The sequence below is a fragment of the Acinetobacter pseudolwoffii genome (assembly GCF_002803605.1).
GTDB classification, from domain to species: Bacteria; Pseudomonadota; Gammaproteobacteria; order Pseudomonadales; family Moraxellaceae; genus Acinetobacter; species Acinetobacter pseudolwoffii.
Map to the genome: position 1 here is coordinate 1 of NZ_PHRG01000006.1, position 115,343 is coordinate 115,343.

Genomic DNA, 115,343 nt, shown 5'->3' on the forward strand with positions numbered 1-115,343 from the left:
ACAGATTAGCAAAAGCTGGCGTACACACTGGAAGAATCTGAATACCTTCTTTGCTTATCCAGCCGAGATTCGCAAAGCCATCTACACTACCAACGCAATCGAGTCATTAAACAGCGTAATACGTCAGGCGATCAAAAAGCGTAAAGTCTTTCCAACGGATGATTCTGTACGTAAAGTGATTTACCTGGCAATTGATGCAGCGTCTAAAAAGTGGAATATGCCTATTCGCGACTGGCGTTTAGCCATGAGCCGCTTTATTATTGAATTCGGTGACCGCTTAAGCAATCACCTTTAAATTTATGAAAAGCAATTACACAAAATTATTTACAGGCTCAAAAATCAGGCTATTTCATAATAGTTTAACTACACTCTTTTAAAGTTTTTTTATTAATATACTTTAAATATCCATTTAACTCTTTATTTAGTTGATCTAAATTTTCATTTTTTCTATTTTTTTCATAGTTCAATCTATTTATTTTTTTAGAACCCTCTCCATCTAAGAAATTATAACTATAATTTATTCTGTAACCTTCTAATATTTTAGCATTAGAAAAATATAAAATAGTTTCCGTACCATACACCCCTGAATCACCATCTATTTTAGATACAATTATACATTTAGCCTTGCTAACTTTATAAATACTTATCTCATTATTAAAGATAGGCCCTCCATTCTCTACTTCATAATCAATATTAAATCCTTGTAGTTTTTTAAATTTATTATTAATTTCATAGCCTGTATGCTTATAATATAAATAATTTTTAGCAGTACAACTACTAGACAGAAAAAAAATACACACTAATAAAAAAATGGGCTTCATACACAGATATCCTGATTATTAAAATTCCAATTTTTTATAATTACTTACACCAATTTCTAATAACTTTGGTTTTAAATCACGCCAAGTTTTTCCATTAGGATGTAATTCATAATGGGGATTGTCTATTATAGTCTTCCACCTCCCTCCCCAAACCAACCCCAATTCCTCCCCTATAGGCCCTAATTTTTTGTGATCACTCTCTGTTTTTTTTGTTCTGTCTTCTATACTTAATTCTTTATTAAAAAGAACGATTTCGCCATCTCGGACAGAGTATAGATCTATTGCAAGACCATATTGATGATAACTGCTCAATCCTTTAGCCTTTGTATTAGCGCTTGATAACGCATCTTGCGCAGAGGGACTTCTATAACCATCTGTAATCACCCAGCATATACCTAGTTTTTGATACCCTGTATTAATTAATTTAATAATATAAGGTTGATAAACCGAATGAAGCTCAGCTATTCGAGCTAATGTTCTCTTATAATATTTTTCTCTTCCACATGCTTGTGGCAATAAACCATTTTTATTGACAGGTAGCGGCGATTCAACCTTAGCTACAGGCGTTTTTTCTTTATTTTCAGAGGCATTTTGTTTAACTATGGGGGGAGTTAAAGAACTATCTTCTCCTTTCTTCTCTGCTTGAGGTTTAGTTGAAATAGAAGTAACTTTACGATCATAAACTTTTAGTTTTTGATTTGGACTGATTTTATCACTACTTAAATTATTAAGCTTTCTAATTTCATCTGGAGAGTTTCTTGTAAGCTTAGCAATCAATGATAAAGTATCACTCTTCTGAACAACTATAACCTTCGTTTTTTCTTGCTTCCTTGATGCTGGTACTTCTAGCTTAGATTTACTTTCAGATGCTAAAACAGTTACTTCAGTTTTTTTAAGAGGAATCTTAAGTACTTGTCCTGGATGGATATCTGTATCACTTTTTAGATTATTTATCCTACTCAACTCCGCTGTAGTTGTATGGTTATCAGCTGCAATCCGGGATAAATAATCACCTTCAGCGACTATATATGTTGATCTTAAATATGTACCTGTTGCTACATCCTTGGCTGAGAGGTTTAAACCTTTCAGAAGTACTTTAGGGCTACGAACAATAAAGACTACCTTTTCACCAATAAGTTCTATTTTAACCTTAGATTTATATTGGCCCGATGTAATACTTTTTATTTTTACATCAATAGTAGTGCCAACTGGCCGCCTAATCCATACAGATTCGCCGCTTGCAGGTGTAACATAATCAGAAATTAGCGTTGAACCTACCCAGAGTTGATGAACTAAACCATTGATGGGTTGGTCAAGAGCATCTAAAAATTTAATATTTGCAAGACAGTTCATAATTATTCCTCATTTTCCTCATCTTGATCTTGCCCACAAGAACTACAAATATGATCTATTTCTTCTAAATTTTCATCATCGACAAGCACAGTCCATTTATCTTCTGTACCAATGAGAATGTCGTAACCTTCGTTATTATAATTACTCATACGTTGAGTTCGACCATGTTGATCAAGTGTGCCTAATACATAGGTATTATTTCTATTATTGATTAATTTATATTTAACATCCTTAAAATCAGCCTCATAGAAAAGATTATAAAAATCCCATTTATTTGTGAAAGTCTTAATATCTTGAATTATAGGTAAATTGGGTATTTCAGCTTTAGCGGTCGCTCCACCTTCAAACAAATGCTGCCCCGCTTTACATTCAAACTTTCCACCAGTTGTGATACATACTCCACTGCTATTAATCTTTATTTGAGACCCTCCCGCGGTTAGCAGGATCTCTTTCGGACTGGTGATCTCAATCTTGTCTTCAGTTGAAATCAGCTTAATCACCTTCCGTGCAATTGCTTCGATGGCATCATCTTGGGCCTGTATTTCAATTTTACCTTTGCCTGCATATAAGCGTGCTCCGTTCTGAGCAGCAAATAGGCTGATCTTGTGCTGCGCATGTGCAATCAGAGACTGTTGAGTCGATAGATGGATATTTTCCCCTGCACTGTAATTTATCTGCTGGTCTGCAGATAAATGAATATTTTCATTTGTACTCAGCACAATCGAATGTGGTGCCGTTAATACCATAACAGCCTGTTTAAATGCAGTGGCTTTGCTCGCATCTTCAGTTTCTAGTTGATTCAGAAATTGTTTTAAGCTAAAAAAAACCTCAAGCGGATCAGTTTGCTGAGCTTCTGCCATCTCACTCAGAATTTTGGTGTTATTCAGATTTGATTCCATCTGGTTCTTGGCAGGCTTAGCATCCAGGTGATTACCTGCTGCTGTATCTTGCGAATAGGTCGAAATCAGTAAACCTTGCCCTGCTCGTACCACCCCCCACTGATCTGTCCTTAGTTCAAACCCTTCCCCACGACCTTCACTCGATTCGGTTTCTTTAGGATGACTGAGATTTCCTAAATTCAACTGGCTAGCACCATGACTACTGTGTAACTGCGCACTAATCTGATCCGTCGTATCATCAAAACGCAGCTGGTTGAAACCCTCACCCTCTACTTCTTGGGAACGGATCCCACTGAGTTTTCTGGTGGCTGGTAATTGTCCCTTCGCATCAAACATCACTGGATGTCGTTCTGCTTCGTGAATCCGTCCCATAACAAAGGGCCGATCGATATCGCCTTCAAAAAAATCAATCACCACCATTTCACCAACTCGTGGATGCAATCTGACTCCATAACCTTCACCAGCCCAAGGGGTTAATACATCAATCCAGGCCGAATCGCTATCATTGTCATTGCTGCCTGCACCGGCATCATGTTGATGGTCATCACTTCGGGTAAATAGAAAACGAACTTTCACTCTTCCCCAAGCATCGACATGGATTGTTTCACCTTCAGGCCCGACCACTCGAGCTCGCTGCGGATATGCAACGGGGCGATGCACAAAAGGCTGATATTCAGGTACGACCGGAATGTCACGACGGACGATATACAGCTGATTGCCCTGCCGTTCTTCCTCCGAAATTTGCCAATCACTTTGGCCGAGCAAGCTGTCTAGCTGCAATAAAATATCTTTAGGTAAATTATTCTGGTTATAGAAGCGTTTACCCAAAATCAAAAATTCACGCTCATGCACGGGATGCTGATCAATTTCAGCATGCTGTTTTAATTCAAACCAATACCCGACCTGAGCATCACGTACACTGCTGCTGGCTTTAAAATATTTGGATTGCAGCGCATGATAATGATTGAGCTGCTGATTCAGTCGTTCCAGTTGTGCCGTACCAGATGCCGTCACCTGATCCTCGGCATTCAAATCACCTGTCCAGGCCGGACTAATGTTCCAGGCATCCTCAAGATTCAGACTGGCCGTATCCTGCACGCTACTTTGCTGATGAGTATTTAATAAGGACTGGCTTTGATCCTGCGCAAGGTGCTGCGCTTGCCAGCGCTGGGTATGGGTACTGTTGGAATTAAGCTGACGTACGGCAATCAGACTGGTCAGCGTATCAAACTGCTCGGTGGCATGACTGCGATGGAAGCGGATTGAACGGCGTTTTAAAGCTGAAAAGGCTTGAGAATGATCGATTAAACGCAGGATCTGCGGCTGAATCTCAGTAGCGGACACCGGAACAATGGAGTGCTTTTCATCAATCAGCCAGTTTATTCCTTCACTACGCCATAAACGTGTTAAAAAATCATAATCCGACTCATTGGACTGCATCACAAAAGGGCGTACATCGTAATCCCGATTTAATCCGGTCAAGTCCAGACTAAGACTGGCTGCAAATAATGCACTTCTGCTTTGCCATTCACTAAATAATATTTCACTGATTTTGCGCACGCTCTTATTCATAAACACCCGACTATTACGGCGTTTGTGCCAGAGTGCAGTAGCATCCTGCATAGTTAATTTATACAAGCTCAAGGCACCGTCGCTGTGTCCCTGACTGGCTGCGGTAATAATGCCACTGGTTCGAAAAAGTTCGCCACGATCTGTTACCTGATCTACTGCCACCTGACAGCCTATAAATTGCTTTAAAGCAAGATTGGCCTGCGTAGAAAGGCAGATCAGTTCTGCCTGCAGACCCTGATTAATCTGATGCTGGCCATCAATCCGCTGAATCAAGACCTGATGATTTAAGGGCAGATGTGAAAACTGCAGATGCAGCACACGATGCTGCCGGTTCAGCCCAAGTTGCTCCAGTAGCAGATGAATATGTTTTGGCATTTTATAGTTATAGTTTTAAGCATTATTATTGTGGAGCAAATTCTAGGAAAAGTTGTCCATTTCGTCCAGCTCAGTGTGCATTTCACATAATTAGGCATTTGATTTTCAGTAATTCAATTGCACCTATTCAATAAATCTCTGAAAAATAGAAGTAAAAATAATGCCAAATATTTCAGAATTTTCTGATTATCCAGAGTAGAACTTGCTGCTACACTGGATTCAATCTTATTTTCAAGGCCAAGGACATGCTGGAATTCCCCTCTAAACTGCCTGATCTAGGCATCACGATTTTTAGCACCATGTCGGCCCTGGCACAAAAACTCGGCGCATTGAACCTTTCACAGGGATTTCCAGACTTTCCTGCGCCACCGGCATTGATTGAGGCTTTGAGCCGGGCCAGTCATAACGGATTTAACCAGTATGCACCTGGAGATGGCTTGCCGATATTGCGTGGGCTGGTGGCCGATCTGTATCGACAGCGCGATCAGCTGAGCATTGACCCGCTAGAAGAGATCACGATTACTTCCGGCGCCACAATTGCGATTTTTTGTGCGATTCAGGCCACAGTTCGTGCGGGTGATGAAGTGATTATTTTCGATCCGAGCTATGACAGTTATGCACCTGCAGTACAGCTGGCTGGTGCAACGCCTGTACATATTGCATTACAGCATCCAGAGTTTTCTGTGGACTGGAATCAGGTGAAAGATGCCATCAATAAGCGTACCCGCATGATTGTGGTCAACACTCCTCACAACCCCAGCGGTAGTGTCTGGTCCAGAGCAGACTGGCAACATCTGATTGAGCTGATCCGTGAGCGCAATATTGTGGTGTTATCCGATGAAGTCTATGAACATCTGGTTTTCGACGGCGTTCAGCACCATTCAGCCTGGTCATTTCCTGAACTGCGCGAGCGTAGCTTCGTGATTGGTTCTTTTGGTAAAACCTTTCATGTCACCGGCTGGAAAACCGGTTTTTGTATTGCGGCACCGCCACTCATGAAAATGTTCAGACAGATTTATCAGTTTGCCAGCTTCTGTGGCGTGACTCCGATTCAGGTGGCTTTGGCGGAATACATGCAACAGCATCCTGAACATATACGCGAACTTTCCCGGTTCTATCAAAACAAACGTGATCTATTTAATTCATCAATAGAAACATCACGTTTTAAATGGACGCCCTCTCAAGGAACTTATTTCCAGAATCTCGATTATTCGGCTATCCGGCCTGATTTAAATGATGTAGAGATGTGTCATTTTCTGGCAGAGCAACACGGGATCGTGGCAATTCCAGTCTCTGTGTTCTACCAGCAAGCGCCTGCCGATTTACGCCTGCTCAGGTTCTGTTTTGCAAAAAAAGAACAGACCCTGATTCAGGCAGGTCAAATTCTTTCAAAGGTTTAATTCAAATTTTAACTAAAATTCTTATAAAATAAATGCCTTAGTTACTTAAAAGCTAAGGCCTTTATTCCTGCTTTATTCAATAATAGCAACATAATTAAATAGATGAAAAATCAATAACAGGATAGGGCATGGTACAGCAATCACTGATCCAACAACAGAATTTATGGAAGGCCTTTCTGGTATTTCTGTTGCCATTAATTGCAACCAATATCCTGCAAAGCCTTTCAGGCACGATTAATACGGTTTTTGTCGGGCAAATGCTGGGAGTCAATGCCATTGCTGCGGTTGCGGTATTTTTCCCGATCCTGTTTTGTTTGATGGCTTTTGTCATTGGCTTATCTGCCGGTTCTACTGTACTTATTGGACAGGCCTGGGGCGCAAAAAATATCGAAAAAGTGCGCTGTGTGGTCGGTTCAACTTTATTTATGACCTTGATTGGCGGAAGCTTGATCGCTCTGTTTGGTGTGATTTTTGCCGAAAATATCCTCTTGGCGCTCGGTACAGATCCGGAGGTGATGCATTTATCCTTGCCCTATGTGCAATGGATGCTGGCAGGTAGTCCCCTAATTTTTATTTATATTATTTATACCTCTATCTTGCGCGGTGTAGGCGACAGCACCACACCGCTGTTTGCTTCCGCACTCACCATTGGCGTGGGCTTGGTAGTCACCCCGATATTAATTGCCGGATATTTTGGCTTTCCCCAAATGGGCATTATCTCGCCGGCAATTGCCACCATTTTGGGTAATCTGGCCGTATTGTTGTTTCTAGTCCTGTATTTAAATTATAAACAACATCCGCTCAGGCTCGACTGGGCATTATTAAAACATATCCGCCATCAGCCTAAATTAAGCAAAATTATTTTAAGTCTGGGCGTTCCGACTGGAATACAGATGATCACGACTTCTGTCGCCGGTCTGGTGATTGTCGGCTTGGTCAACCGCTATGGCGCAGAAGCAACGGCTGCCTATGGTGCGGTCAACCAGGTGTTAAATTATATCCAGTTTCCTGCTCTGTCGATTGCGATTGCAGCTTCTGTGTTTGGTGCACAAGCGATTGGTGCAGGAAAATCCGATTTGCTGAATAAAGTCACACGGACTGCACTCAGTATGAATATTCTGTTTACTGGCGGTTTGGTGGTTTTGGCCTATCTGTTCTCAAAATATTTAATGGCACTGTTTATTACTGATCCTCAGGTCGTGGTGCTGGGTCAGCAACTTTTATTCATTGTGCTTTGGTCTATTTTATTCTTTGGTGCCAGCGCCATTTTTGCGTCAATTATGCGTTCAAGTGGCACGGTAACTGCACCGATGCTGATCAATATTTTTGCAATTCTTTGTATTGAAGTTCCTGCCGCTTATCTGTTTAGCCAGTGGTGGGGGCTGGAAGGGATCTGGTATGCCTATGCATTGGCCTTTGTCAGCATGTGTATTTTGCAGGGACTGTATTATCAGTTGGTCTGGAAGAAAAAAACCATTAAAATATTGGTTTAGCTTCATTATTTTACATGCCTACAGCCTTACAGCAACTCACTCCTGATCTGCAATAAAAGATTAAAAACCCGCTTTCGCGGGTTTAATATCCAATGATTTAAGCAGATTTTTTCTTCTTTTTGCCAAACTGGGTCGCCAATGCAGTGACATGCTGATAACCGGTCGGCAAGATCCGCTGAATCAGGTCAATCGCTTTGGCATCATTGCCGATGAGCAGACGGCGCTTATCTTTTTGTACTGCTTCCAGAATTTGACGGGCTGCTTCTTCAGGTGGACAACGCAGCAGTTTATTAAAATTACGGGCGGCTTTTTCCGGATTCATGCCCAGGGTCAGCATACTGTCATTCATTTTCGCAGCATTGGCAATATTGGTACGGATTCCCCCCGGATGTACACAAAGTGCGCTCACGCCACAATTTTGCAAATCCAGTTCCTGACGCAAGGATTCGGTAAAACCACGCACTGCAAACTTGGTCGCGTTATACGCCGACTGGGTCGGCTGCGCGGTTAAACCAAACAGACTGGAAATATTAATCACATGACCATCGCCGGTTTTCTTGATTAAAGGCAGAAATTCTTTGGTGCCATACACCACGCCCCAGAAATTAATGTCGACGATCCATTCCAGATCTTCATAGCTCGCACCTTCTACGGTGCAGCCAAGTGCCACGCCGGCATTGTTAAAGATCATATTGACACTGCCATGATCCTGCTCCACCTGTGCTGCCCAGCTGCGTACCTCTTGTAGCTTGGCCACGTTAACTTTTTGAATCGTCACCCGAACATCACTGCCCTGCAACAATTCAACCGTTTGTGCCAGTCCCTGTTCATTAATATCACTCAGTGCCAGATGACAGCCTTGCTGTGCCAGCAAAACTGCCAGCTGCTGACCGATCCCTGAACCGGCACCGGTAATGGCAGCAACTTTATTCTTAAAATTTTTCATTGAATTTCCTTATGTAAGTAACTGCTCTTCCATGACAGCAGGATCTTGTTCTGTTGTTTCAGGAGTTAGCACAGACCCTCAATATAATTTTGACAATATATATTGTCAATAATTATCCGATGTCCTTAGCGGTCAAATTTCTCTGCTGAATTTCGACATAGGTCAAAGCGTGATTTATTGCTAAGATATTCAAAATCTTCATGCAGATGAGTAGCCAGGCCTTATGACCGATTCAATCAATGCAGCAGCACCATCACGACCACCCAAAAGCAAGGAACGTCAGTTTAAAGGCCTGTCGATGGCTGAGCGACAGCAGGTACGTCGTGAAAAGCTGATTGAAGCCGGCATTGAAGCTTATGGCAGCCATGGCTTTTTTTCAGTAACCGTGAAAGATATCTGCAATGAAGCCAAACTGACTGAACGTTATTTTTATGAATCTTTTAAAAAAAGTGAGCACCTGTTTCAGACCATCTTTTTAAAACTGATTGATGAACTGCAACAGAATGTCATGCAGGCCATGATGCAGGCATCCACTGATCCGAAAAAAATGATTGAAGCGGGGCTAACCGCCTTGCTTAGCACCTTGCGTGACAATCCGCGTATGGCACGGATCATTTATATTGATGCCATGCTGGTGCAGGAGTTGCATAATCAGGCCACCATTCATGAAACCATGTCGCGCTTCGACCGCATGATTCATGCCTTTGTCATGTTAATGATGCCGCAGTTAAATCGTAGTGAGCAGGAAATTTCACTGGTGTCGACCGGTTTAAATGGCTATGTCACCCAAATTGCCATTCGCTGGGTCATGAGTGGATTCAAGCAGTCACTTGAGGAAGTTTTATCATCATGCAGTGTGGTATTTTTGGCATTATTGGAGTCATTTTCCGACAAAAAATAGCTGTTAAATCGAAGGTTTAATCAGATTTTCTGCATTCTAAAACAGGTTGCTAATTTCTGCTGAAGCACCGATAAAAGTAAAATTAATTTATGATTTTTTAACAAGTTTCTTTACTAAAATTATCACAAATCTTTGCGAATTTCAGCAGTTTTTCCCTTTCTGCAATGATACTGTCATAATTAGTCTTTGTAATAAGCCTGTCATAAATATAAAACGGTTCACCGTTTACATGAAATAGGGTATTGCGTTGTGAAAGATGACTACATATTAATCGTCGATGACGAACTCCCGATTCGGGAAATGATCCATACCTCTCTGGATATGGCCGGTTTTCAATGCTTACAGGCCGAAGATGCCAAGCAGGCGCATCAGATGATTGTGGATCAACGTCCGGCACTGATTTTGCTGGACTGGATGATGCCGGGCGGGATCAGCGGTGTAGATCTATGTCGTCGTCTGAAACGTGATGAAAGCCTGTCAGAAATTCCGGTGATCATGCTGACCGCACGCGGTGAAGAAGACCACAAAGTACAAGGTCTGGATGCCGGTGCCGATGATTACATGACCAAGCCGTTCTCGACCCGGGAACTGGTGTCACGCATTAAAGCTGTCCTGCGCCGTGCCAATGCACTCAGCGGTGAAAAAACCATTGATGCCAATGGCCTGATTCTGGATCCGGTCAGTCAGCGGGTTAATTTTGGTGATAAAATTCTGGAAATGGGGCCCACTGAATACCGTCTATTGGCGTTCTTTATGACCCATCCGGAACGTGCCTATACCCGTGCGCAATTGCTGGATCAGGTTTGGGGCGGCAACGTCTATATTGAAGACCGCACTATTGACGTCCATATACGCCGTTTGCGCAAAGTGCTGGAACCTTATGGCGCAAACCGCTATGTACAAACCGTACGTGGAACCGGTTACCGTTTTTCAACCCGTGCAGATGTGGCTTTAGGTTAACGTCTTTTAAGGTAAATCTTGTTTTATGTATGAACCCTACCCTGTCCCCGAACTGGCACGTGAGCACAAAAGAATCCGTTACAGCAGTTTATGGGATTTTGCCAAACAGGATTTACGCTTACTGGCTTTTTTCCTGATCATCGCCAGCCTTATCGGTTTTGGGATTGGGTATTTCTGGATTTGTATCGTCATTGCCTTTGTGGCGTTCTTTAGCACCCAGATGCGCTCTTTATATCTGGTCAATGAATGGATTTCTAATCGCCCTTATGATGTTCCACCGAATATCGGCGGGATTTGGGGCGCACTGTTATTTAATGTTTATCGCGCTCAGCGGCAGGAACGGATTGTGCAGGCAGAAATGGTGGAACTGATCGATCGAGCACAGTCTTCACTGGTGGCCTTGCAAGAAGCGGTGGTTTTAATTGATGAAAACCAGCAGATTGAATGGTGGAATCCAGCCGCCGAACGTCTACTCGGGATCTCCAGTGATGACCGTCGCCGTAATATTTTAACTTTGCTGCGCCAGCCGAGTTTTATTGAATATTATCATCATATTGATGAGTCACCCGATGGCCTGAAAATGAGATCTTCGCTGTTCGAAGATCATTATGTCCAGGTCAAAATGACCCGCTTTGGTGGAGAAAGCCGGGTACTGGTCGCCTATGATGTGACCCGGATGCACAATCTGGAACAGATGCGTAAAGATTTTGTCGATAATATTTCGCATGAGCTGCGTACGCCTTTGACCGTACTCAGTGGCTATATTGAAACTTTTACCGACCAGGAAGACATCAATCCGCGCTGGAAACGCGCCTTTGATCAGATGCAGTCGCAGACCCGACGCATGAACGCGCTGGTGAATGACCTGCTGCTGCTGTCACGTCTGGAAAATGACAAAAATATTGCCAAAAACCAGATCATCGAAATGCCAAGTCTGATGAATCAGCTATTTGATGATGCACAGGCCTATAATATCGATTATGGCCATACCCTGAATCTGGACATTGACAGTCATTGCGATCTGATCGGTTCAGATATGGAACTGGCCAGCGCCTTTAGCAACCTGATCACCAATGCGATTAAATATACGCCTAAAGGTGGAATCATTACCATGGGGTGGCATGATGATGGTGAATCTGCCTATTTTGTAGTGGAAGATAACGGCATCGGAATTGATCCCAAACACTTGCCACGTCTGACCGAACGTTTTTACCGGATCGATTCAGACCGTAGCCGGCGCACCGGTGGCACCGGTTTAGGATTGGCAATTGTTAAGCATGTCCTGATGCAACATCAGGCACATCTCGAAATTGAATCCAAGGAAAACCAGGGTTCCACTTTTAAGGTAATTTTCCCTAAAGAGCGCCTTAGCTTTCCAGACTGATATCCCCCATTAAAAAAGCTGCCATCGGCAGCTTTTTTTTCAGGATGCTATCTGTTTTTCTTTGGCCAGTGCACGCGCATAGGCTGCACGTTGCGATACCCGTTTCAGATAAGCCTGAATCGCTGGATAACTTTGGCCAGTCCGGCTTTGCATGGCTTCCAAAGGAAAACTCATCTGAATATCGGCAAAACTGAAATGTCCGGCAAAATAATCATGCTCACTCAAATAACGTTCCAGAAACTGGATATGATCTTTTAAGCGGCTTTGTACAAACTGTTTCTTCACGCCCTCACAAATTTTCTTGGCTACTGGTCGAATCAGCAAAGGGGTATGTTTCGGTACAGTGGTCATCACCAGTTGCATCACCAGCAGCGGCATTAATGAACCTTCTGCATAATGCATCCAGTAACGGTACTGGGCCTTGTCGGCAGGATCTTCTGGGCGAAACTGCTGCTGTTCATCATAGCTTTCCTGTAAATACTCCAGGATCGCCGCAGATTCCGCCAGTACCTGCTCCTGATCGGTCAGAATTGGTGCCTTACCCAAGGGATGAATCTGTTTTAAGGCCGGTGGCGCGGAAAGATTAGGCTGACGCTGATAATATTGCACTTCATAATCCAGTCCTAACTCTTCCATGGCCCAGAGAATACGAAACGATCGTGATTGTTCGAGATGATGTAAAACACGCATATTAGACTCATGATTTTATTGTTCTTGCTTGCTGAGCATAGCAAAAAGCAGCGGAATGTAGCGCAATTTTTGATGACTGTAATGCTCTGTTCCCTAGGTTGCAGATTTGCCATTTTCAGTTCAAATCCGACAGGGTTCCATCCACCCCTGCAATTCTGATCGTTTATCTGGAAGCACGCATCCGGTCTGGAAATGCGGGAGCTTCTAAACGTGGTCCATCATAGGCCGGAATCGAACCGAAGCGTTCATGGCCTTCAATCCATTGTTGCCGCGCAATTTTAAGTTCCTCGGTGGTACGTCCGACCAAATTCCACCACAGTAAAATCGGGCTTTCAAATGGTTCACCACCAATAAGTAGCACACGGCTCCCGGCATGAATATCAGCATTAACCTGCTCTAATCCCGGTTCAAGGATCAGCATGTTATCTTCCGTCAGTTCATGCCCATTAATGCTGGCTGTTCCCTCAAGTACCATAAAACCATATTCAAATTTTGGATTCAGGGCTAAGCGCGCACTGGTACTTTCTGCTGCATACAGGTCTACCCCGAGCAGTTCACTATGCACTTTTACCGGTGAAACGGTTTTTAAATATTCACCGACTAAGACGGTAAATTCGATGCCCTGATCATTAACCACAGGCAATTCAGGATAATGCTCAAAAGCCGGTGCCATATTGATCTTGTCATCCGGTAAGGCAATCCATAACTGCGCTGCATGCATATGCGTTTCGCTTTCTGGAGAAACTTCCGTATGTGAAATGCCATAGCCCGAGGTCATCAGATTGACCTGTTTGGGACGAATCAGCTGCTGAGTACCTAAACTGTCATTGTGCATCATGGTGCCTTGCAGCATCCAGGTAAAGGTCTGCAGACCAATATGGGGATGTGGCCCAACATCTAGGCCATCGCCTTGTGGAAAGCTGGCCGGACCGGCATGATCCAGAAAACACCAGGCACCAATCATGCGTTTATGTCGGCTGGGCAAGGCACGTTTGATTACGGTACCCTGTCCGATTTCGGCACGGCGTAAAGGGAATTCCTGAATAAACTGATTGACATATTTTTCACAATCATCCGAATTGGACAGTTCAATATCACTATTATTCGACATGGCTGAGCTCACCTCGGCATTTTCATTCTAAATCTTAAATTATATGAAACATTCTTCCCTTGGACTGCTGCAAGATGTCTCCCTATTCAGGACAATTTACAGGGTCTATTTGCAAAATCTATCTTTGGAAATATTTAGATACGTATAAAACCCTTAACATCGCTTGATCGATCTAACTCCTGTTCAAGCGATCAAACCTGAATTTCGCAGTGTAACAGCCTGAGTGGAAGTGGCTCAATGCTGATTAGGGTGCTCTCAAGCCTGCGCTAGAAGCCATTTCGACATTGCTGGCCCAATTACCCAATGTTTCACGTGAAACGAATGATTTTAATTTAAAAATTAAAGCAATTAAAAATTATTTTTATGGATTTCAATCACTTTTGCAGCTAAAAAATATAATTTTTGTTACGTTTTAAAGTCAAATTTAAGTCAGATACCCAATTTTAGGGAGGTTATTTTTCATCCAATCACGGCATAATAGGCACCTATAAAAATAATACTGGACCAGGACATGTCTGCTCAGCATGAGAATATATATTCAACGGCGAATATATCTTTTCAAAACTCAACGACCGATAAATCACTGAAATTATCTGAATGTGATCTGCAAAACCGTCAGCTGATCGAACAGGCGCTGACAGATCCTCATGCCCGTATTCCTGCCGCGTTTCAGCAATATTTTCACGATTATGTCTATACGCATAGTCATACTAATTTACGTCAAATCAACTATCTGGCACAAATTGCCTTTTTGCTGTATTTCTTTGCCGATATTCTGATTATTCCAGACATGTTTTTTATTTCTGGTCTGATGCGCGTCATCTTGGTTCTAGGCGCTATGCTTTGCTGTTATTACTTGTTTAACACATATAAAAATATTCAGATTCTAGATAGAATCCTGCCGATCGCCACCACTGTGGCTGCAGCTGCATGGATTGGCTTGCTGGTGCTTTCAAGCAGCCCCCATGTTGCTACCTATATTTATGCCTCTGCGATCTTTATTCTCATCGCCAATCTGTGTATACAGACCCAATTTAAAGTTGCGGTCTATTGTTCCATCTTGATTGCCCTGTTTATCATGATTGGAGTGACCCAGTTAATGAATGCATCTCAAGCCTTTATTTTTACTGTCGTGTTTAGTCCACTCTGGTTTTTTAGCATTTATATTAACTGGAATAATATTCTGAACGTACGGCGTTCCTTCCTGCGCTCTTTGCTGGACGAATGGAACTATCAAACCTTAAAAAATCTGGCACATACGGATGATTTGACCCAGTTATACAACCGCCGCCATTTTGTCGATATGGCTGAACGTTCTATTCATCAATGGCCCAAACATGCCAGCACCTGCCTGCTGATGTTTGATGTCGATCATTTTAAAAATATCAATGACAACTATGGGCATGACATCGGCGATCGCGTACTACAACTGATTGCTGAAGTCACCCGTAAAGAAATGCGCCATAGCGATGTACTGGCACGTTTTGGTGGTGAAGAGTTTATTGCTCTCTTGGAAGATACCCAGCTGCCAGACAGTCTGGTGATTGCAGAGCGAATTCGTTGTGCAATTCAGAAACAATTTGTTTATGCCAAACCGAACCAGCCCATTCGTTTTACCATTTCGATTGGTATAGCAGAACTGGAGTCGCCTACGCAAAAGCTGGAGGAGCTGATCAAGCAAGCCGATATCGCTTTATATCAGGCGAAAAAATCAGGCCGAAATCGGATTGAAGTTTATCATTCCAAAATGCTGGAAAAGCCCAAACCTGCTCCAGCCAATCCCTGGAATGCCTTTAAGCCCGTGACCCAGCAAGGTCATTCAAAGGCCAATCAAACCAAGCAATTCTGATCTGCCCTTTAAATAATGAAATCAGGAATATTAGTGAAAACTTAAATTTTTATAAACTTTACATGGAAAAGTTGCATATTCTATCACGAAGAAAAAATCCTCATAAAAACTCATAAAAAAGAGCACCGAAGCGCTCTTTTTTTATTGGGATATCTCCGATCAACCAGATATTTACTACGTGCATAGCGCTTGGCATCATTCAGGCAAGAAGCCGTGCTTCGTGAAATCCCTCACTGCCGCGAGCATAGCTCTTGGCGTAAAATCGGCTAAAAGCTATCGCTTTTAGAAATCCCGATTTTACTCCCATTCAATAGTTGCAGGTGGCTTAGACGATACGTCATACACAACACGAGACACATCTTTAATTTCATTCATGATACGAGTCGAGATTTTATCGACTAGATCATAAGGAAGATGCGCGAAACGAGCAGTCATAAAGTCCACAGTTTCTACCGCACGCAGTGCAATCACCCATGCATAACGGCGACCATCACCGACAACACCGACAGATTTCACCGGCTGGAATACCGCAAATGCTTGAGCAGTCTTGTCATACCAACCGCTGGCACGAAGTTCCTGCATGAAAATGTCATCAGCAAGACGTAAAATGTCTGCATATTCTTTTTTCACTTCACCCAAGATACGCACACCTAGACCTGGGCCTGGGAATGGATGACGGTAAATCATGCTGTGTGGCAAGCCCAAAGTGGTACCCAATTTACGTACTTCATCTTTAAACAAGTCACGTAATGGTTCAACCAGTTCAAAAGCCAAGTCTGCTGGTAAACCACCCACGTTGTGGTGCGATTTAATCACATGTGCCTTGCCCTGTTTGCTTGCAGCAGATTCAATCACGTCTGGATAAATCGTACCTTGAGCCAGGAATTTTACCCCATCTAATTTACGTGCTTCTTCAGCAAAGACTGCAATAAACTCACGGCCAATAATTTTACGTTTTGCTTCAGGATCAACTTCGCCTGCAAGTGCAGTCAAGAAACGCTCTTCTGCAGCAGCACGGATGACACGAATCCCCATATTGTCAGCAAACATTTGCATCACTTGATCACCTTCGTTCAAACGAAGCAGACCATTGTCGACAAACACACATGTCAGCTGATCACCAATCGCTTTATGCAACAGCGCTGCAACGACAGATGAATCCACACCACCTGAAAGACCAAGTAATACTTTTTCATCACCGATCTGTTGGCGAAGCTGTTCTACACGTAGATCAATAATGTGTTCTGGCGTCCATAGACCGCGGCAACCACAAATTTGATGAACGAAGTTCGACAGTAATTCTGCCCCTTTAGAGGTATGTGTCACTTCAGGATGGAACTGAATACCATAGAAACCACGAGTTTCGTCAGACACCATCGCAATTGGACAGCTTGGAGTTTGTGCAGTGATCTGGAAGCCTTCTGGAATACGGGCAACCTTGTCACCATGACTCATCCAGACATGCAACTGGTTTTCACGGTCCTGTAAATTACCGATCAGCTTGTCACGTACCACGATATCAACTTCTGCATAACCGAACTCATGCACAGTACCTGGCTCGACTTTACCGCCAAGCTGTTCGCACATGGTTTGCAGGCCATAACAAATACCCAATACCGGTACACCGAGCTCGAATACCACTTGTGGCGCACGCGGGCTGCCTTCAAGGTGAACGCTCTCAGGTCCACCAGACAAGATGATACCGTTTGGATTAAATGCACGAATGTCTTCTTCAGACATATCATAGGCATACATTTCAGAATATACACCAGCTTCACGGACACGGCGTGCAATGAGCTGACTATATTGAGAACCGAAATCCAGAATCAGGATACGATCTTCAGTAATTTGAGTATTGGTAGTCATGACGAACAACTATGAAAGGCAAACGAAAGATAAGCGCCGTATTCTAGCATTTTTCTTGTGTTTAAGCACACTATTCCAATTGGTTTAAATATTAAACAGTTAAGAAATTTCAGAAAATAATGCCCTCATTTTTGACTGGTTCACAGGAGAGCAGAGTTTCGCTGCTTTCCTGTTCCAGCCAAATGAATGGTTTATTTCACGCGTTCAATCTGAATCACTTCAATATCGGTGGGTTTGTTGCGGTGCGTATCGACCTCGCCCCAGACTTCTACCCGATCGCCTGCTTTGAGTTTTAATCTTTTCCAGTGGTCGTCATCTACATCAATCATGATGCTGCCGGTTTTATCTCTTAATTCAAATTCGTCACTTTGTGCTGCACGCTGTTTGACGATCTGCCCCCTTAAGGTCACGCCAGTTTCATCTTTCATTTTATGTGCCTGAGCAATACTGACTACATTCTGTTTTGCTTCCTCCAGAATAGCCTGATCTGATTTAGCCCAAAGTGCCGGACTGGCAGCTGCCAGAACCAGTGTCGCCAGAATATATTTTTTCATGTGTTTTGACCTGCCATTTTTATGATGATTCTATGATCTAAACAGAAAGCCGAAATAGATGCCGCAGACGTTGTGTAACGCCATGATGAACTTGTGTTGTCTGCTCAAAAAGCCCCAATAAAAATATGCTCATACCCTGATACATCCATTTTAAAAGTGAAGGGATTCGCCCGACAGCAGAAAAATAAGCCGCAAAATAGTCGACTTTTATTACTGACTTTATAGGTGATCGCTGTTAGGATTTGAGCACACTTTTGCTTGTACTGGGCTCATGGAACTGATTGATTTTATCTTGCATGTTGATGATCACTTGCTTGAATTTATCACCAATTACGGGATCTGGATTTATGCCATTCTTTTCCTGATTATCTTTGTGGAAACAGGTTTGGTGGTGATGCCGTTCTTGCCCGGCGACAGCTTGCTATTTGCAGCAGGTGCTTTGGCAGCGTCTACAGGTGTGATGGATCCCTGGGTACTGATTCCGCTTTTATTTGTTGCGGCAGTATTGGGCGATACCCTGAATTACCATATTGGCAAATATATCGGGCCGCGGGTTTTCGAGATTGAATCGCGCTTTATCAATAAAAAACATTTATTGGCAACTCAGCAATTCTTTGCCAGACATGGTGGTAAAACCATTATTTTTGCGCGTTTTGTGCCTTTTGCTCGTACCTTTGCACCTTTTGTCGCTGGTGCTGGCAGCATGAATTACAAATATTTCCTGAGCTATAATGTAGTGGGTGGATTCATCTGGATCAGCTCATTTGTCATTCTGGGCTATATGTTCGGTAATATGCCGATCGTCAAAGATAACTTCACCTATTTGATTTTCGGTATTATTATTTTAAGTGTCTTGCCAGGTGTGATCGGCTTTATTCAACAAAGACTCAAAAAAAGTAAAACAGCTTAAGATTTTTTATAGCCTGTGCATTTAATCCCAAAGCTTGATCAGTAATGGGATCAGACAAAGCAGTACAAACAGAGCCGAGCCTTTATAAATAAGGCCGGCTTTTATTTTTTCAGAGTGACTGCTCAAAATTGCCTGACCAAAGACCATCCAGAAAATCCCTACTGGAACGGTACTCAAGCAAAAGGCAGCAAACACCAGAACAAAGTTGGTCGGACTTTGCCAAGTTTCCATGGGTAAGATCCCGGAGGCCAACAATGCTGCTTTAGGATTGCTTAAGGTGACAGTAAACATTTGCCAGGGACGAATCTGCGGATGATTTTTGCTATAGCGTTCTAACTGCTGGGCCTTATATAAATGCAGCGTCATCCAGCCCACACAGATGGTACTCAGGACATACAGCAAGCTTTTGAAGTTTGGCCAGATCGGTAAAGCCAGATGAATCAACAAAGCCCAGACATTAATCGCATAAAAATAGCCCATCAGAATGGCAGGAATATAAAGGCTGGTTTTGGCCTGACCCTGCTGATACGCAGAGCTGGCGACCAAGGCATTCGCCGGCCCAGGAATCATCAGAACGGCGATTAGCCCCAATACAAATAACCAATTTTCAATCATCGTGATGAACTATTCCGGGCCTAGCTTATAGCTTAATCAATATTCTCATGCCAGAACAGCTCTATAAATCTAGGATGCTGAGACGATACGCGCCATTTCAAGTGATATTAAGCGGAATATCAGCTCGGCTATTTTGAAAAAATCATAAAAAATGCTGACCCAAGATCAGCATTTATGAAGAGATCAGGAATTCGTTATTTAGCAATATTCTGACGAACCACAATCGGACAATTTTTGTAACGGGCGGCCTGAACAATCGCTTCCTGTTCACCTAAAAGCCGTGCCAGTTCGGTTCGCTTGGTATTGGATGACTGTCCCATATTGACGGAAACACTCGGACCAATCCCCCAACCACCGCGACTGCCCCAGCCACCACCCAGACCGACGCCCAGACCTACACCCGTACGTTTTGGTGCTTCCACGCCATTGTCGATATATTTCTGAATACGGTTATATTCGCCTTGTAGCTGCTGACAACCCAAGGTCTGATACTGGGTCGGGGACACATAGGTGGGTTTCACCGTTGTTGCACAAGCACTCAGCAATGCAAGTGCTGCAATACTCAGGCTTAATTTCACAAGTTTCATAGTTAACTCGATCTTAGTTCTGCTCTATCTCATTGAACAACGATTGATAGGCCTGAGTCAATTTATGATCAGTAGCCAAATGAATCAGGGGCTGATTTTTATGATGAGATTCTTTCATTAAGATGGAGGGCGGTAACATACTATTGAGTACGGGCAATCCTTCATCTTTCAGTTGCTGCACCACTTCACGCGGTAATCTGGCCTGTGCCTGAAACTGATTCACCACAATACCTTCAATTTCCAGTCTTTCATTATGGTCATCTTGGGTTTCAATGACATTTTCAATCAGGGTCTGTAAGGCGCGTTTAGAAAACACATCACAGTCAAATGGAATCAGCACGCGGTCTGCAGCAATCAAAGCCGACAGTGTAAAGAAATTAAATGCCGGCGGGGTATCAATAAACACCCGATCATATTGCCCGGACAATTGTTGTAAAGCATCTCGCAGTTTGTAGATTTTATGCTTGGACTCCAGTGCATGTGCCAAGGCGCCCAGTGTCGGGCTGGCTGGAATCACATCCAGATACTTAAAGGGAGACTGATGCACATAACTTTCCAGACCTTTGCTACGGCTTTTCAAAATCGAGCCAATTGCATTGCCGAGCAAGCCTTTACTTTGCTGATTGCCCAGCACATTTTCAAAATAGTTTTCAATATTCGGTTCTAATGCCGGCTTGTCACTTGAATAGGTCGCATCGTCACCTAATACGTATTGACTGGAATTGGCTTGTGGATCCAGATCAATGAGTAAAGTTTTTAAACCCTGATGTGCGCTGATCGCGGCCAGATTAACGGTAATACTGGACTTACCCACCCCACCTTTTTGATTAAATACCACACGTGTATTCATGTCCCCTCCTGTTATTTTTAACTACTTTTATCACACTTGTATTTTTTAATTATTCACATAGGCAGACTGCGCTTGAAGTCACAGCCTGCTTGCTTTTAGCCAAAATTCGGCTTGATCATCACCAAGATCAAAATAGAAACCAATGCAACTACCGCAATAAATAAGCCAGCCCGGCGTTGTGCCAGCAAGATTGAATCATCTTTTTTATAGGCTTTAGCTAAAGAGGATACCAGCACAAAAAATAAAATAACCTTGGCATAAAACCAGGGTTGCACATCAAAATCCTTGATCACCAATGACACAATACCTGTAAGCGCGATCACCGTAATGGCCAGATGCTGTAAAGCCACCAGCGCAATTCGTGCCTTTGGATTCGGTAGGTTGCCTTGTGTACCAATAAACAAAGTCAAGGCACGGGCAAGAATGGCGACAATCGCCAATCCTGCTGCTGACATATGAATAATTTTGACTAAAAGTTGAGTTTCCATCATTTCCTCTTAGTTTTTTGGTGCATGTGCACAAGCTGGACTGGTCGTGTCCTGCCCTGCCCATTCTTCAGGCAAAAATGCATGGATTGCCAGCGCATGAATCTTGTCTTTGGCCAGTAAATCACCAGCAGCAGCATAGACTTTCTGATGACGCTGGACTGGACGTAAACCGGCAAAGGCCTGACTGACAATCACAGTTTTAAAATGAGACTCTTTTCCAGGGAAATAACCGCCATGACCCGAAGATTCATTCACCACGTCTAAATGGGTCGGAGATAATTGTGCTAAACGATCTTTCAGTTGTTGTTCTAAGCTCATGGCCTGACTCCAATCTTTGAAAATATAAAGTCAGTATACCTTGTTCTGCTGAGTATTTTGGTAATCTGTCACAGCGCAATCTGTTGATTGTGGCGAAGTTTCATGAATTCCCACATGAATATTGGCGATTTATTGTCTGGTCTAAAGTATTTTGCTTTTATTTTATGCAATTGATACAAGATTTTTAACAAAGGTGTTGACCACATTTTTTCATGCTGTATTATACACGGCATGCGGGAATAGCTCAGTTGGTAGAGCATAACCTTGCCAAGGTTGGGGTCGGGAGTTCGAGTCTCCTTTCCCGCTCAAAATTTTTTCATTTAGTTTTTTCATTTAAAAAACTTTATAGACTCCGCGGGAATAGCTCAGTTGGTAGAGCATAACCTTGCCAAGGTTGGGGTCGGGAGTTCGAGTCTCCTTTCCCGCTCCAGATTCAAAAAGCCCTCATCGAAAGATGGGGGCTTTTTTATTGTTGATTTTATTATATTTTTAAAAATCCCCCTTCCTTTGTTATTCAATTCAATAAAAAATATTCTTAATGTAATTTATATTTTGTGACCAAGATGTGACCATGGCGTGCCCACGACCTTATCCGTTGTTCTGAACTGTAATTACGCTCCACTGGTCAAGAATGTGACGGATTATACCGAAGAAGAATATCAGTCCATTCGGACAGAGTTACTCCGTAATACGCATGGTCAAAATCATTGGTTTATGCTTGCCCATTTACTGGGTCACATTGACCCTACAGAAACCTTTAAAAGCTATATTCATCTGAGCTACCTGATCGCTGGGCATAAAATACTGCAATATCATCCAGACATAGATACTCAATTAGTAAAGAAGATGAAAGAAGATGATGGGCTACCTACCTTCTTTCAAATTTTTAAACACAGTAAAAGATACTGCTCCATTCAATTTTGAAAAGCATGCTATTCATTTAAGTCAGCAGTTACTCAACGACCAAACTGACTGGTTAAAAAGTAACATAGAAGACATTCTGGATGAGGTTTCATTTAACTCACAGCCTCATGATTTTTCTAAATATTTCGCAGGAACAAAGGAATCCAAAATCTCATTTGCATGGTTTTTTAAGTGCCTAAATTTACTGGAAATTCATCATGATCCAGATCAGGTCTCACAGGAAATGAGCTTACCTATAGAACTGGTTGAGTACTGGTATAAAAATGCCAAACAACTGGGCCAACTCAAGTCTCAAAAAAACAACCCAAGGTTATTTGATCTCAACAACACGAATCATCTTGATAAACCTTTAAAACCCGCCATGATTGATACCATTGAAGAGTGCACAGCAAGGAACTATTTCTTTGAAAATATTCAAAATATCTTTGAAAAAAAGCCAGATCAAATAAAAGCGGTGCTTGAGACATTTTTAAGTCGTGTTACGGTTTCGCATACTGGCATTCATTATCGATGAAATAAAATCGATCAATTGGAATCATTTTATTCCAAGGTAAAAGACCTGTTTCCCCATCAATTTTGGCATTTGCTTGGACAAGACTTGGTACAATTGCTAGATAAAAAGAAACAGCCTTTATTACTGAAGCTGGCTAAATCGAGCACAACAGAGCATCCTACCACTCAAGAAGATTATGTTCGTCTCCAGCTTTACTCAACAAAAGATGCCAAAGCACTGGCCGCATTTAAATTCTGTTTACATTTAGCCTGTATTGGCAGACCTCGATCTCTTTGAACTTAAAGCTGAAGGTCTAAAAATAACTACATGCTGTTAAATAATTTAACCGTTGCTTCCTTATCTAAAACCAAATTTAATATATTTAGTAAAAATTGAGTGTCTGATCAACGATAATTAAATAGTATAAACTCTATGAATTAGCAGCGTCTGAAACAGGGATCGGTCATGCGTACAACATCAGAAAAAACTGCAAAAAAGAAAATGATATTAGCTAAGGTAGTTTTAGCTGCTGCTGAACGACTTGGTCTTGCACAGGATCAACTAGCCTTAATACTCAGTATAGATTCGGTGAAAACTTTAACCTCTCTTGAATTAGATCCCACTTCAAAACAGGGAGAAATCGCCTCACTTTAATCCGTATTACCACATCATTAGATGCTCTGACAGGTGGGGATACAGCCTGGATGCAGCATTTTATGAAATCACCCAATAAATTGATGAATGGCATTCCAATAGAACAGATTCAGAACCCTCAGGGATTGGCCTCTGTTTTACAATTGGTGGAAGGTCTTCGGGCTAAACTTTAAGATAAGCAAAGTATTAGGCTATACACAGAAAAGTCTTTCAGAAAAGACCAAAGTGAATAAAACAACAATTTCAGAGATAGAGAATGGCCATTTTACAGGTTCATTTGACATATTTGAACGTGTGCTTGATGGCATGGGTTTACAATTCGAAGTGAATAAAAAAAGTTTAACTTGCCCCAATGGGATGAAATTGAAGAAATATTTGCGGAATATGATGAATAAATTAGATTAGATCTATGTTCACATTTGATATCTACACCTAATAATGTAGGCATAGTTCCAATGGTCAGCGCTCTCCATTAGATTATGAAAAGGCCCATCAAAAGATTAATACCAGTCAGTTAAGGAAATTTGGATGAAAAACAAATCTAAATTTCCTTATATTTGAATTTAAATTGATCTAAATTTATGTCTTAATTGAGCATAATTTTAGTTTTTCAATTCTTAACTGGCCGGCATTGTGGCCGGTGTCGGGTTTTCATCATTCGATTTAGGAAGCGAGCAAATTGCGTAAAACATAATGCAAGATCCCACCGGCCTTAAAGTATTCCACCTCATTCAAGGTATCAATACGACACAACACTTGAAAACACTTATATGTACCATCGGTATGTTGCACTTCTACATCCAGCATTTGATGTGGATAAATATCGTCCGACAAACCTAGAATTGATAGGGTTTCATGCCCGGTCAGGTTCAAGATCTGCCGGTTCTGACCCTCCACAAACTGTAAAGGTAACACCCCCATGCCGACCAGATTGGAACGGTGAATCCGCTCAAAACTTTCAGCAATCACCGCTTTTACCCCCAATAGGTTGGTACCTTTGGCCGCCCAGTCACGTGAAGAACCGGTACCATATTCTTTCCCGGCAATAATCACGAGTGGGGTTTGTTCTGCCTGATAGCGCATTGCCGCATCATAAATCGAGAGTTTTTCTGCACTTGGAATATGCAGGGTATTGCCACCTTCCTCCCCACCCAGCATTTCGTTTTTGATGCGGATATTGGCAAAGGTGCCTCGCATCATCACCTCATGGTTGCCACGGCGGGATCCATAAGAGTTAAAGTCTTTTGCATCAACCCCCTGTTGCTGCAAATATCGTCCGGCAGGACTATCTTTTTTGATATTGCCCGCAGGGGAAATATGGTCCGTCGTGACTGAATCTCCCAATACAGCCAAAATCCGTGCCTGTTTGATCTGCTGAATTGGTCGCGCCGGCTGATCAATTTCTGAAAAAAAGGGTGGATGTCGGATATAGGTCGATTGTTCATCCCACGCATAGGTTTGACTTTGTGGAATCTGGATCGCTTTCCACTTGGCATCGCCTTCAAACACTTCCGCATATTCTTTATGAAACATCTCGGTATTCACATTCTGCAGTGCGGCATCGATTTCTATCTGTGTCGGCCAGATATCTTTTAAATAAACCGCTTGCCCATCAAAGCCTTCACCTATCGGCTCAGCAGTGAGATCAGTTCGAATATTCCCGACCAGACCATAGGCAACCACCAAGGGTGGAGATGCTAACCAGTTGGTTTTCACCAAAGGATGCACCCGTCCTTCAAAGTTACGGTTTCCGGAAAGTACTGAGGCTACATTCAAATCGAAACATTGCACAGCTTCTTCAATCGCTTCAGGTAAAGGTCCCGAATTACCAATACAGGTGGTACAGCCATAACCTACCAGGTTATAACCCAGTTGATTCAAATAAGGCGTCAACCCTGCTGCATTGAGATAATCGGTAACTACTTTGGAACCTGGAGCCAGTGAACTTTTCACCCAGGGTTTCCGCTGCAAACCTTTTTCGATTGCCTTTTTGGCCAATAGCCCTGCTGCCAACATGACACTGGGATTCGAAGTATTGGTACAGGAGGTAATCGCTGAAATCACCACATCACCATGCTGCAACGGATATTTTTTACCCTCAATCATACAAAAAACATTTTCATGTGGCAGGTTGGCCTGTTTTGCTTCAACAGCCGTACCTCCCCCTCCTTCATTTTCCAGACGCTCTTTTTCTTCTTTGACCGGTTTCAAGGTCAGATCCATGAAGGCATCAAAGGTTTTCGACACTTGTGACAATAGTACACGATCCTGCGGACGTTTCGGACCTGCCAGACTGGCTTCTACCGTCGACATATCTAAAGCCAGCGTATCTGTAAAGACGGGTTCATCCCCCGGATTGCGCCATAATCCTTGTAACTTGCTATAGGCCTCTACCAAGGCAATTCTTTCGGGCTGACGTCCTGTTAAACGTAAATAGGAGAGCGTCACCTCATCAACCGGGAAAAAGCCACAGGTAGCGCCATACTCCGGTGCCATATTGGCAATCGTGGCACGATCCGCCAAGGGTAAATCGGCCAGGCCATCGCCATAAAATTCGACAAATTTTCCAACTACGCCTTTTTGGCGAAGCATCTGGGTAATGGTCAGTACTAGATCAGTTGCTGTAATCCCTTCTTTGAGTTTACCGGTGAGCTTAAAGCCGATCACTTCTGGAATCAGCATCGAGATCGGTTGGCCCAGCATGGCTGCTTCTGCTTCGATGCCGCCTACTCCCCAACCTAACACGCCTAAGCCATTGATCATGGTGGTATGTGAGTCAGTACCGACCAAGGTATCAGGAAAGGCAAAGCGCTGCCCATCAACCTCATTGCTCCAGACCACTTGTGCCAGATATTCCAGATTGACCTGGTGGCAAATCCCGGTTCCTGGCGGCACCACGCGAAACTCATTAAGTGCCGCCTGCCCCCAGCGCAGAAACTGGTAGCGCTCACCATTGCGTTGCATCTCAATTGCGACATTCTGCTCAAAAGCTTGCGGGCTGGCAAAGTAATCGACCATCACCGAGTGATCGATGACTAAATCCACCGGTGACAACGGATTAATTTTTTCCGGGTCACCACCGGCTTTGGCCACCGCTGCACGCATCGCGGCAAGATCAACCACTGCGGGAACACCGGTAAAATCCTGCATCAGCACCCGTGCCGGACGATACTGGATTTCCTGTTCTGAGGTTTGGTTGTTTAACCACCCTGCCAGCGCATGAATATGCTCGGTTTTCACCGTGAGCTGATCTTCAAAACGTAGTAAATTTTCCAGCAAGACTTTTAAAGATTTTGGCAGCCGGGACAGGTCGCCCAATTGCGCTTGCAATTTGGACAGGTTGAAAATCTGATAGTGTTCTGAACCGACGGTCAATGTTTCTAAGGTATTAAAACTATTGATATCACTATACTTGGCCATCTAGTTTACCTCCGGCTTGAGATGTTATTTTTATGATCACAGTCCACCACTTCTTTACTTACTGTATGCCAACTGCGCGGCGGGTTTGTTATTATTTATTATCGGATTGTGCTAGGCAGTTAAATGCAGGGCTGCCAGGAATTTTTGCCAGAGAGTTGTCGACAGTTCAGATCCGGCATCGACAATCTTTCTGCCAATTCCGTAAGGAGATAAGTTAAATTGAACCGCGTATTTTCAGAGTGATTTCAGATCACTACGTAGCTAGGGCTGTTTTACAGATCGAAATGATAAATTGCTTTAAAAAAGAAACTAATATGTTTCTTATAGAACCTAAAAGAAATAAATGTGTCTACAATGAATGAATCTTTACTTCAGCAAATCAAAAAAAGACGAACCCTATTGGGCTTAAAGCAAGTTAATATGCAATCCCGTACCGGCATTTCAAGACAGCAGTACCAAAAACTGGAAAGTCAGGGCAATCCACGATTAGAGACCTTAGAAATTATCGCGGCAGGATTAAATGCTCAACTGATGCTCATTCCAGATGATAAAGTTCATTTAATCAGACAATTATTGAATGATGAAATTAAAATCACGATCGAAGATCAGGATGAGTTAATGACCAACCCATGGAAGGGTCTTCTCGGAGATGAGGAATCATGAATCCTCTTAACGAGGTATTTTACCGGGTACTGACCATTATTAAAAAATTTATGCTTCATCCATAATCCATTCTTTAAAAAGAGCATCTTCGATTTCATAAGTACCATTTTCTGGTTTAAAAATAATTTGTTTTTTTGATAAAGAACGTAGGGCAGATTGAATACTTGATACTGCAATGCTGTCTACACCGATGGAGTCAGCAAGATGCTGTCTAAATTGAATACTATAAAGTTCAACTTGTGATTCAGCTATGGCTTTTAAGAGCAGCTGTTCTAATAACTTAAACTCTCCCCATAATCCTGAAAAGTCACGGTGCCCCATTGTATCGGCTATAAGCTGTTCCTTTGCAAAATCTATAGCCAGCATTGGGTTTAATGCTAAACGCTCAACCAATGACCTCACCAGTTGAGGACTTTGCTTCATATCTAAAAAAGCACACCATAAAATTTCTTTATCCAAACTACGTCCTGTTGTTTGATTAAATACATCTGCCAGATGATCTGTAAATGCTTTTGTTAGATTTGGAAAAGGTAAATTCTGCCCATAATGAAAAAATGGAGCACTACTCACAGAAAACATTTGTCTCAAGCCCTCTCGACTTGAACCAGTAAAAATTACCTTTATCGTTTCTTTATGCATATCTAAAGCAGTACGCAAACTGGCAATAGTTGTTTTATATTTTGAACTAGCTAAAGCCTGAATCTCATCAAGTAGCAATAAAAAAAGCCTGAATCTCATCAAGTAGCAATAAAATAGGTTTACCCTGCTGAGCCAGTTTTGTAATACTAGATAAAATACTGGAATTCACTTGCCCTTGTGCAAGAGTCACTTCGGCTTTTACACCTGCCACCTCTGTACTTAAAGAGCCAATATTTTTAATCCAATGATTGGCTTTACCAATCAAGCCATTTTGCTGTGAAAACTCATCAAGAGCTTTTACAAACTGTCCTTCACTATGCAGGCCTGCATCTAAAAAACTGAAATAAAAAACGCGCCATCCAAGCTGTTCTGCTAAGGGCGTAATATCTTTTCGTAAAAATTCAGTTTTTCCCATCCGGCGTGGGGCAAAAAAAGTCAGAGAACTAGCTAGTCCAGTCTCAAACATCCCTAAAATTTGTTTAGCTAGTTCTGTACGTGGAAAATGCCAAGGATCATTGGAGATGCTACTCATTTTAATTACTCAACAATGATTCTTTATTGCTATAGATTGTATTAGATTGTAAATGTCTAATTAGACTTCTTTAATCTAATAGGATCTAATCACCCAATAAAGCACCTTTTCACCGATCAACCGACACATTTTATAACTCCATTATTTTGTGGCTTAATAGCCATATCTGAACATAAGACCCAATATTATGGATTTAAGATTCAGAAAGACCTGAAGAAGTTGTTGCGTTTTATGTGAGAGGCTTCGTAAAGAACGACTTTATCTGGAAATAAATCCACGCTCAAAAAACTTAATGCTTACTATAATTGATGGGGTGAATATTGGCTTTGGGGTACACTGGTCTCCTCAACAGCAATCACAGGTCGACCATTAATTGCCTTTGAATACAGTGCTGAAGCGATCCGTAAAGGTTTAGAACTCTCCTCGTACCTACCCCCATTAAAAGGTGACCCATTAAGAAAAAACTTTCCTACATAGCACATGGGATTACCAAGTCATATATATGATGCCTCATCCGATTGCTAGGCGTGCTCCAGAATTTTGGTGGCTATTCAGTCCATCATTACCTACATTCAAACGCTCTAGTTTTCCAATTAGCTCAGGTTATAATAATGGCCACCCAAAATACGATTGATCTATTATGAACACCCCCAATGACCCTTTACACGGCAAAAAACTTGCTGACATTTTGGATGAATTATTGGATTACTACGGTGGCTTTGAAGGTTTAAGTCGTAAAATTGAAATTAGATGTTTTTGCATAGACCCAAGTGTTAAATCATCATTACGATTCTTGCGTACCACACCATGGGCACGTGAAAAAGTAGAAAGCTTATATTTGTACGTCTTACGCCAAAAGGCAAAACAGAAACCGTAGACCCAGGCCCCTCTCTCATCATCAAATTATACCAGTCAGTAAAATATTTTACATTAAATCATATATTTAAAATTAATATCATTTAACGCCAATCTCAACTTTTTAAGTCATTGAAATGAGAAGGACATAACCTCACTTTAATTTCGACCAAGAAAATAAAATTACAGTTATGTCCATTGAAGAATTTATCATCTTTGTCTATTTAATTATAGATGAGCTATATCCAATTGTTGTTAATAAACCACTCAGAACTCGTGGCTTTCCACCTGCTCTTACCGATATTGAAATTATCACAATGCAAATTGTGGGTGAATTCCTTGGAATGGATACAGATAAAAGTATCTGGATGTATTTTAAAAACAACTGGTTAGCTTGGTTTCCAAAACTGGGGTCATATCCTAATTTTTGTAAACATTGTGCAAACTTATGGCAGATCAATCAGAAAATCATAGCTCGCTTAACTACATATTATGGTCAGGATAATATTCATTTTATTGATGGATTTCCTATTCCTGTCTGTCGCTATAGTCGAGCAAAAAGACATAAAAACTTCAAAGAACATGCAGGCTTTAGTTATTGTGCAGCTCAACAGGAAAAATACTATGGTTTTAAGGGACATATCGTGATTAATTTTGATGGTATGGTCACAGGCTACACTTTTGCCTTGGCGAATGTTGATGAGCGTGATATTGCACCAGAAATTACAACACACATTCATGGATTATTGGGAGCAGATAAAGGCTATTTAAGACCAAGCTTAATCGAATACTATAAATTTCAATATGTTGATTTACAGACACCATTTAGAAAGAATATGCTTGATCTCAGACCTAAAGAATCAATGAGAGTGTTGATGAAGGCTAGAAGAAAAATTGAGACCGTCATTGGCCAGTTGGTAGATCGCTTTAATATCCAAAAAGTAAGAGCAAAAGATTTATGGCATTTATCACATCGCTTTATCAGAAAGATTCTGTCACACACCGTCTGCGTTGTTTTGAATAAGAAGCTTGACCATTCGCCAATTCAACTCGAAAAACTCATTTTAAGTTGAGATTGGCGTATCATTTAATAAAATAAATCTCAGCGACTTTATCGAGATTGGAATCAGAGAGCTCGAGTCTCCTTTCCCGCTCCAGATTCAAAAAAGCCCTGATCGAAAGATCGGGGCTTTTTTTATGCATTGCCTATTTTAACCAATAAACGCTGACCAGCCCAAAACGAGTGCTTAGTCAGAGTTTGTCTTCATTTAAAATTAGAAAGTGACCCGCTGATAATCACGATATTGCGGTGTCCAGAAATTATGCTCAATCGCTAACTGCAAGTCCTCAATACTTACTTTAGGCGCCACCCCATCCTCAATGGCAGCAAGGGCGACTTTCAACGCAATCTGCTTTGAAATAGACTGCAAATGATCGAGACTCGGCAATAAATCCGCTTGTGGGTCTTGCAACTTAGGCGAACAATCCGCCAGAGCATTACTAGAAGCCATCAGCATATTATCTGTAACACGCTTCGCACCCGAAGCAATCACCCCCAACCCAATTCCAGGGAAAATATAAGAATTATTGCACTGTGAAATATGATGGATTTTTTCCTGATAATTCACCGGTGCAAAGGGGCTACCTGTAGCAATCAGCGCTCTACCCTTGGTCCATTGCAAAATATCTGCCGGTACTGCTTCTACCTGTGAAGTCGGATTGGATAAAGGGAAAATAATTGGCTGCACGCTATTCTCAGCCATAGCTTCAACCACTTCCTGCGTGAATAATCCCGGCTGCCCCGAGACACCGATCAGTACTGTTGGCTTGGCATGCTTCACGACATCTGTTAATGAAATCATGGCTTCAGCATCTGCCCAACTTTCTACATGTTCAGCAGGCTGTGCCAATTTACGCTGAAAATTCAGTAAATTCGGCTGGTTTTCAGTGATCAGACCAAAGCGGTCAACCATAAATATCCGTGCACGTGCTTCGCTATCGCTCAAGCCTTCCGCAATCATTTGTTTAATGATCTGTTCCGCAATCCCGCAACCAGCTGAACCGGCCCCCAGAAATGCCACCACCTGATCTTTCAACTGCTTGCCTGCTGCACGCGAAGCGGCAATTAAACTTCCGACCGAAACCGCAGCGGTTCCCTGAATATCATCATTAAAGCAGCAAATGCGATCACGGTATTTTTCCAGCAAAGGCATGGCATTTTTCTGCGCAAAGTCTTCAAACTGAATCAATGCATCCGGCCAGCGCTGCTGAATGGCCTGAATTACCATTTCGACAAAAGCATAGTATTCATCGCCGCTGATCCGCGGTTCACGCCAACCCATATAAATCGGATCATTCAGCAATTGCTGATTATTGGTGCCGACATCGAGAGTGATCGGTAAGGTATACGCCGGGCTGATTCCACCACAGGCAGTATAGAGTGCCAATTTACCAATCGGAATCCCCATTCCGCCAATCCCCTGATCGCCTAAACCCAAAATGCGTTCGCCATCGGTAATCACAATCACTTTCACGTTCTTTTTATTAATATTGTGAATAATCTGCTCGATCTGATCGCGATCCGGATAGGAAATAAAGATCCCGCGATGACGGCGATAAATATCAGAAAAGCGCTGACATGCCTCCCCCACAGTCGGGGTGTAAATAATCGGCATCATCTCGCTAAGGTGATTTTCAATCAGGTGATAAAACAGGGTTTCATTGGTATCCTGAATATTACGCAAATAAATATGCTTGTTGATATCACTATTAAAAGCACAATATTGCTGATAAGAGCGCTGACTCTGCTCCTCGATGGTCTCGGTCACATGAGGAATTAAACCATGCAAATTAAAGCTTCTGCGCTCTTCTTCAGTAAATGCAGAACCTTTATTGAGTAACGGGAGTTCTAATAAGGTATTTCCGGCATACGGAATATATAAAGGGCGTTTACTGTTCAAATTTTCTCTGGGCATTATTTAACTCTTCTAATCAATCCTCGGCACTTCGCCGAAAACAATGACATCACTATCGTTATTTTATATAGCCTATCCTGATTTTAGTCTTTTGGGGTATTTAGTAAATTGATAATACTTTTAGCAGGATTTTATAATCTGATAACGTAGCGTGATAGGAGAGATTTTGGTTAATTTTGTAATAAATTTCTTTTATCCATCAAAAATGCTTGTTCTATTTTAAAATCTCACTGATTTAAAATGGGTTATGGCCTATTTAAATAGTGTTGATCTTTTTCATACTGCTAAGGCAGAAGATTGATTTGACAAAAAGTTAAAGCTCATCAAGGATAAAGGATAAATTCAATAATATAAATGAGTATAAAAATGAGTGAATTCCAGCCCCTTTATCAAGCTGATATTTTAGGCATCGGCTATGAGCAAGCCACCTTGAGCTTTCCAGATGACTATGAGGGCAAAGTTGTAGCAACCCTGATACGTAAAAAAGCAGCGCAGCCTACTCCTAAAGCAGTTTTGTATATTCACGGATTTATTGATTATTTTTTTCAGACTGAAATGGCGGAACGCTTTAATCAGCAGGGTTTTGATTTTTATGCGCTGGATTTAAGAAAATATGGCCGTTCGATTCTGCCGCATCAGAACTATTATAATGTGCATGAGCTGTCTGAATATGATGCAGAAATTAGCCAGGCACTGGATATTATCGCAAGCGAGGGCCATGATGCTGCCCTGCTCTGTGGTCATTCTACCGGCGGCCTCATCACCACATTGTACGCGGCACATCACCCTAATCATCGGTTAATCAAAGCACTCTGGGTCAACAGTCCATTTTATAACTTTAATATGAATCCGATAAAACGTGCGCTCGGCATCCCGCAGTTAAGCAAACTGGCAAAAAATTTTCCCGACCTTAAATTTCCGAGTGAGTTAAATAAATGGTATGCCACCAGTCTGCACAAGGATTTAAAAGGGGAATGGGACTTCAGTCTGGACTGGAAAAAGACCCGCTATCCAAGGGTACGGATCAGTTTTATTCGTGCCATCTATGAAGCACAAAAAGAAATTCATCGCGGCATCGAACTCGATATTCCGGTTCTGGTCATGCATTCGCATCAGACTTTATATCCCAAAAAATGGGGCAAGGCAGCGCAAACTAGTGATGTGATTTTGGGAGTTAAAGACATTCAGAAATATGCCAAAAAAATCAAAGCTGATGTCACGGTTCAAAGCATTCAGAATGGTTTACACGATCTGGTGCTTTCAGACAAATCTGTACGTGAACAGGTCTACCAGCAGCTGTTTCAATGGCTCAACAGCAAAGGATTATAATGCCGGCAAACAGGAAAGATGATTTTAGGCTCCTGTTTTCTGTTAAGTGTTTTGATTGAATAAAATGGCCCTCCTGAATGTAATCCACAACCATCAGAAATACATGAATCCTTCGATTTTTTAAGCGCCTGTTAAATGCTTATTTCTTAGGATAAGCTTCGATTAAATATAAAATTTAATTCCTATACTTCATATTCCAAATGTTGTCTTTTGTAGCAAGCGTGTAATCAAAGCACCACCTGTCTTTTTCCCTCTTTATAGTAGAGCTGACTGCTGAAACTGTAACATTTTCAATTGAGAAAATAGGGTCAGCGTGTACCAATAACAATCATATAAAGGAATAGATTATGCGTTATGCAGACCCCAATACTGACGGTGCAAAAATTCAATTTAAAGCCCAATACGACAACTTCATTGGCGGCGAATGGGTCGCTCCAGTTAAAGGCGAATACTTTGACAATATCTCTCCGGTAGATGGCAAAGTCTTTACCAAAGTGCCGCGCTCTTCTGTAGAAGACATCGAATTGGCCCTAGATGCAGCGCACAAGGCCAAAGCACAGTGGAATACATCCTCAGCCACCACCCGTTCCAATATCCTGCTAAAAATTGCAGATCGTCTGGAACAAAATCTGGAACTGCTGGCGGTGGCAGAAACCTGGGACAACGGCAAGCCGATCCGTGAAACCTTAGCGGCCGATATTCCGCTATGTATTGATCATTTCCGTTATTTTGCCGGCTGTATCCGCGCACAAGAAGGCGGCATTTCCGAGATTGATGAAGATACCATTGCCTACCATTTCCATGAACCGTTGGGTGTGGTGGGTCAAATCATTCCGTGGAACTTCCCAATCCTGATGGCGGCCTGGAAACTCGCACCCGCCTTGGCAGCAGGCAACTGTATCGTGCTGAAACCTGCGGAACAGACCCCGGTCAGCATTTTAGTTTTAGCTGAACTGATTCAGGACATTTTGCCGCCGGGTGTACTGAATATTGTCAATGGTTATGGTATCGAAGTCGGTCGTCCACTCGCGACCAATCCGCGCATTGCCAAGATTGCCTTTACCGGTTCAACCGCAGTCGGTCAGCAAATCATGCAATACGCCACCGAGAATATTATTCCGGTAACACTGGAACTTGGCGGAAAGTCACCAAACCTGTTCTTTGCCGACATTATGGATCAGGAAGATGATTATCTGGACAAGGCACTGGAAGGCTTTGCCATGTTTGCCCTGAATCAGGGTGAAATCTGTACCTGTCCTTCTCGTGCCTTGGTGCAGGAAAGTATTGCCGATGAGTTTCTGGCGCGTGCGGTAGAACGGGTGCAACGCATTAAAACCGGTCATCCGCTCGACACCGACACCATGATTGGTGCGCAAGCCTCACAGGAACAGCAGGACAAGATTCTGGGCTGTATTGCCACTGGCCGCGAAGAGGGTGCGCAAATTCTGACCGGTGGTGAAGCACGTCAGGAAGTGGGACAAGGTTTTTATATTGAACCGACCATTTTCAAAGGCACCAATGACATGAAAACCTTTCAGGATGAAATCTTCGGGCCGGTGCTGGCGGTGGCGACATTTAAGGACTTTGATGATGCCATTAAAATCGCCAATGACACCATTTATGGTTTAGGAGCAGGTGTGTGGTCACGTTCAGCACACACCTCTTACCGTGCAGGACGCGCGATTCAAGCGGGTCGGGTCTGGACCAACTGTTATCATATTTATCCTGCACATGCGGCTTTCGGTGGCTATAAAAAATCAGGGATTGGCCGTGAGAATCACAGAATGATGCTGGATCATTATCAGCAAACCAAAAACCTGTTGGTGAGCTATTCAACCAAACCGGCAGGTTTTTTCTAATCAATCTGATGATTAAAAGCGGGCTTCGGTCCGCTTTTAACCTAATATTTTTAAAAATTTTTAATACTAGGTAAAATTTTCCAACATTGTTCGTCCAGAATTCTATTGAATGACTGACAATAAATAAAAATACTTTCTAAAAACCCCTTAATGTCTGAGCTTATGTTGATTTCACCTAAGTTTCTCATTTTTTATGCTTTTTAATTGCTCAAAAAACCTGCATAAAGCCCAGGCTTTCATTTAAAGTCGGCTTTTCATGTTTATCAAGACTGTGTATAACAATGAACCACTAGAGGGAAAGCAATAAGCATAGGCAAAATTGCGCAAAAAGCGTTAGACTATGTACCCAATAATGTCATGATTCGGTCTGATCAAGATCAAAAAAGAAGGTGAAGGTTGATGCCGCTCAATACTGTTGAAGAGCTTGTAGCAGATATCCGTGCAGGAAAAATGGTCATCCTGATGGATGATGAAGATCGTGAAAATGAAGGCGACTTAGTGATTGCTGCCACGCACGTACGTCCTGAAGACATCAACTTCATGATCACCCATGCACGTGGTCTGGTCTGCCTGACTTTAAGCAAAGAGCGTTGCCAGCAGTTGAATCTGCCTTTGATGGTCGATGCAAACGGTGCCCAGCATGGAACCAATTTTACCCTGTCAATTGAAGCAGCCAAAGGTATTTCTACCGGGATCTCACCGGCTGAACGTGCGCACACGATTCAAACTGCGGTGGCTGCTCATGCCAAACCGGCAGATATTGTACAGCCAGGACACATCTTCCCGCTGATGGCGCAGCCGGGTGGCGTATTGCACCGTGCCGGGCATACCGAGGCAGGTTGTGATCTTTCTCGTTTAGCAGGACTGGAACCGGCTTCGGTGATTTGTGAAATCATCAATGAAGATGGCACGATGGCGCGCCGTCCGGATCTTGAAGTTTTTGCTGAAAAGCATGGTTTGAAAATTGGCACCATTGCCGACCTGATTCATTACCGCATGACCAATGAGCAAACTGTTGAGCGTCTCGATCATCAAAAACTCGACACTGAATACGGCACATTTGATTTATATCGTTATCGTGAACTGGGCAACCCGGATATTCATTTGGCCCTGGTCAAAGGCGAGCCTAAAGAAGGCGTGACTACCGTTCGTGTACATGGTTTTAATCCGACCCGTGATTTGCTCAAACTGAAAAAACAGGACGGCGAACCGGCCTGGAATTTAGACCGTGCACTAAAAGAAATTTCCAATAGTGATCGTGGTGTACTGGTCTGGATTGGGCAACGTCATTTACAGGATTTGGGTCCGGCTTTAGATACCTTAAACGCACCAAAAAATGTAAAATCAAATTCTGCACTGTCTCAGCAGTATCAGACCATTGGTGTCGGTGCACAAATTTTGCGTGATCTAGGCGTTGAAAAAATGAAGCTGCTCAGCTCTCCATTGCGCTTCAATGCCCTGTCAGGCTTTAACTTAGAAGTGGTGGAATACATCACCGCACAACAAACATCTTAAGAAATCATCGAGGTTGTTATGGCAGTTCGCCGTATTGAAGGTATGTTACATCTCGCGAACGAAGACCGTTATGCGATTTTAGTTGGTCGTTTTAACAGCTTTGTGGTTGAACATCTGTTAGAAGGTGCCATTGATACATTGAAACGTCATGGTGTATCAGAGGATAATATCACTGTTGTTCATGCACCTGGTGCCTGGGAACTTCCTGTCGTTGCGAAAAAACTGGCAGCTTCAGATCGTTTCGATGCCATCATCGCGCTTGGCGCCGTGATTCGTGGTAGCACGCCTCACTTCGATTTCGTTGCAGGCGAATGTGCCAAAGGTTTAGGCGTGGTTGGCCTGGACACTGGCTTACCTGTCATTAACGGTGTACTCACTACGGACAGTATTGAACAAGCGATTGAACGCTCTGGAACAAAAGCAGGCAATAAAGGTAGCGAAGCTGCCCTGACTGCGATTGAAATGGTTAACTTGTTAAAGGCTATTTAACGCTATGTCGCAAACACTTCAAGCAACTTATGCAGCAAAACGTAAAGCACGTCGCTTTGCTGTACAAGGAATTTATGAATGGCAAATGAGCCACAATCCGGTGCATGAGATTGAAGCACGTACTCGTGTGGAAAATGCCATGCACAAAGTGGATCTGAGCTATTATCATGAATTGTTGACTCAAGTGGTTGCCAATCATGAAGCATTGGATGCGCTCTTAATCCCAGTACTCGATCGCGAACTTTCAGCACTTGACGGTGTTGAGCTTGCGACCCTTCGTCTTGGTGCATATGAACTCAAAGAACATCTTGAGATTCCATATCGCGTGGTTCTAGATGAAGCGATCGAGCTGGCTAAACATTTTGGCGGTGCCGACAGCCATAAATACATCAATGGTGTATTGGATCGTTTAGCGACAACTTTGCGTGCAGCAGAAAAACAGCAGTCTAATTAATAACGTAGATTTGTTGTATGGCTGAATTTTCGATTATCGACACCTATTTCAATCGCAAGAATGCCAATTCTGTCGATCTGGGCGTCGGTGACGATTCAGCCTTGCTCACCCCCCCTCCTCAGCAACAACTGGTCATCTGTGCCGACACCCTGGTTGCTGGACGCCATTTTCCAATGGATACTGATCCGCATGCGATTGGCTGGAAATCTGTGGCTGTCAATTTATCTGATATTGCCGCGATGGGCGCAACCCCGCACAGTATTTTACTCGCATTGAGCCTACCCCAAATTGATCATGACTGGCTAAAAGCTTTTAGTCAGGGTCTGTACGATTGCTGCGATCAATTTGGGGTGAGTTTAATCGGTGGTGATACCACTCAAAGTCCTCATTTAACCCTGTCTGTTACAGCATTGGGCTGGGTGGATATTGGTCAAGCCATTACACGCTCAGGTGCAAAACCGGGTGATCTGATCTGTGTCAGTGGAACTGTCGGTGATGCAGCTTTTGCACTACAGCATCTTGGTCATCCGCTGCAAAAACGTCTGGATTATCCAACGCCACGTTGTCAGCTCGGTGCTGCCTTGAAAGGTTTGGCACATAGCATGATTGATGTCTCGGATGGTTTGGCCCAAGATCTTGGACATATCCTGAAAGCCTCTCAAGTCGGTGCAAAGCTGCAACTCGAAAACTTACCGATCAGTCCTGCCCTGCATGCCTTAAATGATGAACAAAAATGGCAATATGCCCTCGCTGGTGGCGATGATTACGAATTATGCTTTACAATAAGCCCGCAAAATTACGAAAAATTATTGCAAAAACAACTTGATATTTCGATTAGTATGATCGGCACAATTCAGCAGCAACACGGCTTAACTTTTGAAAAAGATGGCACAGACCATTTATTTCAATTTAATGGGTATCAACATTTTGCATAAACCTGCGATCAATTTTAAAGCCATGTCATGGATCGACCGACTGATTGTCTTTAGTGGGGTTGGTTTTGGTTCCGGTCTGGCACCTAAAGCACCTGGTACCTTTGGTTCGGCTTTTGCACTTTTATTTATCCCTATTTGGCTGCATCTTGGTTTTCTAAACAGTGTTTTTGCCATTGCTATCATGTCCCTGATTGGCATATATATTTGTGGCCACACAGCCAAGGTCATGGGCGTACATGATGATGGCCGCATTGTCTGGGATGAATTCGCCGGACAATCCATCACATTTTTACCCCTGATCTATCTCGGCCAGATGAACTGGCTCTGGCTGCTGGTCGGTTTTGCCCTGTTCAGATTATTTGATATCTGGAAACCTTGGCCGATCCGTGTGATTGACCGTCAAGTGGACGGTGGCTTCGGCATCATGCTGGATGACATTATTGCCGGCCTTTGGGCAGCTCTTTGTATTTTGCTTTATTTTTACTTCATCGTGGCATAAGCCATATTTAGGATTAGAACATGTCAACGACTGTTATTATTCTTGCTGCAGGTAAAGGAACGCGCATGCGTTCAAGCTTACCGAAAGTATTACAACCCCTTGCAGGACGTCCTTTACTGGGTCATGTCATTGAAACGGCAAAAAAATTAAACGCAGATAATATTATTACCATTTATGGTCATGGTGGTGACCGGGTTCAAACAGCATTTGCACAACAAGATATTAAATGGGTAGAACAGGCTGAACAGCTGGGCACCGGTCATGCAGTGCAAATGACCTTACCTGTCTTGCCTCAAGACGGCGTATCGCTGATTCTTTCCGGCGATGTACCCTGCATTAATCCTGTGACCTTGCAAAAATTACTCGATGCCACCGCAGAAACCGGTATTGGTCTGGTGACGCTTACCCTGCCGGATGCGAATGGTTATGGTCGTATTGTACGTGAACAGGGTCAGATCCAGGCCATTGTTGAGCACAAGGATGCTTCCGAAGAACAGCGTCAGATCAAGGAAATCAATACCGGTATTTATGCCGTCAGCAATGCTAAATTACATGAATGGCTGCCAAATTTAAGCAATGAGAATGTTCAGGGTGAATACTATCTGACCGATATTGTGGCGATGGCTCTGGCAGATGGTATGCAGGTTGCTTCGGTAGAACCTGAACAAGCCTTTGAAGTTGAAGGCGTAAATGACCGTGTGCAACTGGCAGCATTAGAACGTCAGTTTCAGGCATTTCAGGCCAAACAGCTGATGCAGCAAGGTGTGCATCTGATTGATCCGAGCCGTTTTGATTTGCGTGGTAATTTAACTGTCGGTCAAGATGTACAGATTGATATCAACGTGATTATCGAAGGTGATTGCGAGCTGGGCGACCATGTTGAAATTGGCGCCGGCTGTATCATCAAAAATACCAAAATTGCAGCTGGGACTAAAGTGCAACCTTATAGCATTTTTGACAATGCTATCGTCGGTGAAGATACCCAGATTGGCCCTTTTGCACGACTGCGTCCGGGTGCGAAGCTTGCTGCCGAGGTGCATATCGGTAACTTTGTAGAAGTGAAAAATACCACGATTGGCGTAGGCTCTAAAGCCAACCACTTCACCTATCTCGGTGATGCTGAAATCGGTGCCGGTTCTAATATTGGTGCAGGTACCATTACCTGCAATTATGATGGTGCGAATAAATTTAAAACGATTATTGGTGATCAGGCCTTTATTGGCTCGAACAGTTCATTGGTGGCACCTGTAAAAATTGGCAATGGCGCCACAGTCGGTGCAGGCTCAACGATTACCCGTGATGTGGAAGACAACAGTTTGGCAGTAGAGCGCTCTAAGCAATTTGCCAAAGAAAACTATCCACGTCCGCAAAAAATCAAGAAATAAGGGGAATAAATATGTGTGGTATCGTTGGTGGCATTGCAGAACGTAGCATTACCAATATTTTGATTGAAGGTTTAAAACGCCTGGAATACCGTGGTTATGATTCAGCAGGTTTGGCACTCATCAACAATAGCCAGGTCCTGCGTGAACGTCGTGTCGGCAAGGTCACGAACCTTGAACAGGCCGTAAATGAATCACAGATCAGCGGCTCACTTGGCATTGCACATACACGCTGGGCAACCCATGGCAAACCGACTGAAGAAAATGCCCATCCGCATATTTCTGAAAATGTGGCAGTGGTTCATAACGGGATCATTGAGAACTATCAAGAACTCAAAGATGATCTTGAAGCTTTGGGTTATGTCTTTACTTCACAGACCGATACAGAAGTGGTTGCACATCTGATCAATGACGCCCTGAAATCTACCCCAAGCTTAATGGAAGCTGTGCGCCAGGTGGTACCACAACTCAAAGGTGCTTATGCTCTGGGCATCGTGCATACAGATCATCCGGATGAACTGATTACCGTACGTGAAGGTTCGCCACTCGTCATTGGTGTGGGGATTGGCGAGAACTTTATCAGTTCTGACCAGTTGGCGCTGCTCCCGATTACCAATCGTTTTATCTACCTGGAAGAAGGTGATATTGCCCGTTTGACCCGCAGCACGATTGAAGTTTTCGTCGATGGTCAACTGGTCGATCGTCCGGTCAAGGAACTGGATGCTGCGGTCAGCAATGCCTCTAAAGGTGAATATAAACACTACATGCTCAAAGAAATTTATGAGCAGCCTGAAGCGATCAAACAGACCATTTCCCAGGCTTTAAATGGCAATGACCTGCGCAAAGACTTCCTTGCCAGTGCAGAACAGGACTTCACAAAAATCCAGCAAATCCAGATTATTGCCTGTGGTACCAGTTATCATGCCGGCATGATTGCCAAATACTGGTTTGAACAGCTGATTGATCTGCCGTGTCAGGTCGAGATTGCCAGCGAATTCCGTTATCGTACGCCAGTCATTGTGAATCACACACTCTATGTGTGTATTTCCCAATCCGGTGAGACTGCTGATACCTTGGCTGCATTACGTGATACACAGAAACGTGCGGCGGCCAAAGGGCTAGACATCACTACGATGACCATCTGTAATGTCGCTACATCATCGATGGTACGTGAGACCCAGCATAGTCTGTTGACATTGGCAGGTCCTGAAATTGGTGTGGCATCTACCAAAGCCTTTACCACCCAGCTTGCTGCTTTAATGCTGTTGGTATTGAAAATTGGTTCGGTCAAAAATAGCATTTCTACAGAACAGATGACGAAGATCAGCACAGAACTCTGGCATTTGCCTAAAGTGATTCTGGACACCTTGCATCATGATAATGAAATTTTAGGTCTGTCTGAGCTGTTTGTTGAAAAGCAGCATTGCCTGTTCCTGGGCCGTGGTACGCACTTCCCGATCGCACTGGAAGGCGCACTCAAGCTGAAAGAAATTTCCTATATTCATGCTGAAGGTTATGCTGCAGGTGAGCTGAAACATGGTCCATTGGCACTGGTCGACAATGACATGCCAGTGGTGATTCTGGCACCGCAAGATGACATGCTGGATAAACTGAAATCCAATATGGAAGAAGTTCAGGCACGTGGTGGCGAGCTATTTGTGTTTGCTGATGAAAACAGCGGCATTAAAGCCAAAGAACGCCAGCATGTGGTACATATTCCGGCAGTTAATGCAGTGCTGGCACCGATTGTATATAGCATCCCGGTGCAGTTACTGTCTTATCATGTGGCAGTGCTGCGTGGTACAGATGTCGATCAGCCACGTAATCTGGCAAAATCGGTTACGGTAGAATAATTAAAATTGAATCAGGGCTGGGGAACCGGCCTTTTTTCTTCTGAATGGAGAGCCTATAAATGACCAAACTGACTTGCTTCAAAGCCTATGACATTCGCGGCAAACTCGGCACCGAGCTCAATGAAGAGATTGCCTATAAAATTGGCCGTGCTTACGGACAGATTTATCAGCCTAAAACGGTGGTCATCGGCTGTGATATCCGGCTCAGCAGTGAAGGCTTAAAACAGGCCACCATTCGCGGTTTAAATGATGCGGGTGTCAATGTTCTGGATCTGGGCATGACCGGCACGGAAGAAGTCTATTTTGGCGCCTTCCATCTGGATGTTCAAGGTGGCATTGAAATCACGGCCAGCCATAATCCGATGGACTATAATGGCATGAAACTGGTACGTGAAAATGCCCGTCCAATCAGTGCCGATACTGGTCTTAAAGAGATTCAGGCTTTAGCAGAATCAGATGAATTTATTGACGTCAGCAATAAAGGCAATACTGAAAAATACAATATTCTGCCTGAATTTGTAAATCACCTGATGAGCTATATTGATCCGGTAAAAATCCGTCCGATGAAACTGGTGATGAATGCCGGGAATGGTGCAGCAGGCCATGTGATTGATGCCATTGAGCAAAAGTTTCAACAACTCAATATTCCGGTTGAATTTATCAAGATTCATCATGAAGCTGACGGCACTTTCCCGAACGGGATTCCCAACCCGATTTTAACTGAGAACCGTGACAGCACCCGTGATGCGGTCATTCAGCATGGCGCAGATATGGGCATTGCCTGGGATGGTGACTTTGACCGCTGCTTCCTGTTCGATGAAAAAGGCCAGTTTATTGAAGGCTATTATATCGTTGGTCTTTTGGCTCAAGCGTTCTTGCTGAAGCAATCTGGCGAAAAAATTGTACATGATCCGCGTCTGGTCTGGAATACACTGGATATTGTAGAGCAATACCAAGGGATAACGGTTCAGTCAAAATCAGGTCACGCCTTTATTAAAGATGTCATGCGTGAACATAATGCGGCCTATGGCGGTGAAATGAGTGCCCATCATTATTTCCGTGACTTTGCCTATTGCGATAGCGGCATGATTCCATGGTTACTGGCGATAGTAGTACTGTCTGAAACAGGAAAATCCTTATCTTCTCTGGTGGAGGAGATGATCGCCAAGTTCCCATGCAGTGGTGAAATCAACTTTAAAGTCGCCGATACCCAAGCAACCATCCAAAAACTTTTCGATCATTATGCCGATCAGCAGCCGGAGATCGATCAGACCGATGGGGTCAGCCTTAATTTTGGTGCATGGCGTTTTAATGTGCGTGCATCGAATACTGAACCGCTATTGCGTCTAAATATTGAAAGCCGTCGTGATCATAATCCACGACCAATGCAGGACTATGTCGATGAATTGACTCAGCTGATTCAGAGTTAATCTTCACGCATACAGTACAATAAAAATGGGAGCTGTTCATCAAAAGCTCCCATTTTTATTTATATCGCTATAAAGATTTTAGCGATAACCATTCGGATTCTGCTTCTGCCAGTTCCAGCTGTCAGCGAGCATATCCTCTAAACCATACTGAGGTTGCCAGCCCAACTCTTGGACTGCACGGGTATTGTCTGCAAAACAGGTGGCCACATCGCCTTCACGACGAGGGGCTAATTCAAATGCAATCGCCACACCATTCACTTGCTCAAACGTATCTTTAACTTGTAGCACTGAAATCCCATTCCCTGTACCAATATTCCAGGCACGGCAACCTTGCGCAGTTAGACGATTATTGAGAGCACATAAGTGTGCATTGGCCAAGTCGACTACGTGTATATAATCGCGCACACCAGTCCCATCCACCGTGTCATAATCATGACCGAAAATAGATAGCTTTTCACGACGCCCGACTGCCACTTGAGTCACAAAAGGCATCAGATTATTGGGAATACCTTGTGGATCTTCGCCAATCTGGCCACTTTTATGCGCGCCGACCGGATTAAAATAACGTAATAAGGCAATCGACCAACGTTCATCCGCCACAGACAACTTTTCCAAGAGCTGCTCCACAATCAGCTTGGTATAACCATAGTTATTGGTCGGCATTCCGGTAGGCATCTCTTCATTTAAAGGTGAAGGATTATTTTCGCCATAGACCGTTGCTGAGGAACTAAACACCAGTTTAAAAACCTGCGCGCGCTGCATCGCCTGAACTAGGCTGATTGAACCGGCAATATTATTGTCAAAATAAGCCAATGGTATTTGCTGGCTTTCTCCGACCGCTTTCAGACCGGCAAAATGAATCACTGCATCAATCGAGTGTTGCTGAAATACCTGATCTAATAATTGAGCATCACGGATATCACCTTGTATAAATGTCAGGCTTTTTTGGGTCAACTGTTGCACCCGATTTAAAGACTCAGCAGCGCTATTGCACAGATTATCTAAAACCACCACCTCATGGCCGGCATTTAATAACTCAACACAAGTATGCGAACCAATATAGCCTGCCCCGCCCGTTACCAGAATTTTAGCCATGCTGCTTCCCTAATAAAATGTTAATTAAACCTTGAGTTGAGCCATCCAGACCACCTAGCTCGGACTGTTCACCATTCAAAATAGGCAGCAACTGGTTGGCAATTTCCTTGCCTTTTTCCACGCCCCACTGGTCAAATGGGTTGATATTCCACAGCACCGATTGCACAAAAACTTTATGTTCATATAGAGCAATCAGCATACCCAGACTATAAGGATTCAGCTCTTGCATCAACAGCGTACTGCTCGGTTGGTTGCCTTCATACTGTTTATAGGCTGGCAAGCTCTCTAATTCTTTTGGGCCCAAAGCCTCATTACCAAAGGCCAGTAAACGTGATTGCGCCAAGCAGTTAGACAGGGCCAAATGATGCTGTTCAATTAATGCTTCGGCACTGTCTGCATAGGTATATTGTTGACTGTTATAGCGCTTGACCGGCGCAATAAAGTCACAACTCACTGACTGCGTACCTTGATGGAGGAGCTGATAAAAAGCATGTTGCGCATTCGGCCCTACTTCGCCCCAAATAATTGGACAGGTATCCAGCTGAACTTTTTCACCATCACGTTGAATCGACTTACCGTTAGATTCCATTTCCAGCTGTTGCAAATAAGAAGCAAAGTATTTCAGTCGTCCATCATAAGGCAGGATGGCATGGGTCTGAATATCCAGAAAATTGTTATTCCATGCACCCAAGAGCCCCATCAACACCGGAATATTGCGCTCAAAAGGCTGATACTGAAAATGCTGATCGACCGCATAGGCACCGGCCAGCAGCTGCTTAAAACCTTCAATGCCGATACTCAGTGCAATCGGCAATCCGATACAGGACCACAGTGAATAGCGACCACCGACCCAGTCCCACAACAGTAGCTGGTTTTCCGGAGCAATTCCCCAGGCCGTCATTTTCTCCGGCTTGGTAGAAACTCCAATAAAATGATGCTTCAGAATATAGGGATGCTGACCCAAGGCTTTTTCCAGCCACAGGCGTACTGTCTGGGCATTGGTCAGGGTATCAATCGTGCCAAATGATTTGGACGAAATAATAAATAGCGTGGTTTCCGGACGCAGCTGATGCAACAACTCGGACAGCTGACTGCCATCCATGGTCGAGACAAAATGCACATTGAGTGGCTGGGCAGACTGGTATTTAAAATCCGATAAGGCATGGGTGACCATTAGAGGGCCAAGATCTGATCCGCCCACGCCAATATTGACCACATCCTGAATCACTTCACCGGTGGCGCCACGACGCTGCCCGGCATGGATTTGCTCGACCAAGGCATACATGCGCTCAAGTTGAGCATGCACATCAGCGGCCAGATCCGCATGTTGCTGATCCTGGACTGGCAAGCGTAATGCCCAATGCATGGCAGCACGTTGCTCGGTATAATTAATGTCCTGATTTGAAAATAAAGACCCGATCCAGGATCTTAGGTTTTGTGCATCTGCCCATTCAATCAGGCCCTGCATCACCGCGCTGTTCATTCTGTGTTTACTATAATCGAAGACCAGCTGTTCAAACTGAATTGAATATTTGTTAAAACGCTGGGGGTCTGCAGCAAACAGTTCTCGTAGATGCACCGCATCAAGTTGTTCTTTGCTCGAGGCGAGTTTTTGACACACAGTTTCAGTATTTAGATCTGGTTTAAGCTGACTTAACATTAACGTCCCACCCCAATATAATTAAAACCACGCGCCTTGATATAGGCCGGATCATACAGATTACGCCCATCCAAAATCAGGGGATGCTGCATCAGTTTAATGAGGTGTGGATAATCTGGACTACCATACTGTTTCCAGGCAGTCATCAAACATAAGGCATCTGCCCCCTCAACTGCCTGATATTGATCTTCACACAGGATTAGATCCTGCCGTATCCCATAGACTTTTTTAATATTGGCCAATGCTTGCGGATCATGCAGTTTGACTGTCACACCCTGCGCCCATAATGCGGTCAGCATGGCATGCACCGGAGATTGCTGGATGCTCGGGGTATTTTCTTTAAAGGCTGCGCCCCAAATCGCCACCACTTTTCCCTGTAAATCGCCACGGAAATAATTCCATAGTTTGCGGAACAGTAATTCTTTTTGTTGTTCGTTAATCTCCCAGACCTGTTCCAGCAACTGGTTTTTCACTCCTGAATCTGCTACTGCATGCGTTAAGGTACGGATATCGTGAGAGAAGTTCTCTCCACCAAAACCGACTCCCGGAAACAGATAGGCGGAACCAATCCGGTTATCCGCAGCCATGCCCTGACGCACCTGTTCAATATCAATCCCAAGTTTTTCTGCCACACTGGCCAGATCATTCATATAACTGATCCGGGTGGCCAGCATGCCGGAAATGCTCAGTTTGGTAAATTCGGCATCTAGTACCGGCATAAACAGATACTGCTGCGCACGCGGGAATAAGGGCCGTAACAGCTCTCTGATTTTAAGCTGTGCATCCGGTTGGTCACAGCCGACTATCAGCTGACTGGCCTGCATAAAACTTCGAATCGCATTGCCTTCCTGAATGATATCTGGCAGGTAAATCCAGTCATCATTCGGCAGAAGTTGCTGAAAACGTTGCGTTCCGTGCAAGCCAAAAGTCGAGGCATTGATCATCAGTTTGGGATGGGCAAAACAGGCATGCCGGATGGTATCCAGCATCTGCAATGCCATATGTTCTTCAGTTGCATTAAAACTAAAGAAAAAAGCATCCTGATTGAAATCCAGATGCTGAAAATCACAACAGTTTAAAAAGCCGGATTTTTCCTGTTTTTGCAGCAAGGCCTGCAGTGCTTCATCCTGAAAATAAGTCCGTGCTGGATCATCGCTACTGAAGCTGTTACACCACACCACCTGATGACCACATTCAGCTAGAAGGGCCGCAATGACCCCTGAAAATAAGGTTTTTCCCAGTACCGCGACTTTCATAGTATCCCTTGATTATTATAATGCCAGTTCCTGAATCAATGCTTTAAACTCTCGACCAAGCTTGGGATGATCAACCCCATAATGTAATACAGCTTTAAGATAGCCGAGCTTGTTGCCACAGTCAAAAGTTTGACCTTTCATGCGATAAGCTTCCACCGCTTCAGTCTGCTGTAACATGGCAATCGCATCGGTGAGCTGAATTTCATTTCCAGCACCTCGTGGTGTCTGTTCCAGAAGCTGCATAATTTTCGCTGGCAGGATATAACGCCCAACCACAGACAGATTCGATGGGGCAGTACCGACTGCCGGTTTCTCCACAATCCCCTGCATGACAATACTGTCACCCTCTAAAGGCGATTCTGCAACATCGACAATCCCATATTGATCGACCAGATGCTCAGGCACCGCTTCGACCATGATTTGTGCTGCTTGAGATGCGTCATAACGCTGAATCATGCGAGACAAATCATTTTCTGGATCCTGATCCTTGACCAGCACATCGGGTAATAATACCGCAAAATCCTCATCGCCAATCACGGCTTTGGCACAGAGGACTGCATGACCCAACCCCAATGGCTGCGGTTGACGTACACTAATGATACTCACACCATTAGGCAGAATTTCAGTAATTTCTTTCAGTAAATCGGTTTTGTTTTTTTGTTCAAGTGTGGTTTCAAGTTCAAAATTACGATCGAAGTAATTTTCAATCGATGCTTTTGAAGAGTGAGTCACCAAAATAATTTGTTCAATCCCGGCGGCTACCGCTTCACGAACCACATATTCAATCGCCGGACGATCGACCACAGTGACCATTTCTTTGGGAATCGATTTACTGGCAGGTAAAAAACGCGTACCGAGGCCTGCTACTGGAAGAATTGCTTTCTTAATCATATCTATAAATAACCTAGTTCACTTGAATGTCATTACCACGTACATAACCATCGACATAGTATTCCAGCTGAGCAAGTGCCCATTCAATATCGGATTGGGTCGCTGAAAGTTCATGTATCCGGTTAAATACCTCCAGGATTTCTGCCAATGGATAATGCTTCTCGACTGATCTCAGAATACGCTTATGCGAAGTGATTTCTGTATTTTCTTCATCAATCAGCAGTTCTTCATACAGCTTTTCACCCGGACGTAAGCCTGTATATTGAATTTCAATATCACCATTTGGATTTTTTTCTTCACGGACTTTGAGTCCACTGAGTGAAATCATTTGTCGTGCCAGATCCTGAATCCGTACCGGTTCGCCCATATCCAGCAAGAACACATCTCCGCCCGTACCTAGCGCACCGGCCTGAATCACAAGCTGCGAGGCTTCCGGAATGGTCATAAAGAAACGGGTCACCTCGGGATCGGTCACGGTGATTGGACCACCTTTGGCAATCTGCTGTTTAAAGAGTGGAACTACTGACCCCGAAGAACCGAGCACATTCCCAAAACGTACGATACTGATCTGGGTCTGGTCCTGAGCTTCCGCCATGGCCTGACAATACAGCTCTGCCATGCGTTTGGTCGCACCCATCACATTGGTGGGACGTACTGCTTTATCGGTCGAGATCAATACAAAGGTTTCAACGCCTTTTTTCACTGCCGCATTGACACTGAATGCTGTTCCCACCGCATTATTTTTCAGGCCAGCCAGTGGATTGCACTCTACCAATGGTACATGTTTATAAGCAGCCGCATGATAAACCGTTTGCACGCCGTACTGTTCAATCACCCGTTCCAGCTTGCGCTCATCCAGTACAGAACCCAAAATTGGGATAATGTCACAAGTAGCAGTCAGACGTAATTCTTTATCAATACTATATAAAGCGAATTCTGTCAGTTCATAAATAATAATCTTGGCCGGCTGGTTTTGAATAATCTGACGACATAGTTCAGAACCAATGGAGCCACCCGCACCTGTCACCATTACCACTTTATCTTTAATATTTTTGGCTAACAGCTCTGCAACCGGTGGCACAGGATCACGACCTAACAAGTCCACAATATCCACTTCCTGAATATCAGAAATGCGAATTTCACCATTAACCAATTTGGTCAGCCCCGGAATTTCGGTAATTTTAAGATGGGCCGGTTCTAAAAACTTGACAATTTCGCTTTTGCGAATTCTTCCTACTGATGGCAATGCAATTAGAATTTCGTCAATTCTTAGTTTATTGAGACATTTTAGTGCTTTATGTGGTGTATATACTTGAATACCACCAATGTTCTGGCCATTTAAAGAGGGATCATCATCAATAAATATAATCGGTAAGTGCTCATTAGAGCGATTTAAGGTGGCTGCCACCTGCTGCCCGGCATAACCTGCCCCATAAATCGCAATGCGTTTTTTCGGTACACCGGACTTTAAATAGGACTGTACGACAAAACGAATCACACTACGACTAAACCAGATCCAGGCAAACATCATAAAGCCGAACATCAAGGGGATAGATGTCGGAATAAAAGCATGGGTGCTATAAGCCAGCAAGTACAATCCGATCACGCTTAATATCGTGGCCAGGCCCAATTTAACAATAAAAAACTCATTAAAAGTTCGTACAATAAAACGGTATACACCACAAATAAACAGCATGAATACTGCAATTATACTCACCCAAATCGAGCCAAAAGGAATGTTCGGCACAACCTCTGCACCGAGATCAAACTGGCGGATGGCATAACACAACCAGATCAGAACCGGGAATATACAGAAATCTAAAATAACTAGAAATGCGAGTTTTGCTGAACGTGGAGATTCAACTATAGGAATGACGATAGATTTCATATATTTTTCAACAAGTAATATCTTAATTTAAAAGAATTTGTTATTAAGACTTATGCCCAATACTGATTCCAACTTCCAAAAAAGAATACGATGGTATTATCTGGCCACCTGCGACTTTTACACCGACACTTAAGTGACTAAAAGCTTCAATCATGACATCATGATCTAATAAAGTTCCAATATTTAGAATAACACCATCTTGAATAATCGTATTCGTTCCGATGATACACCCAGCCATAATAATGACCCCTTGCCCTATTTTTACACTAGGAGCAATGACTGTTTGTGGATGTATAATAGTCGTAAGAGGTATAGATAAATCAAGCAGTAATTGTTGCCATTTTTGTCGTATTTGGTTATTTCCAACTGCTATAATGGCTTCAAAATTATTCACATTGATTGCTTCTAAAGATTGAATATTTGCAATAATTGTATAGCGACCAGCCTGTTGTTGCTCAGGCCATCGATCATCAACAAATGAAATACTCTTCCATTTACCTAGCAGTTCAGCAACTTCAGCAATTGATTGACCAAAACCTCCTGCCCCCAAAATAAGTAATTTTTTTTCAGGCATCAGGCTTTCCTGCTCTTAATTTAATAGCGATAACTATTAAAGGTAGATAAGCAATTAACACTGCCATTTCAGGATATGCCCATAGTTGGGTGGTTGTGATATAAGCGATTGGAAAGAGCCACAATAAATTAACAGCTGCTACCGCCAAAGTCACTGGCGTATGGCTACCCCATTTACGCGATAAAATTTGATAGCTATGGCTGCGATGCGCATCATACATTTTATAGCCACTGAGCACGCGTTTAATAAGAGTATAAGTTGCGTCGACTATAAACACACCTAGGCAAATGATCCACGCACAAAACAGTGCTAAGTTTTCTTTGAGGGCGATGAGCGCCAAAATACCCAAAGTGAGACCGAGAAATCCGCTACAGGCATCACCCATAAAAATTTTGGCCTTGGGAAAGTTCCACAGTAAAAAGCCAAATACACAGGCTGCCAATAACCACAATATGTCTGAGTTTAATGTGGTATTTAGCACATAATACAAAATTGCCATACTGACGACAGTGGTGATTGCTTCAACACTGGCAATGCCGTTAATCCCATCCATAAAGTTATATAGATTCAACAACCACACCAAAAATAGTACCGCAATGATATTGGCCATAAAGCCGAGTTGCAGGCTATTAAAAGCCGTAACTTCGCTAAAGCCACCCAAGCTGATGACCACGCCAATAGCCACCAAAAAATGTACGGCTAAACGCAGCATGGAGTTAATATGTCCATGGTCATCTAAAAAACCAAGTAAAGCGATGACAAAACCCGCTGCTATCAGGGTTAAACCAATATGTACGGTCAATTGTTGGCTATAGATTAACACCGTCAGTGCCAATAAGTAGCTACACACCACCGCAACACCACCACCGCGGGGCGTAGGTACACTGTGGGAGCTACGTTCATTGGGGTTGTCTATTATATTTTTTTTGAGGGCATAATGACGCATGTAGCCTGTGAATAGTAATGTCAGTATAAAAAATACGATGCTCAGTGCAAAAATTGACATGCGTAAATTACTCTTTCATTTTTAAATAATTTTGACCCGCTTGCAGCATCGCTTGCTGGGTACTCAATGGTGCTGTCCAACCCAGCAACTTCTGAGCTTTGGTCGTATCAACTTCTAGTGACTCAAACAACTGCTCATAGAGTTTGGATTTGCCAATACATACTGCCCCTAGTTTCATAAGCGATTGCGGAATATAAATAAAACGTACAGGTTTTTCCATACCCTGCTTTAAATATTGCACTAGCTCACGTGTAGAAATAGGAGTTTGATCTGCGACTAGAAATGTTTGATTGGCTGCATTTGGATGTTCGATACACGTTTGAATAAAGTCTACCAAATTTTCAAGCGCAACAAAGCTACGTTTATTGTTTGTTCCTGCAAAAGGTAAAGGTAAATTGCTCGCAACTAGTTTGAGTAACCTAGCAAAGTTACCTGGTGCATGAGCGGCATAAACTAAAGGTGGACGAATAATAACTAATTCTGTGTCTGATCCCGCAAATAGTTTTTTAAGTTCATGTTCGGCTTCGAGTTTAGAAACCGCATAATCTGCATGAGGTTGTGGTATAGCATCTTCTGTAAATGGCTGCTGTAATGTTACTGAACCATTCACACCTATAGAGCTCATAAATATAAAGCGTTTTACTTTTTTTTCTAAAGCCTGACGTGCTAACTGCAAAGTACCGTCAACATTCACTTTGCGAAATTCGCTCAATGGGTCTGTTGTCTGCTCATTTAAAATATGGGCACGACCAGCTAAATGAATAATGACGTCTATATTTTCAGGTAAGTCTACTGCAAAAATATTAGCAGCAACAAGTTGTTGGATATTTTCAGAAAGTACGTGATTCTGAGTGCGGACTAAAGCAATCTTGTCATACACACTATTCACCCGTTCAGTCAGAGATGTACCTACAAATCCTGTTGCACCTGTTATTAAAATATTCATTTATATCTTACCAAAATTTTATTTAGGCTTTTTTCTCAGAAGATTATTATAAACAAAACCTAAAAGATTGCTTGGTAAAAACCTAAAGAGAGAACGTAAAATAAATGTAACGTATGCAGAAATTAATGATTGAGTCTTTAAAGCTATTTTTAAATCTAAAAGTTGTTTTTCGCTCTTAATATATTCTGAACCACGACGCCGAGCGTGCATTCCATTTCCAACCCTTGCATAGACAAGGATTTGACTAAGGTTTGCAACTTCATATCCTTTACTCATTACACGTAACCATAAATTGTAATCCTCCATAAAGAGATGGTGTTGATAACCATGAAGAGATAAAATTATACTTTTTTTATAGGCTACAGTCATGTGGTTGAAAGGATTTCGCTTTTTTGAAAAGCTTAATATATCTGAATACTCTTGAGGGACGGGTTTAAGTTTATTAGCGTCATTAACATTTTTATCAAACTCTAAAATTTGACCACCAAATAATACTACATTAGGGTTATTTTTTATAAATTGTAATTGATATTCAAAACGTTTTTCAACACAAATATCATCTGTATCCATACGAAAAACCCACTCATTACTACAACTCTTTAACCCTTCATTTAAAGCTTTACCTAATCCTACATTTTGACTTAATTGAATTACTTTTAAAGGCTCGCCAATAATTTTTTGCCACTTTAAGACACATTGATTTAATTCTTCACCAATCAGTCCATCTAAAACTAAAACTATTTCATTAGGGTGAATAGTTTGTTTTTTCCAAACACTAAAAAAGCATTGATCTAATGCTAAAGGAGATTCTTTATAGTATAAAGAAAGTAATATACTAAACTTCATTAATTAAACTCGTGTACAATTTATAGTATCGTTCAGCCATTTTTTCTGAAGTATATTCTTTCTGGTATTTTTTGAATACTTTACTTTCATAGTCATTTTTATTTGAAACGAGCCTTCTAATAGAATATACCAAACTTTCAATGTTATCTAAAGCAAAAAAAGCAACCTCATCATTAGAAAATACATCCCTATTAACTGGTATATTCGAACAAATAATTGCTTTTTTTGCTGCAGCAGCCTCTAATAATGCTATAGATATACTTTCAGAATATGAAGTTTGTGAAAAAATATCAAATAGTTCCAAATATGCAGTTGCATTTTTTCTATACCCTAGAAACAAACACCGATCTTGAACATTAAGTTGATTTGCAAGTTTTTGTAATTCTTTTAAATAATCTCCATCACCAATCAATACAAAACAGAATTCTTTTAGTTCAACTAAAGATTGTATTATTTGTTTGTGACCTTTAAGTTTAATCGCTCTTGTACACGTACCTATACATATATAATTTTTTTTAAAATTCTGTATAAGTCTTAAATCCTCCTCAGGCACTCCACCTATAGAAACTAAGTTACGCCCGTTAGGAATATTAATTACTTTTGTCCTACAATAATAAAAATTTTCATAGTATTTTCTAGCAGTCTCTCCAATTGCAACAATTTTAGTTTTATTTAAAAGCGAAAAAGTCCAAATCCCCTCAATAAGTTTAGACTTCATGTATGAATTATTTATAATATACTCTTCAAAAACAATATTATGCTGTGTTGATACAGTCAATTTACAAGTCTTGTTAAAAAAAGTATATATATCTGGACGTAAACCATGTGAATGTATAATATCAAAATCACTAAAATCATGTTTTCTTAAAAAATCGATTTTGATGCAGTTAACTGCAAAACTTAAAACATCCTCTTTAATATCATCAAAATAAAATACTGTTACTGATAAATTTTTATTTTTCAATAAACCATCAACGATATCTTTAACAACAATAATAGGACCCAAGTTTTTTAAAGAAGGTAATAAAAATGCAATTTTGATTACTTTTTTCATTTTAACAACTTAACCCACAATTCACTAATTTTAGCCACTTCATAATCTAATGCTACTATATTGCTATTTTTAGACAATGTATTTAACTTTTCTTCGGACAGATTTGCATAATCCAAAAGAGTTTGGCAAAATACTTTTTTATCTCTATTTTTTACTATATAGCCATTATAAGAGTTTTTAACAATTTTATTAATACCATGTCCACATTCAAAAGTGATAATTGGAACACCAAAAGCCTGTGCTTCTAATAAAACCATCGGCAAACCCTCAGAATGAGATGTCATTAAATATACCGTAGCTTCCTGATAAAATCTACCAACATCTTTAGTAGAAGAAAAAAATCTTAGATTTTTTTCTTCTAAATTATATTTTTTAGCTAGCGTAAAAAGTTTTTCCTCTTCCAAACCACCACCTATAATATTTAATACTGCATTATGATTATATTTTATAAAATCAGCCCAAATAGCTATTAAATCATCAAATCCCTTTTCAGGAGAAAGACGCCCAATGCTTAAAGCAATAATTTTTTTTTGATTAATTTTTTTTGACCTAACCTGAAATGCTATAGGATTAGGTATTACAGAAACTTTGTTTCTTGAATATTTGTATTTTTGCTCCCACTCTTTTTTATCCAAATCTGTTAATGTAACAATCCTATTAAAAAAAAGAGAAGATAAAAATCGACCTAAAGATCTAAAGATAGACTTATCTTTAAATTCTAGACTAAAGTGCTCCCAACAAATAACTTTTAATTTTAAAAACCTAGTAGCAAAAAAAGAAAAACTTGCACATAAACTATCAACAACAATTAAATTATCTATTTTATTCATTAAAAGATAATGTCTTAGATTAGTGCAAATTTTTAAAAAATTTTCTTTTGAAGAATTTAATGGAAAACCTAAATTAGATACTAAAACATTTGAATCAACAGAATAAAAAAAGTCTTTTTCATCTTTAATAATACTAAGAATATGAACTTCAAAGCCTAGAGAGCTTAGTGAATTAGCAACCGTTGCTGTAACCCGCTCCGTTCCACCTGAAGAGTTGAAATTACTTATAAAAAAAACTATTTTTCTCATAAACCCCTCATAAGCTAAAATCTACCATTTCTCTTAAAATAAACAACCATAAAGTATGTTATTATAGTATAAAAAACTAGTGGAAATACAGTACTTAAACTAGCACGAGGAAGAAAAAGAACGTGAATTAATACCGATGCAGAAATCACCATTACTAATCTGTTTCGATATAAACTAAGTTGCAACCAGTTTAAAAAAATAGAGAATAAAATAATAAAAATACAATATAGGTAAACAATACCAAATGAATACCTATAAGCATCTGCAAAAAAAGCCCAACCTAAGCCAAAACCTTGTTCAAACAATTGAGGATTTAATTGTGAATTTAAATATGTAACGAAAGTCTTATTTTCTGGACGAATATCACCACCTAAAAGACTTGCGACAAATGTTGAGCCTGGAAGAAAATTTTGAAAATACTGATGTATTGGATAATTATTCAAATATAAAGATTCATTAAAAACAAATAAACTTACACCCTGATCATATAAAAACTGCAATATTTTTTGGTAAAAACTAATACCCTCATTAGCATCACCACTCATCTCCCTTAAAGTAAACATATAATAGACCGTATTCAAACTCAAAAAAATCAAGAAAAAATAAGCAAAAACTTTTAAGGAATTAACTCTCTTAACACCAAAGTCATTAAAATACCACATTAAAAAAAGCAAAAAGCAAACAAAACTCCCTCTTGACCCTGTAAAAATCACCCCCAAAAAGTATCCACCTAAAATAAATAAATATAATTTCCTTATATTTTTATTTGCCTGAATACAAACAATTCCAACTAAAGCATACATTAATGTTTGAATAGTACTAAAAAAGTCGTAATTATAATTAGAGTTTTGGCTATCAACAAATAACCCTAAATACCCACCTCTCAGAACTGTACTAATATTTAAATAAGTAGTATAAACAACATAAAAAGCTACAATAATAATCATAAAAATTAATAATAAACTTGCATTTATTTTTTCAACATAATTCTTTGATCCAACAGGTTTAAATAAAAACTTAGAGGAATAATAACCAACCTCCAAAGACAAAAGTCCTAAAAAAAGTAAAAACATCAATAAGCTTTTTTCTTGATCATTTAAAAGTCTATAAGTAAAAAAATCCAACTCGAAAAGTGGATTAGCATTATATCCTAATAATACTGAAAAGAACCTCCCCCCCATAAATATAAGAACCGTTATATAAAAAAGAGAATATATTTCAACCAAATTAACCTTATTTATATAACGAAATATATAAACAAAAACAATATATCCAATAAAAATTAAAGACCAAGTAAAGTCACTAAACTTAAACTCAAAATCCAAAATATAGCAAATAGAAACAAAAACCAAAACAAACAAAAAACTAAACAAAGTTATTAAATAATTTGTTTTAACAATATGACTATTTTGATCAATGGATTTTAATAGCTTCATAATGACCTACTAATAAAAGGTTGAATAATTACCGATTTTTAAAATAATTAAATAATACCAATATTTTAAAAAAATAAACTCCAAGAAAATAAAATAGCTTGTTTCCTGTATTTTTCACATATTTTACATTAAATGAAGGATTTTTTTTAATTTTACACTTTAAAGCATCCCATCTTTTTTTAGAAACATAAAAACCCTCTGCTCTATAACTATCATTAATATAATGCTGTGATAATGAAACTATAGAAGTACTTATTAATGGTTCTTTAAACAAAAAATCAATCATAAGATCAATTGCAAAACCTAAGTCTTCTATATTTTTTTTACTTTTTACTGCCGTAATACTATTAGAGTTTACTCTATAATTTATTAAAAATGACTCTAAAAAATATATATTTTTCACTTCATGAAAAATATAAGGTATAACACAAGCATCTTCATAGTTTCGACCTATTGGAAATCTTCTGTCTTTGAAAAATTTTGAATGATAAATCCTCATCCAAACAAACCATGCTGAATGATTATAAACTTTCAATAAAATTGATTTATCCACTTCATAAAACCCTTTTAAATTCAAGTTTTTTAAGAAAGATGAATATATTTTTTTATCACTATCGAATCTTTTAGCGTTAAATTGAATAATTTCAACGTGATAATTATCAATTACAGGTATGATTTCATCAAAATATTTATTTGATAAAATATCATCCGAATCTAGAAAGGCTATATATTCTCCTTTCGAAACTGAAATTCCTGTATTCCTAGCTCCACTCAACCCTTGATTCTCTTGATCTATAAAAACAAACTGCTCTTTTAAATGATTATATCGCTCAGATATATATTTACGTGCAATTAGCATAGAGCTATCCGGCGTACCGTCATTCACTAAAATAACTTCTACACCCGCAACAAGTTGACAACATACACTCTCCAAACACTCCTCAATATATTTTTCAACATTATAAATTGGTATAATTAAACTTAAAAGCATACTGCTACCGTTTCAAATAAGTAGATATTATGAACATTCTTTTTTGAGTGTCCCAAATAAGTCCATCTCTAAAAAAATAATTAAATAAGGTTACAGATAAAATCTCTGTTATTAGAATAGCGTAAATACCACCGAATAACCCATACAACTTGACCATTGAAAAAGTAAATATAATGTTAAAAAACACAAGTATAAATGTCTTCCTTTTCAAATATTCATATGCATTGAACTTAATCAAATACTTTTCTGCAATTGTAGACAGTCCTGAAAACAAGGTCACTAAACCTGCCAACCACAAAATCTCTGTAACCCGAATAAATTCAATACCATAGAGTACACCTACCACCCAAGGTCCGAACAAATATAGCCCTAGTGTAACCAACAAAGAAATAACCACCACTGCCATATAAAGTTGCGCAACATTATTTTGATTTTTTTCTAAGCTATCCTCTTGATAGATTCCAGTAAAATAAGACGAAATAATTGCGAGAAGAACAAAGTAAAAACTGTTCCCTAATGTCATAGCTACAGTATAAATACCCAGATCAAATTGTGACTCTAAACCTAGGAAGAGCTGTGCCGTTTTAGTAAAAATTGCAACCGAAAGTGAATACAATAAGAGCTTTTGACCGACCGCAAAAGTATACCGTCTATATCTTTTTATAGCATATGGCAGCATGATGCCAACAGACAGTTTTTTTTTCGTATAAAGATATTTTCTTAATAAAAATGGAATAAGTGTGAGTAAAATGATAGGAATGCCAAGTGTTTCAATAGGAAGTTGAAACAAAGCAATCATATAGCGCGCGCCCAACGAAATGATTAGCGCTGTGATATTACAATATGCATTTATCTTTGATTCTAATATTGCATTAAAATAAATACTATAAACATCATGTACAGCAAAATAAATCGCAATACAAGTTGCTAGACCAAAAATAAAAGTTAAACGATCTGTATAAAAGTAAAGTACAAATAAAATAATAATTGAAAGTGAGCTATAAATATAATCTCGCAGCATCTTGGAGGCAAAGATCATTTTCTCGCCAAACTTTCGATTCTTTGCTGTCTTTTGAAAGATTACATTCTCTGTTCCCATCAAGGACAGCGTTTGTACAATTGCAAAAATCGAACCAACAAAAGTTAATTTACCAAAGTTCTCAGGGCCGATATATTTGGCAACAAATGAAGTAACGAAGATTAAACCAAATATGGCAATGAGCTTTTCAGACATCATCCATAAGGAGTTACTAAACATAGGATTTGAAAGTTTAGCGAAGATTTTTTTCGTCATATTCATACAAAAATTTGATATTTTTACAATTTAAGGTTTAATTTGTAAAGTAAAGAAATATAAGCTAATTCATTACTCAGATTCAGTGTAATTTTTTCAGGCGGCACTATATCATAAAACTAAATCTGTCGATGTAACTTAATTACTTAAACAGTCAGTATGCGAACGTTGGTTTTTAGAATACAATTACGCTTCAAAAGATTTTTAAGCAACAACTTATTACAACTAAGGGTTTTGAATGTGAAATACAAAAGTACATCACTTTTTTTAACAGTTTCTTTTTTATTTTCAGGGTGTGCAATCACCTCCGGTCTTCAAACTTATGATTTACCAGAGCAAGGCGACTACACTACTGAACAAGGCTCAAAGCTGTCAGTGGTTCAATTGAATCAACAAAATGTGAATGCTTCTGCTTTAAATCATGAACAAAAAACACATTCATCTTCTATTACATATTTATTTAACAGCAATCAGCGAACTTACACTTTAAGCGCTGGCGATGTACTCTCAATTCAACTTTGGGCCTACCCAGAAATCACTCCCCCTATTCAGGATATTTCAAATGTAAAAGCTGCAGGTTACCCCATCGATTCTAGTGGCAATATACAATTACCTTTAGTGGGGCAGGTACGGGTAGCGGGGAAAACATTGGCTGAGACCAATCGTTTTTTACGCAGTCAATTTGCACGTTATTTGAAACATCCAGATGTCGTGGTTCGAGTGTTGTCTTATGAGGGCCGTCGTTATTTTGTCAATGGACAAGTCATGCGTAGTGGTCAATATACCCTTAATGATCAACCGATCAGTATATATACAGCTTTAGGTCAGGCAGGTGGTATTAATACTGAAACAGGTGACAATACCAATATTCAATTGATCCGGGAAGGTCAAACTTTTGACCTCAATGTACTACAACTAGAAAAACAAGGCCTATCTTTACATAATTTACTGATTCAGCCGAACGATACTATTTTTGTGAATACTAAACAGAATCAAAAGCTTTATGTTATGGGTGAGTCGAGTAAAAGCCAAGCACTGGCTTTACGTGATCAAGGTATGACCTTAAGTGATGTTTTAGGTGAAAGTGAGGGAATTAATCCTTACTCCGCAAGTGCGGCTAAAATCTATGTAATGCGCACCGATTTAGCCACCAAGCAGTCCACTGTGTATCACTTGAATTTAAGCAGTTTTGGTAATTTGGGCTTAGCCAATCAATTCCAAATGAAAAAAAATGACATCGTTTATATTGATGCGACTGGATTAACGCGTTGGCAACGTATTGTAAACCAGATTATTCCGTTTTCTAGTGCACTCTATAGCTTTGACCAACTGGGTAAATAAAATATGCAAATTCAGAATATTTTAGTCGTCTGTGTGGGGAATATTTGTCGTAGCCCAATGGGTGAGTTTTTTCTCAAGAAAAATCATCCTAACTTACATATTGAATCTGCGGGTCTTTCTGCCATGGTAGGTCATACTGCTGACGATAAGGCTATTGCAAGTATGGCAAGAAAATCAATTGATATGAGATCACATGTCGCAAAACAAATTGATGCCAACTTAATCAAAACTGCAGATTTAATTTTAGTGATGAGTTCAAATCAACAAAAACATATAGAAAAGACTTGGCCATTTGCTAAAGGTAAAGTATTTCGTTTAGGACATTGGCAAGGTCACAATGTTCCAGATCCTTATAAGCTCGATCAAGCATTTTTTGAAGAAACATGTAATAACATCGAATCTTATGTTTCGGATTGGCAATCACATATTTAATTTTTATCTAGTAGTTTATCCATGAATCAAAATTCAAGTACTAATGACGATACCATTGACTTAAAAGAATTATTTTTTTCGTTAATTGCACAATGGAAAGTGATCGCGCTTTGTATCATACTGAGCTTAACCTTCGCATTACTTTATTTACGTGTAACTCCCTCAATTTATTCTGCTGATGCAATGGTTCTAGTAGAGGATAATAAAGGCGCTGGAGCTGCTGCCCTCTTGGGTGGGCTGAGTGATGCTATTCCAGGGGGAATGGGCGGAAAATCTCCCGCAGATGCTGAGATTGAAATCTTAAACTCACGCATGATTTTGGGACAAACCATTCAAAATTTACACCTTGATATCCAAATTAAAGATAATAGTAATACTTTATTTAATCGTCTGATTGAAAATGACAAAGCTGAAGTTCTTTATAAAAAGGATATGGTGGTTTTCCAGAAGCAAAATCAAGCCTTTTTAATCAAAGCATTAAAAATTCCAAATTACTATCTAGATAAAAAGTTAGAGTTAAAATTCACGGATAATAACCAGTTTACTTTCTCTTATAAAGATGAGGTGATATTTAAAGGTCAATTGAATTCCAGCAGTCAAACCATAGACTCTAAGGGGCTATGGGAAGTCGCTATATTTAGCAAATCTCCGTTTAAAGAAACATTTACTATTACTAAACTTGCGCTACCTACAGCAATGCAGTTCTTAAAAAATGACTATAGTGTAGCAGAGAGAGGGAAAAACTCTGGTGTTATTGGTCTAAATTATAATGGCAATGATAAGGAACATATTACTCAAGTTCTGAATAATATTTTATCTGTTTATCAAACACAAAATATTCAACGCAAGTCTTTAGAATCTAACCAAACTTTAAGTTTTCTAGACAAACAGCTGCCAGAACTTAAACAGCAACTTGAGGAATCAGAGATCAAGTTCAACCGTTTCCGTGAGCAATACAATACTATTGATGTAACTCAAGAAGCCGAGTTAATGTTAAAGCAAAATGTTGAACTTGCGAAAATGAAAATTGAATTACAACAGCAGCAAGCGGAACTTTCTTCAAAATATACCCCTGATCACCCTCTTATGTCGGCGATCAATGCACAACTTTCTGAAATTAATCAAAAAACATCAGAAATGACACAATCTATTAAACGTTTACCAGAAACACAGCGATTATATTTACAACTATATCGAGATGTAAAAGTAAACACTGAACTTTATACCGCCTTACTCAATAGCTATCAGCAATTGAAGATTGCAGAGGCGGGTGAAATTGGTAATGTTAGAGTTATTGACCAAGCTATTGAACCTGTCAAGCCAATTAAACCTAAGTCATTAATTACCATAATTTTATCAATTTTTGTTGGTGGGTTTATTGGAGTATTAATTGCACTATTACGCAATATGATGCGTTCTGGCATTAAAGATGCAGCGCAAATTGAAAATGAGCTTGATCTACCAGTCTATGCCACTGTGCCACGCTCTTTAATTCAAGAAAGTCGCATTAACCTATTGAAGAAGAAAAAAAATATTCCTATTCTTGCAGTTAAAGATAGCAGTGATATTGCCATTGAAAGCCTGCGTAGCATGCGTACAGCAATTCATTTTGCCTTAATGAATGCGACCAATAATGTGATTGCAATTTCTGGCCCTGCACCTGAAATTGGCAAATCATTCATTACCACTAACCTTGCTACTATTTTAGCGCAAGGGGGAAAACGGGTTCTGGTCATTGATGGTGATCTGCGTCGTGGCTATTTACATAAGTACTTTAACGCCGAGGTACAGCCAGGTTTAGCAGAATTATTGAATCACCAAAATAGCTATGAAGAGGTGGTGCAAAATTCAACTGTAGATAACCTGTTTTTTGTGACTCGTGGTAAAAGTCCCGTTAACCCATCTGAACTGTTAAGTACCGATAAATTCAAAACTTTCTTGGATCAAGCATCTGCTCATTTCGATCACGTACTGATTGATACGCCACCAGTCCTTGCTGTGACCGATGGTATTATTATTGCGCAATATGCGGGTGTGAATTTATTGGTTGCCCGTCATGCCAAAACACAAATCAAAGAGTTGGAAATCACTGTGAATCGTTTTGAACAGGCCAATGTGAAAGTTAATGGCGTGATTCTGAATGATGTGCAAAAAGGGGCGGCAGGTAGCTATGGTTATAATTATGCCTATGCCTATACTGCACATAAAGATAATGACTAATTCATTGTAAACTTTGATTTCACATCCTGCCTCAAGCAGGGTGTGAAATCACCCTCTATTACATTTATTGCAAATGATTGTTGTTGAAAAAATCAACTAAAAAACCTATCGTGATTACAGTTTAAAACTCCTGAGAATATACAAGAATGTTTAAATCAAAAATACTGCTCGCCAGCTTGGCATTAAGTTCCTCACTGACTTTTGCCCAAGGCATCGTTTTAAATGACCAAAACCTGCGTACCGATTTAAACTGGCTCAATCAGCAAGGTGTGATTCAAATCAGTACTTCCACCTGGCCAATGAGTGGTGATGAAATTCAACGCGCCCTTGCCCAAGCTAAAATCAACAATAATACTCAACAAAAAGTCATTGATTCAGTCATAGCTCATTTGAACACCAATAACCAGTTACTCAAAGCATCACTATTTGCAGAGACAGATCAAAAAAATATTCCTCAAGCCTTTGGCGATCAGCAAAAAGCCCAATACCAAGCGGGTATAGAGTTGAATACAGGCAATCAAAATTGGGATGCCAGACTTCGTGTGAATGCAGAAAAAGATCTACAGATTGACAATGATCAAGATTTGAATCTTGAAGGCTCATATATCGCTGGAAAATTATGGAATCAATGGCTGATTGCTGGACAGATCCCAACCTACTGGGGTCCTGCACATGATGGCAGTTTAATTCGTGGTGATGCCAGCCGCCCTGTCTATGGCGTGACGATGCAACGCGCCGAACAGAATGCTTTTGCAAACAAATGGTTGGCTTGGATTGGACCTTGGCAATATCAAGCTTTTGCTGGACAACTGAATGACTACGATGCTGTGCCTGATGCCAAACTGATTGGCCTACGTGTTACTGCACAACCCTTGCCTTATTTAGAACTGGGTGCATCGCGGGCTATGCAATGGGGTGGCGGTGATCGTTCAGAAAGCTTGTCCACACTTTGGAATGCTATTAAAGGCAATGATAACTTTGATAATAGTGATGATGATAAGTCTAACCAAATTGCCGGATTTGATGCACGTTTAAATCTACATCCCCTCGTGCAAGTCCCGATGGGTATCTATGCGCAATATGTCGGTGAAGACGAAGCAGGCGGCTTACCGGCTAAAAAAATGTATTTAGCTGGAGTCGATTATTCATCAAGTTATAACAATATGCCTTTCCAACTGTATACCGAATGGGCAGATACTCGTAGTAATGGTAATGCGGATGGCATTTCCTATAATCACTATGTCTATACTGATGGTTTTTACCAACATGGCTATCCTCTAGCGCATGCTATAGGAGGTGATGGACAAATGATATCTATTGGCGGTGATATTCGTTTTGATTCTTTAAATCGACTCAATGCACGGGTATTATTAGCTAAACTCAATAAATCCAATCGAGCCACTAATCTGGCGTTTCCGCAGCAAGATGAATTAAAAGCGCTAGATCTAACCTGGACACATTATCTACGCCCAGACATTCCACTTAAACTAAATGGGTGGGTGGGTGACTCTGAGGTATACGGTAACGATGGCGGTGTATCAATTGGTATCGAATTCCCCTTAGAAAAGGGCTTATTTTCTTACTAAGACCTATTCAACACTTAAGTGCGGATGATAGCGACAACTTTCCCATACCTCCCAAAATACTGATGAAACTGAAAATAAAAAACCAGCGCTTGCTGGTTTTTTATTAAGTATCCGGTAATACATCGAGCTGCCCTACACCAACTGAACCAGTCTTTAAAAAAGTGATTGACCCCAGCCCGCTGATAAATCAGCTACTGATGAGAGAAGGGTCAATAATCACCATACTTATCAACTCATATATGGCTCAGTAGCTCAGGACCGGCTATAACTTTTATTAATCACTTACATCAGCATCAATTTTCTAGCCTGAGTGTCACATTGATCTCAAACCACTTGTCATACACTTAGTATTTTTTGTAGAACTGTCAATCTAACATTCAGTTTTTCACTAGTATCTCATTCGATACCTGTAGCTGGAAGGCATAGGTGCATTATACTAATACTCGCTTATGCTCAAAATTAATAGTTTAGATATAATCTTGCAGTACTCCGCATTTAGCTTTCGTGAAAGTCTTATTTATCCATGCTTGGTGTTATTTCACCTCTTTTGTAAATAAACTAGTGTCATGAATACTTTTTTTTGAAAACCGCGCAGCACCGACTTCCTGATCAGGAGCATTAATTCCCTCTTGGCTTAGCATTACCTTAGCGGTTTTAAACATAATTTTAAAATCAAACCAAATATTATACTGTTCAATATATTGCACATCTAATTCAAATTTTTCTTCCCAAGATAAATTGTTGCGTCCACTCACCTGAGCAAGCCCTGTCATACCCGGTTTTACCTCATGGCGTCGCATTTGTTCAGCTGTATAATGTTCTAGAAATTCTTTCATTTGAGGGCGAGGCCCAACAATACTCATATCCCCTTTTAAAACATTAATCAGTTGAGGCATTTCGTCCAAGCTGGTTGAACGTATCTTCTGTCCAAATGATGTGATACGAAATTTATCAGGTAAAAGATTACCATCTTTATCTACCGCATTTCTCATAGAGCGAAACTTAATCATTTTAAATAATTTACCATTTTTACCCGGGCGTTCTTGGTAAAAGAAAATGGGGGAGCCTAAATTTTTCCGCACTTTATAGCTCATAATAATAAAAACTGGAAACAATACTAATAAAGCTATTAGTGCAATAACTATATCTACTATTCTTTTAGATAATTTTTCTTTAGTAAAAATATTAGAAAAAGAATAAAAATGAACATGAGGAAATAAAGATTTTTTTAAACTAAAATTCTTTTTATCCATATAATGCCAAGAGCTTTTCTTATCTATTTCATTAACTCTATTCTTCTTTGAGGAAAATTGTATTATTCCATTCTTATGCCCCTGTGTATTTTTAGAATATTTATTTGATAAACTATTATCTTTTTCAATAAATAAAGACTTATGTCTTACAATATTGCTTCCTTCAAAGTTTTTGATCTTATTTTTTTCTTTTTTTAGATCCATTAATAAACACCTCAATATGTCTATTTATCAATCATAACAATTATATTTTTTTAAAAGTAGAGATATGTTTATCAAAAAAATATTAACCAACAATTTATTATAGATTAATCTTTCTTTATTAAAAAAATCATACAATTAGATTCTATGATATTTCACTTAATTGAAAAATTAAGACTTTAAGAAAATTTCAATTAAATAAGCCACTTTAGAAATTATCTCCCTTCATGAGCTTTTAATATATTTAATAAATAATTGTGAAAATTACTATTTATTGAAAAAAAGTCTATTTTTTAAATACAACACACCTCACACTAAAAAATATGTGACAAAATGTAAAATATTTTTAAATAATGTGAATTAACTCACTATATTAATTAATTTTAAGCAAGTCTAAGCCAGATAAGTAAAAAGAAGGAAATTTATTTAACCCGAATCGCGGATAAGAAATTGACTTGAAAAATAAGAGGACTAGAGCCATCAGTTGAGTTACCACACCAAACTCACAACTCTCGTCCTGATGTTCAATAGTACCGAATTATTCTGCGTAATTGATGATTTTTTTCTTAAATTTGAATCAACTTATTGGGAGTTTCTCAAACAAAACCGTGGTTCCTTAAGAATCAGAACTGCTCAACTTACAATTTCAGAAATCTGCTTTATTGCCATTTGGTACAAATGCTCTCATTTCAATAATTTCAAAGCCTTTTTCAGCTGGTTAAAAGAAGATAAAAGCCATTTATTTAAGTACTTGCCTTGCTATCAAAGGATGATTCATCTGATCAATATGCATGAATTAGCTCTACACGCTTTACATGTGGCACTGATGAAAGGCCAAGGTACACAATATTTATGGATTGATTCAACAACTCTGCCAGTTTGTAAAAATCAACGTATTCAGCGTCATAAATCATTAATCCAAATTGCATCACGTGGTAGAAGCTCAATGGGCTGGTTTTATGGCTGTAAATTACATATTGCAATGAATCAATTTGGTGAAATTGCCTGTTCTGCTTTATCGAATGGACATGTTGCTGACATAAAAATGGTTGAGCAATTGGTTGCTGGTATAGAAGCAAAACTTTACGGGGATCGGGGCTACATCAGCCAAGAATTAAAAATTAGATTGAAAGATCAAGGTATTGATTTAATTACTTATCATCGGAAGAATATGCAGGCTATTCAACTCTGTGCATCAGATGAATATCACCTAAGACAACGCAATAAAATAGAAACATTATTCAGCTTATTGAAGGGGCAATACAATTTAGTGACGAGTAAAGCACGTAGTCTTCATGGATTTCTGAGTGGAATTTACGCCTCACTATGTGCATATCAATTAACCCATCGAAATAAGCCAACAATTCAAATTAAGGAATCATCGGCTTAAGCAGGATTCGGGTTAATTAAAATAGCTTAATAGTTCACCGAATTTTTCTATTTTATATTCAGGTTGTGCACGTTGTAATTCATCTGCACTGCCATAGCCATATGTAACTGCAATAGATTTGATTCCATTGCGGCGTGCACCCAAAATATCGTATTCACGGTCACCGACCATGATGCAGCCTTCGGCCTTTAAATGTTGCTGTTCTAAAATATACTGAATCAGCTCATCTTTATTGGTTCTGTCACCATTGAGTTCGCTGCCATAAATTTCAGTAAAATACTGAGCCAGATCAAAATGCTCTAAAATCTGTTTGGCATAAACCGTCGGTTTTGCCGTAGCGACAAACAAACAATAACCACGGCGTTTCAGTTCTGCCAACGTTTCTGCCACACCCTCGAAAACGTGATTTTCATATAGGCCTTTCACTGCAAAACGTTCGCGATAAGCCATCAACGCCTGCTCAGCCAGAATATTATCGGTCTCGATATTTAAAAGTTTGGCCAGCGAGGCTTTTAAGGGAGGACCGATAATCCAGTCGATATTGATCTCATCGCTAATCGGATGACCCACCTTTTCCAGACCGTAACGCGCAGACGTGGTGATCCCCACTTTAGGATCAGTTAATGTCCCATCCAAATCAATTAAAATATTCTTAATCACAGCCCATCCCCTCTCATCAGCACCGATATAAATTAATATCGAGAGTTCATTCAAATTTGCCTATACTAATGTAATTTTAGTGAATGAAGGACATCATTTTGCGCCCTACCGTACTTTGCTTTTCCGGTTTAGACCCTTCAGGTGGAGCCGGTCTTCAGGCAGATATTGAAGCCATTGGTCAAAGTGGTGCACATGCAGCAATTGCCTGCACAGCCCTCACCATTCAAAATTCACAGCAGGTTTTTGGTTTTGAAGCGACATCTAAAGAGCTGCTGCTGGCTCAGGCCAATGCCGTGGTGAATGACCTGCCAATTCGCTGTATTAAATCTGGCATGTTAGGCACCACAGAGAATATCGCAGCACTGGCGGAGTTTTTGACTGCACATTCGGACTATCTGTATGTACTCGATCCTGTTCTGGTGGCAAATAGTGGCGGTTCATTGGGCAATCAGGCGACACTGGTCAAAGCATTTACCCAACTGATTCCATTGGCTACCCTTCTAACTCCGAATACGGTTGAACTGCGTGCTTTAACAGGTGAAGAAGACCTACAGCTGGCCACTCAAAAACTATTTGATATGGGTGCACAAGCAGTTCTGGTTAAAGGCGGTCATGAAGATACGCCGGATTATATTCAGAACAGTCTGTATATCGCGGGCAAGTTGATTAATGAGACCCGCTGTCCACGTCTGGAGGGTGAATATCATGGTTCGGGTTGTTCACTGGCCAGCTTTATCGCCGGGCGTCTGGCCATGGGTGATCAACTCAAAACGGCGGTACAGCATGCAGAAACCTGGTTGTTTGGGGTATTAAAAATTGCCGACATCCCTGTTCCGAATGGTCAGAGAATTCCAAAGCGCTTCTAAGATAATATTTTTTTAAATTCAAAAGCCTGAATGATTCAGGCTTTTTTTATAGCGTTTATTTTTATGCAGGATATGACTATTTAAGGGGAATGACTTTGCTCACATAAGTCGGCAAATTCCAGGCACCGCCAGCAAAGCCCTTGCATTGTACGGTTAGGCTACTGAAACTTTTGACAAATGCTTTATCATCCCATGCCCATTCGTCCTGACTCAGACAATCACCCAAACCACGTACTTTATGCCCGGAAAATATCTGGCCTTGGCTAAAGGTTTCTCCGGAGGTGGTCACCAGTTGTCTCGGTTGCTTGTTTTGATCTATCAGCCAAAAACCGCTGCCCATATTATAGGCTCCACGCCAGCAAGGGATCTGAATCAGCTGATTTTGAGCATTGATGGGATAAATCGTCATGACATCATCCGACATAAAATGTTGGCTAAACAGCAAATCACATTGATCTTCGTTAGTGGTTGCTTGCAGTTTCCGAATCATCTGCTGACCCGCCGCCGTATTCAGTTTCGCTTGAGTGATCTTGCCTGACTGATATTTGGGTATCACAATTTGCGGGATCGCTGCAGCTTTAAGCACTGCTTGACTGGATTTTTTTCCAGGCTTGATCAAGGCTGAGGGCGTGGAGAGGCGGCGCTGAAATTCATCCATCTTGAGCAAAACGGCACTGGCTCCGGCTGTTGACAAAGTCCAGCGTGATTGTGCATGCTTAAATACAACCGGACTGGTTCCCTGCACAGCTTTCAGGAAGACACGGGTTTGAGTGCTACTTAGCTGACCGATCCCTTGCGGATCCAGAGCAATCACGCCATAGGACTTATTGGCAATTTGCATTTGCAGCTGCCGGATCGGTTTGGTCGTCGCTGAAGCTAAAATCTGGACTTTGCCTGTGACTGCAGTGTTTGCCCCAGCCACACGCTCTAACAACACCGACACTGGCTGATCAAAATTCTGGTCGGCCTGATAACCGGCAGCCCGACAGGTTCCGGTATTGTCGCAGGCCATTTCCCAATCTTTATGTGAAAAATGCAGCCCCTGAATGGCAGCAAGACTTAATGAGCTGATACTGGCCAGACCAAATGCGACACTCATTGTTTTGATGCTGTCTATCCATTGTTGTTTCATTATTTAGTCCTTAAATTGTATTCGGCCAGCCTAGTGCGGCTTCCTCACTGGAAGGTTCCAGCCGACCACTTTGACATTCTGCACATTTGGATTCCTCGCTTCCTGCTTCGGGGTATCGATCGAATTTTCTAGCCTGTCAAAGGTCTGAATTGCACCGTCCCACATCCCGGCTCCCTGACGATAGTCTTTGAGTATATTCAGTTTTTGCTGAATGGTGTCCTGATAAAGCATGCCTGTAATCATTTACCAAGATATTGCACTTAATTTTTTGAGCTTATGACTTAACTGACGCTTTTGATCCTGCGCATCTTACGGGTTTCCAGTTGTACCGGTACTGAGGTATGTTGATGCAACAATTGCCATCGTCCCTGCTGCTTGCTGAGACACATACTGACCCGGCACCAGCCCAACTGGAAAATCGGCTCAATTACCGCATAATTCACCCGAACATAGCCATCGACCAAGGCTAAATCAGTGCTCACATGAATATTGATATCTTGACGCTCTATCCGGATTCCTTCAGGTATAAAAGGCCGATATTGCAACCAGAGTGCCTGATAGGCATCTATGCCTTTTATTTCAGTACTGACATCGACCAGACGGATATCTGGCCGGCATAATTGAATAATATCCTGGATCTCCAGACTGCATATGGCATGGTCCCATTGCTGAAGAAATGCCACGACTTCCTGACTCAGTTGTTCATCCCCAAAAACCTGCATAAAGTCCCCCTCAATCAGGTATTCAGACCTGAAATCGGAATTAAAATTGTCCCAAATTTCTGGTCTTTTGCTTTTCTTATTTTGATTATGCTCAAGCACTATAATTGCTTGGCTATCCCCTTTGTGTTATTCACTGCAATTCATCTGAATATTATTTAAAATATTATTTTGATTTCAATCTTTAAGTTAGGTCCAAAACTTCATGCAATCTGCATAGACATGCCACATTACAGCCCTATCAATCTTTATTTTTATTTAAATCAGGAATAGAGAGTTATCTGAACCCACTTTAAGACTTCTGCGGTATTATTGTAAATGACCAAAAATGTCATTTATAAAAAAATATGTTTATATTTTAATAAGATGAAATTAATTTAGGAATAGTATTCATGTTCGGTCGTCTGATTTATTTTAGACTGAGCACTGGTAGATGCTTTTAATACAATGCTTAAGCTGTCGCGATGCCACACAGCTAAAAGCCAGGATTTAAATCGTGGCTTTGCTATAGGTCTGCTTTGGCATTTCAATAATTTCGACACAGAGCTGAATTTTTAATTCGGGCTGTGGAGCAATAGATTGCTGCATCACCTCAAGCACCAATGCAGAAATCGCCTGACGCACTTCGACACTACGTCCACTCAATAGTGAGACTTTGGCATGTGCATAGGCCTGATCTGTCCGTGGACTCAGTCCAATGACATAATCCTGCTGCATAATCGCACGACTTTTTAAATCATCGGGATCGGTGACATAGCCTGCATTGAACAATGCCTGATGCATGGCCAGCAAGAGCGGCTGAGTCTGGAGCAAATGTTGAAGATTGTCAGAATATTCCAGATGCAGATGTGGCATACGAGTGATCTCGGATCAAAAACGTGAGGATTGGGACTACATAAAAAATAAACGCTGAATTTTAGCAATGAGACGATTTATCCACCGTCTCATGTCCAGTTAAAATTCTAGTCTGATGCCAGATTTAAGCTTTCTTTACATATTCAGATTTTAGCTTCATCGGGCCCATTCCCTCGATTTTACAATCGATATCATGACCATCGGCAGCATCCGGCAATAGGCGGATACTTTTGACTTTGGTACCCACTTTCACCACTGAAGATGAACCTTTGATTTTCAGGTCTTTAATCACCGTCACGCTATCGCCGTCCGCCAGCACATTGCCATGAGCATCCTTAATGATCACTTGTTCTTCAGTAATTTCGCCTTCTTTCCACTCATGTGCACATTCAGGGCAGATCAGTAGATCGCCATCTGCATAGGTATATTCAGATTGGCATTTTGGACAGTTTGGCAGACCCATAAGAACCTCGAAAAAGAGAAAAATTAAATAAATGAAACAAATAAGATCACAGTATAGCATCTTTGCAGAGATGCGCTTTTGAACAGGAGTTTCGTTGAAGGCCAGCTCATAATCATCAAGCATTAATTATCCGGGATATGCGGATTCACCAGCAAGGAAAGTAGCTGGAATGATTCCTGCCAACTTAAGTGACATACCGCAGGCGGCACTAAATCGGGATAGCCGACCTGAATAATATGCAGGCCTGTACCGACTGAAACCTTTTCAAAGATCACAGTGACTTCTATTTCACCTTGCAGATCTGGCGTCGAAAACTGATCGGTATAACGCAGTAACTGATTGGGAATCACCTCATGATAAATCCCATGAAAATGGTGCTGGGTACCGGTGGAAAAATTGGTAAAGGTGGTTTTATAGCTGCCGCCGGGTTTGACTTCCGCATGTTCTACCTTGGCAATAAAACCATGTGGTGCCAACCATTTTGCCAGTGCATCCGGATGAACAAAAGCACGATACACCCGCTCCGGAGGTGCACTAAACACTCGATGCATTTTTAGGGTGTAACTCATTTTGCCTAGTCCCTTATTGTTATTATGTATTTTTATTGAGGGATATTGCCCTTCTCTTGTATAGACTGACCAGACCAAGCTGAGCATCCATAGAACTGATTTTACGCAATCCTCAATCTGGTATATATAATGACTATGTATCTGTATTAAAGTCCTGACATTCCGATATAACTAAATATAAAGGATAAAAAAACCCGGCAGCACCGGGGTTTTTTTATTTAAATACAGGCACAATCAGCTATTACGCAGACTGCTTTCTTCTTCATCCAGCTCATCATCATAGACATAGGCCATGCAGCCCCAACCATCATATTCACCCTGAAATTCTGCAGCGATTTTGCTGAACCACTGTTCCAGATCCACAATATCCTCGTAGGTTGGTTCCATATAGACATAAATCGTGATGATCCATTCCAGGGTCGCGCTTTCTTCATCCTGAAACAGGCTGATCTTTTGTTCTTCCTTTAAGAGATACAAAGCACAACGATCCGCTTGCTCTTCATCAATAAAGACCAGCGAAAATTCGATTTCATGTGCTTCTTGCAGGTCGTCGCCATCCTGATGCATTTGCCACAGTACATTGCCATTTTCATCGTCAGGGAATTGATTGTAATCACGTGACATAGAAGTATCCTTATTATGATGCTGTTTTATTCTGCATCTAAGATTAGCTGATTTTTAGACAATTATCGAGATCCGGACAAAAAATATTATCTTTTAACCACAAATAAACATATGATTTTTATAAATATAAAAATTATCTGTCAAATGGGTATTTCTTAAATATTTACAGCCTATCACGTCCGGGAATATCGATCTTTCGCTAAAACCCTATTCGTTATCAGCTACCATCAAGACTTAGTGCGCTTGATGCCTATCAAAACTATACGGTCTCTGGATGCCGGCCTTCTTGCTTCATGTGCACAACCAGCGCAGCAAACTTTAATTCCTCTAAACGTAAATCCAGATAGGATGACTGAATCGTGGCCTGACTCAGTTGCTGTCCGGTATAATTCAGCAGGACATAATCATCCCTTAAGGCTTGCAACATCTGTCGCAAATTTTCTCTGTTTAATTGAGCAAGATATAAATCTGCCTTGCTATTAAAGGCCAAACTAAAGATTTCAATGATACTTCTACGGCGGCTGTCATCGATATAATTACAACTGGCGATCTGCTGTGTTGCTATGGCCTGCTGAATTTTTTCACGCACATCGAGCAGATGCCGAGCCGCATCCGTTTCACTATATCCTGCGATCAGCTGTTGTAAAAGTTGCGGTACTGGCAGACATAAACCGTAATGCTTGCCCTGGATTTTATGTTCCAGGGCATTCACTACGTCCTCTAAGTGCTGCTGTTGCTTGGCCTGTTGATAATAACCCGCTAAACTTTTTCTGGCCTGCTGTTCAACTTCGACTAAGGCTTTCGCTTGAAACTGGGCGAGATAGTCTTTCACGCTTTCAATATAAGCCTTGAGATCATCAATCATGATCGAAGCATCCAGTTTGGTCACTTCAACAAAATTTTCGGCCTGCAAAGTCCGGTTGATAATATATTGTTCGATATCACAGATATCCTGATATTTTTTATATTTATTCAGCTCAGTCGTTAAACTGCCATGCTGTACCCGCAGTTGGGTCACGTCATAATTCAGTTCATCGACTTGAGCGTCATAATCTGCCAGTCTGCTGCGTGAATGATCCAGATTTTCCTGTAAAAACCGGATATTGCTGCGTAATGAAGTCTGGATCTTCAAGCTCCAGAGCAAGGCACATAATAAAATACTCGCGAGAACGAAAAAAGCCATACTGAGCATCGTTCTATCCTTTAACCCCGGGCATTGCCCTAAAACATCAAATTAAAAATTTATTATAAAGTACCGGTTGATTTTGCATCACTTCGGCCAGATAATCAAAGCCATTAATCGCCACTAAGTCGTTCATTCATTTTATTTTTCTATAATTTTTTATGTGCAAGTCATACATCATGAATTGATTTGCAGCTTAAATCAAAACGATCCTGAAACAGCTAACGGTATTTTTTATATCAAAGGATATAATTTAAAAGTTTAAAATTAATGACAGTAAAATTAAAAAACCAATAGAAATAAAGATATCAAGCTTATAACAGCAGATAAAGACAATAAAAATTCCTAAACTCATCATCAAGATATGCAGCCAGCATTCACCGGTATGTTCTACATCGAAAGCAAATTGGGCAATGCATAAGTATTAGATTTCAAATAAAAAAACATGAAAAACTGTTAATTTTCAGAGCATTGACTGAAATAAATTCTCACACTTTTTAATTCAGGCAGCCCATTTTAAATGGCAAATACCATTTTGAATGATTACACAAAATAGAACTAATTTGACCGGATACCATCGTTTTCATAATCCACATCAAAACGGAACTACGACTTCAATCTCAACCGGAACACCACTCAGCGGCTGGCTAAAAGCCAGATAATTGGCATGCAAAGCCATACGATTTAAAGGACTGCGCTGTGGTTCTGGATGATAGATTTTATCGCCAGTAATGGGATGACCCAGATACAGCATATGTACTCGCAACTGATGAGAACGGCCGGTGATGGGCGTGAGTAAAACCCGACTAATGTCTTGCTGGGGCAAATATTCTATTGCCCGATATAAGGTTTTGGCAGTTTTGCCCAGTTCATAATGCACCATCTGACGCGGACGGTTTTCCCAGTCGGTCATCAAAGGCACTTCGACGCTGCCCTGACCTTCAAGTTTGCCTTGTACCAGTGCGACATAATTTTTATGCACGGTACGTGCCTGAAACATTTTACTCACCGCCACTTCTGCATCACGGTGTTTGGCAAACATCAAAATACCTGAAGTGGCCATATCCAGACGATGGGTGATTTTAGCCTGCGGATACTGGTCCAGAACCCGCAAATAAGCACTGTCATGATGTTCAGCTAAACGCCCGGGAACCGACAATAATCCGGCCGGCTTTTCAATCACCACCAGATCATCATCTTCATAAACAATATGCAACGGTTCTTGCGGTGGGCAATAGACAAAGTCGGGGTTGATGGGCATTTTAGGAATACAGCATCTGGAACAATGCGCGCAAAATAACAAGCTGTATTTAACCTGTCAATCACCGCGCATAGCCAGATAAATTAATCTGCCAGATAATAATCCACCGTCGAAACTACACGGACTTTCTTCAAATAGGGGGTATTGCTGTCGCGATCTTCGATACTAAACATGCCCTGATTGGCGGACTTGATTTTCCCCAGACTGCTTTTTGAATCTGCGGCAAATTTTTCTGCCACACTGCGGGCATTTTCGGTGGCTTGTTCAATCATCGCCGGCTTAATGTCATTCAACTTGGTAAATAAATATTCGGTTCTTTGTCCGGAATCATCTCCAGCAAAGGCAATGCCTTTTCTACCCAAAGCCACCAGACGGCTTTGTGCCTTGCGTACTGCATCGATGTTGTGGGTATAGACGGTAATGGTCTGACTGGCAGTATAGCGCAGTGCGACATTGGCATCACCGCCGTATTGCTGGGCGTATTTATCGGTAATACTCGGTGAAGCACTGGTGATCTCTTCGGCACTAAAACCTTCATTTTTTAGAAAGGTCTGAATTTCCTGGGTATTGTTTTGCATGGTATCGTACAACTGGGCCAGATCCTGACTGCCTGCGTTAAAACGGATCGGCCAGACTGCTACATCGGCTTTGACTTCGCGTTCCGACAAACCTTTGACCGACACAATACGTTCATACTGTTTGATTTTTAAGGCGCTATTGCCCAGAATCCATCCTGAAATTATCATCCCCAAAGCAATCAGGACACCCAAGATCAGTGCCGGTTTAAATCGATTCATCTGTTTCAACTCCTTTAAAATCCTGTTTTAGTTTTTATATACCCTACTGATCCGAAGCTATTTTTCTGTCATTGAAATATTCAGTTCAGCATAGCGCTTAACTTTGCTTGATTAAATAGATTGCAATTAAAGGTGCCAGGTTAAACAGCAAAATCCCAATTTTATACAACGCCATACCTGAATAATGAATCACATCGAAGCTGGCTTCAGATAGCCGGAACCATTTTCCATGCAATTGTTTCATCCAGTTTCGGGCAAATACAAAAACCGTGAACCAGAGGATGAGAATGGCATAATTGATGATCAAGGAAAATAGCAGAAAACGACACCAAATATCGAGATTCATCACAATTCCCCACTGGGCGCAGCTGATGCTTTAAAAATAACAGATTTGATCTGGGAAAATGAAGGGCTGATTTGTATCATGCTTGAATTGAATCTTGGTTTAAGCTTTTGATTTATTGTTATTTTAATGATTTATCATATTTGCACTGCTGGAGAATTTTTTAGGGTGTTGGGAAAACGTCTAATGGTTTACTTCAACTATCAATCTTTGTAAGACTTGATCTTATAGCCTATAAACTTGTGGTCTATAGCGTCCTAAGCCGGATCGAGACCTTTTGGGTTCGTACTGCACTCGCGTTTTGCGCCGCTCACAGCATGCTACTCTTTCCGATCCCATCACACCCTTGAGAGCTATATTAGGCAAAGATGGACGGGATTAATTTCCTATGTTTTTTTAATTTTTAGATTTTTTGAAAATTTATTTCATTATTAAACTAAATTTAGGGAAATAAATTCTATTCTTCATTTTTTACGCTTTTTTATTCTATAAAAATGGCCTTTATTGCAATTTATCTTCAAGACATGATGACTATTTATTAAAACAAAGCAGCCTGAATCCATTGTGCGCTAAACCACCAGATACTGATTGCGGTCATCCCGCAGAGCAGATTGGCCAGAACTTTATTGAGTCTCGTCAGTTCAGAGCTATAGATTTTCAGATTCAGTAAATATGCCATCACGCCGTAGAGCAAACCAATTGCGCCCCCAAACAGGATCAGAATTAATGGCCATGCGGAATAAAAGTGGGCTTTTTTGCTTAATTTTCCTGATTCTGGTGCGTACTCTCTGATTTCCATATGCGTTTGACCTCTTTCCAATATGTGTACATGCACGATTTCAAGGCAGATATTTCGCTGTTATTAAATATTTGCCTTCTAGGACTTTGATTGAAGCAAGAAGCAGACCAGTTTTAGTGTACAAAAAGCTGACGGGTATGTTGGTTGATATAGGCGTTCAGGCCATCGCCATATCGGGCGAGCTGTTTCATGTTTTCCACATGCTGATCACCGGCACTGCTATAACTGTAGGTATAAACTTTCGAGGTTTTCTTAAATTGCACGCGAATAAATTCGTTACCAATCTCGTAATTGGCAACACCTGAGTCGTGATTAAGATCAAGATAATTTTGCAATTCGGCAGCCTTAAATACGGTGAATCCAGGCTTTTATATGGAGATGATTTGGTTAATTTTCAATCAAAACCAAGGTTTAAAAAGATGTAAATTTACAAAAAAATATCCCACTCAATGATGGGATATTTTTTTTCAATCTAATTGAATTATTTAGCAATTAGGATCAACAACATAACTTGTCTGGCTAAATTTTTGCCATGCGCCAGTAGCAGCGCCATCTACAACCAGAATAGAAATAAGTCCCCAATCCAGGAAAATACCTAATAAAGTTGTTGGATCAAATGTTTTCTGTGGAATAACGGTGTTGGTTTGACAGCCTTGCTTCTCTGCCTTAATCACATAGTTTTCTTTCTTTTTGAAAGTATAGACAGTATTACGCTGTCCCATATATTCTTCATTGACATATAACTTAGCCAATTCATCATTACTACGGATATTCACAGTTTGAGTTGAACCATTAAACATCGTGGCACAGCCTGAAGTAAATAAGATTGCACTGCCTAGTACTAAAGCTGCAAATTTTTTCATTGTTTCACCCCGGAAATATCTAACCTTAATTTAAAAGTGGTTAGCTAATTTTTTAAAGCAGACAAGCTATACCGTTTATATTTAAATTTCAAATAATTTTTTGAATTTATTAGGTTTTACTTTAAATTAATAAGTTTTATAAATATATGATTGGCTTTTTCACCCTGATCTTTTGATTGCTACCTAAAAGGTTAGCTAATAAACAGCAAAAAGCCCTATCGAGTAATAGGGCTTTCGTTCAAAACAGAGGGTAACTGTTTGAGTTGTTTTGCTTAGGCATTCTTATTGTTAAATTGATTGCCTTGGCATTTGGTACACGGTGGTAAACGATCAGTACCAATTTCTAAGTAGGTGCGGTGTCCGCATTGAACACAAAAATAGAAGCCTGTTCCGGGTTTTTCGCCAGCAGTAACCATCTTTGTTCTCCATGGTTTTAGAAATGGTCTGTCTAGTATAACCCTCTGGTGATGAATGTCTATTGTCCATTTTTGTAAATGATGATGGCATTTGGGCGAAGGCAAATACTGCAAAAATCTACATGGTCTTATCGCCTTTTATGTTCGGTTCTAATTGCAATATCAGGTATTGATTCAGCAGGGCTAATTACAGTTTGTATTTTTGCTCTATCACTCAACCTTTCATTTAACATATAAGCAAATGATTTACCTAATTTTTTAGCTTCCATTTGTATTTCATAGAGCTCTTCTCCTGAAATTGGATTATCACTCATATCCACTATAGTAGAGAAATGATACGTTGCATCTTCTTCATTTTCTGAAAGGGATGCTAATTCAATGACTTTATTAGGATCTACACTCACTGCATCTTGCATACCAGAACCTGCAACCCCAAAATTTTGAACTACTCTAGAATTATCCCTTAATTTCAAAATTTCCAGGTCTTCTTTTGAAAAGGGTACATGGAATTCATTAAAATTTATGAAAGGTCTTCCATCAATCCTCATTTGAAAATGGTAGTGGGGATATTCGATTTGTTTGCCTTTATGCCCCTCAGCATCATTCTCTGAGCAATCAAATGTCCACTCAATATTTTTCCACTTTATTGTAGAAGATAAAATTTTACGCCCAGATCTTTCACTGTCTAGATCGTTAATATTTGAAAGTAACTTCTCTTCATTTGCACACCACCTTAAATAAGCTGCAATATTGTGATAACCATATTTTTCATATATCAATTTAAAATGTTTTTTTTGAAATTTACAAAGACGTAATAACCAATGTAGACATGGTTCTCCTACACTCATCGTTTTGAAATCTTTTCTGCATAGGTAACATTGCCGTTTCTGATAGCTCTCTTTAAAAGCAATTACTTGTCGCAAATTTTCTTCATGCTGTTTTGTATTAAATTCTTTAATTTGATCTTCTGTTAAACTATCGAGCCAAGATTCAAAACTTTTCTTATTCACTATTTTTCTCTTTCATAAATTCAGTCATATAAGAACTTAACATTTCTATTTATGTATGCATTTAATCCATTACCAGATCTAGCTAATATTTTCATTTTATCTACGTGAAACCTCCCAGCCTTCCTATAACTGTATTGATAAATTTTAGCCGTTTCTCTAAATTTCACTCTAATATAAGTCTCACCAATTTCGTAATGCGTCACGTTAGAATCATTATTAATATCTTTATAAATTTCCAAAAATCCCCCCCATTAAAAAATAAAAAACGCCCCAATCCACATTAGAGCGTTTTTTAAACAATTTCAATAACTTTAATCTCCCCCCTTGCGAAGCAATACTTCTCTCCTTTAAAAAAGGAGGGAGTTCCCCTCTTTATTAAAGAGGGGTTAGGGGAGATTCTTAAACATTCCCTTCTAAAAAGTCCTGTGCAAAGCGTTGCAACACCCCACCCGCTTCATACACATGCACTTCTTCTTCAGTATCCAGACGGCAAGTCACAGGCACTTCAATAATCTGGTTCTTACCATCATCGGTTGAACGCTCAATCACCAAAGTCAAAGTCGAACGTGGCGCGATATTACCAATCACGCTATACAGCTCCGTACCATCAAGACCTAAAGTCTTACGATCCGTACCCGGCTTAAACTCAAGCGGCAATACCCCCATACCGACCAAGTTGGTACGGTGGATACGCTCAAAACCTTCTGCGACAATCGCTTCTACACCCGCCAGACGCACACCTTTCGCCGCCCAGTCACGACTCGAACCCTGACCATAGTCTTTACCTGCAATAATGATCAACGGCTGTTTACGGTTCATGTAGGTTTCAATCGCTTCCCACATCCGCATCACTTCGCCTTCAGGCTCCACACGTGCTTTCGAACCCTGCTTGATGCTGCCGTCTGAACGCACCACCATTTCATTAAACAGTTTCGGGTTGGCAAATGTTGCACGTTGTGTGGTCAGGTGATCACCACGATGCGTTGCATAAGAGTTAAAGTCTTCCTCAGGCACGCCCATTTTTTTCAGGTATTCGCCTGAAGCACTGTCGAGTACAATCGCATTGGATGGTGACAAATGATCGGTGGTGATGTTATCACCCAAGATCGCCAGTGGACGCATATTGGCTAAGGTACGTGGTGCAGCGAGAGCACCTTCCCAATACGGCGGACGGCGGATATAGGTACTTTGCGGACGCCAGTCATATAGCGGGCTTGCTGCCTTTTCATTCACACCCAAGTCAAACATCGGAATATAGATTTGACGGAACTGTTCCGGCTTCACTGCTTCTTTCACCAGTGCATCAATTTCTTCATCCGATGGCCAGATGTCTTTTAGATAAATCGGGTTGCCATCTTTGTCATTACCAAGTGAATCCGTTTCGATATCAAAACGAATCGTACCGGCAATCGCATACGCCACCACCAGTGGTGGAGATGCCAGAAAAGCCTGCTTCGCATAAGGATGGATACGGCCATCGAAATTACGGTTGCCCGACAATACCGCTGTGGCATACAGGTCACGGTCAATAATTTCTTGCTGAATTTTTGGATCTAGTGCGCCCGACATGCCGTTACAAGTGGTGCAGGCATAAGCCACGATCCCAAAACCCAGTTTTTCTAAATCTTTGAGTACGCCAGCTTCTTCAAGATATAACGCTGCTGCTTTAGAACCCGGTGCAAAAGAAGATTTCACCCAAGGCTTACGGACTAAACCGAGTTCATTGGCCTTACGCGCCAGCAAACCTGCCGCCACGGTATTTCGCGGGTTTGAGGTATTGGTACAAGACGTAATCGCCGCGATAATCACCGCGCCATCTGGCATTAAACCTTCAGCTTCTTGCGCACGTGCAGCCTCTAGATTACCGGCAATGCCTTTTTCTTTTAAGTCAGATGTCGAGACACGAGCATGCGGATTGGATGGGCCAGCAATGTTACGGGTTACTGTTGAAAGATCAAAACGCAATACACGTGGATATTCTGCCTGAGTCATATCCGATGCCCACAGACCAATCTCTTTGGCATAAGTTTCAACCAGTTTGACTTGCTCTGCTTCACGACCGGTCAAAGTCAGATAATCAATGGTGTTCTGATCGATATAGAACATCGCAGCGGTTGCACCGTATTCCGGAGTCATGTTGGAAATCGTGGCACGATCACCCACTGACATGCTGTCGGCACCTTCACCGAAGAATTCTAAGTATGCCCCGACCACACGTTCTTTACGCAGGAATTCTGTCAGTGCGAGCACAATATCGGTTGCGGTAATGCCCGGCTGACGCTGACCAACAAACTCCACACCAATGATGTCAGGCAGACGCATCCAAGATGCACGGCCCAGCATCACATTTTCCGCTTCCAAGCCGCCAACACCAATCGAGATCACGCCCAATGCATCTGTATGAGGCGTATGCGAATCTGTACCGACACAGGTGTCCGGGAATGCCAGACCGTCACGGTTTTGAATCACCGGAGACATTTTCTCCAGGTTGATCTGGTGCATGATGCCATTACCGGCAGGAATCACATCGACATTTTCAAAGGCAGTTTTGGTCCATTCAATAAAATGAAAACGGTCTTCATTACGACGGTCTTCAATCGCGCGGTTTTTCTCAAAAGCATCCGGATCAAAACCACCAAATTCCACTGCCAATGAATGATCGACAATCAGCTGGGTCGGTACCACTGGATTGACTTTAGCCGGGTCACCGCCCTGTTCTGCAATTGCATCACGTAAGCCGGCAAGATCGACCAAAGCCGTTTGTCCCAAGATGTCGTGACAGACCACACGTGCCGGATACCATGGAAAATCATGTTCCTGTTTACGCTCAATCAGCTGTCGCAAAGACTGTTCTAAAATGGCAGGATCACAACGACGAACCAGCTGCTCAGCAAGCACTTTGGAGGTATAAGGAAGTTTGGCATATGCGCCTGGCTGAATATCTTCTACGGCCTGACGCACGTCATAATATTCCAGCTGGGTGGATTGCAGCGGTTTACGGTAGTTGTTGTTCATAGCTTGCCTGCCCTCGTTTATTACTCTTTTTTGCACATCAAAATTTATTGATGACTTGTTTTTAATCAAGGCATTGTACGCTGCCGAAAGTCCATTTCCCAAATCTTATAATTTTCAATAGTTTAATTATAGAAATCGGTCTATTTTAATAAATTTGTTATCTGGCCTTTAGAATTTTGGCTCTAAACTTCTATTTTTTTGAAAAATCGTAGAAAATTCATCTCATTCTTTAGTATGAGACACTCACAACAGCATAAAAAACAATCAACATATAGGCGCAATAAACAGGCTTTATTTCATATTCATGCAACTTTTATGAGCTGTATTTTAAGCAGCGAATAGACCCTATAACCGATTAAAAGCCAACTATTAAAAGCCAAATAAGTCTCTTCTCTTACATTTAGGTCTTTATATGCAAGCGGCTTGTTGATAAAAACTGGATATTAAGCATATCTTCAAAACATCCTTATACAATAATTCCGAAAATCATCGTATTTCAGCGATAGAACCATTTAAAAGCTGTGTCCTGATTCAATTCCATAATTTTCGTAAGACTTTCTTACAAATTTTACAACTATTTTAATATGTATAAATATTATCGAATAATTAAAGATTTACATAAAAATTAGCACATTCAACACCAAAGAAAAAATACTTTAGACATACCGTTTATCTGCCTCCCCCTAATTTGGTGATAACAGTTTTTCTCTCAATTAAGTAAATCTAAACAGTAATTACTTCACAACAACAATACTCATCACAAAAGTAGATAAAGGTGATTACGATGTTACAGCTTGCGATTATCGGTGTCATAGCAGCGGTCATAGCCGTACTGGCATCAAACTGGAATGGAGCTAAAAATCCTCCTAACCCCTATAACCCTTCAAATCCAAATAATCCGTCAAATCCAAGTAACCCAAACAACCCGACTCAGCCACCACCTGCTCCAACTGCACCGGATTCTCTGATCAGTAATCCGCCATTGCTACAGAAAAATGCCAAAGGCAAATACGAACTGATCATCGCGTATAAAACGGATAAGTTGTATAACCCCAGAAAAGGAACATGGGATCAACTGGTGCTCCGTGGCTATGTGACCAAGCCCAGTTTATTTAATAAGAAAAAAGCAGGTGAATATGTCGAAGACCGGCTGGTCGGGCCCCAGATTCGGGTCAAACAGGGAGAAACCTTTTCTGTGCATTTGAATAACCAACTGCCCACGGAGTCCACAGCAACCTGCCCAGAACATATTCTCGATGCGAATGACCCACATTGTTTTAATACCACCAATCTGCACACTCATGGCCTCTGGGTCAGCCCGCAAGGCAATAGCGACAATGTTTTCCTGAAGTTCAAACCACAGGAAAAATTTGACTATCAATTCAAAATGGAACCAAATCATCCTGCGGGTACTTACTGGTATCACGCTCATCTACATGGTTCAACGGCTATTCAGGTCTCTAGCGGCATGGCTGGCCCATTAATCGTAGAAGGCAGCCGTATTCCTCAAGTCAGGAATGGCAAAATCACATCGACGGGAGACATGGATATTCTGTGGAAAGATAAAGGCAAGAACAGCTATTCTAATGAAAATATCCTCCTGTTTCAGCAAATTCAGTATCGATGCACTCACCCGGCAGGTACAACCAATCTCAATAATTGTGATGCTGGTGAAGTCGGTATGCTGGAAGATTATCAAGGCCTGAATGCCTTTAATTCATGGGGAGCAAATCATTATTACACCTCGATTAATGGTAAAGTACATGGCGAGATTCAAGTTGAGCAAAACCAGTTTAAGCGCTGGCGTATGATTCATGGTGGTGTTCGCGACACCCTTGGTCTTATTATTAAGGAACTGCCAAAATCACAAAAATTTACCGCTGAACAAACCATTAAAGCTTGTTCTGAATTCCAGGAAGAAGACAAAAAAGCAGATTTTGATCAGCTCACCAGCTTGCCGGTCTATACCATTGCTCAGGATGGTTTAACCATGGATCATGTGCAGACACGTAGAATCTCCATATTTCAACCCGGTTACCGTCACGATGCGATGGTCGCCTTTCCAAGCACAAATAGATACTGTATTTTTGACAGCAATTTGAACATTGATGATGAAATCAATGCCATCCCTACATCCGGACAAATTACCCCTCAACTCGCTCCGGGTAATACGTTAAATGCCCAACTACTGGGATGGGTGAATGTCAAAGCGAGTAAATTAAAAGCGCAAACGCCAGCCCAGTTTTTACAAGCTCAGGCACAGAAAATTGGCTTAAACAAAGAAATTCAGACCCAGCTCTCACAGTTAAAACTTTCTGCCTTTATCGACCACCCATCGCTGATGACTACTGAAATTGAAAATCGCTTAAAGAGCCGCCCACCACAACGCTCAACCTTCGATGCCAGCTTTGGTCCAAATGGTAAGTTTGGCTACCGTTACAGTGATATTGAGGGAATCTATAGTTTTGGTGACCTCTTTACCGGCGCGGATGCAGTAGAAGGTGCATATGTACGGAAACTGGAATTTGGGCAAATTGATGAATGGATTCTTAGCAGTAATAACCTGAATCATCCTTATCATATCCATGTGAACCCCTTCCAGATTGTAAAAGTACTGGATCCAACGGGTAAGGATGTCAGCGATATTCCGCTGGCAGTAGATCCAAATCCTAATCTGGAAGATATTCAATACCGCGGCTTAAAAGGACAGTTTAAAGATACAATCTTTGTTAAACAGGGATATCAGGTAATTGTCCGCAGCCATTACAAGAAATTTGAAGGTGATTTTGTGCAGCATTGTCATATTCTCGATCATGAAGATCAGGGCATGATGGAATATGTTCGGATTTGTGGCGGTAAATTCCCTTGTGATTCGCCATTACCGGCTAGCCATCACCACTAAATATTATCATTCCATAAAAGCCGATGATTTAGATTGTTGGCTTTTTTGTTTGCCTCTATTTGATGCTTGCTGCACAATAACTGCATTGATTTATAGTATTCAAACTGGGGCTTATCATGGCAACGTCTCCTGCTTTTACATTGTTTAGTCTGAATGGTGTTGATGCACAAAAATTCCTTCAAGGTCAGGTGACTTTGAATACTGAAACATTGGCTGAAAACCAGACACGTTATACCGCGATCTGTAGCTTGAAAGGCCGTATTCAATTTGGCTTATGGCTTAAAAAGTTCAGTCCGGAAAGCTTTGAAATTGTAAGTACTGACGATCAGGCCACTGAACTGGCGAATCATATTAAAAAATTTGGTGCCTTTTCAAAAATGAAACTGGAACTGGTCGGTGCGGTTTATCCTATGATTAATGATATTCATACTGACTTTGTTGCAACTGAAACCGATGTAGCGACCTGGGAGCAGCAAGCCATTGAATCAGGTCAGGCCTGGATTCAGGCGGCCACTGCGACCCTGTTTCAACCACAGGAATTGCGCTTACATCAACGTGAAAGCATTCACTATGACAAAGGTTGTTACTTAGGTCAGGAAGTCATTGCACGCTTATGGTTTAAAGCCAAGCCAAAACATTGGCTGCATCTGATTCAAGCGACGGGTGAAGCACCTGTAGTCGGCACTCAGCTCAACAACAATGTTGAAGTCGTGAATAGCATCAGTCTGAAGGATGGCTATAAAGCCTTGGTCGTAGCCAAACCTGAAGCATTGGCCGAGTTGGGTCTAGAGGTTCTGGAACTTCCTGAAGCTTTGAGCGGTGATGTAGCACGTCCGCAATAATTCCGGTTTAGGCCCTAAAAAAGCCAAGAGTTAACTCTTGGCTTTTTTGTTTTAGAAACCATGAAACAGCTTATTCATGTCTTTCACCACATAATCTTTGAAGTGATAAGCACGAGCATGTTTGGCATCAAATTTTGTGGTTAATTCACCTTTTTGAAAGGTGTAGACCCGGTCTTCCTGACTAATCAAAAATTCTGCACCGAGCTTCATCAGCAGTGCGTCAATCTTTTCTTCATCCGCAATCGTTTCATCTACGTTAATTCTGTCATAGTGGCGTTTAATCGTTTTGACAAACATGGCTCAATCCTGGGAGGCTGATTTAAACCGAGATTTAACCAGAGAAGTTCCTTTAAGCAAAGTAATCCTTTCAATATCTGAATGATTGATAGGAAAGTTATCCAGATCAGTGATCTGGTTAAATCGGTATATCCTGATTTGATGATTTATTTTGAGTAAATCCCTTTCATAACTCAAGAAATGATAATTTTATTCATATTTAAATAGAGGTTGAACGCTCCTTCTCCCTTCGGGAGGAGGAGCATGCTGCGCAAGTCTCCGACAAGAAGATAGAATTTCATTTATAATAATTAAAAAATGATTTATGAAAGAACTCTAATGACAAATTGTATATTTACAAAGCACAAAATCCTTTTATGATGTAAGTGAAAATGATTAAAACCGCACCAAGGACTTAGGTGCCAGCAATAATAAGGTTATAGGAACCATGAAAAAGTTAATACTCGCTACCGTTCTTGCAGTTTCTGCGCAATTCACTCTGGCAAATACTGTAAAAGATCAGGCCGACCCCCAGTTTGTAAAAATTGAAGCCATGGTGAAAGCCAATAATTTCAAAGGCGCCTATGACGCTTTAAATCAATTGGCTAGTCAGGGAAATGCCCAAGCCATATATAACTTAGGCTATTTAACCCAGACCGGCCAGGGCACTGCCAAAGACGAGAAAAAAGCCATCCAGCTCTATGAACAGGCAGCCAGCAAAGGTTACCCTGTGGCCAATTATGTACTGGGCAAAAATTATGCGGCGGGTACATTAGGACTAAAGCAGGAGTTAAGCAAAGCCAAACAGTATCTGGAACATGCCTCAGCAGCCAACTTTGATGATGCCAGTGTAGATCTGGCTGTGCTGTTATTTGCTGAAAATACCCCTGCCTCAAATAAAATCGGACTACAAAAGCTGCAACCATTAATCACAAAAGGTAATATGCAAGCGATTCACGCCAAAGCCTTATATGACATCAGCTCTGGTTTTAAAAACAAAGATGAAAAACCGATTCAGCAAGGTTTAAGCAGTATTCAGGATCTGGCTAAAAAAGGCTATATCCCTGCCCTGATGGCAGTCGGCAATATGTTTGCCAATGGCAGTATCGTGCAGCAAAACTTGCCTGAAGCGAAAAAAATCTTTGCTGCATTGGCACAGCAAAATATTCCGCAGGCTAAAGAGTCTTTGGCAGCAGTAGACAAAATGATGGCGGAGCAGAAAAAAATACCTGCCAAAAAGAGTTAATTTGGTTTCGCCCCAATGAGAAGCGGAGCTTCGCAAGAAAGGCATCTTGCGGAGCCATACTCTCATCGCAAAACTCGTCAGCCAGCATCCACTGGTAAATTTGTCGCAAAAACAATCATTTTTAATCTTGCGGTGCAATACACCGCATTCCTCAAACAGTTGCGGCTGACTTTTCTACCTGTAAAATATAATCATGAATTTAAAAAAGAAAATGCCAATATGGGGCTTTTTATAAGGAGAGAATCAATCCTGGAATGAGCTATCCCCACCACAAGGCAATTAGGCCGCTGGTCACGATAAAACCAGCGATGGTGCTCATCAGCAGTGGTGTTAAGGCTCGATCATTTAAACCATAGGCCTGTCCCAACATACCGAAGATTGTTGGCATCGGTAAGGCAGCAATCAAAGTACCCGCATGAACCATTTCCTGACTTAAACTGGTCAATTGACTGAGGCCAAGATACATCAGCAGCGGCATCATAATGTTGTTAGAAAACACCAGATAGAAACTTTGCAGATTAACGTATTTCAGGCTCATTCCCACAATACCGCCACCAATTGCAAACAAGGCCAATGGCGATGCTGTCTGTCCGATCAAGGCAAAAACCTGATCGATATAGAGCGGAATTTTAATCTGGAAAATCGCACAGGCCATACCCAGTACGACCCCCATAAATAAGGGGTTTGTTACTAAAGTCAGCACCACACTTTTAAAAATGGAGCCAAGATTTGCCTGATGCTGTGTTCCCAGCGCAGCCATGACCAGTACCAAAGGAATCAGCAACATACTTTCAATGATGACCACCAGAGAAGTATAAGTCATGGCCTGCTGCCCGATTAACAGACTAAGCACGGCCGTACCAATAAGTCCGGTATTCGACATCGCGGCGCCCAGCGACAATACTGCACTCTGCGAATGCGTATTCTGAAAATAACGGCGCATCATCCAGAAACCGCTACCATAGAGCAGTAAAGTTACGCTGCTATACACCGCAAAGTATTCAAAATACCAGATTTCATGCAGGTCTTTAGAGGCGAGAGACTGGAAAAACAGCAGAGGCAACGCCACTTTAATGACAAAAGCACCGACTGTACCCACTTGCTCTTTGTCTAACACTTGACTTTTTACAGTCAGATAACCCAGTGCCAACAATAAAAAAATGGGCACAATGACCGCAAAAATCATAATGCAGCGTCCTCATTTGCAATGAGTGACTATTATACGACCTTCCTGCTTAGAAAAGATTGTTAAAAAGGCTCAAACAGATGGTTTAGACCATGCGGGGCACTGCGAAGATATTGGGGTGAAATCTTTAGTTTTTCTTCAAGTGCCGCAGCTGCATGCCAAGGCCAATGTGGATCGTAGAGAATCGCCCGTGCAATAGCGATAGCATCGGCCTGCCCTTTTTGCAGAATATGTTCTGCCTGTTCTGCTTCGGTAATTAAACCTACAGCAATTACCGGAATATTGACGGCTTTTTTGATGATATCTGCAAAAGGTACTTGATAGTTCGGTTTCACATCAATGTTCTGTTTGACATGTAAACCGGCACTGGAAATATGAATATAAGCTGCGCCCATCGCTTCGAGGGCTTTAGAGAGTTCAACCGAAGAATCAATATTCCAGCTATCTTCATGCTCCATCCAGTCACTCGCTGAAATACGCACTCCGATTGGATAATCTTCCGGAACTGCTGCCTTCATGGCTTGCAATACTTCCAGCGTCAGGCGAATCCGGTTTTCCAGTGAACCACCATATTTATCCTCACGCTTATTGGAAAGTGGCGACATAAACTGATGTAACAGATAACCATGTGCTGCATGTAGTTCAATCAGGTCAAAGCCTGCATCAACTGCACGTTTGGCACTTTCTGCAAAGTCTGCAATGACCTGATCAATCTCTGCCTGACTCAGCGCTTTAGGAGGATGTTCGTATGCCTGAAAAGGAAGATCACTGGCAGAAACAGTTTGCCAGCCATGTGCCTCATCCGGTTTAAACTGGCCTCTACCTGCCCATGGTTTATCTGTAGAGGCTTTACGTCCGGCATGTGCAAGCTGGATAGCAAATGGCATTGGCGATATAGATTTAACTTTGGCCAATAATGCTTTGATCTGGGCAGCTTGCTGATCATTCCACAATCCCAGGTCTGCATAACTGATACGACCTTCTGGTTGTACGGCAGTCGCCTCGACAATACAGAGTCCGGCACCAGAGAGCGCATAATTCGCCCATTGCTGCTCATGCCAATACGTGATTTCACCCTCATCTGTGGCTGAATATTGACACATGGGTGCAATAATAATTTTATTGCTGAGTGATAATGAACCAAACTTTAGCGGTTGAAATAATAATGTCACGTGGCAATCCCTCTTTATTCATGTGAAGTATGATCGGGCAATAAAAAACAGGCTTTAAAAAGCCTGTTTAGTTATAACGTGAACGATCACTTTTTAGAAGATGATGCGGCTGGTTAAACCAAGTAGCAGTGCATTATCTACGTTGTTGGTTGCCCCTGGATTGACTACATATTGCAGGTTTGGACGTAGCATCAGCCACTTTGTTGCATTATAGCTATAGTTGAGTTCGATATTGTATTCTGCATCGGCATTGAATGCTGGACGCGAATCTGCAAAGCGATTATTCACGTGCACACGGTTAACTGCCAGACCCAAAATATCATTCGGTTGACTGTCGAGCAGGCCAATATATTTCACCCCAAGCTGTTGTGAATGATCGACTTTATTGGTTACACGGTCATGCCAGGTGAAATTGGCAAATGAATGCAGGCCCTGACGCCCCTGACCTGTTGAAGTTAATTGCTGTTCAATGGCCAACCAGCCTGCAAAGGTACGATCTTCAGCTTGACCAGTGACAATATCTTTTTGATTGATTGGATCATCCGCAGTATTGTACATTCCACCCACACGGTAGCTACCCGGCAAGTTATTGATGAGTGATTTGGGTGTCCATACAATTTCTGCTGGAATGGTCACGCCATCGGCATGCTCAGTATCCAAACTCCAGCCTTGATCTTCTTTAGCCCCATTGCCATTGTCCGGATTAAACTCATAAACACCGACTTGTACTGCAAGTTCAGGGTTTAGCTGCTGCTTTATACGCGCACCCCATTGTGATACTGGCGTATTCATCCAGATATTGCCTTGCCATTTACCCATCTGCGCAGCACAAAATGCTGTACTGGCAAAATCACAGGCCATCACATTAAAGTCCATGCCCAGCCCCAAACGGCCAGCCTTAATACTCAGTCCTTGTTCTTTATAATTCTTTTCAATCGAAAGTTCACTCAGACGGCTATCCTGATTGCCACGCCCAAACGTACCTTGTGCATTGGCCATCTGTGGCGCTGATGAATCTTGCAAATCACGGATAGACGTACTTTGGCCTTGGCGCGCACTCATTGCAGCACGTACCGTGACACCGTTCCATCCTGCCAGTTTTTCCAGGTCCAGTTGAGTTCCCAACCATAACTGGGCAGAAGTTAATGGATCTGCGCCTGCATTCCGGCCACCATCCGCAAGATAGGCTGTATCAGTTAGCAGATTGGCTTCAAATTTAATTCCTTGCTGAGCCAGTTCTGTACGTTGACCATTCCAGTCCCCCAGTAAATATTGACCTTGCGGATCAAATGCAGATTCTGCCTGCGCGGTTGTCATGGCAGCCATTAATGACAATAAAGCGAAACCTAAATATTTCATGTAAAACCTAAACATTCGGAGAGAAAAACAAGCAAGGTTTTTAAAATTGCTATTAGGTGCATGAATTTACATAACTTTTCCTATAAATTCTTATTATTTTTTTTATTATTGATTAAACTTTTAGTTATGCCTTAATACAAAAAATATAATTTTATTTCAAAATAGTTAAATTATTTATATGTTTTTCAAAAACTTAGGATTTATTTATTTTTGCATTCCTTTTATTTCTTTAATTTTTGGTCTAAACATGCAAAAAAACAGCTTATTCTTTAAGCTCTTACACCTCCAGTAAACATGAAATCCCCAGTCATTTTCTAATGGTTGCATCCCCATTAAGACTTGTAATCTCCGTAAATTCGCCCAATATTAGCTGCATCTCCCTCGCCTCTGATGTGTTATGCCTGAATTACCAGAAGTAGAAACCACCAAAACCAGTTTATTACCCTTGTTAGAACAACGTGTAAAACGGGTTGAAATCCGTCAGTCAAGTTTGCGCTGGCCCATTCCCGAAAATATACAAAAGCTGGTCGGGCAGAAATTACTCAACCTGTCGCGCCGTTCCAAATATATTCTGGCTGAGTTTGAGCACGACACCATGCTCTGGCATTTAGGCATGTCTGGCAGCTTTCGTTTGTGTGAAACAACTGAAGAATTACGCAAACATGATCATCTGATTATTCAGTTTGATGATATTGAACTGCGTTATCATGATCCGCGTCGTTTTGGCTGTATTTTATGGCTAGATGCGCAGTCACAAAGCAAACTGATTGATACGCTGGGACCAGAACCCCTGAGTGAAAATTTTAATTCTCAGTATTTATTTGAAAAATTGAAAAATAAAAATGTTGGCACCAAAGTTGCGATTATGGATAACCATGTGGTGGTAGGTGTCGGCAATATTTATGCAACCGAAAGTCTGTTCAATATGGGCATTCATCCAGCGCAACCCGCCTCGACTTTAAGCTTGGCACAGATCGAAAAATTAGTGCTGGAAATCAAGCGCATATTAAAACAGGCCATTGATTTAGGTGGGTCGACATTACGGGATTACACCAACGCCATGGGAGAAAATGGCTATTTTCAGCAAACGCTGCTGGCCTATGGTCGTGCCGGGGAAATGTGCGTGAACTGTGAGACCACGCTTGAAAATATTAAACTGGGACAACGTGCTTCTGTGTTCTGTCCAGAATGTCAGCCTTTGAAAAAGATGCAACTCCCTGTCAAAAAACTGACAACTGTACGAGGGAAAAAGTCATGAAAACAGCCATTGTGCGTCATATTCTGGTTAAAGATAAAGAAACTGCCGAGCAGCTTAAAAAGAAGATTTTGAGTGGCGCTGACTTTAATAAAATCGCCAGACAATATTCAACCTGTAATTCTGCCAAGCGTGGCGGAGAACTGGGCGAAGTGAAAAAAGGCCAACTGGTGCCTGTCATTGATAAGCTGGTGTTTACGGCTGCTGAACGGGTCTTACATGGTCCGGTCAAAAGCCAGTTTGGTTTTCATTTGGTAGAAATTAAGTTCCGAATGGATTTTTAATCTTATAAATCTCTCCCCACCTCCCTTTAACAAAAGGGGGGATTTAGGAGGATTAAAAAAACGGCACAAGAGGCGCCGTTTTTTATTTGTGTCAGAACGCTTATGCTTCAGGACGTTTTTTCAATTCATCACGAATTTCACGCAATAATTCGATATCTTCAGGGGTGGCTTCAGGTGCAGGTGCTTCTTCTGCCTGTTTACGACGAAGTTTATTCATCATTTTCACCAGTAAGAATACCACCCATGCCAACAACAGGAAATTAATCAGAATCGTTAGGAAGTTACCATAAGCAAATACATTCAGGCCTTCAGCCTGTGCATTTGTCAAAGAAGTGACATTATTAGGATTATCACCCAGTACCAGGAACCAGTTAGAATAGTCAACATCACCACCTAAAATCCAGCTAACGATTGGCATGATGATATCTTTTACAAAAGAATCAATAATTTTACCAAATGCTCCACCAATAATAACACCGACCGCGAGGTCCATCACATTGCCTTTGACAGCAAACTCTTTAAATTCTTGAATAATACTCATTTTTTCTCCAATAATTCATTTTAAAGTTTGTGATGAATTATACATTAATTATAAGTGATTTCATTTTCACATAAGGTGATGTTTTTTATAAGATTTATCGTTCTAGTTAAAATTTTAATACAAAAAAAACCGCAATCTTTGAAAAGATTGCGGCTTTAGGAATCTTAGATCAATAATCTACAGATTATTTACCTGAACGGTTACGTTTACGTTCGTTTTCAGTCAAATAACGCTTACGGATACGGATTGACTTCGGTGTTACTTCAACTAGTTCGTCATCTTCAATGAATTCAAGCGCTTGTTCAAGCGTATATTCAACTGCAGGAACAAGTGTTAATGCTTCATCAGTACCAGATGCACGTACGTTGGTTAACTGTTTTGCCTTAGTCGGGTTCACAGTCATGTCGTCAGAACGTGAGTTAATACCAATAATCATACCTTCGTAAACTTCTAACTGAGGCTTAGCGAATAGACGACCACGGTCTTGTAATGTGAACAATGCATAGCCCAGGCAAGTACCTTGAACCATAGAGATCAACACACCGTTTTGACGTTTCGCAACTTGGCCTTGTTTCATTGGACCATAATGCGAGAAGCTTGATGTCATGATACCCGTACCTGAAGTCATCGTCATGAATTCAGAACGGAAACCGATCAAGCCACGTGAAGGAACAGTTGCTTCAATACGGATACGGCCTTTACCGTCAACTTCCATATTGGTCATCTCGCCTTTACGGCTGCCCATTTGCTCCATTACAGAACCTTGGTGCTGTTCTTCAACGTCAAAAGTCACGTTTTCGTACGGTTCTTGCATTTGACCGTCAATTTCTTTCAAGATGACTTGCGGACGAGATACACCCATCTCGAAGCCTTCACGGCGCATGTTCTCAATTAAAACTGAAAGGTGAAGTTCACCACGGCCAGATACTTTGAAACGGTCAGGACTGTCAGTGTCTTCAACACGTAATGCGACGTTGTGGATCAATTCGCGATCTAGACGCTCACGAATGTTACGTGAAGTTACGAATTTACCTTCTTTACCAGCAAACGGTGAGTTGTTTACCTGGAATGTCATTGTGACTGTAGGTTCATCTACAGAAAGCGGTGGAAGCGCTTCAACAGCTTTCGGATCACAAATCGTGTCAGAAATGTTCAATGCATCAATACCCGTTACGCAAACGATATCACCTGCATTGGCTTCTTCGATGTCCACACGGTCTAAACCATGATAACCCATGATTTTTAAGATACGACCGTTACGTGTTTTGCCTTCTTTATCGATTACAGTCACTTGCGTGTTCAATTTAACTGAACCACGTTGAATACGACCAACACCGATAACGCCTACGAAGCTGTTATAGTCAAGTGAAGACACTTGCATTTGGAATGGACCATCAACGTCAACTGCTGGCGGTTCAACGATGTCTACAATTGTTTGGAACAATGGCGTCATGTCGTCAGCAAGTTCTTCTGGAGAAGGACCCGCCACACCACGAAGACCAGATGCATAAACGACCGGGAAGTCTAACTGTTCGTCAGAACCACCCAAGTTATCGAACAAATCGAATACCTGGTCAATCACCCAGTCTGGACGTGCGCTTGGCTTATCAACTTTGTTAATAATTACGATTGGCTTCAAACCACGTGCGAACGCTTTTTGCGTTACGAAACGTGTTTGTGGCATCGGGCCTTCTTGTGAATCGACAAGAAGAAGTACGCAGTCAACCATCGACATTACACGTTCAACTTCACCACCGAAGTCGGCGTGTCCCGGGGTGTCCACGATGTTAATGCGATATTCAGTATTGGTACGTGCATCCGTCCATTTAATTGCAGTGTTTTTTGCAAGAATGGTAATACCACGTTCACTTTCGATAGCGCCAGAATCCATGACACGCTCAATCTCACCCGCGCGATCACCGAGAGCACCTGATTGTTGCAAAAGTTTGTCTACAAGAGTGGTTTTACCATGATCGACGTGCGCAATAATGGCGATGTTACGGAGAGTTTTAATATCTGACATGTAAATTCAATGCGTATGTAATTTGAGGGCAAATTATACAGAAAAATACAAAACTTTTATAGTCACTGTTACCACACTCCTCAACTTTTTTTAAGGAGATGGGCTTTTTTTGATTTTGTAAAGGCGTGTAACTCGATTAGAATAGCGCCACCCTGCCTTAATTTGCATTGACACATGTCTGATTTTAATCAATCTCCTCCTCCTAAAGATCAACTCGACCTGGTATATGGTCTGGATGATCGTCCAAAACCATTTATTGCTTTTTTAGCTGCATTCCAACATTTATTGGCAATTATTGTCCCGATCGTGACCCCTGGCTTGCTAATTTGTCTGGCACTTGGGGTATCCAAAGAAGACACCAACATGATTTTATCCATGTCTCTGGTGATCTCAGGTATCGCGACTTTTTTACAGTCTAAAAAAGTCGGACCTTTTGGTGCCGGTCTGTTGATTGTTCAGGGAACCAGCTTTAACTTTATCGGCCCAATTATTGGTATTGGTTCAGCCATGGTTGCTGCCGGTACGCCAGTTGAGTCAGTCATGGCAGCAATTTTTGGTGTGGTGATTGCAGGTGCATTTATTGAAATGGGCGTGTCCCAGATTCTGCCTTGGATAAAAAAACTGATTACCCCTTTGGTGACCGGGATTGTCGTCCTTCTGATTGGTTTAACCTTAATTAAAGAAGGTCTAATCAGTATGGGCGGTGGTTATCAGGCCATGAGCGATAAAACTTTTGCCAATGCAGACAACCTAATCATGTCCTGCACAGTCTTGGCGCTGATCATTATCCTGAACCGTATCCGGATTACCTGGGTAAAAAGTTCTGCCATTTTGATTGCCCTGGTTTGTGGTTATATCCTGGCCGGCTTTATGGGCCATCTGGATTTTTCTGGCTTAAAAGATGCCCCACTGGTACAGATTCCAACTCCAATGCATTTCGGTTTAAGCTTCTCCTGGAGCCTGTTTATTCCGATGGCATTCATTTATCTGGTGACCTCTTTAGAAGCGATTGGCGATATCACGGCGACCTCAAAGCTTTCTAACCAGCCAGTCGATGGGCCAAAATGGATGCAACGCATTAAAGGCGGTGTATTGGTTAACGGTGCCAATTCATTCCTTGCCGGTATTTTTAACACCTTCCCAAGTTCGGTATTTGCACAAAATAACGGTGTGATTCAGTTGACGGGTGTAGCGAGCCGTTATGTCGGCATCTGGATTGCTGCTTTACTGATCATTCTGGGTTTGCTGCCTGCGGTTGCCGGGATTATCCAGGCGGTTCCGCAAGCGGTACTGGGTGGTGCAGTGATGGTGATGTTTGGTGCAGTAGCAGCTTCCGGCATTAATATTCTGTCTGGCGTACATCTGGACCGCCGTGCCCTGCTGATTATTGCGATTTCACTGGCACTGGGTTTAGGTGTTGCACAAGTTCCACAAATTCTTGAGCATCTTCCTGAGTTATTCCGTAATATCTTTAGCTCAGGCGTTGCCACTGGCGGTATTGCTGCCCTTATTCTGAATGTTGTACTTCCTGAAACAAAGAAGTAATTTCATGTCCAAAGAACACTGTCTAGGTCAGACTTAGGCAGTGTTCTTTATATTGGAGAGATACCTATGGATCCTAAAAGCGAAGTTTTATTAAGACAATATGATTTTTTGTCGGGTCGCATCTTACTCATTAATGCACCGACAGATGATCTACTCGCTGAATTCGATGCCTCTATCAATCCCGCTGTCTGGACATGGAATTTTAATGATTTTCAATATTTCCAGTCGCAACAAGCAGATGTCCACTTTGGCGCAGAGATGCCTGAAGCTGAGTTTGATCAGGCGGTTATTTTTGTACCCAAGTCTAAAGAACTGCTCAATTATTTACTGCATAATGTGGCAGCACAACTTAAACCGGGCAGCAGTATTTTTCTGGTCGGTGAAAAGAAAGGCGGGATAGAACGTGCAGCCAAACAGTTGCAGCCTTATGGTAAAACCCTCAAACTGGATAGTGCACGTCATTGCCAGCTTTGGCAACTGGTTCTAGACCACACGGTCGAGAAAAAATCACTTGCAGACTGGGCACAGCGTTATAGCATCTCGTCCCCGAATGGTGACCTGAATATTTGTGCCCTGCCGGGCGTGTTTAGTCAAAACCGTTTAGATATTGGGACTGCCACCTTATTACCTTATTTGTCACAAGTTACCTCGGGTAAAATCGCTGACTTTGGTTGTGGCGCAGGTGTGATTAGTGCGTATCTGGCAAAGTTGAATCCGAAAAACCGGATTTTTGCCATGGATGTTGATGCCTTTGCGCTGGCCTCCACCCAAATGACCTTTGATGAAAACCAGCTTAGCCCTGAACAGATCGAAATTAAAGCGGTCACTGGCATTGCTGATGCACCCTTGTTCTTGCATGCCATTGTCAGTAATCCGCCTTTTCATATGGGAATCGAGACCGATTACACGGCCAGCGAAACCTTGTGTAAAACTTCGCGTCGTCATTTAAAATCAGGTGGCGAGCTTTGGATCGTGGCCAACCGTTTCTTAAACTACCCGACCCTGATTGAACAAAACTTTGGTCGCTGCACAGTGAAAGCGGATCAACAAGGCTTTAAAGTGCTGTTCGCTAGCACACAAAAAAATGTTAAGGAATCATGATGAGCGAAACGCAAAATACGATGCAGCTGCAGCGTAAGCTGGGTGCTCGTCATCTGAATATGATCGCCATTGGCGGATCCATCGGTACAGGTCTATTCCTGGCCTCGGGTGCGACCATTGCCAATGCCGGGCCAGGCGGAGCACTACTTGCTTATGCGCTGATTGGTGTCATGATTTATTTCTTGATGACCAGTTTGGGCGAACTCGCCACGCATAATCCTACCTCGGGTGCATTTTTCACTTATGGCACTAAATATGTCGAGGGCGGTTTTGGTTTCGCCTTGGGCTGGAACTACTGGTACAACTGGGCCATTACCGTAGCTTTTGAGCTGGTTGCCGTTCAGTTCATCATGAAATTCTGGTTTCCCGATATTCCTGGTGTTTATTGGAGTGCAATTTTCCTGGCTATTATTTTTGGGATTAATGCCCTGACAGTTAAAGGCTTTGGTGAATCTGAATTCTTCTTCTCTCTGGTGAAAGTTGTCGCGATTATTGCCTTTATCATTATCGGTATCTGGATGATCGTGAAGATTATGCTGACCCCAGGCGCAGAAGCATTTGCCAACTGGAGTATTGGTGACGCACCTTTTGTCGGTGGTTTCCAAGCCTTAATTGGCGTGGCGATGATTGCCGGATTCTCCTTTCAAGGAACCGAAATGGTCGGGGTGGCTGCGGGCGAATCGAAAGATCCAAAGAAAACCATTCCGGTGGCAATCAAGCAGATTTTCTGGCGTATCCTGTTATTTTATATCGTGTGTATTTTCATTATCGGCACATTGATTGCCTACAATGACCCACGCTTATTACAGGCGGCTGCGACCGACAATATTGCGCTTTCTCCTTTTACCCTGCTCTATGAAAAGGCCGGCTTTGCCTTTGCTGCGAGCATTATGAATGCGGTGATTTTGACAGCCATTCTGTCTGCGGGTAACTCAGGCATGTATTCCTCTACGCGCATGCTATTTGATATGGCACGTAAAGGTAGTGCGCCAAAACTGTTTGGCCGTCTGGATCCACGTGGTGTACCGATGAATGCCCTGTATGCCACCACTGCAATCGCAGCACTGTGTTTCCTGACCACCTTCTTCGGTGAACAAGAAGTCTTTAACTGGCTACTCAATATGTCGGGCATGTGCGGCTTTATTGTCTGGCTCGGGATTGCGATTTCACACTATCGCTTCCGCAAAGGTTACTTGGCTCAAGGCTACAAACTGGAAGATCTGGCTTATCGCGCTAAATTCTTTCCTTTCGCCCCTTGGTTTGCTTTTATTCTCTGTGCGATTGTCGTCCTTGGTCAAAACTATCAGGATGTTCTGGCAGGTCAATGGATGGGGGTTCTCTCGACCTATATCAGTATTCCATTGTTCTTGGCAATCTGGTTCGGATACAAATGGAAGAAAAAATCCAAACTGGTGTCTTATCAAGAGATGGATGTACAACCCATGAAACTTGATCAGGAATAAACCATCATAAATTAAAAAATCAGCCTACGGGCTGATTTTTAATTTCTTAGATTAGTTATGCCGCATGACAAAATTACGGTCATCGATCACAATCACTTGCTGACAGATCCCCTCTGCCTGACGCTGCTGCTCGAATACATCTGCCGGCATCGCATCAAAACTGTCAAAGAAACTGATCTCATGTTCATCTATTGCATAGATCAATGAATGATTACCGACCCCTTCTAAGGTATCGTAGAAAACAATCACGAAACGGCCTGCTTCCACCTGCTGCTGGATTTCTGTATAAGAGATCACACGCTCTTCAACAGGTATTTTAAGTGTCTGTGCTTGTTGATAAAAATCAAGCTCGACTGGCTGTTTATCTGCATCATATTCGCTAAAAAAAGCAACATCCAGTCCCAGTGTCTGCAAAGCCACTGCCAGCGCAATACTAGAAACCCCCATCTCTGAGTCATGACGGCAGAGCTGAACCAGATCAGGAATATGCAGGTCAATTCCATAATGATGAAAAATCATCCATATTGAAAAAATTCCACCATTGGCTTCCAGATTTTGCAAATCTTCCGGAATTTCTATACTCACGCTTTTACTCAACTACATTTTCAGTGCTTAAGTAGTGTAGTTAAAATTCAGAGATAAAAAAAGCGGCTCATATGAGCCGCTTTTTTAACAATTCAATAATTAATTATTGAGCTTGTTGTTGACCTTCAACAAGTACAGTACGGCTACCAGTGATTGTCGCGAATACACGACGGTTCATAGCACGACCTTCTTTAGTGTTGTTGTCAGCAATCGGTTGATCCCAAGCGAAACCTTGAGTAGACAAGCGAGATGCATCAACATTGTATTCATTTACAAGCGAAGATTTAACAGAGTTAGCACGTGCTAGAGATAAACGTTCGTTTAGTGCACGTGGACCAGTGTTGTCAGTGTGACCTTCGATACGAGCAGTAGCGTTTGGATATTCAACTAGCTTCTCAGCAACTTTAGCGATTTCTGGTTTGTATTGATCTTTGATGTTTGATTTGTTTGTATCAAAGAACACACGAAGTTCCATGTTCAGGTCTTCAGTCAACTCTTGTGGCGCTGGAGCAACTGGAGTTACAGGCTCAACTGGAGCAACTTCAACTACTGGAGCAGCTGGTTTCAGACGACCACCTAGAACAACATTAAGACCAGCTAATGCTGTGTAGTTCCAGAATTTTTCGTCAAAGTGGTAAGTACCACGAGCTTCAGTACGTAGCGCTAAGGCATCGTTGATGTGCCAGAATGCACCCACACCAGCATTACCTAGAGTACCTTCTTCTTCATTACCGCGAGTACCGCGTGGCACACCTTCAAATTCGTATTTGTAGTGACCCGCACCTAGAAGCATGTATGGCTTCACTTTGCTGTCATAGTTACCAGTAAATACGTCAGAAGTTGCGTAGAAGTTACCTGCGATGTTTTGGCCTTTATATTCTGCACCAGGCTCAGCACCGTCAACATCACCTTTAACTTGGCTGTATTCAGCTTCAAAACCTAACCAAGGAGTAAGTTCTACACCAATAGCTGCACCTACAAATAAATCATCTTGTAATTCAGGGCTGCTTGTAAGCTCACCATCATTACCGCCATTGTTGTGCTGAGTGTCTTGGAATGTATAACCTAACATCAACGGAGTAACAGTTACGCCTGCATTTGCAGCAGCAAAAGGTGCAGCTACAAGCATAGCTAAAGCAATACGACTCATTTTCATGGATTTATCCTCCAGAGATAACAATTGTTGTTCAAGCTCAAGCCCGTAATAGGCCATCCTGAGATAGGCTTTTTATTACCCCAGTTTTATTCTTAAGCTATTCACATGGCATCATACAAACACTTTATTATTTTTCCAAGTGCTTGATTAATTTAATCAAGTAAATTATTGACAAAATTACTTACAATTTCCGTTGTAATTCAGTAATTTTTTACTCAATTTTTTATTCTGAATGACCTATTGTGATTGCCAATTATTTTTTAATAGCTTTCTTGAATTTTGAGTAACAGCTAAATTACACGCTCAACAAAGCATAAAAAACGCATAATTAATAACATGTTTCCTATAAAAATAATATATAAATCAGGTAACTCTATGTATAGAAAAATAACAAGAGCGTTCACTATTGTTGAATTGATTATCTGTGTTGCAGTGCTTGCAATTTTGGCCAGTATTGCCCTGCCTTACTTTCATGAATATCAGTCCAGACAGGAAGCCAAACAGATTCCTATCAAATTATCTGCGGTTAACCGTTATGCACGTAGTCAGGCTGCCGTGTTTCACCAGAATATTGTGATCTGTCCCAGTCAGGATTCACTCAGCTGTCACCCCAATCAATGGAATAAAAATATACTGGTCTTTATTGATAAAAATAAAAACCGGCAAGTCGATGCAGGCGAACAAATTTTACACATTGATGCTCTAAATCTTAAATATGGCAACCTGAGTTGGCGAGGCGCATTAAGTTCACCAAGTGTCACTTATCAGGCACATACCGCCCTTCCGATTGGTTCGAATGGTAGTTTCTATTATTGTTCTGCTCAACTTTCCAGCCAGCAGCGTATTGTACTGAGTAAAATGGGACATATCCGGGTAGAAAGTCTCCCTTCTTGCTAACAGAACTATGCAGTTTATGATTGACTGCGATTAGCGCTTCAATCCTGAGTTTTTTTCAATATACTGCTTATGTTTGAAAAATTGATTAAAACTCATACGGAGATATAACAATGACTGATATCGTAATTGTCAATGGTGCACGCACAGCCATGGGTGGCTTTCAGGGTAGCCTTGCCAGTGTAACTGCACCTGAACTGGGTGCGGCTTCAATAAAAGAAGCGATTGCTCGCGCAGGCTTACAAGCAGCAGATATTGAAGAAGTCATTATGGGTTGTGTCCTTCCTGCTGGTTTGAAACAAGGTCCTGCCCGTCAAGCGATGCGTCAAGCCGGCCTTCTGGATTCAACGGGTGCTGTGACCATTAACAAACTCTGTGGTTCTGGCATGAAAGCGGTGATGCAAGCAGCCGATATGATTAAAGCCGGTTCTGCAAATATTGTGGTTGCAGGGGGGATGGAATCAATGACCAACGCGCCTTATGTATTGCCGAAAGCGCGCGGCGGCTTCCGCATGGGACATGGCGAAATTAAAGATCATATGTTCCTAGATGGTCTTGAAGATGCTGAGACAGGTCGTTTGATGGGTTCATTTGCCCAAGATATGGCAAATACCAAAGGCTATACTCGCGAACAGATGGATGATTTCGCCATTCGCTCATTGAAACGTGCACAAACTGCTGTGAATGAAGGCTATTTTTCTGATGAAATCGTAGCAGTTACGGTAAAAACACGTAAAGGTGATGTGGTTGTTGATAAAGATGAACAACCCTTCAATGCCAATATTGATAAAATTCCAACCCTGCGTCCAGCCTTTGCCAAAGACGGCACCATTACCGCTGCCAATGCCAGCTCAATTTCTGATGGTGCATCAGCTCTGGTGATTAGCTCAGCGGATCATGCCGCAGCAAAAGGTTTAAATCCTTTGGCCAAAATTGTTGCCTATGCTTCAAATTCACAGCATCCTTCTGAATTTACCATAGCGCCAGTGGGTGCAATTCAAAAGGTTCTCGATAAAGCAGGTTGGAATGCTCAAGATGTCGACCTCTGGGAAATCAATGAAGCCTTTGCCATGGTGACCATGTGTCCAATGGATGAGTTCAAGCTTGATCCTGAAAAAGTCAATATTAATGGCGGTGCCTGTGCCCTCGGTCATCCTGTCGGTTCAACCGGTTCACGTATTATCCTGACTTTGATTCATGCGCTGAAACGTACCGCTGGTAAACGTGGTATTGCTGCACTTTGTATCGGTGGCGGTGAAGCGACTGCTGTGGCGATTGAGTTGCTTTAATTAAAAGTCTCCCTTTTAAAAGAGAGATTTAGAGGGATTTTAGAAATCCTCCCCTCTTGCGGAACATCGTTCCTCATCCTTTAATAAAGGAGGGGGAATTTTAGAAATCAAAAAGCCTCCAATTGGAGGCTTTTTATCGTCAAATATTCAAAGCTGTACTTTAAATGATAAGACTTAAAGAATTTCTTTACGAAGTTGCTCAGGTGATTTCATTGACAACAAGCCCGGTGCCACATCAAATGCTGTTTTTGCACCATACTGCTGCATTTGATTTAAACGATAAGTTGCACGTGCATAAGCAACTAAAACGCTGGCTGTAAATTCTGGATTACTTTCTAGTTTTAATGAAAACTCAAGCACTTGTTTATGTGCATCACTGGTGTTTCCACTACGAATCACAAAACCACCATGCGGCATACGCTGGTGATCTTGTGCTAAAGTTACTTCATCAATGAAATTCACAGTCGTGTCATAGTCGGCAAAATAATCCGGCATGGTCACAATCGCTTGCTTCACTGCTTCTGCATCTGCACCCTCTGCAAGCACCACATAACACTCACGGGTATGTTTTTCTTTGGTCGTTAATACTGGACGAACACCACTACGTACTTTCTCAATTGCTTCTGTTGAAGGAATGGTATATTGCACCCCTGCTTTCACACCTTCTACACGACGAATGGCATCTGAATGACCCTGGCTTAAGCCTTTGCCCCAGAAAGTATAGGTTTCACCGTCTGGCAGTAAAGCTTCACCAAATAAGCGATTGATCGAGAACATGCCTGGATCCCAGCCAATCGAAATCATCGCAGTTTTCTTGCTGGCTGTTGCAGGTGCATCGACCGCTGCATAATATTCAGGAATACGTGCGTGAGTGTCAAAACTATCGACAATATTAAACTGGCTGGCCAAGATCGGACCTTGTTGCGGTAAGTCGTCTTTTGAACCGCCACATAAAATCAGCACATCAATTTTATCTTGGAAATCTGTCAGTGAGTCCATATGGAACACTTGGGTTGCTGCGAAGCAAGGAGATACCGTTTCAGGCGCACGACGGGTAAAAATACCCACAAGTTGTAAATCTGGATTCTTTTGAATGGCGGTTTCAACGCCACGACCCAAGTTGCCATAACCAGCAATACCAATACGGATAGAATTTTGCATAAAGACAAGTCACTTCATCATGAAAAAATTAAAAAAATAAATCAGATGACGATCCCATTAAAATCGCCCTCTTGATTGATTTTGCATACTCGAAAATTAGCGCTCTGCTCGCGTTACTCTCAGCATAAAGATACTTATGCTACAGCAATTCGCAGCAATTTAAAGCATTCAGGATAGTATAGAAACAATCATATCTATCGTCCAAAGCAAACAAAAAGCCTGCATTGCAGGCTTTTTGTTTATAAGAAAAACAGACTTATTTACAGACAAGCTTTTTAACTTTCAGGTTAGGCACCTGTTTGATAATTTGCCTGATTCACCGCGGTCGATGCTTGGTACGGATTTTTAAAATCATTTAAACCGGCAGCCGCCTCCTGAATGTCTTTACCTTCTTTAATCACGAAAGTATCGAAACCAGAACGCTTCATGTAGTTCAACACATCTTTGAATACATCACCAGTGGCACGAAGTTCGCCTTGGAAACCTTGACGGCGTAAAAGTGCTGCAAATGAATAGCCACGGCCATCATTAAAACCGGCGAATTCAATAAAGATTGCATCTAATTGAGCTAGCGGAAATTCATTGCTTTCAGGTGAAGCATCAACGGTTAAGTACAATGCTTTTTTACCTGAAACATGGCGAAGCTGATCTAACTGATCTACCGTCAGAACCACATCACCTTGTGGTAAAACACCCTCTTCACCGATGAGCTGGTAAGTATTTTCTGTCACTGTGCCATCTTTAGAGAGCACTGCGAGTGCGGTATTAAGCATATGCACGCTCCTTGAATGGTTGGATGCCAACACGGCGATAAGTATCGATAAACTCTTCAGCGTCCTGACGTAGATCAAGATAGGTATTTAGAATTTCTTCTACAATATCCGGCACCACATCTGCTGCAAATGACGGCCCAAGAATGTCGCCAATTGAGGCATCATGGTCTGCATTACCGCCAAGCGTGATCTGGTAGAATTCAGCGCCTTTTTTATCAACACCCAAGATCCCGATATTACCGACATGATGATGACCACAGGCATTCATACAACCTGAGATGTTCAAGTCCAGTTTACCCAAGTTGTAAATGGTATCCAGATCATCAAAACGGCGTGAAATCGCTTCAGAAATCGGAATCGATTTTGCATTGGCCAATGAACAGAAATCACCGCCCGGGCAGCAGATGATGTCGGTCAAGAAACCGATATGCGCGCGTGCCAGATTGTTTTGTTCAAGGGTTTGCCATACAGCAAACAAATCTTTTTGCGGCACATCGACCAGCGAGATATTTTGTTCATGCGTGGTACGTAATTCACCGAAAGTGTACTGATCGGCAAGGTCTGCAATCAGGTTCATTTCTTCAGTGCTGACATCACCCGGTGCAATGCCGGCACGTTTCAGTGAAATCGTCACAATACGATAACCTTTCACTTTATGGGCATTGGTATTGATATTGAACCACTGTTTGAATTTTGGATATTGCGCAAACAATTCAGTAAAATCTTCATCTGCATAATCTTGATAATCAAATGGGGTGAAGTTTTCATCCATTTTTGCCAAGGTGTCTGCATCGATTTTCAAAGTCTTAACAGTATGCGCAAATTCAGCTTCAACTTTCTCAGCAAATACCGCTGGCGTTAAAGCTTTGACCAAAATTTTGATACGGGCTTTATATTTGTTGTCGCGACGACCATGCAAGTTATACACACGAAGCACTGCTTCAAGATAAGCAATCAAGTCTTCACGTGGCAGGAACTCACGGATAAAGCTGCCAATCACTGGAGTACGGCCAAGACCACCACCCACTTTGATTTTATAGCCCATTTCGCCGGCTTCATTACGCACAATATATACACCGATATCGTGAAATGCAGTGGCTGCACGGTCGGTTTCTTCAAGCGCAGAGACTGCAATCTTGAACTTACGTGGCAAGAAAGCAAATTCCGGATGGAAAGTTGACCATTGACGGATCAATTCACAGGTCGGACGCGGATCGGCAATTTCACCAGCCACTACACCGGCATACTGATCCGTCGTGGTATTACGGATACAGTTGCCTGAGGTCTGAATCGCATGCATTTGCACGGTCGCCAGTTCAGCCAGCATATCAGGTACGTTTTCCAGTGCCGGCCAGTTAAACTGGATGTTTTGACGGGTCGAAATATGCGCGTAACCACGGTCATATTCTTTAGCCAAATCAGCCACTTTACGCAGTTGCTTTGAATTCATCAAACCATAAGGCACTGCAATACGTAACATCGGCGCATAACGCTGTACATACAGACCATTTTGCAGACGAAGCGGACGATACTCATCTTCGGTGAGTTTACCGGCTAAATAACGTTCCGTTTGGTCACGGAACTGTGCAACACGTTCATTAATCAGTTGCTGATCGAAATCAGTATATAAATACATGGCGTACAGCTGCTAGTAGTTTCTATTATATCGATCGCAAGGATAGCGAGATTAAACCTATCAATAAAATGCTTTTTATACATATTTCATAGCTGTTTTATTGATAAGCCTGCCAAAGTTTCACTGATATCACGGTTTAGCGCATTTAGTGTAGTTTTAAAGCAATAATGCTTTAATTCATCAATCATTAGCAGTTATTTTCATATAGTGATATTTCTATATTTTTATCCTTTTTTGTCTTTTAAATAATTAAAAATATTACCATTTTTCACTCTCACCCAAAAACTGACCGACAAAATCATAACGTATCTTTGAACGTGAAAATTTAATCGGACAGGCCAGTTGTGCTTCGGTCTGCTGACTATCGGGTTTTAATGGAACCTGAACTAGCCATTCTCGCTGTTGCGCTAAATCAGAATGCAAAGCTTCTTCAAGTTTTAGCACCGGCTCAACACAGACATCCAGCGCTGCGAATAGTGTTTGCCATTCCGCTAATGATTTTGACTTTATTCTATTTTGAATTGCCTGTTTCACCGCAGCACGATCTTCTGGAGCAAAAGAATTGCCTTTTTCTAGAATAATCGGCAGCTCTAAAGCCTGTGCCAATCCCTGCATAAATTGAGGTTCCAGACTGCCAATCGACAGATAACGTCCATCCTGTGTTGCATAATAGTCATAGAAAGTCCCGCCATTCAGATAGCCAGACTCAGGTCGTTGATGCTGATTGCCAGCCAGACTGGCGGATGCGGCCAGATTATTCATGGTGACCACACAATCAGTCATGGAAATATCAATATATTGACCTTTACCGCTGCGCTGGCGTTCGATCACTGCCGCCAGAATTGCAATCACGGCATGCATGGAACCACCGGCTACATCGGCAACCTGAATACCTAAAGCAGGTGGCCCACTTTCAATCCGGCCACTGTGTCCAGCAATACCGGACAAGGCCAGATAGTTAATATCATGTCCTGCTTTCGCTTTGTAAGTACCGGTTTGGCCATAGCCAGTGATGGAACAGTAAATTAATTTGGGGTTAATTTCGCTTAAGATTAAGTAGTCCAGTCCAAGCCGTTGCATCACGCCGGGACGAAATTGCTCAATCACAATGTCATAATCTGCAATCTTGGATTTGACCAGTTCGATATTGGTCGGATCTTTCAAATCCAGTGCTACCGATTGCTTGTTTCGGTTCAGATAACTCTGTGAAGTGGCCTGTCCATTGGCAAAGGGGGGCATTAATCGCAACAGGTCCGGGCGGGTCGGTGATTCAATATGCACAACCTCGGCGCCGAGATCAGCCAGATATAATGTCGCGAATGGGCCCGGCAATAATGTAGAAAAGTCTAGAATTTTCAATCCTTTTAAGGTATATGACATTGGAGTATTTGCTCTACTTATATTGCTTTTTTCAGCATCATAGAAACATAAATGCATAAAAACAATGTCATGTTCAGCCATTTACCTTGATAGTTTCGGCAATCTAATATGTAAGAAAATGGCAAAGGTGTTCTTGTAAATTGCCATTGCTTTATTATTTTTCGTCATTTAGGTCAAATATTAGTGAACATTAAAGAGACTGAAGGATTAAACATGAGTCGTGATACGATCAGTATCCATTTCGTCAATGCAGCCTTATCTGGCGTCAAGCGCTTAGGCATGGATGTCGATACTTTATTGTCTCACGTCGGAATTGAAGCAGAACTGCTGCATCAACCTAAAGCCCGTATTTCACCTGAACAATATACCCGCTTTATTAAAATGTTATGGATGGTGACCCAGGACGAGCATGTTGGCTTTGACAAACAGCAACGCCGATTGGGCACTTTTGCCATCATGTGTCAGCTCATCATTCATGCCAAAACCTTAGGTGATGCACTGGAACTTTCCTCGCAGTTCTATAAACTCTTCGGTGATGACTGGTCGGTGACCCTGGAACGTGACAAACACGAAGCACGTCTGGTGCCCCTCATTCCAAATGCAATGGATCCGGATCATTTTATTACCGAAAGTATGCTGATGATCTGGCATGGTCTGGCATCTTGGCTGATTGAACGTCGTTTACCGCTGGAACGTGTGCATTTTAGCTATCCACGTCCAGCCCATGCTGACGAATATGATGCCCTGTTCTTTGCGCCGGTAATGCAGTTCGACATGCCACGCACCGAAATCACTTTTGCTGCGGACTATCTGGACCTGCCGATCCGTCAGAATGAAGAAACCTTAGAGGAATTCTTGAAAGCTGCGCCTGCTCAGCTCTTGGTGAAGTTTAAAAATACCAACTCGCTGACCTCAAGAATCCGTGATGTATTGAAGAGCCAGATTGGCGAAGAAATGCCGACATTGAATGATGTCGCGTCAATGCTGTATTTATCTCCTCAAACCTTGCGCCGCCGTCTGGCAGCCGAAGGTAAAAGCTATCAAGGTGTGAAAGATGCCTTGCGCCGTGATGCCGCGATTCATCTGTTATTGAATCCAGATCTAACCCTCGAAGATGTCGCGCAGCAGGTCGGTTTCAGTGAAACCAGTACCTTCCATCGTGCCTTCAAGAAATGGACCGGTGTAACCCCAGGTCTATATCGCCAGTTGCATGGTTATCATTAATAATTCTCGATATCCTCTTCTCCAGCCCAGGTTTCCAGACCTGGGCTTTTTTTATTGGCAAAAATCGTCAAATGATCTGGTCCGTTCTCGTCATTGCACTTCAAAATTTAAGTATTACACTCGAGTCATTAAAATAATTTTCAGCAAATTAATAAAAGGGACATGCTATGAGCGAGGCATATATTATCGACGCCATTCGCACGCCACGCGGAAAAGGTAAAAAAGATGGATCTTTACATCAAGTCAAACCCATTTCATTACTGACTGGCTTGCTTAACGAACTTCAGGCACGTCATCAATTTGATACATCAAAAGTCGATGATATTGTGCTGGGTTGTGTCACTCCGATTGGTGATCAAGGCGCCGATATTGCCAAAACCGCGGCGATCGCAGCGGGTTGGGACAATGATGTCGCCGGTGTACAAATCAACCGTTTCTGTGCTTCCGGTCTGGAAGCTGTCAATCTGGCTGCACAAAAAATCCGTTCTGGCTGGGAAGATCTGGTCGTTGCAGGCGGCGTCGAATCCATGTCCCGCGTGCCGATGGGTTCCGATGGCGGCCCTTGGGCACTGGATCCTGAAACCAATATGGCCTGTGATTTTATTCCGCAAGGTATTGGCGCGGACTTGATTGCCACGATTGACGGTTATAGCCGCACCGACGTAGACCAGTTTGCCGAGCAATCCCAGAAGAAAGCCGCTGCCGCACAAGCCAATGGTTATTTCAACGCTTCTGTTATCCCGGTCAAAGACAAGGCCGGTGTGGTGATTCTGGACAAAGACGAATTTATCAAACCGACCACAACTGCTGAAGGCTTAGGCAAACTCAATCCTAGTTTCGCGACCATGGGACAGATGGGCTTTGATGCCATCGCCCTACAAAAATATCCTGAAGTTGGCACGGTGAATCATGTGCATCATGCCGGGAATTCTTCCGGAATCGTCGATGGTGCAGCCGTAGTTCTCATCGCATCAGAACAAGCGATCAAAGAACAAGGTTTAAAACCGCGTGCCAAAGTACTGGCCACGGCGCTGGTCGGGGCTGATCCTACCATTATGCTGACCGGCCCTGCCCCGGCAGCACGTAAAGCTTTGGCTAAAGCTGGCTTGACGATTGATGATATTGACCTGTTTGAAGTCAATGAAGCTTTTGCTGCGGTGGTGATGCGATTTATTAGCGAACTCAATATTGATCCAGCGAAAGTGAATGTGAATGGTGGTGCAATCGCTATGGGTCATCCATTGGGCGCAACAGGCGCGATGATTCTGGGAACTTTACTGGATGAGTTAGAACGCCAAGGCAAAAAACGTGGACTAGCCACACTGTGTGTCGGTGGCGGTATGGGCATCGCCACCATTATTGAATTGGTTTAACTCAAATATTTAAAGTGTTTGATTCACGTTTTAGTCATATGCAACCTGAGCAAAACCAAAGCACTGCTTTGGTTTTAGCGCAAGATCATTGTTTTACAAAATTAATAGATTTTGCGTATGACAATGGTTTTGCCTACTTTTGCTAAATGAGAAATACATTTCGTAAGGCAGGTCAAACTGAAGCTTAAACCAAGAATTTAGATGAATTTGGAAAGGCTCCGTAATAAGGAAAATTTCTAAAATCTAATCAGGATATTAATTCCAAATTCATCCCATTATGATCTGGATAAAAATTTATGAGCGCAATTCAATATCAAAAAACTGAAGATAATATCGTCATTCTGACCTTTGATTCTCCAAACCAGTCTGCCAATACCATGAATGCAGATTTTCGTAGCGCTTTGGCTGAAACCGTAGAAAAACTCAAAGCTGATGAAAATATTACAGGCATCATTTTCCGGTCTGCGAAAAAAACTTTCTTTGCCGGTGGTGATCTGGATGAACTGATTCAAGCTACACCTGAACATGCGACTGAATTCTTCAACATGATTGAAGAGATGAAAGCACAGATGCGTTATATCGAAACCCGCGGCATTCCGGTTGTGGCTGCACTAAATGGCACAGCACTGGGCGGTGGCTGGGAGATTGCTCTGTGTGCCCATCATCGTATTGCCTTGAATGACCCTAAAAGCAAGTTTGGCCTGCCTGAAGTCACACTGGGTTTACTACCCGGTGGCGGTGGTATTGTCCGTAGCGTGCGCCTGCTCGGCCTGCAAAATGCCTTTCCCTTGTTGATGGAAGGCAAACAGTTGGGTATAGAGAAAGCCCGATCTTTAGGGCTGATTCACGATATTGCAGACAATACCGATGAACTCTTAGACAAAGCCATTGTCTGGATCAAAACCAATCCGAAGTCACAACAGCCTTTTGATGTAAAAGGCTACAAAATTCCGGGTGGTAGCCCTTCAACGCCAGCAGTTGCACAGATGCTGGCAATTGCCCCGGCGATGCTGCGTGATAAAACCAAAGGTTGCTATCCTGCACCTGAAGCAATCATGTCGGCAGCGGTAGAAGGTGCTCAGGTCGATGTCGATACGGCGCTGACCATTGAATCGCGTTACTTTACTTATCTGGCCACGGGTCAGATTTCTAAAAATATGATCGCTACTTTTTGGCATGGATTGAATGCGATCAAATCCGGTGCCAGCCGTCCCCAAAAGATTGCGAAATGGAAAGCCACTAAAGTTGGCATTCTGGGCGCAGGCATGATGGGTGCAGGCATTGCTTATGTGACTTCCAACAAAGGCATTCAGGTTATTTTAAAAGACATTTCGATTGAAGCGGCTGAAAAAGGTAAAGCTTATAGCCAGAAACTGCTGGATAAAAAAGTAGCTCAAGGACGTTTATCTGCTGATCAACGAGATCAGGTTTTAAGCCTGATTCAAGCGACTGCATCCAATCAAAATCTGGCCGGTTGTGACCTGATCATTGAAGCGGTGTTTGAAAATCCCGCACTGAAAGCTCAAGTCACACAAGAAGCAGAACAGTATCTTGCCAGTCATGGCGTGATGGCATCGAATACTTCGACCCTGCCTATTACAGATTTAGCTCAGGCTTCAAAAAATGATCAGAACTTTATCGGTCTGCATTTCTTTAGTCCAGTCGATAAAATGCAGCTGGTCGAAATTATCAAGGGGCAAAATACTTCAGCAGAAACACTGGCCAAAGCCTTTGACTTTGTCCAGCAGATTGGCAAATTACCGATTGTGGTAAATGACAGCCGTGGCTTCTTTACCAGTCGTGTCTTTGGTACGTTCGTTC

Annotated in this window: 102 protein-coding genes, 2 tRNA genes and 5 pseudogenes (1 of these 109 running past the window's edge); 47 read left to right on the forward strand and 62 right to left on the reverse strand. The window is 41.6% G+C overall.

The features are described 5' to 3' along the window. The coding region (locus CWI32_RS11430) for a transposase (protein WP_167381281.1) at nt 1-295 on the forward strand (295 nt) is incomplete at its 5' end. A gap of 64 nt (nt 296-359) precedes the next feature. On the opposite strand, the gene CWI32_RS11435 is transcribed toward CWI32_RS11430, so the two are convergent. The 3 genes from CWI32_RS11435 to CWI32_RS11445 are packed head-to-tail and all read right to left on the reverse strand — an operon-like array spanning nt 360 to nt 5,020. Then, complete coding sequence (locus CWI32_RS11435) at nt 360-821, reverse strand: hypothetical protein (protein WP_100329702.1); 462 nt, start codon at nt 819-821, stop codon at nt 360-362. An 18-nt stretch (nt 822-839) separates the two neighbouring features. After that, a complete protein-coding gene (locus tag CWI32_RS11440; protein WP_100535330.1) occupies nt 840-2,174 on the reverse strand; it encodes a LysM peptidoglycan-binding domain-containing protein in 1,335 nt (444 codons plus the stop codon). A gap of 2 nt (nt 2,175-2,176) precedes the next feature. After that, a complete protein-coding gene (locus tag CWI32_RS11445) occupies nt 2,177-5,020 on the reverse strand; it encodes a type VI secretion system Vgr family protein (RefSeq protein ID WP_100535331.1) in 2,844 nt (947 codons plus the stop codon). A 245-nt stretch (nt 5,021-5,265) separates the two neighbouring features. Between CWI32_RS11445 and CWI32_RS11450 the strand changes: the two genes are divergently transcribed. Further along, nucleotides 5,266-6,420 (forward strand): methionine aminotransferase, encoded by a 1,155-nt coding sequence (locus tag CWI32_RS11450; RefSeq protein ID WP_005094579.1) that lies wholly within the window; start codon nt 5,266-5,268, stop codon nt 6,418-6,420. Nucleotides 6,421-6,548: 128 nt separating this feature from the next. After that, complete coding sequence (locus CWI32_RS11455) at nt 6,549-7,913, forward strand: MATE family efflux transporter (RefSeq protein ID WP_100535332.1); 1,365 nt, start codon at nt 6,549-6,551, stop codon at nt 7,911-7,913. A gap of 97 nt (nt 7,914-8,010) precedes the next feature. On the opposite strand, the gene CWI32_RS11460 is transcribed toward CWI32_RS11455, so the two are convergent. Beyond that, on the reverse strand, nt 8,011-8,859 hold the full coding sequence (locus CWI32_RS11460; RefSeq protein ID WP_100535333.1) for an SDR family NAD(P)-dependent oxidoreductase: 849 nt from the start codon (nt 8,857-8,859) through the stop codon (nt 8,011-8,013). 223 nt (nt 8,860-9,082) lie between these two features. Here CWI32_RS11460 and CWI32_RS11465 point away from each other — a divergent pair, with 223 nt between their 5' ends. The 3 genes from CWI32_RS11465 to phoR all read left to right on the forward strand — a co-directional run bounded on the left by CWI32_RS11465 (nt 9,083) and on the right by phoR (nt 12,104). Then, nucleotides 9,083-9,760, forward strand: a complete 678-nt coding sequence (locus CWI32_RS11465) for a TetR/AcrR family transcriptional regulator (RefSeq protein WP_005173788.1) — start codon at nt 9,083-9,085, stop codon at nt 9,758-9,760. Between the two features lie 249 nt (nt 9,761-10,009). Beyond that, a complete protein-coding gene (gene phoB, locus CWI32_RS11470) occupies nt 10,010-10,720 on the forward strand; it encodes a phosphate regulon transcriptional regulator PhoB (protein WP_005094589.1) in 711 nt (236 codons plus the stop codon). A gap of 25 nt (nt 10,721-10,745) precedes the next feature. Continuing rightward, on the forward strand, nt 10,746-12,104 hold the full coding sequence (gene phoR / locus CWI32_RS11475) for a phosphate regulon sensor histidine kinase PhoR (RefSeq protein ID WP_005094591.1): 1,359 nt from the start codon (nt 10,746-10,748) through the stop codon (nt 12,102-12,104). A gap of 39 nt (nt 12,105-12,143) precedes the next feature. On the opposite strand, the gene CWI32_RS11480 is transcribed toward phoR, so the two are convergent. Next, nucleotides 12,144-12,794 (reverse strand): glutathione S-transferase family protein, encoded by a 651-nt coding sequence (locus tag CWI32_RS11480; protein WP_005094592.1) that lies wholly within the window; start codon nt 12,792-12,794, stop codon nt 12,144-12,146. Nucleotides 12,795-12,957: 163 nt separating this feature from the next. Further along, nucleotides 12,958-13,905: a pirin family protein gene (locus CWI32_RS11485; RefSeq protein WP_100535334.1), complete on the reverse strand. Its 948-nt coding sequence runs from the start codon at nt 13,903-13,905 to the stop codon at nt 12,958-12,960. A 511-nt stretch (nt 13,906-14,416) separates the two neighbouring features. Here CWI32_RS11485 and CWI32_RS11490 point away from each other — a divergent pair. Continuing rightward, a complete protein-coding gene (locus tag CWI32_RS11490; protein WP_100535335.1) occupies nt 14,417-15,754 on the forward strand; it encodes a GGDEF domain-containing protein in 1,338 nt (445 codons plus the stop codon). 297 nt (nt 15,755-16,051) lie between these two features. Here CWI32_RS11490 and guaA read toward each other — a convergent pair whose 3' ends face one another. Together guaA and CWI32_RS11500 are read right to left on the reverse strand one after the other, a co-directional pair. After that, a complete protein-coding gene (gene guaA / locus CWI32_RS11495; protein WP_005094597.1) occupies nt 16,052-17,620 on the reverse strand; it encodes a glutamine-hydrolyzing GMP synthase in 1,569 nt (522 codons plus the stop codon). Nucleotides 17,621-17,811: 191 nt separating this feature from the next. Beyond that, entirely contained in the window at nt 17,812-18,174 is a 363-nt protein-coding gene (locus tag CWI32_RS11500) for a NirD/YgiW/YdeI family stress tolerance protein (RefSeq protein WP_005173783.1), read from the reverse strand. Between the two features lie 271 nt (nt 18,175-18,445). On the opposite strand from CWI32_RS11500, the gene CWI32_RS11505 reads away from it, so the two are divergent. Continuing rightward, on the forward strand, nt 18,446-19,084 hold the full coding sequence (locus CWI32_RS11505; RefSeq protein ID WP_074383709.1) for a DedA family protein: 639 nt from the start codon (nt 18,446-18,448) through the stop codon (nt 19,082-19,084). Between the two features lie 21 nt (nt 19,085-19,105). Here CWI32_RS11505 and CWI32_RS11510 read toward each other — a convergent pair whose 3' ends face one another. The 5 genes from CWI32_RS11510 to CWI32_RS11530 form a co-directional block, all read right to left on the reverse strand. Further along, nucleotides 19,106-19,699 (reverse strand): hypothetical protein, encoded by a 594-nt coding sequence (locus tag CWI32_RS11510; RefSeq protein ID WP_005094603.1) that lies wholly within the window; start codon nt 19,697-19,699, stop codon nt 19,106-19,108. Nucleotides 19,700-19,893: 194 nt separating this feature from the next. Further along, nucleotides 19,894-20,286, reverse strand: coding sequence for a hypothetical protein (locus CWI32_RS11515; RefSeq protein WP_100535336.1), 393 nt, complete (start codon nt 20,284-20,286; stop codon nt 19,894-19,896). 13 nt (nt 20,287-20,299) lie between these two features. Further along, a complete protein-coding gene (locus CWI32_RS11520; RefSeq protein WP_100535337.1) occupies nt 20,300-21,136 on the reverse strand; it encodes a ParA family protein in 837 nt (278 codons plus the stop codon). A 95-nt stretch (nt 21,137-21,231) separates the two neighbouring features. Beyond that, on the reverse strand, nt 21,232-21,624 hold the full coding sequence (locus CWI32_RS11525; protein ID WP_100535338.1) for a SirB2 family protein: 393 nt from the start codon (nt 21,622-21,624) through the stop codon (nt 21,232-21,234). Nucleotides 21,625-21,633: 9 nt separating this feature from the next. Next, on the reverse strand, nt 21,634-21,942 hold the full coding sequence (locus tag CWI32_RS11530) for a BolA family protein (protein WP_005094610.1): 309 nt from the start codon (nt 21,940-21,942) through the stop codon (nt 21,634-21,636). 233 nt (nt 21,943-22,175) lie between these two features. Here CWI32_RS11530 and CWI32_RS11535 point away from each other — a divergent pair. The 5 genes and pseudogenes from CWI32_RS11535 to CWI32_RS11555 all read left to right on the forward strand — a co-directional run bounded on the left by CWI32_RS11535 (nt 22,176) and on the right by CWI32_RS11555 (nt 24,408). Further along, nucleotides 22,176-22,248: transfer RNA gene (locus CWI32_RS11535), tRNA-Gly, on the forward strand. A gap of 48 nt (nt 22,249-22,296) precedes the next feature. Beyond that, a tRNA-Gly gene (locus tag CWI32_RS11540) sits at nt 22,297-22,372 on the forward strand. Between the two features lie 155 nt (nt 22,373-22,527). Then, a pseudogene (locus CWI32_RS15370) lies at nt 22,528-23,696 on the forward strand (site-specific integrase); the annotation flags it as partial. Between the two features lie 128 nt (nt 23,697-23,824). Further along, nucleotides 23,825-24,186, forward strand: a pseudogene (locus CWI32_RS11550) (MbcA/ParS/Xre antitoxin family protein). Beyond that, nucleotides 24,146-24,408: pseudogene (locus CWI32_RS11555) on the forward strand (helix-turn-helix domain-containing protein). The pseudogenes CWI32_RS11550 and CWI32_RS11555 overlap by 41 nt, the downstream one beginning before the upstream one ends. A 268-nt stretch (nt 24,409-24,676) precedes the next feature. Here the strand turns inward: CWI32_RS11555 and acnA are convergent. Continuing rightward, entirely contained in the window at nt 24,677-27,433 is a 2,757-nt protein-coding gene (gene acnA / locus CWI32_RS11560; protein WP_100535339.1) for an aconitate hydratase AcnA, read from the reverse strand. Between the two features lie 354 nt (nt 27,434-27,787). Between acnA and CWI32_RS11565 the strand changes: the two genes are divergently transcribed. Continuing rightward, complete coding sequence (locus CWI32_RS11565) at nt 27,788-28,096, forward strand: helix-turn-helix transcriptional regulator (RefSeq protein ID WP_100535340.1); 309 nt, start codon at nt 27,788-27,790, stop codon at nt 28,094-28,096. Nucleotides 28,097-28,144: 48 nt separating this feature from the next. Here CWI32_RS11565 and CWI32_RS15510 read toward each other — a convergent pair. Next, nucleotides 28,145-29,267: pseudogene (locus CWI32_RS15510) on the reverse strand (ATP-binding protein). Between the two features lie 336 nt (nt 29,268-29,603). Here CWI32_RS15510 and CWI32_RS15385 point away from each other — a divergent pair. The 3 genes and pseudogenes from CWI32_RS15385 to CWI32_RS11580 form a co-directional block, all read left to right on the forward strand. Beyond that, a pseudogene (locus tag CWI32_RS15385) lies at nt 29,604-29,741 on the forward strand (type II toxin-antitoxin system HipA family toxin); the annotation flags it as partial. Nucleotides 29,742-29,907: 166 nt separating this feature from the next. After that, on the forward strand, nt 29,908-30,144 hold the full coding sequence (locus CWI32_RS11575) for a VF530 family protein (RefSeq protein WP_005173763.1): 237 nt from the start codon (nt 29,908-29,910) through the stop codon (nt 30,142-30,144). Between the two features lie 169 nt (nt 30,145-30,313). Continuing rightward, nucleotides 30,314-31,195 carry an IS982 family transposase gene (locus CWI32_RS11580; protein ID WP_100535341.1) on the forward strand — a complete coding sequence of 294 codons (882 nt, stop codon included), beginning with the start codon at nt 30,314-30,316 and terminating at the stop codon, nt 31,193-31,195. Nucleotides 31,196-31,396: 201 nt separating this feature from the next. On the opposite strand, the gene CWI32_RS11585 is transcribed toward CWI32_RS11580, so the two are convergent. Next, nucleotides 31,397-33,097: an NAD-dependent malic enzyme gene (locus tag CWI32_RS11585; protein WP_074383716.1), complete on the reverse strand. Its 1,701-nt coding sequence runs from the start codon at nt 33,095-33,097 to the stop codon at nt 31,397-31,399. Nucleotides 33,098-33,463: 366 nt separating this feature from the next. On the opposite strand from CWI32_RS11585, the gene CWI32_RS11590 reads away from it, so the two are divergent. The 10 genes from CWI32_RS11590 to CWI32_RS11635 all read left to right on the forward strand — a co-directional run bounded on the left by CWI32_RS11590 (nt 33,464) and on the right by CWI32_RS11635 (nt 44,842). Then, nucleotides 33,464-34,426: an alpha/beta hydrolase gene (locus CWI32_RS11590; RefSeq protein ID WP_100535342.1), complete on the forward strand. Its 963-nt coding sequence runs from the start codon at nt 33,464-33,466 to the stop codon at nt 34,424-34,426. A gap of 347 nt (nt 34,427-34,773) precedes the next feature. Next, a complete protein-coding gene (gene exaC / locus CWI32_RS11595; RefSeq protein ID WP_005094691.1) occupies nt 34,774-36,285 on the forward strand; it encodes an acetaldehyde dehydrogenase ExaC in 1,512 nt (503 codons plus the stop codon). 399 nt (nt 36,286-36,684) lie between these two features. Next, nucleotides 36,685-37,800: a bifunctional 3,4-dihydroxy-2-butanone-4-phosphate synthase/GTP cyclohydrolase II gene (gene ribBA, locus CWI32_RS11600; RefSeq protein ID WP_100535343.1), complete on the forward strand. Its 1,116-nt coding sequence runs from the start codon at nt 36,685-36,687 to the stop codon at nt 37,798-37,800. Between the two features lie 18 nt (nt 37,801-37,818). Beyond that, entirely contained in the window at nt 37,819-38,289 is a 471-nt protein-coding gene (gene ribH / locus CWI32_RS11605; RefSeq protein ID WP_004280926.1) for a 6,7-dimethyl-8-ribityllumazine synthase, read from the forward strand. 4 nt (nt 38,290-38,293) lie between these two features. After that, a complete protein-coding gene (gene nusB / locus CWI32_RS11610) occupies nt 38,294-38,743 on the forward strand; it encodes a transcription antitermination factor NusB (protein ID WP_004280924.1) in 450 nt (149 codons plus the stop codon). Nucleotides 38,744-38,760: 17 nt separating this feature from the next. After that, nucleotides 38,761-39,678, forward strand: coding sequence for a thiamine-phosphate kinase (gene thiL / locus CWI32_RS11615; protein ID WP_100535344.1), 918 nt, complete (start codon nt 38,761-38,763; stop codon nt 39,676-39,678). After that, nucleotides 39,656-40,177 carry a phosphatidylglycerophosphatase A family protein gene (locus CWI32_RS11620; RefSeq protein WP_100535393.1) on the forward strand — a complete coding sequence of 174 codons (522 nt, stop codon included), beginning with the start codon at nt 39,656-39,658 and terminating at the stop codon, nt 40,175-40,177. The genes thiL and CWI32_RS11620 overlap by 23 nt, the downstream gene beginning before the upstream one ends. Before the next feature lie 20 nt (nt 40,178-40,197). Next, nucleotides 40,198-41,562, forward strand: a complete 1,365-nt coding sequence (gene glmU / locus CWI32_RS11625; RefSeq protein WP_100535345.1) for a bifunctional UDP-N-acetylglucosamine diphosphorylase/glucosamine-1-phosphate N-acetyltransferase GlmU — start codon at nt 40,198-40,200, stop codon at nt 41,560-41,562. Between the two features lie 11 nt (nt 41,563-41,573). Beyond that, nucleotides 41,574-43,412: a glutamine--fructose-6-phosphate transaminase (isomerizing) gene (gene glmS, locus CWI32_RS11630; protein WP_100535346.1), complete on the forward strand. Its 1,839-nt coding sequence runs from the start codon at nt 41,574-41,576 to the stop codon at nt 43,410-43,412. A gap of 59 nt (nt 43,413-43,471) precedes the next feature. Continuing rightward, a complete protein-coding gene (locus tag CWI32_RS11635; protein ID WP_100535347.1) occupies nt 43,472-44,842 on the forward strand; it encodes a phosphohexomutase domain-containing protein in 1,371 nt (456 codons plus the stop codon). A 78-nt stretch (nt 44,843-44,920) separates the two neighbouring features. Here CWI32_RS11635 and galE read toward each other — a convergent pair whose 3' ends face one another. From galE to CWI32_RS11705, 14 genes are read right to left on the reverse strand one after another with little or no spacing between them, the layout of a single operon-like run. Next, complete coding sequence (gene galE / locus CWI32_RS11640) at nt 44,921-45,937, reverse strand: UDP-glucose 4-epimerase GalE (protein ID WP_100535348.1); 1,017 nt, start codon at nt 45,935-45,937, stop codon at nt 44,921-44,923. Then, nucleotides 45,930-47,597: a glucose-6-phosphate isomerase gene (gene pgi / locus CWI32_RS11645; protein ID WP_100535349.1), complete on the reverse strand. Its 1,668-nt coding sequence runs from the start codon at nt 47,595-47,597 to the stop codon at nt 45,930-45,932. The genes galE and pgi overlap by 8 nt, the downstream gene beginning before the upstream one ends. Continuing rightward, on the reverse strand, nt 47,597-48,853 hold the full coding sequence (locus tag CWI32_RS11650; RefSeq protein WP_100535350.1) for a nucleotide sugar dehydrogenase: 1,257 nt from the start codon (nt 48,851-48,853) through the stop codon (nt 47,597-47,599). Before CWI32_RS11650 ends, pgi begins: the two co-directional genes overlap by 1 nt. 15 nt (nt 48,854-48,868) lie before the next feature. Next, a complete protein-coding gene (gene galU / locus CWI32_RS11655) occupies nt 48,869-49,744 on the reverse strand; it encodes a UTP--glucose-1-phosphate uridylyltransferase GalU (protein WP_100535351.1) in 876 nt (291 codons plus the stop codon). A gap of 13 nt (nt 49,745-49,757) precedes the next feature. Then, a complete protein-coding gene (locus tag CWI32_RS11660; RefSeq protein WP_100535352.1) occupies nt 49,758-51,632 on the reverse strand; it encodes a polysaccharide biosynthesis protein in 1,875 nt (624 codons plus the stop codon). A 43-nt stretch (nt 51,633-51,675) separates the two neighbouring features. After that, on the reverse strand, nt 51,676-52,206 hold the full coding sequence (locus CWI32_RS11665) for an acetyltransferase (RefSeq protein ID WP_100535353.1): 531 nt from the start codon (nt 52,204-52,206) through the stop codon (nt 51,676-51,678). Continuing rightward, nucleotides 52,199-53,212 (reverse strand): MraY family glycosyltransferase, encoded by a 1,014-nt coding sequence (locus CWI32_RS11670; protein ID WP_100535354.1) that lies wholly within the window; start codon nt 53,210-53,212, stop codon nt 52,199-52,201. The genes CWI32_RS11665 and CWI32_RS11670 overlap by 8 nt, the downstream gene beginning before the upstream one ends. Before the next feature lie 7 nt (nt 53,213-53,219). Continuing rightward, nucleotides 53,220-54,158, reverse strand: a complete 939-nt coding sequence (locus tag CWI32_RS11675; protein WP_100535355.1) for an NAD-dependent epimerase/dehydratase family protein — start codon at nt 54,156-54,158, stop codon at nt 53,220-53,222. Between the two features lie 18 nt (nt 54,159-54,176). Continuing rightward, nucleotides 54,177-55,004 carry a glycosyltransferase gene (locus CWI32_RS11680; RefSeq protein ID WP_100535356.1) on the reverse strand — a complete coding sequence of 276 codons (828 nt, stop codon included), beginning with the start codon at nt 55,002-55,004 and terminating at the stop codon, nt 54,177-54,179. Then, complete coding sequence (locus CWI32_RS11685; protein WP_252146111.1) at nt 54,994-56,058, reverse strand: glycosyltransferase; 1,065 nt, start codon at nt 56,056-56,058, stop codon at nt 54,994-54,996. The genes CWI32_RS11680 and CWI32_RS11685 overlap by 11 nt, the downstream gene beginning before the upstream one ends. Then, on the reverse strand, nt 56,055-57,137 hold the full coding sequence (locus CWI32_RS11690) for a glycosyltransferase family 4 protein (protein WP_100535357.1): 1,083 nt from the start codon (nt 57,135-57,137) through the stop codon (nt 56,055-56,057). The genes CWI32_RS11685 and CWI32_RS11690 overlap by 4 nt, the downstream gene beginning before the upstream one ends. A 14-nt stretch (nt 57,138-57,151) precedes the next feature. Next, nucleotides 57,152-58,573 carry an O-antigen polysaccharide polymerase Wzy gene (gene wzy, locus CWI32_RS11695; RefSeq protein ID WP_100535358.1) on the reverse strand — a complete coding sequence of 474 codons (1,422 nt, stop codon included), beginning with the start codon at nt 58,571-58,573 and terminating at the stop codon, nt 57,152-57,154. A gap of 28 nt (nt 58,574-58,601) precedes the next feature. After that, nucleotides 58,602-59,564 (reverse strand): glycosyltransferase family 2 protein, encoded by a 963-nt coding sequence (locus CWI32_RS11700; RefSeq protein ID WP_100535359.1) that lies wholly within the window; start codon nt 59,562-59,564, stop codon nt 58,602-58,604. Nucleotides 59,565-59,568: 4 nt separating this feature from the next. Next, nucleotides 59,569-60,858 (reverse strand): MATE family efflux transporter, encoded by a 1,290-nt coding sequence (locus CWI32_RS11705; protein ID WP_167381282.1) that lies wholly within the window; start codon nt 60,856-60,858, stop codon nt 59,569-59,571. A 240-nt stretch (nt 60,859-61,098) separates the two neighbouring features. On the opposite strand from CWI32_RS11705, the gene CWI32_RS11710 reads away from it, so the two are divergent. The 4 genes from CWI32_RS11710 (at nt 61,099) to CWI32_RS11725 (ending at nt 66,437) form a co-directional block, all read left to right on the forward strand. Then, complete coding sequence (locus CWI32_RS11710) at nt 61,099-62,199, forward strand: polysaccharide biosynthesis/export family protein (RefSeq protein WP_100535360.1); 1,101 nt, start codon at nt 61,099-61,101, stop codon at nt 62,197-62,199. A gap of 3 nt (nt 62,200-62,202) precedes the next feature. Further along, nucleotides 62,203-62,631 (forward strand): low molecular weight protein-tyrosine-phosphatase, encoded by a 429-nt coding sequence (locus tag CWI32_RS11715; RefSeq protein ID WP_100535361.1) that lies wholly within the window; start codon nt 62,203-62,205, stop codon nt 62,629-62,631. 21 nt (nt 62,632-62,652) lie between these two features. Then, nucleotides 62,653-64,851 carry a polysaccharide biosynthesis tyrosine autokinase gene (locus CWI32_RS11720; RefSeq protein WP_100535362.1) on the forward strand — a complete coding sequence of 733 codons (2,199 nt, stop codon included), beginning with the start codon at nt 62,653-62,655 and terminating at the stop codon, nt 64,849-64,851. 146 nt (nt 64,852-64,997) lie between these two features. Then, entirely contained in the window at nt 64,998-66,437 is a 1,440-nt protein-coding gene (locus CWI32_RS11725) for a capsule assembly Wzi family protein (protein ID WP_100535363.1), read from the forward strand. A gap of 533 nt (nt 66,438-66,970) precedes the next feature. Here CWI32_RS11725 and CWI32_RS11730 read toward each other — a convergent pair. Beyond that, nucleotides 66,971-67,621, reverse strand: a complete 651-nt coding sequence (locus CWI32_RS11730) for a sugar transferase (RefSeq protein ID WP_100535396.1) — start codon at nt 67,619-67,621, stop codon at nt 66,971-66,973. Nucleotides 67,622-68,411: 790 nt separating this feature from the next. On the opposite strand from CWI32_RS11730, the gene CWI32_RS11735 reads away from it, so the two are divergent. Next, complete coding sequence (locus CWI32_RS11735; protein ID WP_005096218.1) at nt 68,412-69,281, forward strand: IS982 family transposase; 870 nt, start codon at nt 68,412-68,414, stop codon at nt 69,279-69,281. Between the two features lie 12 nt (nt 69,282-69,293). Here CWI32_RS11735 and CWI32_RS11740 read toward each other — a convergent pair whose 3' ends face one another. Next, nucleotides 69,294-69,941 carry an HAD family hydrolase gene (locus tag CWI32_RS11740; RefSeq protein ID WP_100535364.1) on the reverse strand — a complete coding sequence of 216 codons (648 nt, stop codon included), beginning with the start codon at nt 69,939-69,941 and terminating at the stop codon, nt 69,294-69,296. Nucleotides 69,942-70,039: 98 nt separating this feature from the next. On the opposite strand from CWI32_RS11740, the gene CWI32_RS11745 reads away from it, so the two are divergent. After that, nucleotides 70,040-70,807 carry a hydroxymethylpyrimidine/phosphomethylpyrimidine kinase gene (locus tag CWI32_RS11745; RefSeq protein ID WP_100357951.1) on the forward strand — a complete coding sequence of 256 codons (768 nt, stop codon included), beginning with the start codon at nt 70,040-70,042 and terminating at the stop codon, nt 70,805-70,807. 76 nt (nt 70,808-70,883) lie between these two features. Here the strand turns inward: CWI32_RS11745 and CWI32_RS11750 are convergent, their stop codons facing one another. The 18 genes from CWI32_RS11750 to acnD form a co-directional block, all read right to left on the reverse strand. After that, a complete protein-coding gene (locus CWI32_RS11750) occupies nt 70,884-71,939 on the reverse strand; it encodes a DUF1176 domain-containing protein (protein WP_100535365.1) in 1,056 nt (351 codons plus the stop codon). Between the two features lie 30 nt (nt 71,940-71,969). Beyond that, nucleotides 71,970-72,170, reverse strand: coding sequence for a hypothetical protein (locus tag CWI32_RS11755; protein ID WP_244881220.1), 201 nt, complete (start codon nt 72,168-72,170; stop codon nt 71,970-71,972). A 50-nt stretch (nt 72,171-72,220) separates the two neighbouring features. Beyond that, nucleotides 72,221-72,661 carry a YybH family protein gene (locus CWI32_RS11760; protein ID WP_074383473.1) on the reverse strand — a complete coding sequence of 147 codons (441 nt, stop codon included), beginning with the start codon at nt 72,659-72,661 and terminating at the stop codon, nt 72,221-72,223. Nucleotides 72,662-73,147: 486 nt separating this feature from the next. Then, on the reverse strand, nt 73,148-73,513 hold the full coding sequence (locus CWI32_RS11765) for a 5-carboxymethyl-2-hydroxymuconate Delta-isomerase (protein ID WP_005169568.1): 366 nt from the start codon (nt 73,511-73,513) through the stop codon (nt 73,148-73,150). 124 nt (nt 73,514-73,637) lie between these two features. Continuing rightward, the gene (locus CWI32_RS11770) at nt 73,638-73,976 is read right to left on the reverse strand and encodes a zinc ribbon domain-containing protein YjdM (RefSeq protein ID WP_005097964.1); all 339 of its coding nucleotides are present in this window, start codon (nt 73,974-73,976) and stop codon (nt 73,638-73,640) included. Nucleotides 73,977-74,098: 122 nt separating this feature from the next. After that, entirely contained in the window at nt 74,099-74,545 is a 447-nt protein-coding gene (locus CWI32_RS11775; protein ID WP_005169565.1) for an SRPBCC domain-containing protein, read from the reverse strand. A gap of 234 nt (nt 74,546-74,779) precedes the next feature. Then, nucleotides 74,780-75,169 (reverse strand): ribonuclease E inhibitor RraB, encoded by a 390-nt coding sequence (locus tag CWI32_RS11780; RefSeq protein ID WP_100535366.1) that lies wholly within the window; start codon nt 75,167-75,169, stop codon nt 74,780-74,782. 259 nt (nt 75,170-75,428) lie between these two features. Next, on the reverse strand, nt 75,429-76,361 hold the full coding sequence (locus tag CWI32_RS11785; protein WP_100535367.1) for an SNIPE associated domain-containing protein: 933 nt from the start codon (nt 76,359-76,361) through the stop codon (nt 75,429-75,431). A gap of 586 nt (nt 76,362-76,947) precedes the next feature. After that, nucleotides 76,948-77,613: a pseudouridine synthase gene (locus tag CWI32_RS11790; RefSeq protein WP_100535368.1), complete on the reverse strand. Its 666-nt coding sequence runs from the start codon at nt 77,611-77,613 to the stop codon at nt 76,948-76,950. A gap of 83 nt (nt 77,614-77,696) precedes the next feature. Then, entirely contained in the window at nt 77,697-78,410 is a 714-nt protein-coding gene (locus tag CWI32_RS11795; protein ID WP_005097974.1) for an SIMPL domain-containing protein, read from the reverse strand. Nucleotides 78,411-78,507: 97 nt separating this feature from the next. Then, nucleotides 78,508-78,756 (reverse strand): DUF6868 family protein, encoded by a 249-nt coding sequence (locus tag CWI32_RS11800; protein ID WP_005169557.1) that lies wholly within the window; start codon nt 78,754-78,756, stop codon nt 78,508-78,510. Nucleotides 78,757-79,291: 535 nt separating this feature from the next. Next, a complete protein-coding gene (locus tag CWI32_RS11805) occupies nt 79,292-79,552 on the reverse strand; it encodes a hypothetical protein (protein ID WP_100535369.1) in 261 nt (86 codons plus the stop codon). 113 nt (nt 79,553-79,665) lie between these two features. Next, nucleotides 79,666-79,887, reverse strand: coding sequence for a hypothetical protein (locus CWI32_RS11810; RefSeq protein ID WP_100535370.1), 222 nt, complete (start codon nt 79,885-79,887; stop codon nt 79,666-79,668). Nucleotides 79,888-80,037: 150 nt separating this feature from the next. Beyond that, nucleotides 80,038-80,415, reverse strand: coding sequence for a hypothetical protein (locus CWI32_RS11815; protein ID WP_005169548.1), 378 nt, complete (start codon nt 80,413-80,415; stop codon nt 80,038-80,040). A 272-nt stretch (nt 80,416-80,687) separates the two neighbouring features. Next, nucleotides 80,688-80,831: a zinc ribbon-containing protein gene (locus tag CWI32_RS15255; RefSeq protein ID WP_004645925.1), complete on the reverse strand. Its 144-nt coding sequence runs from the start codon at nt 80,829-80,831 to the stop codon at nt 80,688-80,690. 128 nt (nt 80,832-80,959) lie between these two features. Beyond that, complete coding sequence (locus CWI32_RS11825) at nt 80,960-81,841, reverse strand: hypothetical protein (RefSeq protein WP_005169545.1); 882 nt, start codon at nt 81,839-81,841, stop codon at nt 80,960-80,962. A 20-nt stretch (nt 81,842-81,861) separates the two neighbouring features. Beyond that, complete coding sequence (locus CWI32_RS15390) at nt 81,862-82,080, reverse strand: hypothetical protein (RefSeq protein WP_034608409.1); 219 nt, start codon at nt 82,078-82,080, stop codon at nt 81,862-81,864. Nucleotides 82,081-82,240: 160 nt separating this feature from the next. Further along, the gene (gene acnD, locus CWI32_RS11835) at nt 82,241-84,856 is read right to left on the reverse strand and encodes a Fe/S-dependent 2-methylisocitrate dehydratase AcnD (protein WP_100535372.1); all 2,616 of its coding nucleotides are present in this window, start codon (nt 84,854-84,856) and stop codon (nt 82,241-82,243) included. A 784-nt stretch (nt 84,857-85,640) separates the two neighbouring features. Between acnD and CWI32_RS11840 the strand changes: the two genes are divergently transcribed. Both CWI32_RS11840 and ygfZ read left to right on the forward strand, forming a co-directional pair. After that, complete coding sequence (locus tag CWI32_RS11840; RefSeq protein WP_100535373.1) at nt 85,641-87,758, forward strand: multicopper oxidase family protein; 2,118 nt, start codon at nt 85,641-85,643, stop codon at nt 87,756-87,758. A 116-nt stretch (nt 87,759-87,874) separates the two neighbouring features. After that, nucleotides 87,875-88,600 carry a CAF17-like 4Fe-4S cluster assembly/insertion protein YgfZ gene (gene ygfZ / locus CWI32_RS11845; RefSeq protein ID WP_100535374.1) on the forward strand — a complete coding sequence of 242 codons (726 nt, stop codon included), beginning with the start codon at nt 87,875-87,877 and terminating at the stop codon, nt 88,598-88,600. 51 nt (nt 88,601-88,651) lie between these two features. Here ygfZ and CWI32_RS11850 read toward each other — a convergent pair whose 3' ends face one another. After that, on the reverse strand, nt 88,652-88,897 hold the full coding sequence (locus CWI32_RS11850; RefSeq protein ID WP_100535375.1) for a hypothetical protein: 246 nt from the start codon (nt 88,895-88,897) through the stop codon (nt 88,652-88,654). 427 nt (nt 88,898-89,324) lie between these two features. Between CWI32_RS11850 and CWI32_RS11855 the strand changes: the two genes are divergently transcribed. Continuing rightward, on the forward strand, nt 89,325-90,122 hold the full coding sequence (locus tag CWI32_RS11855; RefSeq protein ID WP_100535376.1) for a tetratricopeptide repeat protein: 798 nt from the start codon (nt 89,325-89,327) through the stop codon (nt 90,120-90,122). Between the two features lie 15 nt (nt 90,123-90,137). Beyond that, a complete protein-coding gene (locus CWI32_RS11860; protein ID WP_100535377.1) occupies nt 90,138-90,380 on the forward strand; it encodes a hypothetical protein in 243 nt (80 codons plus the stop codon). Nucleotide 90,381: 1 nt separating this feature from the next. Here the strand turns inward: CWI32_RS11860 and CWI32_RS11865 are convergent, their stop codons facing one another. The 3 genes from CWI32_RS11865 to CWI32_RS11875 all read right to left on the reverse strand — a co-directional run bounded on the left by CWI32_RS11865 (nt 90,382) and on the right by CWI32_RS11875 (nt 93,839). After that, nucleotides 90,382-91,308: an AEC family transporter gene (locus CWI32_RS11865; RefSeq protein WP_005097988.1), complete on the reverse strand. Its 927-nt coding sequence runs from the start codon at nt 91,306-91,308 to the stop codon at nt 90,382-90,384. Nucleotides 91,309-91,370: 62 nt separating this feature from the next. After that, nucleotides 91,371-92,480 (reverse strand): NADH:flavin oxidoreductase/NADH oxidase, encoded by a 1,110-nt coding sequence (locus CWI32_RS11870; protein ID WP_100357963.1) that lies wholly within the window; start codon nt 92,478-92,480, stop codon nt 91,371-91,373. A gap of 93 nt (nt 92,481-92,573) precedes the next feature. Further along, nucleotides 92,574-93,839 carry a carbohydrate porin gene (locus CWI32_RS11875; protein WP_100535378.1) on the reverse strand — a complete coding sequence of 422 codons (1,266 nt, stop codon included), beginning with the start codon at nt 93,837-93,839 and terminating at the stop codon, nt 92,574-92,576. 397 nt (nt 93,840-94,236) lie between these two features. Here CWI32_RS11875 and mutM point away from each other — a divergent pair, with 397 nt between their 5' ends. Next, nucleotides 94,237-95,097, forward strand: a complete 861-nt coding sequence (gene mutM, locus CWI32_RS11880) for a bifunctional DNA-formamidopyrimidine glycosylase/DNA-(apurinic or apyrimidinic site) lyase (RefSeq protein ID WP_100535379.1) — start codon at nt 94,237-94,239, stop codon at nt 95,095-95,097. After that, the gene (locus CWI32_RS11885; protein ID WP_005097992.1) at nt 95,094-95,378 is read left to right on the forward strand and encodes a peptidylprolyl isomerase; all 285 of its coding nucleotides are present in this window, start codon (nt 95,094-95,096) and stop codon (nt 95,376-95,378) included. The genes mutM and CWI32_RS11885 overlap by 4 nt, the downstream gene beginning before the upstream one ends. Before the next feature lie 100 nt (nt 95,379-95,478). On the opposite strand, the gene mscL is transcribed toward CWI32_RS11885, so the two are convergent. Next, the gene (mscL, locus tag CWI32_RS11890; RefSeq protein WP_074383487.1) at nt 95,479-95,919 is read right to left on the reverse strand and encodes a large conductance mechanosensitive channel protein MscL; all 441 of its coding nucleotides are present in this window, start codon (nt 95,917-95,919) and stop codon (nt 95,479-95,481) included. Nucleotides 95,920-96,103: 184 nt separating this feature from the next. Next, complete coding sequence (typA, locus tag CWI32_RS11895) at nt 96,104-97,942, reverse strand: translational GTPase TypA (RefSeq protein ID WP_005097994.1); 1,839 nt, start codon at nt 97,940-97,942, stop codon at nt 96,104-96,106. A 174-nt stretch (nt 97,943-98,116) separates the two neighbouring features. Between typA and CWI32_RS11900 the strand changes: the two genes are divergently transcribed. The 3 genes from CWI32_RS11900 to CWI32_RS11910 all read left to right on the forward strand — a co-directional run bounded on the left by CWI32_RS11900 (nt 98,117) and on the right by CWI32_RS11910 (nt 102,051). Further along, nucleotides 98,117-99,487 carry a uracil-xanthine permease family protein gene (locus tag CWI32_RS11900; RefSeq protein ID WP_005097996.1) on the forward strand — a complete coding sequence of 457 codons (1,371 nt, stop codon included), beginning with the start codon at nt 98,117-98,119 and terminating at the stop codon, nt 99,485-99,487. Nucleotides 99,488-99,553: 66 nt separating this feature from the next. Next, a complete protein-coding gene (locus tag CWI32_RS11905) occupies nt 99,554-100,588 on the forward strand; it encodes a methyltransferase (protein WP_100535380.1) in 1,035 nt (344 codons plus the stop codon). Then, nucleotides 100,588-102,051: an amino acid permease gene (locus CWI32_RS11910; protein WP_005097999.1), complete on the forward strand. Its 1,464-nt coding sequence runs from the start codon at nt 100,588-100,590 to the stop codon at nt 102,049-102,051. Before CWI32_RS11905 ends, CWI32_RS11910 begins: the two co-directional genes overlap by 1 nt. A gap of 51 nt (nt 102,052-102,102) precedes the next feature. On the opposite strand, the gene CWI32_RS11915 is transcribed toward CWI32_RS11910, so the two are convergent. Both CWI32_RS11915 and omp38 read right to left on the reverse strand, forming a co-directional pair. Continuing rightward, on the reverse strand, nt 102,103-102,636 hold the full coding sequence (locus CWI32_RS11915) for a peptidase C39 (protein ID WP_100535381.1): 534 nt from the start codon (nt 102,634-102,636) through the stop codon (nt 102,103-102,105). A 103-nt stretch (nt 102,637-102,739) separates the two neighbouring features. After that, nucleotides 102,740-103,792 (reverse strand): outer membrane protein Omp38, encoded by a 1,053-nt coding sequence (gene omp38 / locus CWI32_RS11920; protein ID WP_100535398.1) that lies wholly within the window; start codon nt 103,790-103,792, stop codon nt 102,740-102,742. 375 nt (nt 103,793-104,167) lie between these two features. Between omp38 and CWI32_RS11925 the strand changes: the two genes are divergently transcribed. Both CWI32_RS11925 and CWI32_RS11930 read left to right on the forward strand, forming a co-directional pair. Then, on the forward strand, nt 104,168-104,689 hold the full coding sequence (locus tag CWI32_RS11925; protein WP_100535382.1) for a GspH/FimT family pseudopilin: 522 nt from the start codon (nt 104,168-104,170) through the stop codon (nt 104,687-104,689). A gap of 110 nt (nt 104,690-104,799) precedes the next feature. After that, the gene (locus CWI32_RS11930) at nt 104,800-105,975 is read left to right on the forward strand and encodes a thiolase family protein (RefSeq protein ID WP_100535383.1); all 1,176 of its coding nucleotides are present in this window, start codon (nt 104,800-104,802) and stop codon (nt 105,973-105,975) included. A gap of 174 nt (nt 105,976-106,149) precedes the next feature. Here CWI32_RS11930 and CWI32_RS11935 read toward each other — a convergent pair whose 3' ends face one another. From CWI32_RS11935 to CWI32_RS11950, 4 genes are all read right to left on the reverse strand, one after another. Continuing rightward, nucleotides 106,150-107,136 (reverse strand): diaminopimelate dehydrogenase, encoded by a 987-nt coding sequence (locus CWI32_RS11935; protein WP_100535384.1) that lies wholly within the window; start codon nt 107,134-107,136, stop codon nt 106,150-106,152. A 287-nt stretch (nt 107,137-107,423) separates the two neighbouring features. Then, nucleotides 107,424-107,909, reverse strand: coding sequence for a DUF934 domain-containing protein (locus CWI32_RS11940; RefSeq protein WP_005098005.1), 486 nt, complete (start codon nt 107,907-107,909; stop codon nt 107,424-107,426). Then, on the reverse strand, nt 107,902-109,545 hold the full coding sequence (locus CWI32_RS11945) for a nitrite/sulfite reductase (RefSeq protein WP_005098006.1): 1,644 nt from the start codon (nt 109,543-109,545) through the stop codon (nt 107,902-107,904). Before CWI32_RS11945 ends, CWI32_RS11940 begins: the two co-directional genes overlap by 8 nt. Before the next feature lie 258 nt (nt 109,546-109,803). Beyond that, a complete protein-coding gene (locus tag CWI32_RS11950; protein ID WP_100535385.1) occupies nt 109,804-110,925 on the reverse strand; it encodes a CaiB/BaiF CoA transferase family protein in 1,122 nt (373 codons plus the stop codon). A 213-nt stretch (nt 110,926-111,138) separates the two neighbouring features. On the opposite strand from CWI32_RS11950, the gene CWI32_RS11955 reads away from it, so the two are divergent. From CWI32_RS11955 to CWI32_RS11965, 3 genes are all read left to right on the forward strand, one after another. After that, entirely contained in the window at nt 111,139-112,149 is a 1,011-nt protein-coding gene (locus tag CWI32_RS11955) for an AraC family transcriptional regulator (RefSeq protein WP_005169495.1), read from the forward strand. A 167-nt stretch (nt 112,150-112,316) separates the two neighbouring features. Beyond that, the gene (locus tag CWI32_RS11960) at nt 112,317-113,522 is read left to right on the forward strand and encodes an acetyl-CoA C-acetyltransferase (RefSeq protein WP_100535386.1); all 1,206 of its coding nucleotides are present in this window, start codon (nt 112,317-112,319) and stop codon (nt 113,520-113,522) included. Between the two features lie 296 nt (nt 113,523-113,818). Next, nucleotides 113,819-115,343, forward strand: the 5' portion of a protein-coding gene (locus tag CWI32_RS11965; RefSeq protein WP_100535387.1) for a 3-hydroxyacyl-CoA dehydrogenase NAD-binding domain-containing protein. 611 nt of this gene lie beyond the right edge of the window; only the first 1,525 of its 2,136 coding nucleotides appear in the window; its start codon is at nt 113,819-113,821; its stop codon lies off the right edge, out of view.

Excerpts from the sequence above, each read along its gene's own strand:
- CWI32_RS11435 (WP_100329702.1), bottom strand. The coding sequence starts at position 821 with ATGAAGCCCATTTTTTTATTAGTGTGTATTTTTTTTCTGTCTAGTAGT.
- CWI32_RS11440 (WP_100535330.1), bottom strand. The coding sequence starts at position 2,174 with ATGAACTGTCTTGCAAATATTAAATTTTTAGATGCTCTTGACCAACCC.
- CWI32_RS11445 (WP_100535331.1), bottom strand. The coding sequence starts at position 5,020 with ATGCCAAAACATATTCATCTGCTACTGGAGCAACTTGGGCTGAACCGG.
- CWI32_RS11450 (WP_005094579.1), top strand. The coding sequence starts at position 5,266 with ATGCTGGAATTCCCCTCTAAACTGCCTGATCTAGGCATCACGATTTTT.
- CWI32_RS11455 (WP_100535332.1), top strand. The coding sequence starts at position 6,549 with ATGGTACAGCAATCACTGATCCAACAACAGAATTTATGGAAGGCCTTT.
- CWI32_RS11460 (WP_100535333.1), bottom strand. The coding sequence starts at position 8,859 with ATGAAAAATTTTAAGAATAAAGTTGCTGCCATTACCGGTGCCGGTTCA.
- CWI32_RS11465 (WP_005173788.1), top strand. The coding sequence starts at position 9,083 with ATGACCGATTCAATCAATGCAGCAGCACCATCACGACCACCCAAAAGC.
- phoR (WP_005094591.1), top strand. The coding sequence starts at position 10,746 with ATGTATGAACCCTACCCTGTCCCCGAACTGGCACGTGAGCACAAAAGA.
- CWI32_RS11480 (WP_005094592.1), bottom strand. The coding sequence starts at position 12,794 with ATGCGTGTTTTACATCATCTCGAACAATCACGATCGTTTCGTATTCTC.
- CWI32_RS11485 (WP_100535334.1), bottom strand. The coding sequence starts at position 13,905 with ATGTCGAATAATAGTGATATTGAACTGTCCAATTCGGATGATTGTGAA.
- CWI32_RS11490 (WP_100535335.1), top strand. The coding sequence starts at position 14,417 with ATGTCTGCTCAGCATGAGAATATATATTCAACGGCGAATATATCTTTT.
- guaA (WP_005094597.1), bottom strand. The coding sequence starts at position 17,620 with ATGACTACCAATACTCAAATTACTGAAGATCGTATCCTGATTCTGGAT.
- CWI32_RS11500 (WP_005173783.1), bottom strand. The coding sequence starts at position 18,174 with ATGAAAAAATATATTCTGGCGACACTGGTTCTGGCAGCTGCCAGTCCG.
- CWI32_RS11505 (WP_074383709.1), top strand. The coding sequence starts at position 18,446 with ATGGAACTGATTGATTTTATCTTGCATGTTGATGATCACTTGCTTGAA.
- CWI32_RS11510 (WP_005094603.1), bottom strand. The coding sequence starts at position 19,699 with ATGATTGAAAATTGGTTATTTGTATTGGGGCTAATCGCCGTTCTGATG.
- CWI32_RS11515 (WP_100535336.1), bottom strand. The coding sequence starts at position 20,286 with ATGAAACTTGTGAAATTAAGCCTGAGTATTGCAGCACTTGCATTGCTG.
- CWI32_RS11520 (WP_100535337.1), bottom strand. The coding sequence starts at position 21,136 with ATGAATACACGTGTGGTATTTAATCAAAAAGGTGGGGTGGGTAAGTCC.
- CWI32_RS11525 (WP_100535338.1), bottom strand. The coding sequence starts at position 21,624 with ATGGAAACTCAACTTTTAGTCAAAATTATTCATATGTCAGCAGCAGGA.
- CWI32_RS11530 (WP_005094610.1), bottom strand. The coding sequence starts at position 21,942 with ATGAGCTTAGAACAACAACTGAAAGATCGTTTAGCACAATTATCTCCG.
- acnA (WP_100535339.1), bottom strand. The coding sequence starts at position 27,433 with ATGGCCAAGTATAGTGATATCAATAGTTTTAATACCTTAGAAACATTG.
- CWI32_RS11565 (WP_100535340.1), top strand. The coding sequence starts at position 27,788 with ATGAATGAATCTTTACTTCAGCAAATCAAAAAAAGACGAACCCTATTG.
- CWI32_RS11575 (WP_005173763.1), top strand. The coding sequence starts at position 29,908 with ATGAACACCCCCAATGACCCTTTACACGGCAAAAAACTTGCTGACATT.
- CWI32_RS11580 (WP_100535341.1), top strand. The coding sequence starts at position 30,314 with ATGTCCATTGAAGAATTTATCATCTTTGTCTATTTAATTATAGATGAG.
- CWI32_RS11585 (WP_074383716.1), bottom strand. The coding sequence starts at position 33,097 with ATGCCCAGAGAAAATTTGAACAGTAAACGCCCTTTATATATTCCGTAT.
- CWI32_RS11590 (WP_100535342.1), top strand. The coding sequence starts at position 33,464 with ATGAGTGAATTCCAGCCCCTTTATCAAGCTGATATTTTAGGCATCGGC.
- exaC (WP_005094691.1), top strand. The coding sequence starts at position 34,774 with ATGCGTTATGCAGACCCCAATACTGACGGTGCAAAAATTCAATTTAAA.
- ribBA (WP_100535343.1), top strand. The coding sequence starts at position 36,685 with ATGCCGCTCAATACTGTTGAAGAGCTTGTAGCAGATATCCGTGCAGGA.
- ribH (WP_004280926.1), top strand. The coding sequence starts at position 37,819 with ATGGCAGTTCGCCGTATTGAAGGTATGTTACATCTCGCGAACGAAGAC.
- nusB (WP_004280924.1), top strand. The coding sequence starts at position 38,294 with ATGTCGCAAACACTTCAAGCAACTTATGCAGCAAAACGTAAAGCACGT.
- thiL (WP_100535344.1), top strand. The coding sequence starts at position 38,761 with ATGGCTGAATTTTCGATTATCGACACCTATTTCAATCGCAAGAATGCC.
- CWI32_RS11620 (WP_100535393.1), top strand. The coding sequence starts at position 39,656 with ATGGGTATCAACATTTTGCATAAACCTGCGATCAATTTTAAAGCCATG.
- glmU (WP_100535345.1), top strand. The coding sequence starts at position 40,198 with ATGTCAACGACTGTTATTATTCTTGCTGCAGGTAAAGGAACGCGCATG.
- glmS (WP_100535346.1), top strand. The coding sequence starts at position 41,574 with ATGTGTGGTATCGTTGGTGGCATTGCAGAACGTAGCATTACCAATATT.
- CWI32_RS11635 (WP_100535347.1), top strand. The coding sequence starts at position 43,472 with ATGACCAAACTGACTTGCTTCAAAGCCTATGACATTCGCGGCAAACTC.
- galE (WP_100535348.1), bottom strand. The coding sequence starts at position 45,937 with ATGGCTAAAATTCTGGTAACGGGCGGGGCAGGCTATATTGGTTCGCAT.
- pgi (WP_100535349.1), bottom strand. The coding sequence starts at position 47,597 with ATGTTAAGTCAGCTTAAACCAGATCTAAATACTGAAACTGTGTGTCAA.
- CWI32_RS11650 (WP_100535350.1), bottom strand. The coding sequence starts at position 48,853 with ATGAAAGTCGCGGTACTGGGAAAAACCTTATTTTCAGGGGTCATTGCG.
- galU (WP_100535351.1), bottom strand. The coding sequence starts at position 49,744 with ATGATTAAGAAAGCAATTCTTCCAGTAGCAGGCCTCGGTACGCGTTTT.
- CWI32_RS11660 (WP_100535352.1), bottom strand. The coding sequence starts at position 51,632 with ATGAAATCTATCGTCATTCCTATAGTTGAATCTCCACGTTCAGCAAAA.
- CWI32_RS11665 (WP_100535353.1), bottom strand. The coding sequence starts at position 52,206 with ATGCCTGAAAAAAAATTACTTATTTTGGGGGCAGGAGGTTTTGGTCAA.
- CWI32_RS11670 (WP_100535354.1), bottom strand. The coding sequence starts at position 53,212 with ATGTCAATTTTTGCACTGAGCATCGTATTTTTTATACTGACATTACTA.
- CWI32_RS11675 (WP_100535355.1), bottom strand. The coding sequence starts at position 54,158 with ATGAATATTTTAATAACAGGTGCAACAGGATTTGTAGGTACATCTCTG.
- CWI32_RS11680 (WP_100535356.1), bottom strand. The coding sequence starts at position 55,004 with ATGAAGTTTAGTATATTACTTTCTTTATACTATAAAGAATCTCCTTTA.
- CWI32_RS11685 (WP_252146111.1), bottom strand. The coding sequence starts at position 56,058 with ATGAAAAAAGTAATCAAAATTGCATTTTTATTACCTTCTTTAAAAAAC.
- CWI32_RS11690 (WP_100535357.1), bottom strand. The coding sequence starts at position 57,137 with ATGAGAAAAATAGTTTTTTTTATAAGTAATTTCAACTCTTCAGGTGGA.
- wzy (WP_100535358.1), bottom strand. The coding sequence starts at position 58,573 with ATGAAGCTATTAAAATCCATTGATCAAAATAGTCATATTGTTAAAACA.
- CWI32_RS11700 (WP_100535359.1), bottom strand. The coding sequence starts at position 59,564 with ATGCTTTTAAGTTTAATTATACCAATTTATAATGTTGAAAAATATATT.
- CWI32_RS11705 (WP_167381282.1), bottom strand. The coding sequence starts at position 60,858 with ATGACGAAAAAAATCTTCGCTAAACTTTCAAATCCTATGTTTAGTAAC.
- CWI32_RS11715 (WP_100535361.1), top strand. The coding sequence starts at position 62,203 with ATGCAAATTCAGAATATTTTAGTCGTCTGTGTGGGGAATATTTGTCGT.
- CWI32_RS11720 (WP_100535362.1), top strand. The coding sequence starts at position 62,653 with ATGAATCAAAATTCAAGTACTAATGACGATACCATTGACTTAAAAGAA.
- CWI32_RS11725 (WP_100535363.1), top strand. The coding sequence starts at position 64,998 with ATGTTTAAATCAAAAATACTGCTCGCCAGCTTGGCATTAAGTTCCTCA.
- CWI32_RS11735 (WP_005096218.1), top strand. The coding sequence starts at position 68,412 with ATGTTCAATAGTACCGAATTATTCTGCGTAATTGATGATTTTTTTCTT.
- CWI32_RS11750 (WP_100535365.1), bottom strand. The coding sequence starts at position 71,939 with ATGAAACAACAATGGATAGACAGCATCAAAACAATGAGTGTCGCATTT.
- CWI32_RS11755 (WP_244881220.1), bottom strand. The coding sequence starts at position 72,170 with ATGCTTTATCAGGACACCATTCAGCAAAAACTGAATATACTCAAAGAC.
- CWI32_RS11760 (WP_074383473.1), bottom strand. The coding sequence starts at position 72,661 with ATGCAGGTTTTTGGGGATGAACAACTGAGTCAGGAAGTCGTGGCATTT.
- CWI32_RS11765 (WP_005169568.1), bottom strand. The coding sequence starts at position 73,513 with ATGCCACATCTGCATCTGGAATATTCTGACAATCTTCAACATTTGCTC.
- CWI32_RS11770 (WP_005097964.1), bottom strand. The coding sequence starts at position 73,976 with ATGGGTCTGCCAAACTGTCCAAAATGCCAATCTGAATATACCTATGCA.
- CWI32_RS11775 (WP_005169565.1), bottom strand. The coding sequence starts at position 74,545 with ATGAGTTACACCCTAAAAATGCATCGAGTGTTTAGTGCACCTCCGGAG.
- CWI32_RS11780 (WP_100535366.1), bottom strand. The coding sequence starts at position 75,169 with ATGTCACGTGATTACAATCAATTCCCTGACGATGAAAATGGCAATGTA.
- CWI32_RS11785 (WP_100535367.1), bottom strand. The coding sequence starts at position 76,361 with ATGCTCAGTATGGCTTTTTTCGTTCTCGCGAGTATTTTATTATGTGCC.
- CWI32_RS11790 (WP_100535368.1), bottom strand. The coding sequence starts at position 77,613 with ATGCCCATCAACCCCGACTTTGTCTATTGCCCACCGCAAGAACCGTTG.
- CWI32_RS11795 (WP_005097974.1), bottom strand. The coding sequence starts at position 78,410 with ATGAATCGATTTAAACCGGCACTGATCTTGGGTGTCCTGATTGCTTTG.
- CWI32_RS11800 (WP_005169557.1), bottom strand. The coding sequence starts at position 78,756 with ATGAATCTCGATATTTGGTGTCGTTTTCTGCTATTTTCCTTGATCATC.
- CWI32_RS11805 (WP_100535369.1), bottom strand. The coding sequence starts at position 79,552 with ATGGAAATCAGAGAGTACGCACCAGAATCAGGAAAATTAAGCAAAAAA.
- CWI32_RS11815 (WP_005169548.1), bottom strand. The coding sequence starts at position 80,415 with ATGAAAAAATTTGCAGCTTTAGTACTAGGCAGTGCAATCTTATTTACT.
- CWI32_RS15255 (WP_004645925.1), bottom strand. The coding sequence starts at position 80,831 with ATGGTTACTGCTGGCGAAAAACCCGGAACAGGCTTCTATTTTTGTGTT.
- acnD (WP_100535372.1), bottom strand. The coding sequence starts at position 84,856 with ATGAACAACAACTACCGTAAACCGCTGCAATCCACCCAGCTGGAATAT.
- CWI32_RS11840 (WP_100535373.1), top strand. The coding sequence starts at position 85,641 with ATGTTACAGCTTGCGATTATCGGTGTCATAGCAGCGGTCATAGCCGTA.
- ygfZ (WP_100535374.1), top strand. The coding sequence starts at position 87,875 with ATGGCAACGTCTCCTGCTTTTACATTGTTTAGTCTGAATGGTGTTGAT.
- CWI32_RS11850 (WP_100535375.1), bottom strand. The coding sequence starts at position 88,897 with ATGTTTGTCAAAACGATTAAACGCCACTATGACAGAATTAACGTAGAT.
- CWI32_RS11855 (WP_100535376.1), top strand. The coding sequence starts at position 89,325 with ATGAAAAAGTTAATACTCGCTACCGTTCTTGCAGTTTCTGCGCAATTC.
- CWI32_RS11860 (WP_100535377.1), top strand. The coding sequence starts at position 90,138 with ATGAGAAGCGGAGCTTCGCAAGAAAGGCATCTTGCGGAGCCATACTCT.
- CWI32_RS11865 (WP_005097988.1), bottom strand. The coding sequence starts at position 91,308 with ATGATTTTTGCGGTCATTGTGCCCATTTTTTTATTGTTGGCACTGGGT.
- CWI32_RS11875 (WP_100535378.1), bottom strand. The coding sequence starts at position 93,839 with ATGAAATATTTAGGTTTCGCTTTATTGTCATTAATGGCTGCCATGACA.
- mutM (WP_100535379.1), top strand. The coding sequence starts at position 94,237 with ATGCCTGAATTACCAGAAGTAGAAACCACCAAAACCAGTTTATTACCC.
- CWI32_RS11885 (WP_005097992.1), top strand. The coding sequence starts at position 95,094 with ATGAAAACAGCCATTGTGCGTCATATTCTGGTTAAAGATAAAGAAACT.
- mscL (WP_074383487.1), bottom strand. The coding sequence starts at position 95,919 with ATGAGTATTATTCAAGAATTTAAAGAGTTTGCTGTCAAAGGCAATGTG.
- typA (WP_005097994.1), bottom strand. The coding sequence starts at position 97,942 with ATGTCAGATATTAAAACTCTCCGTAACATCGCCATTATTGCGCACGTC.
- CWI32_RS11900 (WP_005097996.1), top strand. The coding sequence starts at position 98,117 with ATGTCTGATTTTAATCAATCTCCTCCTCCTAAAGATCAACTCGACCTG.
- CWI32_RS11905 (WP_100535380.1), top strand. The coding sequence starts at position 99,554 with ATGGATCCTAAAAGCGAAGTTTTATTAAGACAATATGATTTTTTGTCG.
- CWI32_RS11910 (WP_005097999.1), top strand. The coding sequence starts at position 100,588 with ATGAGCGAAACGCAAAATACGATGCAGCTGCAGCGTAAGCTGGGTGCT.
- omp38 (WP_100535398.1), bottom strand. The coding sequence starts at position 103,792 with ATGAAAATGAGTCGTATTGCTTTAGCTATGCTTGTAGCTGCACCTTTT.
- CWI32_RS11925 (WP_100535382.1), top strand. The coding sequence starts at position 104,168 with ATGTATAGAAAAATAACAAGAGCGTTCACTATTGTTGAATTGATTATC.
- CWI32_RS11930 (WP_100535383.1), top strand. The coding sequence starts at position 104,800 with ATGACTGATATCGTAATTGTCAATGGTGCACGCACAGCCATGGGTGGC.
- CWI32_RS11935 (WP_100535384.1), bottom strand. The coding sequence starts at position 107,136 with ATGCAAAATTCTATCCGTATTGGTATTGCTGGTTATGGCAACTTGGGT.
- CWI32_RS11940 (WP_005098005.1), bottom strand. The coding sequence starts at position 107,909 with ATGCTTAATACCGCACTCGCAGTGCTCTCTAAAGATGGCACAGTGACA.
- CWI32_RS11945 (WP_005098006.1), bottom strand. The coding sequence starts at position 109,545 with ATGTATTTATATACTGATTTCGATCAGCAACTGATTAATGAACGTGTT.
- CWI32_RS11950 (WP_100535385.1), bottom strand. The coding sequence starts at position 110,925 with ATGTCATATACCTTAAAAGGATTGAAAATTCTAGACTTTTCTACATTA.
- CWI32_RS11955 (WP_005169495.1), top strand. The coding sequence starts at position 111,139 with ATGAGTCGTGATACGATCAGTATCCATTTCGTCAATGCAGCCTTATCT.
- CWI32_RS11960 (WP_100535386.1), top strand. The coding sequence starts at position 112,317 with ATGAGCGAGGCATATATTATCGACGCCATTCGCACGCCACGCGGAAAA.